Genomic DNA, 115,343 nt, shown 5'->3' on the forward strand with positions numbered 1-115,343 from the left:
ACTAAAGGGTTGAGCCATCCGCACCATTGCTTCATAAATGGAGGAATCTCCATGTGGATGGTACTTACCCATAACATCCCCAACGATACGAGCTGATTTTTTATGTGGTTTATCAGGTGTTACACCTAACTCATTCATCCCATATAAAATACGACGGTGAACTGGCTTTAACCCATCACGAACATCTGGCAACGCACGCGCTACAATAACGCTCATCGCATAATCAATGAAGGATTCTTTCATTTCACTGGTCAGATTGACGTCTTGAATGTTCTCTTTCATTTCTTCACTCATGAACTTTTCTCCTTCTTATGTTAAATATCTAGATTTTTTACGTAATGGGCATTCTCTTCAATAAATGCTCGGCGTGGTTCAACACGGTCTCCCATCAACATTTCAAAAATTTGATCGGCTTCGATCGCATCATCGACACTGACACGTGACATTAAACGTTTTTCAGGATCCATTGTTGTTTCCCATAATTGATGATCATCCATTTCCCCAAGACCTTTATAGCGCTGAACGCTTGGTTTCGGACTAGCTGGTAATGACGCTAGGACTTGCGCTAGTTCTTCCTCAGCATTTTTACCTGGTTGAACGTACGTAATATTTTTCCCTTGTTTGACCCCATATAAAGGTGGTTGAGCGATATATACGTAACCTGCCTCAACAACTGGGCGCATGAAACGATAAAACAACGTCAGCAACAGCGTACGAATATGTGCGCCATCGACATCGGCATCGGTCATGATCACTAGTTTGTGGTAACGAGCTTTAGCTACATCGAAATCAGCCCCGAATCCTGTGCCCATCGCTGTAAATAGTGAACGGATTTCTTCATTTGCCAAAATTTTGTCCATGCTGGCTTTTTCAACATTCAAAATTTTCCCACGAATCGGTAAAATCGCTTGGAATTCACGACTACGGCCTTGTTTTGCTGAACCGCCGGCTGAATCTCCTTCGACGATGAAGATTTCGCATTTTTCAGGATCTTTACTTGAACAATCGGCTAATTTACCAGGTAAATTACTGATTTCAAGTGCTCCTTTACGACGAGTCACTTCACGCGCTCTTTTAGCAGCCATACGGGCTTTTGAAGCAAGTAGGCCTTTTTCGACGATTTGTTTCCCTACAGTTGGGTTTTCCATCAAAAATTTATTGAAATACTCAGAGAATAGACGGTCTGTAACAGTCCGAACTTCTGAATTTCCTAATTTCGTTTTAGTTTGTCCTTCAAATTGTGGCTCTGGATGTTTGATAGAGATGACCGCAGTTAAGCCTTCACGAACATCTTCTCCTGTTAGGTTTTCGTCATTTTCTTTCATGATCTTTTGTTTACGGGCATAATCATTGATCACACGCGTTAATGACGTTTTAAAACCTGATTCATGGGTTCCGCCCTCATACGTATGAATATTATTGGCGAAACTTAATAGATTAGTGTGATAGCCATCTGTATATTGCATAGATACTTCCACAATGATCTCTTGTTGTTCCCCTTCAATAAAAATTGGTTCAGGGAATAACACATCCTTATTCGCATTCAAATGTTCAACGTAACTCTTGATCCCACCTTCGTAGTGATACTCTTTCAAGACAGGTTTTTCTTCACGTTTATCTTCAATAGAAATTTTTAACCCTTTATTCAAAAAAGCTAATTCTCTAACACGTGTTGCTAATTTATCAAAGTTAAATACAGTTGTTTCTGTAAAAATTTCTGGATCTGGAACAAAGTGAACAGCCGTTCCATGACGGTCAGTGTCACCAATCACTTTTAAATCATCTCTAACAGCGCCTTGGTGAAACTCTTGATAATAAATTTTGCCTTCTTTATAGACTTTTACATCCAATGTCGTTGATAAAGCATTAACAACAGAGGAACCTACCCCGTGAAGCCCGCCGGAAACTTTGTATCCGCCGCCGCCAAACTTTCCTCCGGCATGGAGAACGGTAAAGACTGTTTCTACTGCTGGACGTCCAGTTTTAGCTTGAATACCAACTGGGATTCCGCGTCCGTCATCAATAACAGTGATACTGTTATCTTCTTCAATAGTCACTTGAATCGTTGAAGCAAATCCTGCCAAAGCCTCATCGATCGAATTATCCACGATCTCCCAAACTAAGTGATGCAATCCTTCTGAACTTGTTGATCCTATGTACATACCAGGACGTTTACGAACTGCTTCAAGACCTTCTAATACCTGAATCTGACTGGCATCATATTCTTGTGCACGTTCTTTCATATTTTTTTCTTCTTCTGTCATATTATGCTTCCCTCTCTATTTCTCCCTGATGAACATAAAATATATCGGGTTCAACAGTTAATTTATTGTTTAAATGATCCAAACTTGTCGTTGTTAAAAAAGTCTGAACTTTTCCTTCAATCGTTTCTAACAAGTGCAATTGTCGTTCATTATCTAACTCACTCATGACATCATCCAATAACAACACAGGATATTCTCCTGTTTCTGAGTACATTAAATCTATTTCCGCAAGCTTTACACTGAGTGCCGTGGTTCTTTGTTGACCTTGTGAGCCATATGTTTGGACGTTTTGCCCGTTGACATTAAAAATCAAATCATCTCGATGAGGACCTAAAAAGGTATTTGCTTTGAACAACTCTCGTTTTCGGTTGTCAAGTAGGCTCTGCAGCAATTGCTTTTGGATCTCTTCTAGTGAAAAATGCTCTTTATCTAATGGGATACTTGAAAAATACTCGATCGCTAGTTCTTCTTTTTCATGGCTGATTTTCTTATGAAGTAAATTCGCCCAGTGCTCTAATTTTTTGATAAATTCTAGACGAGCAAATAAGACTTTACCGCCAAATTCTGCCAATTGTTCAGTCAAAATATCTAAATAGATATGATCGGACTGTTTTTTTTCAGCCAACTGTTTTAAATATTGATTGCGTTGTTTTAAAACAGATTGGTATTGAACCAAATCATACAAATAAATTGGATTGACTTGGCCTAATTCCATGTCGATAAATTTACGACGTAATTGCGGTGACCCTTTGACCAAAGATAGATCTTCTGGTGCAAATAATATGACGTTCAGCTGACCGATATATGAACTCAAACGCTTTTGTTCAATATGATTCACTTTTGTCTTACGGCCTTTATTAGAAATAATGATTTCAAGTGGTATCGTGCCTGTCTTCTTTTCGATGACACCACTAATTTTTGCCGAATCAGAATCCCAATGGACCAATTCTTTTTCATTGCTGGTTCTGTGACTGCGGGTCATCGCTAAAACATAAATACTTTCTAAAAGATTCGTCTTGCCTTGCGCGTTTTCTCCTAGAAAAATATTTAAAGTTTTAGGAAAATCTAAGGTCAGCCCATCATAATTACGATAATGCTGTACCTCGATTTCATTCAGTCTCATCGACTACCTCGCCTTTTTTGACCATAAAAAAAGTACCTTCTTCAGGTATCTCGAGCATCATACCAGCATATAATTTTCTGCCGCGGCGATTCTCTAATTCCCCATCTACGAAAACACTATTTTCAGCTAAATACCATTTGGCAGCACCGCCACTGCTGATAACGTCGACTTCTTTTAAGACTTGACCTAGTGTCATGTAATCAGTTTCTAAAACAATCGTCTTTTTCAAAATGCATCCCTCTTTTTTGTTTTCACTTTCACTCTAATATTATACTCTTTTTTACATCAAAAAACAAATTTATCCGTCTAATTTTCTTTCTAAGCAATTTTGAAGGCAATCGACAAAAAATATTCTAACGATTAAAAAAGGCTTAAAATGCATTTTAAGAAGAAATTTACAAGTTTTGCCTCTTGAAAATCTTTTCAGTATTTTTCATTTTACTGAACTGATAAATCGAAAGAGCTAAAAAAACTTCTTTTTTCTTTACACTAGTTGACTTATACAGTTTGACGATATAGTATAAAACTGTACAGTTAAACTGTATAAATTAACGATATAAGGTGTAGGATAAAATGAATATTAATAAGTTTTTACCTCTAACAGAAACAACTTTTTATATTATGATGTCGCTAATAGAGCCTTCTCACGGATACGCCATCATGCAAAAAGTAGAGGGCATCAGCAATGGTCGTGTACGTATTGCGGCCGGTACAATGTATGGCGCAACAGAAAATCTTTTAAAACAAAAGCTCATTTGTGAGGTTCCAGGAGAAGATAAACGTCGGCGTGTCTATCAATTAACAACGACTGGTAAAAACGTTTTAATGCTTGAAGTTGAACGATTAAAAGAATTAGTGACACTTGCTGATCATTTATTATAGGAGGGACATATGAAAAAAGTCAGGATGTTTGTTGATCTAAAAAAAGAAGAGCAGTATTTAAAAAAGATGGCCGAACAAGGTTGGGGCTTAGTCAAATATAGTTCATGGAATGTCTATACGTTTGAAAAAATAACGCCGAAAACATTAAATTACAGGATTGATTATCAGATATTCAAAAAGAAAGCTGATTATATTGCTTATCTGACTTTATTTGAAGATAGTGGTTGGCAGCATATCAGTGGGACAAAAAGTAGTGGATTTCAATTTTTTGCACCACTGAACAGTAAAAATCAAGATTTAGATATATTTTCAGATGCTTCTTCAAGCAATGAACGCTATAAGCGTTTATATGATCAAGCTATTATGTGGGCGGCATTAATGATTCTTTATTTCATGATCTTGCAACCTTCTTTTAAAAATATCTCTTCCTGGTACTTAACACCAAGTATTTGGGCATACACTGGTCCGCAGTTGTTTGGAATGATTATTATGCAAACCTTCTTTTTGATCATCCAGATAATGCCGATGATGTTTTTTATGTTTGTCGCTGTCTATTTTACAATTATGGGGATCAAAACAAAAAAACTTATCAAGAAGTATGAGACTGGATAAGTAATTCAGTTTTAGTCGCAGTACAATAAATACAAAAAAGAATGTGTGAAAAACCAATTCAGGTTTTTCATACATTCTTTTTTAACTACTCACTACTTCTTGATTTTTTAATTCGTACGAACTGGTGTAATCAACTGAATGAAGTCTAAATCCGTTTCTGTCGGTTCTAATGTAAATGGACGAATCGCAGAAATAAATTTAACTGTAATACTCATGTCCCCAAATGCTCGTAATGCATCTTTCATGTAATCCGGATTGAACGAAATTTCCAATGGATCGCCGGTTACTTTTTCATAATTTAGTGGTTCTTCCACTTTACCGATTTCTGGAGAGTTTCCATAAAGAACAACAGAATCAGAAGCAATTGCTAAACGAACGATATTATTGCGGCCTTCATGTGACAATAACGAAGCACGATCGATAGCCGATAATAATTCTGGTACATAAAAATCAATTTCAGTATTAAAGCTTGTTGGAATCAAACGATTCGTATCAGGATAATTTCCTTCTAACAAACGAGAATAGAAATACATATTTTGTGTTTTAAACAATACTTGGTTTTCCATAATGCTGATCTCGACCATTTCTTCTTCATTTGTAAATGAACGAGAAAGCTCAGTCAAACTTTTTCCTGGAATGACAATATTGAAATTTTCAGCAGCTTGTTCGATTGGAATGATTCGTTGGCTCAAACGATGTGAATCTGTCGCAACAGCCAATAATTTTTGATCTTCCAAAATAAAATGAACCCCAGTTAAAATAGGACGACTTTCATGAAGAGAAACAGCAAATCCTGTTTCATTGATAATTTTTGTCAATAGGTGAACTGGTAGCTGAATTTGATTCTTAGCATCAATAACGGGTAGGTGTGGATAATTATCTGCATCCAGTCCGTTGACCGTAAAGTCGGCTTTTCCTGAAGTGATCGCAACTTGATTATTTTCTAACACTTCTAATGTGAACATATCTTCTGGCAATTTACGAATGATTTCACCAAAGAAACGTGCTTGTAAAACAATACTACCCGTTGAATCAATGGTCATTTGAGCTTTTTCGTCTTCTTTACTTAAAAAACTTTCAATAGAAATATCCGCGTTACTACCTGTTAAAGATAAGCCTTCATCCGTTAAAACGATTTTTACACCTGTTAAAATTGGAATAGTCGTTTTGGAAGAAATAGCTCGTTGAACGGTTTGTAATTCTTGTAAAAATATATTTCTTTTCACAGTTAATTTCATAATAGTTGAACTCCTTTTTTAATTGATATTGAACGTAGAAATCTTGCTAAGATCGTTTTGTATTTATATATAAATAAATAATAAAAGTAGTAGGTCTTGTTAATTCTGTGGAAAAGTCAGGAAACGAAATAGCAGATAAGTTTTCCACCTGTGTATAACTTGTGGAAAACTTTTTACTTTTACGTTTTTTTATCCACAGGCTATGAATTAAGCAAGTTTTTGATTTCGCCAACTTCTTTTTGAATTGTTGGATCTTTTTCCATTAATTGTTGAATTTTTTCATGAGCATGGATGACTGTCGTGTGATCTTTTCCGCCGAATTCGGCACCGATTTTTGGTAGAGAATTTTCCGTCATCTCTCTAGAAAGATACATTGAAATTTGTCTAGGAACAACGATCGACTTCACACGTTTCTTGCCTTTTAGATCTTTTAATTGGATATGGTAATACTTTGCCACTTCTTCTTGGATTTGTAAAATCGACAGATGATTTTGACTGCCGACAGATTTTAAAGATTTCAACGCATCAGCTGCTAGACTAGTAGTAATATCTTCCCCATTGATAGTGGCAAATGCTTGAACTCTGACTAAGGCACCCTCTAATTCACGAATATTGGAATCAATTTGACCTGCGATGTAGCTGAGCGTGTCATCAGGAATTTCTAGCCGTTCTGCATCGGCTTTTTTTCGTAAAATAGCAATTCGCGTCTCTAAATCTGGTGGCGTAATATCGACAGAGAGACCCCAAGCAAAACGTGAAACCAAGCGCTCAGGTAGTTTTGGGATATCATTTGGCGGTCGATCACTTGTCAACACGATTTGTTTGTTTTCATTATACAAATCATTAAAGGTATGGAAAAATTCTTCTAATGTTGCTTCTTTCTCCGCCAAAAATTGAATATCATCAACTAAAAGTAAATCGACATTGCGGTATTCTTTTCTAAATTGTTCTGAATTTTTCGTTTGGATCGAATTAATGAATTCATTTGTAAATGTTTCACTGCTGACATATTTTACTTTTGCGTCGGGTCGGTTTTGTAGCATTTGATGGCCGATAGCATGCATCAAATGAGTTTTTCCTAGACCAACACCACCATAAAAGAAGAGTGGATTGTAAATTGAACCAGGATCTTCTGCTACAACTAAAGCTGCAGCATGAGCCATTTGGTTTCCTTTTCCGATAACGAATGTGTCAAAAGAATACTTTGGATTCAATAAAGCTTTTTTCCCATGCTCGGCAATTTTTTCCTGCGTCACAGGGGCTTTTTTTTCTTCTTGAACCGGCATCATCTCTTTCTCACCAGTTACAACAAAATGAGGCATCACTTCAGCACCTGTCAATTTAAAGCCAGTCTCGACAATTTTTGCGGCTAAATTCTTTTCCCAATAGTCTTTATGCACTGCGGATGGAACCTCTAACCATAGTTGGTTATTCTCCAACTTTAGCGGTTGCGTTGTTTTTATCCAAGCATCAAAACTTGGTGCAGACAAAACAGATTGGTAAGTATCTTCTAGATCGTTCCAGAAACTTTCCATATCGGGCATATGGTGACCTCCTTAATTTAAAAGCGGAACAAGCCATTTAGCTCTAATAGAAAAATAGAAGATTATGAATAAGATGCTTTTTATCTTATTCATAATTTTTCTTTTTTCCAAAGAGCTAGCTTGTACAGCTAGATAGAATAAAAGCGTAGTGGGCTTGTTTAGCCCAGAAAGCTAGATAATATACGGTAATAACGTTCTTCGTTTCACCTTGAACTTTGAACCACTAGCCTGTGCTTCAAAGTAGATGCATAGTGGACTCGTTCAGTTCTGCTAGGAAAATGATCGTTGTAGCAATTTTTGTCACAAATAGAGTATAACTTTTTCTATATAAAAACCTGAACAAATATAAATAGATAAGCAAATAGAATTTTAGCATTTTTTTAGAACTTTTTCCACAGGCAAATTGTGAATTGTGGAAAAAAGATGCACAGAGGGTTATAAACTTATCCACATACAAAGATAAAACAGTGGATTTCTTTTTGTTATTTTATTTATCCACAGGATCTTCTGTAAAACAAACGCTGATAATTATGGATTTTTAAGGAGTTATGCACAAGCTGAAAACAAAATGTGCATAACTTTTTAACATCCTGTTTTTTTGTGCAAAAGTGTGGAGAAAACTAAAAATTAAATGTGGCAACAGAAAAAGCTATCCACAGCTTATTCACGAATGTTTCTCTTTTGTGGATAACTTATTTACATAAGAAGAAAATTTATTCCAGAAAATTTATTGACAAATCGACCCAATACTAGTTATACTATCAAAGTATGTCTATGTATTGATGGATAGTTACAATTTCAGGAGGTGGAACAAGAGATGAAAAGAACGTATCAACCAAACAAACGCAAACGTCAAAAAGTTCACGGTTTCCGTAAACGCATGAGCACAAAAAATGGTCGCAACGTATTAGCGAGCAGACGTCGTAAAGGCAGAAAAGTTATTTCAGCATAATCTATGTTGACTTTAAATAACGAATCAAGTTTAAACTAAGAACCCTTTATTATCTTCACAATGTATGTGTGGAAATAATAAAGGGTTCTTTTGTTGTGAATCACCAAACGCTTAACAAAAAAATAGCAACAATGAAAGTCGCAATATATAAGAGACTAAAAAACGATCAGGTTATAAATTACGTCCATTGTATTTCAACCTCACCAATTTCTAAAAGCTAACTAACCTCCAAAAAATCTTTCAATCCTATAAAATAAAGTGAAAAAAAACTAAAAAAATGATAAGATATTAAATTAGAGTCATTATCACCAAAATCTCTGGAGATTTTCCATCAAATTTGGAAAAAAAGGGCTGAAATATGCTATTATTGTAGAGTGAGTAAAAAATGAAAGAAACAAAGGGATGCAGATGAAGAAATCCTATAGAGTAAAAAAAGAAAAAGAATTCCAAGCAGTGTTTCAGCATAAACAATCCTGTGCCAACCGAAGATTTGTTGTTTATGTACTTGAAAAACCAGAACAAAAACATTTCCGAGTCGGAATTTCTGTAGGGAAAAAAATTGGAAATGCGGTCGTTAGAAATGCTGTTAAGCGTAAAATCCGTACGTCGATCTACCAATTAAAAGAATCAATCGATCCAACTTGTGATTTTATTATCATCGCAAGACCTGGTGTCGACAAGTTGACATCAGAAGAAATTCACAGCAACCTGACGCATGTTTTAAAACTTGCAAAAATTTTGAAATAAGAGAGGAACAGTTTTGTGAAGAAGTATAAACGCCTATTATTGATGGCAGGTCTAGTAACACTTGTTTTTGTGTTGTCTGCCTGTGGAACAGCCCCGATTAACGAGAGCAGTACAGGAATTTGGGACCGCTATATTGTCTATTATTTCGCGGAAGCGATCAAATTCTTATCCATTTCAGCAAATACTGGTATTGGGATCATCCTATTTACTTTAGTGATTCGAATCATTTTATTACCTTTGATGCATTTTCAAACGAAAAGCATGCGTAAGACGCAAGAATTGCAACCTAAACTAAAAGCATTACAAAAACAATATTCATCAAAAGATCCAGAAACACAACGTTTGTTCCGTGAAGAACAACAAAAATTATATGCTGAAAATAATGTAAATCCGTATGCCGGATGTTTACCATTATTGATTCAAATGCCAATCATGATGGCACTATATCAGTCGATTTCCCGTGTACCAGAATTAAAACAGGGAAGCTTTATGTGGTTGAACTTAGGCAAACCCGATCCATATCTGATTTTACCGATTTTAGCGGCGATCTTTACATTTGCCAGCACTTATTTAACGAGTATGAGTCAAATAGAATCGAATGCGTCATTGAAAATCATGAACTTCGCAATGCCAGTTATGATCTTTGTAATGGGGATGAACTTAGCCAGCGGATTATCACTTTACTGGGTAGTCTCGAATGCTTTCCAAGTAGGGCAAACGCTCTTACTCAATAATCCATTTAAAATCCGCAGAGAGCGTGCAGAAGCAGAACAACAAGTGAAAGAACGCGAACGAGCATTAAAGAAAGCAATGAATCCTAAGAAAAAAAATAAGAAAAAATAAAAGGAGGTTTTCCAGATGCCGGTATATGAGGGAAACACAATTGAAGACGCAACAACTAAAGGCTTAGACGCACTGAATTTGTCAAAAGAAGAAGCGGAGATCAGCGTGATTACAGATGCTAAGAAAGGTTTCTTGGGTTTTGGTAAAAAACTTGCTCAAGTATCGATCGAACCTACTGTCAGTGAACAAATCACAGAAGCAGTTGCTGAGACAGTCGAAGAGATCATTGTGACAGATGAGGAAGTAAAAGTAGAAACAGCAGTTGAAGAACTGCTAGCTGCTAAAACGTCAGATTCTGATCCCTCTAAACCAAAAGTCTTGGAAAATCTAGAAGATGAAGAAACAATCGCTGAATTGGATACGTATTTAACAAGCATTTCAAAAGAATTGAATGCGCCAGCTTCAGTCCGATTAGAACGTAAAGATGGTTTGTTGGTTTTTCATTTAGATACGGACAAACAAGGCATTTTGATTGGGAAACACGGAAAAGTTTTAAATGCATTGCAATACTTAGCGCAAGTGTTCGTTCATCGAGTTGCACTGAACAAATTATCTGTTGTGGTAAATGTTGGTGATTATCGTGAAAAACGTCAAGCAATCTTGCAACGTTTAGCAGAAAGAACAGCAGAAAAAGTCAAACAAACTGGCCGACCTGTTTTTCTAGAACCAATGCCAGCATTTGAGCGAAAACAAATTCATTTTACCTTGAGTAAAGATGATCATATCAAAACGCATTCTGAAGGCGATGAACCTTATCGCTATTTGGTTGTTGAACCTGTGAAAAAGTACTAGCAGACAATAAAAGACCCTTTAAAAAGTAATTTTTTTAAAGGGTCTTTTATTGTTTAAATTGAACAATTACGTGAAAAAAATGCATTGACAAATACAGTTAAACAAAGTATATTTTAAACGAAATCATTCTTATCAACGTATAAAATACGATGATAAAGTAGTTGGAGCATTCGTGCTTCTTCCAGCCTGGTTCTTTTCGAATCAGGTTTTTTTATTCATTTAACCTATCGTTGTTTGAGTAAACTGGACCACGGTGCCATAAGCAAAGATTTCCACGACCCATTTCCCTTGATATTCCACATATTTCTCTTCAAAATGACAATTGATCACAGCATCTGCTTCATATTCAAATGCAATCAATTTAAGTTGACGGTAAACGCCGCTGAAAACATCATTTGGATTGATTTCTGGTGAAAATAAGTCTGTTTCAATTCGATCAGTCGCAAAAATAATATCCCGAACGATATATTTTTTATTCACATTTCCTGTAGACAATGTGATTCCGCTTAAACGATTTTCTAATTCTTGTTCGTTAAATTCAGCTTTTTTTGTTCGTCTCATTGTAGAAACCTCCTCGCCTTATTAAGTTTATTTTAAAGATAAACAAGAAGAAATGCAACGTTAAAGAACGTTTCCAGCAAATAAATAATGTTGCGAAAAAAAAGAAAATATGCTATTCTATGTCATGAAATTAATAGGAATTGATGCAGTGAAAGTGCTAGATCCAACCTGAAAAAACAGGGGTGGAGTGGGCGCTTTTTTTGTAGCCAAAAATAGATGTATACATAGGTTAAAAAATACAAGAGTGGTTTAACGTAGTCATTATTACGCGAAAAACGACTCAATCTATCAATGAAAGGAAGTCTGTCAAAAATGCAACAAATAACGTTAGAATTTGATACGATCGCGGCAATTTCAACGCCTCCTGGAGAGGGTGCAATCAGCATCGTCCGTTTAAGTGGGGATGAAGCAATCGCTATCGCAGATAAAGTATATCATTCTGGTAGTAAACAATTAATGGATGTTCCTACTCACACGATCCATTATGGACATATCCTTGATCCTAAAGATGATAGTTTACTAGATGAAGTGATGGTTTCCGTTATGCGGTCACCGAAAACATTTACCAGAGAAGATGTTGTTGAAATCAATTGTCACGGTGGAATCGTTGTTGTAAATCAGTTATTACAGCTGCTGTTAAGAGAAGGCGCACGTTTAGCTGAACCTGGAGAATTTACCAAGAGAGCCTTTTTAAATGGGCGCATGGACTTATCCCAAGCAGAAGCTGTGATGGATTTGATTCGAGCAAAAACGGATCGAGCAATGCATGTAGCGTTAGACCAACTTGATGGAAATCTCTCTTCACTGATTCGTTCATTAAGACAAGAAATTTTAGAAACGTTAGCTCAAGTTGAAGTTAATATCGATTATCCGGAATACGATGATGTCGAAGAATTAACGACGAGATTGTTACTTGAAAAAGCTGGATTTGTTAAAGCTCAGATCGAAAGCTTACTGACAACGGCAAAGCAAGGAAAAATTTTGCGAGAAGGCTTAAGTACAGCGATTATCGGGCGTCCAAATGTTGGAAAATCAAGTTTATTGAACCATTTACTACGTGAAGAAAAAGCGATTGTGACAGATATCGCAGGAACGACACGTGATGTGATTGAAGAATATGTCAATGTCCGAGGTGTACCACTAAAATTGATCGATACAGCTGGTATCAGAGAAACAGAAGATATCGTTGAACGTATTGGCGTTGAACGTAGCCGTAAAGCATTGGCTGAATCCGATTTGATTTTGCTAGTTCTAAATCAAAATGAGCCGCTAACAGAAGAAGACCGCCAATTATTAGTAGCGACAGACGGATTAAAACGTGTAATCCTACTGAATAAAATGGACTTGCCTTCTCAAATAGATCGGGAAGAATTAAAACAGCTAGTTAAAGAGGAAGAAATTTTACCAGTATCGGTCTTATCTAATACAGGAATGGAACAATTAGAATTAAAAATCGCAGACTTATTTTTCGGTGGACAAACAGGGGAAAAAGACGCGACATACGTATCTAATACCCGCCATATTGCTTTACTAGATCAATCTGCGATAGCGCTGGATGAAGTGATTCGAGGAATCGAAGCCGGTATGCCAGTCGATCTCGTTCAAATGGATATGACCCGTTGTTGGGACTTCTTAGGTGAAATCGTCGGGGACAGTGTCCAGGACGAACTGATCACCCAATTATTCAGCCAATTTTGTTTAGGAAAATAGAGAGGAAGAGTCGATGAATCAATTTAAAGCAGAATCATATGATGTAATCGTAGTTGGAGCAGGACATGCTGGTTCAGAAGCAGCCTTAGCGTCCGCTCGTATGGGCAGTAAAACACTGCTTTTGACAATTAATTTAGATATGGTCGCATTTATGCCATGTAATCCATCTGTCGGAGGTCCAGCCAAAGGAGTTGTGGTCCGAGAAATCGATGCATTAGGTGGAGAAATGGGTCATAATATAGACAAAACATACATCCAAATGCGGATGCTGAACACAGGAAAAGGGCCGGCCGTTCGCGCCTTGCGCGCCCAAGCGGACAAACACGCCTACGCTACGGAAATGAAACACACGATCGAACGCACGGATCATTTATCTTTACGTCAAGGGATCGTTGAACGTTTAATCGTTGAAGAAGGTATCTGCCGAGGAGTCGTGACAACAACGGGTGCGCAATACCAAAGTAAAGCCGTGATTATTACAGCTGGAACAGCACTTCGTGGTGAAATCATCATTGGCGAACTAAAATATTCTTCAGGACCTAATAATTCATTACCATCTATTGGTTTAGCGAATCATTTAAAAGAACTAGGACTTGAAATAGATCGCTTCAAAACAGGTACACCACCTCGCGTGAAATCTAGCACGATCGATTATTCTGTTACAGAGGAACAACCGGGTGACGAACAACCCAATCACTTTAGTTTCAGTACACCAGATGATGCGTATAATTTAGAACAACGTTCTTGCTGGCTGACCTATACGAATGAAGGAACCCATGAAATCATTCAAGACAATCTACATCGTGCACCGATGTTTACAGGAATCGTAGAAGGCGTTGGCGCTCGTTATTGCCCTTCCATCGAAGATAAAATTGTTCGATTCTCAGATAAACCTCGCCATCAATTATTTTTGGAGCCGGAAGGATTAAACACAGAAGAGGTTTACGTTCAAGGACTTTCGACGTCATTACCAGAAGATGTTCAAACGGATATCCTACATTCCATTGCTGGTTTGGAGAAAGCTGAGATGATGCGTACAGGTTATGCGATTGAGTATGATGTGGTCGTGCCACACCAATTGCGTCCAACATTAGAAACAAAAGTGATCGATGGCTTATTTACAGCCGGACAAACAAATGGTACTAGCGGCTATGAAGAAGCAGCAGGCCAAGGTCTGATCGCTGGAATCAATGCAGCATTAAAAGTTCAAGGAAAAGAGCCTTTTGTGATGAAACGCAGCGATGGTTATATCGGTGTTATGATCGATGACTTAGTCACTAAAGGTACGAATGAACCGTATCGTTTACTGACGTCAAGAGCGGAATACCGCTTGATTTTGCGTCATGATAATGCTGATTTACGTTTAACTGAACAAGGACATGAAATTGGATTAGTCAAAGAAGACCAATATAAGGCATATCTTGAAAAGAAAAAAGCAGTCGAAGCAGAAATTGCTCGTTTAAGTTCAGTTAGAGTCAAGCCTACAGCGGACGTACAAGCGTTTTTAGACGCGAAAGGATCTGTTCCATTGAAAGATGGCGTCTTAGCGAGTGACTTCTTAAAACGTCCAGAAATGACCTATCATGAAGTGACACAATTTATCCCCGCATCTGAGGTAGAATTAGACGATAAAGTCATCGAACAAGTGGAGATTCAAATCAAGTACGAAGGCTACATCAAAAAAGCGTTGGAAAAAGTTGATAAACTAAAACGAATGGAAGCTAAACGGATTCCAGAAAATATCGACTATGAAGCAATCAACGGTCTAGCAACAGAAGCAAAGCAAAAATTACAAAAAATTCAACCAGAAACGATTGCCCAAGCAAGCCGAATCAGTGGTGTTAATCCAGCAGATCTATCGATTTTGATGGTTTATATTGAACAAGGGAAGATAGCAAAAGTGAAGACAGAAAAGGCTTGATACTAAGCCTTTTTTTTCATGTGAAACATTTAGAACTCATTGAATGCTATATTGAATGCCATTTGTTTAAAAAGCCATATATTTTGAGAAATTAGCAACAGTCTCAGTTTGTTTAGTAGGTGTGACTTTAACATAAATATCAGTTGTTGTTTTTGTAGATTTATGACCTAAAATTTGTGCCACATCTTTTATACTTGCTCCACTCTCAAATAGTAAAGATGCATTTGTTTTTCTAAAATCATGTACTTTTATTATTTTCATATCTGGAAAGTGTTTCTGTACTTTTGCCATTACATGATTGGGGTAAGATTTTCCAAGATATTGTTTTTCTCTATAAAGTACCGATTGGCTAAAGACTACATTGTCTTCAAAATTATCATTTCTAATACCCAGAGAGAGTTTACGTTGGAGGATGTTGTTTTTCCATTCTTTTAGGATAGATGCTGTACGATCGTCTATTCTAATTGTTCGATTAGATGAATCAGTCTTTGTAGACTGCACAAGTAGTTTGCCGCTCTGTAACTCCACAAGCGTTTTATCAATAGAGATTACTTGATTTTTGAAATCAATGTCTTTCCATTGTAAAGCCATAGCTTCACCTTTTCTTAAGCCTAAGAATGCTAATACTCTAAAGAAAGTAAAAGCTCGTTTGTCTTCTAACCTTTCTAGGCAGTCAAAAAATTCTTTTAATTCGTCTTTTGTGTAAAAGCTCTCGGCTTCATCTTTGTGGATCTTCAATCTTGATTTAGGTGTAACAGTTCTTATCATAGGATTATCCTTAACAACACCAATAAGTATGCCATATTTGAATACCATGTTTACATAGGTTCGTAATTGCTTGTAAGTAGCAAGTTGCGAAGCCCATTTGTTTAATACTTTTTGGCAATATAATGGTTCAATAGAATTTATTGAAAGTTCACCAAATTTAGGAAGTATGTGTTTATCAAAATGTATTCTAATTCGTTGTTGGGTGGTAGCTTTAATGTCTAATGAATGTTGATGAAACCAAATTTCGTAAAGCTGCTTAAATGTTTTAATCTTAGTAGAAGAATCATTATACTTTTTTGTTTCAAATTCATTGAGAATCTTATTGAGAACTTTTTTAGCCTCTTTTTTCGTTTTGAAGTCTCTTCTAGTAGTCTTTACGGACTTTCTAGTCGTTGGATCAATACCTAAATATGCTTGAAACATCCAACGTACAGAGCCATCCTTTTTTTTATATTGTTTAATAGTTGCCATATCTCTGTATCCCTTCTCTTGTTTAGTTTGACGTAGATGGTAATGATTCACTAGAGAGAAAACTATAACTATAGTAACTATGTTTTAAACATTAATCAATCATTGTTATAGCTTCACATCTCTAAAACTACCTTGTTTATGAATTGTTTTTTTTATTCTATATTGTTAAGCATAAAACGTTCTAATTCTTTTTTCTGATAATAGACACTGCCATCTTCTATCGGTTTGCATCTTTTTAAACCGTGTTGTTCATACTTATGCAATGTATTGATACTTATTCCATCATAATAATTTTCGACATTTTTTTGTTTAATAAATTCTGGTAAATTATTAGCTTGCATTTCGGCTCTTCGTAGCATGTCCATATGCACTTGTTTAATGTAATTAAACAGTTTTTGTTCAAATTCTGAACTAAACATAATTTTGTTCCTCCTTTTGTATGTTATAGTAATAATTTTTTTAAATTTGTTCGAACCAAATTTGTAAAAATATGATAACATGGAGAAAACGGTTGCAATACAAAAAATCATAAAAGAAAACATTCTTTTTGCATTTAGGTAGTTTAAACCTTGTAACAAAGGTGTTTTAGCTTAAAAAAATTTTTTATTTTGACGGTATATGTTTGTGAAATGAATATTTATAAGTGATTTATACCGTTCATTTTGAGTGTTTTTGTTTTGTTGCCCAGATTTGTAATTAGAAGTTATATTTTATTTGTATATACTTTCCTTTCTGTTGTTATGAGATCAGATTAATCACATTGTCTACCGAGTTCTTAGTGGGAACCATTCTAAAACTATTAGAAATTGTTTACTGGTCTGTTCTCATTTTCAAAGTATTTTTCCAACACAGGCAACACTTCTTACCATGATTGCAGTTGTTCCCATACATCATAAAGCGCATAAATATCTTGGTGACTAATTTCTTTAATTGGTTGCTTATTTTCTATTTGAATTATTTTTTCACTCCTTCAATTTTTTGATACACGAAAAAACGGTATCAGTGGTTGTTTCCTCACTAATACCGTTTCAATAACTTTTACATTTTCTAGTTGAAATGATTGTACACTTAAGAAACGGTCAAAAAGACTAGAAAAGTTCTTTGAATTTTTGTACAATAAATACAGCTAGCTTTCTGTTAGCTATTGGCAACTTGATTAGTGAGCTTGGACTCACTATTCAAGGCTCTATTTTCTCGATTCCCGTCGAGTAGTAGAGTGCCTTTTTTATTTATTAATCCTTTAAATATGATTTAACTATATTTTTTGATGCTGGAATTAAATCATCTTCAATATCAACATGCTTACCATTAATACCAGTGTATAAGCATTCATCACAAAATTTAATAATTTGACTTGTTTTACTAGCTGTTATGGTTAAACGCAAGTTACTATCATGACAACTGGGGCATTCCTCATCTGTCATATATGCACTTAAATCCCAAATAAGCGAAGCAACTTGATTAGATAGTTCTTCTTCATTTAAACCTTTGTTAATTTGATTCATATAGAATGGTATTGCAATCTCAAAATTGTCATCCGAGTGTCCTAAAATTAAATTTTTTGAATCCAATTTTTTAATTGCATCTAAATATTCTAAAGAAGTATATTTTAAAAAGATTGAATCATATTTATTAACATAGCTTATCAATTCATCAAAAAAAGTATCTAGATTATTAATAGAAAAATTGTTATAAATTCTTAAAATTTCTTCTTCCATATATCCTCCTATGGTTTTGGTATAGGATAAGTTGTAATTATATTACCTGCTTTATCCGTTATAATTTTTATCCATGTAGTAGGTTCTCCACCTAAGCTAGGTTTAACTGTTCCAACATTTCTTCCTACATCTACTATCCTTTCAAATCCCCCAGACTCTATTTGTTTCACAGGTGTATTTATAACAGGTTTTGACTGTAGAATATTCTTCAAATCTGTTTCAGGAATAGTAAACTGTCCAGCATTTTTTGATGGGTTAAAATGCCTATCTCTAACATGTTTCATTCCAGCATTTTTTGATGGACTAAATCTCGTTGGATTTTCTGCTACATTAATTCTTGACTGAACAACTCCCACATTCGGTTTCGGAACATCAGACCCACTGGCTTTCTTATTAGTATTTCTAGGTTTAACATTTTGCGTTTTCCCTACATTAACTACGCCTTTGACCATCACACCGATCGTAATCATGCTATTCGCTAACAAGGAAGCTTTTCCAAGCATTTCCGCTTGAGTTAGTTTCTTCCCTGTCACACTATCAATCCCCGTAGCTAATTCTTTTATCAGGGTAGCATTTTGCTCATAGAATAATTCATCTACACCTTTTTGACGATCGCCTTGAATGAAACTTAAGCCGTATTTATCAATCATTCGACTAAGCCATTTATTGTAGGCTAAGGTTACATCAATATCTGCGGCTGTGGCGGACGTCTTTCCTTTTTTCACCCACATCCACATTTTACCATACCCTAAATCAATTAATCTGTATTCTCGATCACCTACATCTGGTTGTCTATCCTCATTGAAATCCTTTTCCTTCAGTTGATTAAACCAACTCTTATCTGTTCCTTTTGGCAGTTGATATGTCCCGTCACTATTAACAATCGTATTATTTAGTACCATGACACCCTGCATGGCAATCTTCATGTCATTCAAACTATTGCTAAAAAGACTACTCGTTTGTGAAGAAAACTGATGCAGTTTTTCTAACTTCTTTTGTAATTCTCGGATATCATCTTCAAACGTATTTGACATACGATTCAGATTGTTTTGAACATCTAACAAGGCATCCAGTACTTTCGCAACAGGATTATTTCGTGACAATGCTCTAGCAACAGCTGCAGAAGCATCAACAGACGCTTTCATTGCTTTTTTTGTGGCAACTTGTTGATTCTGTTTGTCTTCATCCAGCGTTCCTTCACTTGATATATTCTGATCAGCGTTCGTATATGTTTGTAGCTCTTGCTCAATACGATCCATCGCGGATGTTACTTTACTAATAGTCGGTAAAACTAAATCACTAAAGAGACCTTTTCCAGCGGTATAAGCAGCACCAGAAAGCGTTTTGCCATCTACTGCAGCAACCACTTTTTGACTGCCTGCTTTTAGTTGTTGAGAAGCCTCTTTCCCACTTTGGAGATTCTTTTTTAATGCACTGATTAATTGTGCTGAGTCTGAGCTAGAATAAATTAATCCCAAGGAATTTCACCTCTTTTTCTATAGAGCTCTTCGGTTTCATCATCGAGGACTTTTCTTTGTTTCGTATAACTCTCAGAGAGTTCTTCCACAGCTTCGCTTAATTGACGTTTAAACAAGTGCTCTTGTTCTTCGTTTTTTCTTTGTAATCGCAGGCTTTCTGGGTTTTCACGAAACTTTTCATCATTTAGCATGCTAAGTGTGCGATACCCTCTCTGTAAATCATCTTGTAACTGTTGCAAACTATCTTCTATTTTTCGTTGGTCATTTTTTAAGTCATCAACGCTGTTTTCCTTTTCGATGATTAAACGATTATATGTTGCTCGTTCTTGTTCATTCTTATCCATGGTACAACCCCTTAAAACTTGATCTTACTATCTTCAATTGCCATGATTTCAGCTATCTTTGGAAATTTTTGACTCTGCTCTTTCACACAATCAATTAACTGCGATAAATCAGATAGTAATTGATTTGTCACTTCAGTTCCTTTTTTTATACTACTGATATTGCTTTTGCCTAGAGAAACGTGAGTTCCTTTATTCACGGAGACAGCGTTAATTCCTGTGGTTGCTCTAGTAGCAGCTCCAACATTTGAAGCAATATTCAACATGCGTTCCCTCCTTAATTTTGAGCGTAGTTTAAATTAATATTACCATATAATCAAGATATCTGACATTCGTTGGAAAATTTTTTTATTTATTTCATTCATTTTTCTTAAGATAGTTGATAATTTTACTCTGTTTGTAGATTATATTAGAATTATCAGTTTAATTGTTTATACTACAGTTCTTTATTAATCTCCTAAACTCACATTTGCTTGTATTAAATAGCTTCTAAATTTATTTTGATTGCTTTATATTAATCAACGCATTAATTTGTTGTGCTACCAAAAATAAAACATCTAAAAGATATCATTTAATAGGATCATCCTTTAGGTGTTCTTTTACTCAGCCGATGATACATTGCTACAAGCACTCATCTTTTAACACTTTCAACTTTCTAATCAACCTCAGCAATTCTTTGTACTCTTTGGTATTTAGTTGTTTTTTTTTTGAAATTGTTTGCTTTGCTCTACGAGAGTCTGAAACTTATCTATCAGCTTCTGAATGTTTTGTAATTTTTCAATACTTCTATATAATGAAATAATATTAATCGACTATATTAAACAAGGCAAGATAGCGAAAGTTAATAAAGAAAAGGCTTGATATCACTATTCTATTGTGATCGCTAAACAAATAAAAAGTAACTGATTACACAAAATCGTAAAATTAAAAAGACATGTATTTAGCAAAGTTTTTTAGCAGTCTCATTTTGTTTAGCTTAAGTGACTTTAATATAGATACCTGTCCTAATCTTTGTGAAATCTTTTTAATACCAGCACCACTTTAAAAAAGTAAAAAAAATTCGTTTTATGAAAATCATGAGCATTGATTATTTTCATATCTGGAAAATGCTTTTTTACTTTTTTCATTATTTTTATTGGAGTTTTAAGGGCGCTTTATCAACTAATATTGGTGAAGAAAATTCAAAGAATTAAGTCGATTATTATGATTCCTAGAGGAAATTTTCTCTAGGTTTTTTTGTGTACTTGAAAAAAATTTGTGGGTGATAAACAGACCTTAGAGGCGATAGAAGAGGCAAAAATTTTAATTTACTATTATAAAGATAGATAAGAATGATTTTCCTATAGGGATATTAAAAGGATGATTATTTGTAAATAGTTATCAGGGAAGTTTAGCAAAATGCTTAATTTCTCTTTTTTTTAAACATAGATAAAATGATCTTAAAATAGAAAAAAAATTCCGAAAAAAGAAAAAACAGCCTGTTGTATTTGAGTGTTTTTGGATGGTAAAATATAAAAGACAAAAAGTTTTTTTAAATGTTCTATATGGAGTGAAGGAGTGATTACATGGCAATTAACAGTAATATAAGTGTTGCTGGATGTGTCTCGGCTTTGTTTAGGCAATCAGCTAGCGCATTAAATAGTATCAGTGCTTCGACAGTTTCTTCAAACACGAATGTATTAGGCAACGCAAAAGCAAAACAAGCAATGAATAAGTATGAACAAGGACTAAAGCTATTATCTTCTAGCGTCGTTTCTGCGGGGAATAACATTCATTCCGTTGCAAAAGAATTTGAAAAAGTCGATCAAAATATTGCTCAATTGACAAACCTGAATAATTTGGGAGGTTTTCGATGAATGAAATTGAATATGACCAAAAAAATTATCAGTATCGCATGCGTATCAAACAGTTACAAGAGGATCAGCTAGGTATTAAGAAAGAACAGCGCCAAATAGAAGAGCAACAAGAAGCCTTATTTTGCCTACAACAAAAAGAACAGAAAGCTTATGAGCTCGTTTTGAACAATTGGGAAGCAGAAGAACGAGCCTTTTACCAAGATCGTGGAGAGGAAAGTCTTCATTTGGCTAAAAAAGCGCAAAGAGAACTTGAGGAACAACAAGTTGAGCTACAAAAAGAATATCGAGCATTGTTAGATCAAGAAGAATCCGTAAACGCAGAACAAACTTCTTTTGTGAAGCAAAAGGAGGAGGAGCCAAATGGGACTTAATTTTATATCGGTGAAGTTCAAGCACAAGCGAATCAAACCGCTCGGATGAATAATCAAGCGAGCCAAGCAATCGCTTCACTGCAAACGAGTATCCAATCCTTTTTATAAGCGCCCTTATCCAGTAAAGCCTATGATTTATGGATAAAAAATCAGATCGAACTTTACGGCAGAGATACGGTTTTAGGTAAAGAAGAACCTGATTATTTGACGAAATTAACGATTGAATTACGAGATGGGAAAAATTATGATACAGGTAAACCATTAACTGATCTTGAAAAAGTACAACGTATGGCAACTGTCGCTAGTATGATTGCGGCGATGGGGATTGCGAGATATTATGCGAAGCATCCGTTGACTGTGGGACAGATTACGCCTAAAAGAACGCCTGCCACTGGGAGTAAGGATGGAAAAAACTTTACACTGGACAGAAATAAGAGTAAGGGCAACTGGAGCGTCAAGATTCCGAGTGGAAGTAATCTTAGAAATGTTATTAAAAATGGTGGGAAAATGCCAAATCATATAGTTATCCAAAAGGGAGGGTTATCTAAAGATGGGAAACCAAATTCTTCTGCAGATATTCTTAATCCTGATGGGAGTGTTAAACAACGAAGATATTATGATGAAAAAGGTAGAGCTACAGAAGATATAGATTACAATCATTCAGATGATGGAACTCATGAGTTTACACATAGACACAAATGGGATTGGTCAAATCCTGAAAAGCCAAAAAGATTAAAGTGAGGATGAATAACAAATGGAATGGAAAAATTTAGAAACTCAATCGGATATAGATGAATTAATGCAATCGCTAGATAATTTCCATGATAGTTGCATAAAGGATTTGAAATATACAAGTGGTACTTATGTAGATGAAGATTTCTCTATGATAATGAATACGAATCCCGTTGTAAATCTATTTATTCAAAGACAATCAGAATTTATGACAACGATTGAATTTTGTTTAGAGGGTGTTAGTCATTTTCATATAAATAATAGTTTAGATTCAACATTAGAAATATTCAAAGCTAGCTTCTTTGAAAAAGAGGAAAATTTCTATTGGTATAGTAGTGATGATATTGAGGATGAAACTGCTACAAGTTTTGTATGTAAAAAAATTAAATGGAGAGAGCTTTCATAAGACATGAGGGTAGAGAAACACTGTGACGTAGAAGATTCCATGATAAACGTAATAGTAGAGTTTATAGCGTTTTCATAGTTTAAAAAAGACTTGTTACATCAATGAAGATGTAGCGAGTTTTTTCATTTAAATAACTTCCTATTGAATTAATATATTTTTCTGCGAAGTTTAGCAAAATGCTTAATTTCTTTTTTTTTTGTTTTTAAACATAGATAAAATAATCTTAAAATAGAAAAAAAAATTCCAAAAAAGGGAAAAACAGCCTGTTGCAATGGTGTGTTTTTTAGTGGTTAAATATAATTAACAAAAAGTTTTTTTAAAATGAATAGATTATCAAATGAAATAAAGGAGTAACTGTATGGCAATTGATTATCTTCTTCCTCTCAAATAGTAGAGAAAGCTGTTAAAGGTCAGTTTGGAAAAAAAGTAACAGAAGTATTTGAAAAGCAACAACAAACTTTAGATAAAATCTAGAGGGAGTTGTTGCTTTTTTTAACAAAAAAAGACTTGCACATCCATTAAAGATGTAGCAAGTTTTCTAGTTGATGAGCTATTAAGGTGTCTCAAGCTCTTTTTTGACTACTTTTTTTTAAAAAATTGATCTGTTTGAAAATATATGAAAATCAAAATTCCGACTATATCGAACAAGAAAAGATGGCGAAAATTAACCTTAGAATACTTATGTATCAATATTTACACGCTCTTCAATATAAAAACAACATTTTTCAAACCCATAATTCATTAATAAAATGACAAGAATATAGTCACATTGGGGAGAATAATGACAGTAAAACAAAAGTCTCAAGCGATAAATTTACCGTAAGATGAATACAGGTAAAAAAACGGACGTTCTTATGAACAATTGAAATAGACACACTGGTCAAAATAAAACGAAAGGATAAAACAATGTATAAAATCAAAACAATTGAAGAATTTTGGGAAGCAATAGATGAAATAAGAATCAAAAAAGAACTTAATTGGGCAGACTTAGTGAATGAAAAAGATAAATTAGCTGCAAGTAAAAAGTGGAATCCTACACTGAATCATATCCTTAAAATACAAAAGAAATTGGATGTAGAGCTGATTAGTACTTTGTCTTATCAACTGTTTGAATCAGAGATAGAAATCACTAAAGACCCTGAGACATCCAAGAAAATGAAGCTTATCTACAAATGGATCCAATCAGATGATTGGATGGAGAATGAAGAGATAGTTCAAAAAGTTCAACAAATAGCTGGGACAATTATGTGAGATAAATAATCTAATTGTGCGTGGATGATCTAAAAATTGTTAGAAGTATCTTTATTCTTAAATTCTGGTACTTAATAGGAACATGGCTATAAATCAGGATACGTTTGTTTCATGTGAAACATTTAAAGATAGGTGTAGCGTTGCACGTTTGAAAGTGTATTGCTACATCTATTTTTTATGACGGAATAATTTTGGGAGACTTGTAACAGAAAATAAAAAGGAATCGGAGAAATATAAAGCGTAAGATTTAGTCATAGATCGTTTATCAAAAAAGATAATAAGGAGTGGAACAAAATGGAGAAAATTGAAAAAATGATTCAATGGATGTCAGATAGACAAGGAAAAATTACGTATTCTATGAATGCTCGCTTAGGCCCAAATAGTTATGATTGTTCTAGCGCCGTATACTTTGCTCTAATTAATGGAAATTTTTTGCCAGTTGGAACAATGGGGAATACAGATACGCTTTTTTCACACCTTGAAAAATCAGGATGGACTCAGATAAAAGCAGATGCAGCAGGTCATTATCCTGCAAAAAAAGGAGATATTTTTATTTGGGGAAATCGTGGATCTTCTGGTGGTGCAGCAGGCCACACTGGAATTTTTATCGATGATCAAGATACAATCATCCATTGTAATTATGGATATAATGGGATTACGAAAAACGATCATGATACAATTTGGGCAATAAATGGGTATCCATCCGTAACAATTTACCGCTATGGGAAAAATGAAAATGATCCGTTAAAACCACAACCAATTACCCCAAAACCGAAACCAGTGCCACAAAAGACACAATCTGAATTAATTCCGATGTCAGGTATTTTTTATCCAGATAGACAATTAGCAGTAAGTGGAGACACTGATCCAAATGATACAATCAGCCCAGCTCTTGACTACTATTTACCAAAAATGAGTATTCAGTATGATTACTACACACACAGTAATGGATATGTCTGGATCAGCTATAAAGATTACGGAGGAAATCGACGTTTTGTTGCTGTGGGACCGGATGATGGCCGTACAGATACAACTTGGGGCAAAGGATTTTTTAATTAACAGATCCAACATAAAATACGATAATAAATAAATGTAGAAATGAACTTTATTGAGAAGAACAAATGAATCGATTAATTCCGCTGAATATTATGAAAAACTAAAAGAAATTCAGATATTTACCAAACAATCGTAATAAATAAACCGAAATTTCAACACAAAAAAGTCATAAATTCAAGTTATTATATATTCATACCAAACAAACAACCCTAACAAAACACTTTTTCATTTTTTAACTCCTTTTCCCACTCTTCCCCAAAGAGTGGGTTCTTTGTTGTGAATCACTACGATTGGCTACGCCAGAGTAGATGATGAACAATACTTGGCGACCAGAGGGAGAGAAGTCTCCTTACTAGTGGATCACGCCACTTCGTTACGATCACATTAAAGCACTAAGAATGGAAGGATTACGACTGTTTTTTCCAGAGTAGATGATGAACAATACAAGGCGTGCAAAGGGAGAGAAGTTTCCTTACTAGTGGATCACGCCACTTCGTTACGATCGCATCAAAGCACTAAGAATGGAAGGATTACGACTGTTTTTTCCAGAGTAGATGATGAACAATATTTGGCGACCAGAGGGAGAGAAGTCTCTTTACTAGTGGATCACGCCACTTCGTAACGATTGCATTAAAGCACTAAGAATGGAAGGATTACGACTTGTTTTTCCAGAATAGATGATGAACAATACAAGGCGTGCAAAGGGAGAGAAGTCCCCTTACTAGTGAACCGCCAAAAGCTTACGTCTAAAAAATAGTAGAAATAAATAGTAACTAAAAAAAGGCCAAACGTACATCATCCTGAATTTGAATTACCAAATATCGTTTCGATATCACCACTTTCAAGGCATTTTAGGACTACGGAAACTAGGTCCTTTAAAATAAAAAAACCCAGAGAATCAATCCACTTCGCAATGGTTGATTGATTCTCTGGGCTTTTTGTCATTCTAAAGTATTGAGTAGAAAACTAGAACTTATTTACTATGCTTTCCTTTTTTTCTCTTCCAGAAAAGAAGAGATCCAGCTGCTCCTGCCATTAAGGTCCCCATTCCTTGGCCTGTTAGAGAAGTTTCTGTTCCTGTGTTAGGTAATTTTCTTCCAGAACGAGTATTCGGAAGTTTATTACTTGATGGGTCTATGACTGTATTTGTTTTAGTCCCTTCAGTCACAGGGAAAATTGTTTCTTTCTTTTTCTTAGGAGCTACTAGTGGGACAGAAGCTTCAGGTAGCTTATTTGCTACAGGTGCTATTGCTGCATTTGGTTCAATTGGTGCGATGATGTTGATCGGTTGTTCTACTGCTGGTGCTATAGGATCCACAGCTTCTGGTGCCGTGATTTCTGGAATAACGGGTATTTCGACTTTTGGCACGTTTTCTAACTCTTTTGGCCGTTCCAAAGGATCTACAGCTGTTACTTCTTCTAAATCATTTAATTCAACAGGAGCGTCAGGTTGAATGCTCCCCTCAGCTTCTTCTGTATTTGGCGTCACATCAGTCACGTCTTGTGAAGTACCCAATTCTACAACGGAATCTGTTGGTTTTGATAGAAACTCAGTTGTTAAAGCAGGTAGGTTGATACCTGTGATATCTAAAATTACTTTTGTTGAAGCTGTAGTAGGTGCTAAAGTTTTATTTGTTGGTTCTTCTACCGATTTAACTTCTTTAGGCACGCTAATCCCTATTGGTTCCACAGGTTTTATAGGCATATCAGGAACTATAGGAATATCTGGGGCAGTGAGTTCATAAATTTCTACTTTTTTTAATGTAGGTTTCTTTGCTTCAAAAACAATTGGTTCTGTAACTGGATTAATGATTTTTTGACCATTTATTATCCCAGTATATCCTTGAAAATTACCAAAATAGTAAGTGATCCATTCGTAAATTGAGACTCCATCATCTTCAGAAAAAGGCATATCTGCTAAGTTTTTTAAATTGAAATCAAGTGCTCCTTGGAAGCCACTAACAATTCCATTGGCTTGATTGATAATGGGATCAGTTCTGTTTGTTAAAGTAATATTATTATTAGTTGCTTCGTTAAATGCATCTATTTCTTTTTGGAATTTTTCTCTAGCAGAGGCCCATGTATTAGCCACATTATTCAAATAATCAGAATATAAGGAAGCTTTTTGAATAGCATCTTCTGTTTTTGATTTATAAGTGTTTATGAAGACTTCCCAATCAGCTGTAGTATTTAATGCATACAGATCTTCAACACTGTATCCTATAGGTAAAAAAGCATTAGCACTTTCTTTTTTATCTAAATTAATTTCCAGAGAATTTAGGATAGGTTGCCAAGTGTTGATATAATCATTATTTGGATCACCAATATTATTTGGGCTCCAACCTGCAGTATAGTCATTGAATGCAGTTTGAAAGTCATTATAGTCAATGTAGTATTTTTGATAAGCTTCCGCACTGGCGATATTGTCCTCTACAGTTTTTTCTGCAACTTGAAGATCAGCTAGCAATTGTGTATCAAAATCTATAGGACCATAAGCATTGACTGTATTACCGTTTGGTACAATAGAACTTTCATTGTAAATATCATTTTTTGCTTGATAGTCTTTAATAATTGGCCAGGATTCATCTAATGTTGTAGTTAGTGTGAGTTTAGCTTCATTATATTTAATTTGCCACGTAGCTAATTCAGCTGGAATGTTCTCAAGATTTTCCTGTGTAATTTCATTAGCTGGAAAATCAGCTAGAATTTGATTCATATTATCAACAGCAGCATTTATTACTCCTTCAGCAGTAACAGCTTTCTCATAAGCTAAAAGAGCATCTTTATAAGGTTTTGCAGCAGTGGTAAAACTTTCTGTCGCAAGGTCATACTGACTCTGTAGTTCATTAAAGAGTTCAAGTGCTGTATCATAGTCAGCTTTAAGTGTAGTAAGTTTGCCATTTGCTACTTTATAGGCAGTATTGGCTGCTTCCCACGCATCATTTGCTTTATTGTATGCTGTATCAATGTCAAGGTAGTTTTTATGAAGTTCTGTAAAAGAGTCGTTTAACTGTTCATACTCTGTTAAAACAGCTTGGTACTCCTCATCATGTGCTTTGTGCTCAACCTCAACTTCACCCAACGTGATTTTTGTAGCGTCATAAGTTTTCAGTGTTTCTTCATATTTCGTTTTAAGACCAACATAGTAAGCAGCTAAATCAGTATACTCTTTTTCGCGAAGTACAAAAGAATCTTTCGCTTTTTCGATAGCTTCTGCTGCACTTGTATAAGCTGTTTTGGCAGTTGTATATTCTATGCCCAAATCAGCATATTGTTTCTTTATCTCATTGTAATTTTCCATTGTTTCCGTATATTGTGTTTTTAAACCTGTGTATTGCTTTTGCGTAGTTGCTAATAACTTTTCTAAATGGGTGAAAGATGTTTCTGCTAGTAAAAGATCAGATTTTAACTGTGTTAATTCATTCTTTAGTGTTTGGTATTCAGGGAATAGTCGATCATATTCGTCGCGCGCTTGCTCATATTTTTGGGTAACGTCTTCATATGTTTTGTTTGCTTCAGTATATTTTTCTGTGGTTGCTTCAAAAACGTTTGAGCCCTCTGTAAACTTCGCTAATAGCGTATTATAGGACAAAGTCAGCTGATCAAATTGCGTTTTTATGTCGTCAGATTCTTTAAGTGCTGTTTTATAAGCTATTTCTGTTTCAGTGTAGACAGTCATTACGTGAGTATAGCTGGCACTAATTGTTTGATACTCTTTCTCTAATTGCTGATACTTATTTTTGGCTTGCTCATATTGTGTTACAAGAGAATCGTATTTCAGCTTGATTGCTTGATAAGATGTAGCAATTACTTGATACTCACTTGTTGCCTTTTCATATGCTTTGTTGACTTCTTCAAATTCAGCAGTTAATGAATCTACTTTTTCTTTCAGTTGCTGGTATTCTTTATTCACTTCATTGTAGCGATCATTATTTTCAGTATAGGCAGCCAAAGCAGTAGCGTATTCAACAGTACCTTCTTCATATTGCGTAAGAATTTTTTGTGCAGCTATACGTTTTTCATTGTAGGTATTCAAATCTGTTTCGTAAGCTGTAAGTCTAGTATCATATTCTAATTTTTGTTGGTCGTAAGTTTTCTTATCTATTTCATAGGTTTTTGTTTTTTGCTCAAAAGCAGTCTTTTCAGTTTCGTAGGTCGTGCGTTCGGTCTCATATTGACTGGCTGACTCTTTGAGTTGACTTGATAAGGTATCGTAGTTTATTTTTGCTTCTTCGTACGTTTGTTTAGTTGTTTGGTACTCGTCTTTGATTTTATTGTACTCAGTAAGTTTGTTTTCGTAGTCACTTATTGATTTTTTCAATGTTGATAGACGTTTTTCATACGTCGTTTTTTCAGTGAGATAGTTTTCTTTCTCTTCGTTATACTCAGTTAACAAAGAATTGTATTCCTTGAGTCCTTGATCATATTCTGTTTTGATTTCAGTGTAATCAGCTTTTGCTAGTTCTAGTTCTGACTTTAAGTTGTTGTATGATGTAGTCGCCAGATTGAATTTTTTTGCTTTTGAATCATACTCCGCTTTTTTAGTAGTATAAGTCTCAAGTAGGTCCTCGTAAGAAAGTTTTTGTGCGTTATAATCCTTCAATTGAGATGTATAATTATCGTTTGCTTTGTTATAGGCTGTTTGAACTGTTTTATAAGCTGTCGCGGCATCTTCATAGATCTTACGCTTATTTTCGTACGCAATACGCAAAGTTTCATATTCTTCTCTTTTTTTCTCTGCATCCTTATTTAATGTTTCATAGTCAGTTTGCGCATTTAAATACTTAGTTTGCATGTCAATAAATGTTGCTTCGGACTCTTCGTAAAGATGTTGCTCTGTTTCATAAGCTTCTTTGGCTGTATTGTACTCATCGATATGTGCTTCATAATCAGACTTGTTTTTTTCATATGTAGTCTTACTTGCCTCATAGCTCTTAGTGGCTTTTTGAAATGCTGCAAATTGTGTTTGGTAGGTTTCTTTTAATTCATCTAAAACTGTTTTGAGCTCCTCTGCCGTTTTATACGTTTTATCTGCTTCACTTTTCGATGTATTATAGTCGTTCAATGCAACAGTGTAGCTTTTTTCTGTTTTCTCGTATTCATTTTTTGCAGTTGTATATTCTTCTAATAAAGTCATGTAATCTTTTTCCAAGACTGTTTGAGCTGATTGGGATTGAGTGACTAGTCCGACTGTTGCAGCTAATCCTTGTACAGAAGTACCACCTGAGATGAAAAGTGTACTTGAATATAACAAAAATTTAAACGAACCTTTTCTCCATGAATCATTCATAAAAAAACACGTACCTTCCTTTTTTATCATACTGTTTATATAGTATATATATGAAATCTTTAAGTTTTTTATATATATATAAATGTAATTATACAATAGGTTTAAGTAATTTATTTATCATATTTTTTACTACAATTATAATTTTTTGATAAATAAGGATAAAATATACGCTGAATATAGGAATGATATTTTTCAAGAATAGGTAATTTCGCTCTTTTAAGAAAAAATAGTAAAGTATTTATAGTACGTTTTTCTACTAGGGTATAACGAAATTTATGTATTTTATAATTTAGTTATATCGATTTTGTGTTATAATTATATGGTATACAAACGTTGCAAATTACAATGTTCCGAAAAATTCAGATTTTCACCAAACAATCATACTAAATAAACCGAAATTTCAACACAAAAAAGTCATAAATTCGAGTTATTATATATTCATACCAAACAAACAACCCTAACAAAACACTTTTTCATTTTTTAACTCCTTTTCCCACTCTTCCCCAAAGAGTGGGTTCTTTGTTGTGAATCACTACGATTGGCTACGCCAGAGTAGATGATGAACAATACTTGGCGACCAGAGGGAGAGAAGTCTCCTTACTAGTGGATCACGCCACTTCGTTACGATCGCATTAAAGCACTAAGAATGGAAGGATTACGACTGGTTTTTCCAGAGTAGATGATGAACAATACAAGGCGTGCAAAGGGGGAGAAGTCCCCTTGCGAGAGAATCATGCTACTTTGTTACAATCAGATACTGACGATACAAGGCGTGCAAAGTGAGAGAAGTAACCCTTGTTCGTAAATCGATAGATGATAAAGATAAAAAATAATAGAAGTACATATCAACATAAAAAAATTGATGTTCATTTTTCGAAAGAACCTTTTATAAATTAGCAGTAGACTAAAGAGACAATATGAAGGGATGGATGATCAATGAACGAAACTAAAACAGCACAATTCAAAAAAGCACATAAAAAAGACAAACCACTCGTTTTACTAAATATTTGGGATATTACAAGTGCTCTTGAACTAAAAAAGAAAAAAATCTCGATGATTCCAACTGGTAGTTACGCAATGTCTGATCATTACGGTTATCAGGATGGTGAAAATATGCCTTTTGACGAACTATTAGGTTATATTGAACAGATGGATACAGTTGATAACTACGTCACGGTAGATATCGAATCAGGATATGCCAAGAATTTAATAAATCTGTCAGAGAATATTGAAGCACTTATAAATAGCGGGATTGTTGGGATCAATATTGAAGATAAAAGAGTAAATACAGAAATACTTTATTCCATAGAAGAGCAAAAAGAACGACTACTTTGTATCAAACAAACATGTAGTGCTATGAAAAAAGAGCTATTTATCAATGCTAGAACGGATATGTATTTTATCGGAGATATTGCTAAAAATAATCAAGATGAACAGCTCCTGAACCAAACAATCACACGAATCAACACCTATGAAAAAACAGGAATCGATGGTATTTTTATACCAGGATTAAAAAATAAAGAGCATATCAAGAGAATGACAGCCGAAATAACAGTCCCTCTAAACATCATGCTAGACATTAAAGAAGATTTAATTGCGGATTATCTAAATATAGGAATTTCAAGAATCAGCTTTGGTCCATCGATTTATATGCTTTATAATGAAACTGAAAAGAACGACTTGAATACATTTTATACCTCATTACTAGATGAGCTGATTCAGCGTGAGGAACAGGGTCAAATTGAACTGTTCAGAATAAAGTAGAAAGGGGAAGGCCTGATGATTGATGAAAAGGAAAAGAAGCAGTATTATCAAGCTTTATTGACAAAAGATTCAACCTATGACGGAATTTTCTTTGTTGGTATCAAGTCAACGGGTGTTTTTTGCCACGCAACATGTCCAGCAAGGAAACCTAAATACGAAAACTATACCTTTTATGAAACAGCAGAAGAAGCGCTCTTATCTGGTTACAGGCCATGCAAACGATGCAAGCCATTATCTTATCCGAGAGAAATACCGCCGTTGGTTCAACAAATGGTGGAATTAGTAGAAAAAAATCCAGAAAAGCGCTGGAAAGACCAAGATTTCGCAGAATTAGGCATTCACTCAATGACAGCCAGAAGGCAATTTAAAAAAGTCTATGGCATGACATTTGTTCAATATGCGCGTTCAAGAAGGATGGGTATGGCTTTAAAATCTATTAAGAATGGCGAAAAACGAATTGATACCCAGTTGGATGTGGGCTATGACTCTTCCAGTGGATTCTATGATGCTTTTTCAAAAATCATGGGGAGAAATCCAAAACAATCAAAAGAGATTAAAATAGTCTCTGCAGATTGGATCGATACGATACTTGGACCCATGATGAGTATTGCGGATGACGATTATCTATATTTACTAGAATTTGTTGATCGCCGTGGGTTGGAAAGAGAAATCGAGCGTCTGCGAAATCGAATGAATGTGTCGATTGTTCCAGGGAAGACTAAGATCAATGAGCAGATCAAAGAGGAATTAGCGTTGTATTTTGAGAAGAAGCTGGACAAATTTCAGACACCGTATCTATGCTTAGGTTCTGACTTTCAGAAAAATGTGTGGCAAGCGTTGACGGAAATCAAACGTGGTGAAACGTCTTCTTATAAAGAATTGGCAGCAGCGATTGGAAATCCCAACGGAATGCGAGCAGTTGGGAATGCCAATGGTGCGAATCAATTGGCGATCATTATCCCGTGTCACCGGGTGATCCAGACGGATGGCAGTATAGGTGGATATGGCGGCGGAGTTGAGCGCAAGAAGTGGCTGCTGAAACATGAACAGGAGTATGATTTGTGAGAAAAGAAAGCGGTAGCCACGTCTAAATTGTGGCTACCGCTTCTTATGATCATCTATTTACCAGCCGCCAGAAAAACCGCCTCCGCCTGATGAACCACCGCCACCGGAGCTACTCCCACCACCACTAGAAGATCCGCCAGAATCACTACTTCGGTAGCTTGACGTACTAAAATATTGTAGCGTTTGATAATTTGCTAAATTCATGCCGGGTATGGCACCAAGAAATAAACATTTATCAAGATCCGTGATCGCTTTTTGATAATAGTCAGATTCGATTTTTTTAAAATCCTTCTCACCTTTTTTAAAAGCTTTGGGCAATTCATTTTCAAAATTACCTGCTTCTGTTAAAAAATCTTCTTTACTGGTATCTTGGCCTTTTAACAGATGGTAGGAAACAAGTAAAACTAATAATTTTTCTTTTTGTTTTGTGTAAAATGATTTCGATACATGCTCTTTGACGTAAACTTGCACAATCTTTCTCGTTTCCATGAAAGCAACTCTGGCTTGAACGATTCTTTGTAAAATTTCTAAGTAGTCATTATCTGATTGCTTCAGTTGTAAGTGTAGTTGTTCTTTTGCGTGATTGATTTTCTGTGGGTCTGTGAGGAAATCGCCTAAATATTGGAAATACGCTTCATAGTAACGCTCGCTGATTTCTAAACACATGGTACAATACGTTAGCTTGTTGGCTGGGGTGAGATGATGCATACGATATTTACCAAGTTGTGTTGCATAATCGATGACCTCGCTTGTAAATAAAATTTTAGCTAAGTAGCGTTGTGACGCTTTATATTTATCAAAATTGGCTAGAATCAATACCCAAATAGGCACTTCTTTAATATAAAACATAATCGCTTTTTCTCTCACCGCTACTTTACCGAGCCAACGTACCTGTAATTCTTGGCTAGAATCAAATAGAGGCATCTTCAAAAGCCGTTTTTCTAAGAAACTCCTAAAGGAAAGGAAGCCGATAAACAGAGATACAGCAACAAGGAGCGAAAGGACAAAATGATCCATGATAAAAGCAAAAGCGCTCCCAATATAGTTCGAAATATTCTTTTTTGGTTCTACATAGTGGTATTGATCGTCATCATAAGAGTTATCTGCCTGTTTCAGATCTTGAACTTCATTTTTAGCTGCTTCGTAATTGCCATAACGTTCATTCACGATCGTTATAATATTGTGGCTGATGATAGTCAAGCCTTGATCATACTTTTCCTCACGAAACAATTGTTCCACGCTTGTAGGCACAATGTCACGCTTCATACTATCTGTGATCACGTCTTCTAAACCATACCCAACTTCTAAACGATATTTTCGGTCAGAGACTGCAATGACAAATAAAAAGCCATTATCCAAGACCTTATCGCCGATGCCTAATGTTTGAAAGGTTTCATCTGCGTAAGTTTCGAGCGTTTCGTTTTTAGGTAATTTCTTGATGGTTTTTAAAACAAATTGCGGGCTGCCAGGTAGTTGCTGGAAATCTAATTCGTTTGCTTGGATGATCATTTGTTTTGTTTCCTCACTTAATAGACCAGCTTGATCGTCGACGAAGAAACTTTCGGCTGAGCTGGTTTGTGGGGTGGAGAGAGTGAATAGGAAGAGGGTAGTGAGAAATAGGATTGTTTTAAAAAGGTTTGCTTTGGTAAAGTGTGTGATTTTTTTATGTGTGTGATTTGAGTTCATTTTGCTCCTTATGATCATTTATTTATCTTTTCTATTTTGTGATGCACATGTTCGAGCTCTATTAATATAGGATCGCTATAATTCCCTGTATCATCAACAAAATGTCTTGTTAAATCCATGATATTAACATTACTAATAATGTTTTCACCACCGTCGATTTGTTCTAAAATATGGTTTATGGAACGTTCAATTCTAGCTAAGCTATAGTTTGAATTGTCGTTTGTATGATTGATCTTAATTAATTCTAAAACTTGTTTACAATGATATTCAATATTTTTTAGATTACGAAATTTAATTTTATTACTTACCGTTGAGAACAATTCTTCACTTCCAATCTAATAAAGGGACTTCTAAGGACTGAGGATCTTCTTCTATAAAACCTAACCTGGTAACATATATCTGTTTATTTAAATCTCTCAATATTAAATAATTAATTATTCTATAAACTTCTAATTCTTGTTCGTTTGTCAATTGTATTTGTTGTATGGCCATTAAAACCCTTAAACGCGTTTCTTATGGCTTTAATTCATTTGAGAAAATGAAAATACGCATTTTTCTGATCAACGGCTTAATCGATATAACATAACAAAAAAATCAGAATAAAAGAGTGAATCCTCTGTTCTGATTTTCAATTGATCTAGCCTATCAGTCCTATTTGAAAAAGAGCCATTATAATTTCCTTGTTTTTAGAAATGCTGTATATGTTTTTTTTGTTTCATCTTTAAATGTCCTACTCATCGGTAAAGCAGTCGTTCTTTTTTGTCTCGCTTCATTTTCTAGATGTGTAACAAATACTTCATTTTTAATGATTTTAACAATATAATTTAAGTTCACCACATAACTTCCATGTATCCTAGTAAATATATTTGTATCTAACTTGTCTAGGATTTCAGTCATTGTCAAATATGTTTTGTAAATTTTTTCAGTTGTGTGGATATAGGCGATACGACCGCTTTTAGCGATATAAACGATTTCATTCATTGTTAGTACAATAAGCTTTCGATTAAAAGAAAACTCAAAGTAAGCATCAATGGTATTAAAATAATTTTTTGCTCGGTCCATTGTTTCTAGTAGACAGTCATCAGAAACTGGCTTCACTAAATAATCAAACGCGTGGACTTTGAATACATCAGGCATGCGTTGAATATCATTAGATAAAAAAATAATCAATGCATCTAAATCGAAACTGCGTATCTGTTGCGCTAATGCAATGCCATCTATTTCATTTAGCTCAATAGAAATGAAGTAGATGGTATAATTTTCATCAATTTTCTTGAGATGCCTAACTAACTTTTCCCCATTACTAAAAAAATCACATTCACATTCTTGAGAAGTATGTAGATGTATAATTTTTTCGATTTTTCCCATTTCTCTTTGGTTGTTATCACACAATGCAATCTTCAATGTCTCATCTCCCTTGAGTTTCAGATTCGAAATGTATGTTTATATAATATTTATAATTTTTTGCTTTCTTTTTTTATCAATTCTAATCATATCATATTTTTATTGTAGAAATTCTCAAAAATTTTACTGAAATCCGTTATTTTAGAAAATTTGCTATAAATGCTTATTTTAATGGAAGTAAGTAACGCTGGTTATACAATTTTTCGTCTATTTTTGTTACACTAGAGTAATAGACAGGAGGGGAAGCGATGAAAGAAAAGACTCAATACAATCAATACAACCAACCAATCGGCTATCCAGTAAACAATTGGGCTAAAAGAAATTATCCGAAAAAAATAATTCTAGAAGGTAGTTACTGTCGATTAGAAAAAATCGACCCATTTAAGCATTTAGATGACTTATATCATGTTTATGGACCAGAAAGTAATCCCCAAAATTGGACCTATTTACCAATGGCATCTTTTGAGAATAAAATAGAGTTTTCAGCGTATCTCACCTCAATTAGTCAGTCACAAGATCCTTTTCACTATGCAATTATTGATAAAATAAGTGATAAAGCGCTCGGAACAGTGGCTTTGATGCGAATCGATGCAGATCATGGAACAATTGAAGTTGGTTTTGTTATTTATTCTGATCAGTTGAAAAAGACGAGAATAGCCACAGAAGCACAATATCTTTTAGCTTGTTATGCGCTAGATGAATTAGGCTATCGACGCTATGAATGGAAGTGCGATGCGTTAAATGAACCTTCTAAACATGCAGCGTTGCGGTTAGGGTTTGTTTTTGAAGGAATTTTTCGTAATGCGACAGTTTATAAAGAACGTAATCGAGATACTGCTTGGTTTTCTATTATTGAAAGTGAATGGCCAAAAAGAAAGGCTCGGATGGCCTCTTGGTTATCTTTTTCCAATTTTAATGAACATGGTGAACAAAAAAGACGTCTGGATGAGTTTTAAGTATAAAAATAATTTATTTGAAGGGAATTCAATGAAATGAAAAAGCCAGAAGTTCAATTAACAAAAATTTCTAAGCCAGTGATTTTTACAAATGTGGCGCCAACTTTTTTAACTGATAAAACGATGGATGAGCGAAAGCAAAAAGTATTATATAATATGAAAGCAGAAGGGTTTGACGCTTTAGTAATCTATGCAGACAAAGAGCACGGAGGAAACTTTGAATATTTAACAGGGTTTATTCCACGGTTTGAAGAAGGATTGCTTGTATTAGAGGCTACAGGTGAATGTACACTGATCCTTGGAAATGAGAACCTGAAAATGGCGAAAGTTTCCCGAATCGACAATAAATTGATTCATTCTCCGCTGTTTTCTTTACCAAATCAACCGATGGATAATGAAGCAAGGCTTGAAGAGATATTTGAACATGTCGGTTTATCTAGTAAAAATAAGATCGGCGTTGTTGGCTGGAAAATGTTTACGACGACGGAATCAGATAATGATGCTTATTTTGATTTACCATATTTTATTATTCAAGCACTTTTAACAAGTAAAAACGAACAAGCAGTGCTTAAAAATGCAGCGCATCTATTTATTAGAGGTGATAAGGGTGCACGTACGACGAATAATGCGAATGAAATTGCGCACTATGAGTATGGCGCAAATCTGTCTTCCAGCTGTATGCTAAATGCGATGGATGCAGTTGAAATCGGTGTAACGGAAGCGAGCATAGGGAATGAACTGACTGGGGAAGGGCAAACCAATACCGTTGTAACGATTGCTGCAACAGGGCAACGTTTTGAATATGGGAATGTCTATCCAACACATAAGCAAGTAAAATTGGGAGATCCATTATCTTTAACGACTGCATTCAAAGGCGGTCTATCAAGTCGAACAGGATTTGTGGTAGAAAATCAGGCGCAGTTACCAGAGGCACAGCAGGATTACTTAGAGAGAGTTGCCAAGCCTTACTATCAAGCTGTTGCGACTTGGTTAGAGACGATAAAAATCGGAATGCCGGGCAAAGAGCTCTACCAAACGATTGAAACAGTTTTTCCTCAAGCGGAGTACCATTGGCATCTGAATCCAGGACATTTAGTATCAGATGAAGAATGGATGTCTTCACCAATATATGCTGACTCTGTGGAACGTTTGAAGAGCGGCATGATTTTACAAATTGATATTATTCCATCTGTGGCAGGGTACACAGGAGTAAGTGCGGAAGAATGTGTTGCCTTAGCAGATAAAAAATTACAACAACAAATCCAAGAAAATTATCCAGAGCTATGGCAACGTATCATGACAAGAAAAAATTACATTAAAGAAACACTGCAGATTGATCTAAGTGAAGATATTATTCCGATGTCTAACACGGTTGGGTATTTAAGACCATTTTATCTGGCAAAGGATCAAGCTTTTCGATGGGCTAAATAGTAAGAAGAAAGAAGGGTGTGAGACAAAAGGAACAGTCACTTTTGTTTCACACCTTAAATGCGAATAAATTGTGGAAACGAGGCTGGGACAGAGGCGTTTAACTCCAAGAAATAAGTTGCCTCTTCTCTTGCTATTACCCTAAAAATTCAGTGTTACACGTGAAACATTTGTTTTGTTTTCTGTAAAATAATTTTAGATTTCAATGTTTCGACATTCTATAGAGACATATCTTACAGCTTTTTCAAGAGCATTACTCATCCCATAAGTCATCTATAGCTACATGCATGAGATCCAAAAACTAATACTAGGAGGGAAATGATGGAACATGATATTAAATTGAACATTCACTATCTCTGCTATTTTAGTATTTGGTATTTTAGTTTTGAATAAAAGTTGTTCAACTAATTTTCTATCTATATACGTTATACGTCACCTTTTCAAAATTCTCTCAAATTTACGATATCATCGACTTTGAAATTCCTATCATTTCTCCTGATTTCAAAATTTTTCAAGCCTTGAATAACAGCTTTAAAATATTCTGGTGCAATCTTTAAATCGTGATCCGCTCTATTCTCTAAGCATGAAGTGCAAAGATTATCAGTAACCCAGTAGCAACAGCCTACACATGCATTATTCTATGCACAGCCACAACCATCACATGTTCTTGTATCTTCATCAAAAATGGATTCCATTATATTTATCTCTCCTTTATTTTGCTATATCAAAAACCGTCGTATATCGTAATGTTAATGATTCTTCTACTCTAAGTTTAATGTAAACACCTGAATAAGCTTATTTTTAATTCATCGATCTAATCATTTAAATAAGGCAGTTCTATTTTATTTACTTACTAGAAATTGTATTCGAGATAAATAAAATTATTTTTGTATAAATAAATAGTCCAACATCTTACCATCTTTATCGTTGTAAGCTAAAATCAACTATGTATTTCCAGAAGTAGCAGGTCTTATTACTGCAAAGACACCTGTAATACTTAGTAGTTGGCAAGTATTTACTTCTACAAAATTTTTGAAAGGTCTATTGCCAAAATAGTTAAATTCATCAATAAAAAATCTAAATCTTGCAAGTTTTTTAGATAAATTAGTAATGACTACATCTATGGTTTTAGGTCCCTTGTTATCACGAGTACCAGCTTATTGTGCGCCAATTGAACTTGTACATACTCAGATGCATTTACACTATTTAGACTAGAAAATGTAAAAATACCGATCTAATCCAACTACATTTAATAGGAGTTAAAATACGACTAAAACCATTGCAAGTTATACTGATTTACGTTAAAGTAAGAAAAGAGAATTGTGAAACATTTTCTGTTTCACGCAAGGAAGGAAACCTATGACACCAGAAGAATTTAAACATTTACTAAGTCAAAAAGAGATCCAGTTATCGAATAAACAAATGGAACAATTTGCACGTTATTTTGAATTACTTGTTGAGTGGAATGAAAAAATGAACTTAACTGCGATCACAGAAGAAACAGATGTGTATTTAAAACATTTCTACGATTCGATTTCGCTCGCATTTTTTGAAGATTTTTCAACAAATAAATCGATTTGTGATGTAGGAGCCGGTGCGGGATTTCCTAGTATTCCGTTAAAAATTGTTTTCCCTACACTACAAGTAACGATTGTTGATTCATTAAATAAACGAATCACATTTTTAACAGAGCTAGTCAACGAATTGGAGTTAGAAGATGTCTCTTTGTATCATGATCGAGCGGAAACGTTTGGGCAAAAAGAAGAATTTCGTGCAGCATTTGATTACGTAACAGCTCGTGCGGTAGCGCGTTTGAACGTTTTGAGTGAGTTATGCTTACCGTTAGTTAAGAAAGAAGGCTTTTTCTTAGCATTGAAAGCTGCTAAAAGTGAAGAAGAAATTATTGAAGCAAAGCCAGCAATTGCAACTTTAGGTGGTAAATTTCAAAAAGAAGTTTCATTTGAGTTGCCAATAACAGAGGACGAGCGACATATTGTAGTGATTCAAAAGAAAAAAGAAACACCAAAAAAATACCCAAGAAAACCAGGATTACCAAATAAACAACCAATCAAGTAAGATGGAGGGACACAAATGGCACGAATAATTTCTGTAGCAAATCAAAAAGGTGGTGTGGGTAAGACCACTACCACTGTGAATCTAGGTGCGTGTCTTGCCTATTATGGTAAGAAAGTATTACTGATCGATATTGATGCTCAAGGAAATGCAACTAGCGGTATCGGTGTCCGTAAGCCAGATGTTGCGACAGATGTTTATGACGTATTAGTAAATGAAGAGCCAATCAAAAATGTAATTCAGCAAACATCTAGAGAAAATTTAGATATTGTTCCAGCAACCATCCAGCTTGCCGGAGCCGAAATTGAATTAACATCAATGATGGCTAGGGAGTCTCGTTTAAAAGCAGCTATAGAAGAAATAAATGATATGTATGACTTTGTTCTAATCGATTGTCCGCCATCGTTAGGACACTTGACTATCAATGCTTTTACAGCAAGCGATTCGATTTTGATTCCTGTACAATGTGAATACTACGCACTAGAAGGATTAAGTCAGCTATTAAACACTATTCGTTTAGTTCAAAAGCATTTTAATCCTGAATTACGTATTGAAGGTGTATTACTGACTATGTATGATGCGCGAACTAATTTAGGTGCTGAGGTAGTGGAAGAAGTTCGTAAGTATTTTCGTGAAAAAGTATATGATACGATTATTCCTAGAAATGTTCGATTATCTGAAGCGCCAAGTCATGGTTTGTCAATTATTGATTATGATCCTCGTTCACGTGGTGCCGAAGTGTACCAAGCACTAGCAAAGGAAGTGTTGGATAATGAGTAAAGGAAAAGGTTTAGGTAGAGGTATTGATGCATTGTTTCAAGATTTTGCTAGTCTGGAAGATGTTGATGTTCAAAAGGAAGAAGTACTTGAAGTTCCATTAAATGAACTCCGTCCGAATCCTTATCAGCCAAGAAAAACATTTGATGAAGCATCCCTTCAGGAATTAGCAAACTCAATTCAGCAATCAGGTGTTTTTCAGCCAATCATTGTTAGAAAATCAGCTGTTAAAGGATACGAAATCATTGCCGGAGAAAGACGTTTTCGCGCATCAAAATTAGCAGATAAAGAAACAATTCCGGCAATTGTCCGTGAATTCGATGAAGAAGCAATGATGCAAGTCGCAGTGTTAGAAAACTTGCAGCGTGAAGACCTTAATCCGCTAGAAGAAGCAGAAGCGTATGATATGCTGATGAAAAACTTGAAGTTGACACAAGTAGAAGTCGCAGAGCGTTTAGGAAAAAGCCGTCCATACATTGCGAATTATTTACGTCTATTAACATTGCCGACACAAGTCAAAGAAATGGTTCAAGGCGAAATTTTATCAATGGGACAAGCAAGAACACTACTTGGGTTAAAAGACAAAGACGTGATTTTAACATTAGCAAAACGAGTAGTGAAAGAAAACTTAACAGTTCGTCAGCTAGAACAAATCGTCAATGATTTAAATGAGAATCAAGGCAAAAAAATGCCTAAAAAAGAAAAGAAGGATACAAAAGATAAACCTTACTACATTCGTGAGAGCGAAGATCGTTTAATGGATAAATTTGGTACAACTGTTGCGATTCAAGAAAAAGAAGGCAAAGGAAAAATTGAAATAGAGTATCTTTCACAGTCAGATTTGGCTAGAATTTTAGATATTTTAGAGATTCATTTTGATGAAGTTTGATTAATCAAATGAATAATTGAATAAAAAGCGTAATGTAAAACTAGACAGTAGTTTTACATTACGCTTTTTTGTATGTGGATTTTTAAATCTTGGCAATAAACACAATAACACTAAGAAAGCAATTACATCATCTATCTATTGTTTTCTATATAATTCTATATTTTTGACACCTATGTATTTATAAAAATCTTTATATGTAAAAATAACGTATTTTTTCTTGTTTTTATATAAAATAAGAAAAATCTATAATTGTTTAAATTAAACCTTAGGAATCTTGTTTATTCAGATACTCAAGTTAAGTAACCTATACTATGAGTATACAATAAAGAATTTAAGCATGTCAATGAGGAATGGAAAATAACAATACATTTAACTTATATAAATTACAACCTATACAGCATATAAGGGTATCAAATAACGAAAATACAGTGAAAATAGCTTTGCTATTATAAAAATTTAAAGTAGACTGTTCCTGTTTTTTTGCAGTTTATGCTAGATAGAAACGTACAATGAATTTACTTATTTTCTTAAGCCGTCAAATGAACCGTCAACTATAATAGTTAAAATCAGCTAGTTTTCTTTCGTATAGTTGAAAGAATAGTCTATATGAAATCGTTAATTTACTAATAATAGTTCGGAAAGATCATGATTTTCCGTATTTTTTCAAATTCATTAAAAAATGTGAACTCTCCTCAAGGATCTGAAAAAAAATAGTCAAGTGTCGTTGTAATATAAGTGATGCTGAATGAAAACAAATAGAACAGTTAATACCCTTTTTTTAAAGTTATAGATTTTTTTTGATTCGTTTATTTTTATAAAATTCATTATTTTTCAGTTATTTTTTAATAGGCCGTCGATTAACCGTCAACGATAAAGTAAAAATGTTTGTATACCAAACTTTGAAAAATCATTTTTCTTATTTTATATAAGAATAGGAAATTTCTATTTTTAATATGTACAGCTTTATGTAGTACAGCATTAAAAGTTCTGTATAACATTTATCTGTACAAGGAATTTTATCAAAAAATAAATGGTTGGAATTTACTATATATAAAAATTAAGAGGAGGATTTTCTTTATGAGGAAAAAAATTATTATATTGACCGATACACTAAGCGCTAATGGACTATTACAAAATAGTTTATTAAATATGGATTATGAAATAATGGTTTCAAAAGATATATTGACGCAACCAAAAGATAAAGAGTTTTATTTTTTGCAAAATTTTGATCTCATTATCTATCAACAGTCTATGTATAGCAGTTTAAAGGAGTCGTTTTTAGATAACTTAGCATTATTGAACAAACCAATTATTGTGTTGACGTTTGAATCGGAGCAGGGCAGCAAATCTAAGTATCTGAATAACGCTAATGTGAGTTTTGTACGCTATCCAATATCTGTTACGAATCTAGCCAGCAGATTGGCGACTATTTTTGAGGATGTTACCAACCGCTCTGGCAAAAATAATCAAGAAAGAGAAGTAAATTCTTCTATGAAGAATGAAGGAGCTTCTCGAAATACATCATCAACTTCAAATTTAGTCAAGGTAAAGAAACAGTATTCTTTCCAATTAAAGGACCGTACATTGATTATCGATAACTGGCTGATTCCATTGACTAAAAAAGAACATCAAGTACTAGAACATTTCATTGAATCTGATCAAAGAGTTTTTTCAAGTCAATCACTATGTGAAGCGATTTGGACAAATGCGAATCAAAAAAACAAACAAGCATTGTTGAGTAATTTGATTAATCGTATCAAGCAAAAAATAATGGAAAAAACATCGATTTTTGATCCATTTATTCTAAATAAAAAAGGGATAGGCTATTACTTGAACCAAGAATTTGTGTCACTAGACGAACAAAATGGCGAAAAGATTAAAGATCTACTGGTAGGTAGTGTCTAATTTAAACTGGATATGATAAGAAGGGAAGCGAAAAAGTTGGCAATATTCACTAAAAAAAGCAAAAAAAGCAATCATGATGGTGAGTACGAAGAATACTATGATGAATATGACGAGTACGATGAGTATGAAGAAGAACCCTATGAGCCACCTAAAAAAAGCCGTCCAGATACTTCAACGAAAAGAGAGCGTTTGGAAAATACTATGAGAAAACAAAAGAAAGAAACACAGCAAGAACAAGCAGCAGTAATTGCACATTTAAACAATGAAAATCAACAATTTCAAAAAGAGATGCAGCGTCAAAAAACAATGGCTGAGCGCTTGAAAGCAGAAGTTGGAAACAAACAGCAAGAAATCGATCAATTAACAATGCGTCTAACAAGCTCATCTAAGTCGAAAGACAGAATCCTTTCACTCGAAGGTCAAGTAAGTCAATTAGAAGAGTTGAGGGCCCAATTAGACGAACAACTGTTAGATGAACGCAATAGAAATGCAGAGACTGAAAAACAACTACGGCAACAAGATCAAATGAAAAATCAAATTGCAGAAGTTTTAATGGAAGCGAAAGAAAAAGCTCAGCAAATCATTGAACATGCAACTATTGAAGCTGATCGAACAGTAGATGCAGCTAGACATGAAACCCAAAAAGCAGTTTCAGAAGCTTCAATTGAGTTAAAAATGATCAATCAGGAAGCTGAAAATTATCATACACGGATTCTTCGTTTGCATAGTGAAACGAATGCGCTGATGGAAGATTTATTAAAAAAATCCAGCCGACTAGCTAACCAATCACTAAATTAAGGGAAGGGGACTAAGAAGTGGTTTATCAAAATATTATGGTTGACATCTACCAAGCCGCTTCTCCAGCAGTAGGTGAACGTCTTTTTGATGATGATATGTTGCGGGATATCTATTATATTTGCGAAGAGATTTTTCAAAAAAGGAATAAAAGAATTCCCTATCCTCAAAAAGAAGTGGAAGAATATTTTGAAGAATTTCATACCATAATTTCTTTTTTTAAACATGTAGAAATTACCTTGGATCTTGTAGATCTTGACTGGTCCGCTTTGCTAGATGAGCTGATTCATACATTTCCTCAAATTGCTTGGATTGGCGGATCTAAAGAAAAAGAGGACAATCGTGTCGTTTACTATATAGATTTTGTGCCTATTGCATATAGAGAGACTGGGTTTCCTTTCATAGTTAATTTATTAAAATCGTTAGATCAGCAGTTATTTTATGAGAATAACGATGTATTGGAATCATTTATTTGTGAGATTGAAAAGCTCGTAGCCAAGTTTATTAAACCTATTGAAGCGTCTGATTTTAGCTCTGAAGAAGAAGCCGAAATTGCAGTACCTAACGCAAATTACTTAATAAAAATAGAGGAAGCGGTCAGTAGAGAACGGTATGCAAAAGAAAGGATGCGACTGGCAAATAAGAAATTGGAAGTTGTAATTGATCAGATGGAGCGACAAAATCTAAGTAGAGCTATGAAAGAATTAAGTCAATCTAATAGCGATGAAAATGAAAATTGGGATCATATATTAAAAGTTGACTTGAGAGAATATTCTCAACTAATGCAAAAAGCTAAATTTTTAGAACAGTCTTGGATAATGAATAAAGAATTAATGACAAAATCAGAAAAGATGACGATTTCAGATAATCAATTGACCTACGAAAGAGAACAGGTAAGAAGCTTTAAGGATTCAGTTTCTACAAATGAAATTTACTTGATTTTAGACGAGTGTAAGTTAATTGAATCAAGAATAAAAATCAAGAAGAAATCTTGGTTTCGTCAACCTCATGTTCGAATCATGAAGATGGATTATGACAGCATATTGAATAAAGCGGCTTATTTTGATCTTATACAGGGAGAAAATTACTTACTTGAACAGGTTGTATTACATGAGGATTCAATTATTGAGGATTAAAATAGTCCTATTATTGGATTTCTATGAAGAATAATCTGTTTTTGTTTAAAGACGCAAAAAGGATTGGGAAGTCACTTTTCCAGTCCAGTACTACATAATGAATTCAACTATCTGCTCAGGGATAAATAAGACAAAAATCTCACTAATATAGCGAAATTATCAAATGTAGACATCAATAAATTAAAAAGAAGATCAATTAAAATAGTAGGTGAAAATAACCAGTAGTATCTATTATTTGAATTGATCTTCACAATGGTGATACTTTCTTATTCAAATTTATACATACGATTTTACTATTCCATGGAGCACTCTCCTGCTCATTTTAAGAAAATAAGAAAAGGAAAAAAAATTCTATAGAATCTAAACCACTATAAAAATAGAATTTTAGAAACATTTAAATCAGATTACAACTTCGGAAAAGAAGTGAGTCTTATATTAAAATGATTTTCACCGGTTAGGTAGTATATTTCTTATTTACCAAAAAAGAGATAAAACCAGTTGTTGCGGTTCTAAATATAAAATTGATTATCCGAAATTGATCAATCATCTTAAATCATGAAAATTGGCTATATAGTATAAAGATTTTAGGAGTTGTAGGATATGAGCGTAGCTGAACAAAATACCCAAAAACAAGGAAAAAAAATAATAAAAAAATATATTCTCCATCAAAAAGTTAATCCAAGACTTCTAGGAGTAGAACTTTTTAACAATCGCTTATTTACACCTCAGGAAGCCTATCTATCCTGTAAATTGATTTTCAAAAAAGATGTTCACTCATTGAGGGAACTCGAATTAGTTGCAGAAAAAATATATGAAATGTGGACTGAAGAAAATGATGGATTGCCTATTAAAAGAATCAACGTTTATATGTCAACGGCATATATCATATTAACATTTACCATCGGGTTTTACGAAGAAGTACAGATAAAACAGCTGTGGAGATTAAAAGAATGTGCCAAAGAATTCATTGAAACATATGATGATGTGATTAAGCGGGAAAAAGAAGCTGAACATAAGAAAAAAGCAGAAGAAATCCATGCTGTTTTAGAAAAGTTCGATCAGCTCGCTAAGAAGATGGATGGTCTAGAAAATCGTCTTATGAAGAATGAATCAATCGTTGTAGATTCTGGAGAATTGCTAAAAAATGAACTTATAAAGGTGAGTCAAACGATTAAAGAGCAAATGAATCAAACTGAAAATAACATAAAAGAGAGCCAAAACGATTCTGAGAACGAAGAACAAGCAATGAAAGTAGCAAAAACAAAACGAGAACGTAAATATAGTATGGATCGATCTAAACAATTTCCAGTCAATTTAAAAATAAAAACTTGGCGATCAGATCGATTGCAAAAAAAGATGGTCAAAGGAAAATCGGACCCGATTAAAGCAAAGACGTTGAAAGAACCAATATCTCAACTTGAAATGGACATTTTGATGTATTTTACCGAAAATAAACAATTGCCAAAAAAACGAATGATACAAAAAAAACAATTTTTAACTTTAAAAGCGAAAGTAGAATTTATCGATTATTTATGGATGTTATTGGAGTTGGAAGGCAATGATGAACTTATCATTGCCGATGAGCTAAGTTGCAGAGAGCTTATCAAAGAGTTAGGTCAGTTTATGAAACGTGTAGAAAAAGTTGCTGTAGGTCCAACAATTTTTAATTACTGGATATATTGCCCGCAAGAAATACTGGTAAAACTGGAAGGGTACATAGCATTAAAAGATTTTTTGAGCAGATCCTTAAAATTGAGCAACAATACTCTGATATAAGAAGAATGGATCACTGGTTATTTTGAAAAAAAGGGGTAGTGTACAAGAAACTAGAAAAGTTTCAGATGTATAAGACCTCTTTCTTTTATCTTTAATATTATATAAATAGTATTTGCATAACAAATATAACAGACAAATCACTTCCAAAAATTTTCTTTTTTAGGGAAAATTTTGAAACTAAGTAAAAAAGAATATACTGCATACTTAGTTAATAAAATTAAACGTATTGTAATATCTCGTTTGGGTTTGGTAGAGAGTAAATGGGAAAAATTAAATATACAAATTTTAAATAAGTGATTATATGTCTGAAAAAAACATAAAAAATATAGTGGTGGCTAATAATTTCATTTTCTTAGATTAAATTTCAGAAAGGATCTTAATTATGGCAAGAAGAGGAGAAAATATCTACAAAAGAAAGGATGGCCGTTGGGAAGGTCGATACATAAAAGGTAGACAACAAAATGGGAAAATTCATTATGGCTATATATATGGCTACAAGTACTCAGAGGTAAAGCACCAACTTATTTTGATGAAATATGAAAAACAGACAAGTATTAGTAAAAACTTGCTTCCCTATGAAGGGAAATTACTAGATTGGACAAATTATTGGTTAGCAACATTCGTTCGGCCGAAAGTAAAAAGTAGCACATATGCTAGCTATAAAAATAAAATGGATGTCCATGTATTATCAAGAATCGGTTCAATCAAATTACAAAAACTAAAACGATCAGACATTGAGTCTTTAATTAGAAAGATGGATCAGACACTGAAAGCAAGTTCAATCAGATCAATATTTTCAGTATTGAAAAATTGTTTACGCAAAGCTATATCCTTAAATTTGCTGGTAGAAAATCCATGTATGGGTTTGGAACTTCCAAAAACAAGAAGAAAAACAGTACAAGCTTTGTCTATTAAAGACCAAGACAAATTAGTTAAAGAAATCAATACAAATCAAAAATTTTTTTCTATTATGCTCGCTTTACAGACAGGACTACGAATTGGCGAGATTTGTGGGTTAAAATGGGAAGATATAGATTTCGAAAACAACACACTAGGTGTTAATAGAACAGTGCTGAGAATTCAGGCAGAAGATAATGCTGGACCAAAAACGGAGATCATAGAAGTCACGCCTAAAAGTGACAACGCACAACGAAAAATACCAATCAATAAGTCTTTAAAGAAAAACTTGTTGGAACTTCAAAAGGTGTCAATGAGCGACTACGTTATTTCGAACAAGCGTAAAGCACTAGAACCTCGCACGATTGCCTATCGTTTTCAAATTATTCGTAAAAAAATTGGATTAGAGAAATTTTCGTTCCATTCTTTAAGACACACTTTTGCTACGCGTTGCCTAGAAGCGGGTGGAAATATTGCAACAATAAGCTCGTTATTAGGACACTCTTCGACAAAAATGACATTAGATTGCTATACAAATTCATTTTTTTCTGAAGAACGTCAGCTTGTGGAAAAACTTAAGTTTATTTAGTCTAAAATCTAGAGGGTGAAACAAAACACTTTTCCCATTTTTTTCCCCCCTAGTTATTTAAAAAGAGTAACTAATTTAGTTAATAATAAGAATAAATGTCATATAATAACTGATCCAAATCGGAGATATCTTTTTTCTCATTATAATTGGTTAAAAAGAAAAAATATTTTCCTCTTTTTTTTAGGTAGGAACAATCTACAGTACTAATAACTAAATCATAAAATTGATTCGAAGATAGGGGCTCTGCTTGGGCAAAAGAAGTCAAGCCAATATAGTTGATCCATCGTTCTGTAAATTTTTTCTTGCAAAGTAAATCACCTTCAATAAATATTCCGACAGATAATTTTACTTTGACGCATTCTTCATAAAAACATAAGGCATGAGCGTATTTTGTAATAAGAACAGTATCATGGATATCATCTATGAAAAGTACTGGGTATTTTTCTTTTAAGCAATCAATAAATGAGAGAATCGTTTCAGAGTGTTTCTTTTTTTCTCGTTCTATATAATTTAGTTTCCAATAATAGTCAATATGTCCTTTAAATATAAAATGGCGATAGCTTATAGCATTTAAATAGTAACGAAGCATTTTATTTTGGGAAGGGTTTAAGCAAGTATTTGGGTAACAAGTTGTCATAAAATCAAAAAATTCTTTATTTAGAGTTTGTATGAAAAATCCACTGTATTTTTCAATTAAATCAAGTTCTTTTAAACAATGAGAATTAGCTGGAATGATTTCTTCTCCGAGCATGAAAAGAAGCAATAAGGTGGTTTCATCAGGAAGCATTTTAAAAGAATAATACACTAAGAATGACTCAAGTATAATAGTGATTTTTTTGAATAAGTGAGAATTTTTAAGTGCCATTACAAATCTTTTTTGACTCGGTATATCGGATTTGTTACTGAAAAAAGGTTCTTGGTCACTATAGTTGGTTATGTTTTTTTGTGCATTTCTTCTTTTTAATAGGCTTAAATAGATAATCAGTTTTTTTCGTGAAAAGGTAGATAATGGGCTACCTAAAACCTGTTGAATAGCATTGACCGTTTCGTAAATTCTAGGATCAATATTTGGGACTTTTAGTTGACGCTTAGGATCTGTGACATTGTAAAGAGAGACATAAAAGAAACGAATTTGTAGTTCGGAACCTAATAGAGAGCCATTTTGGATAGTTAAATCAAATTCTTTTAATAAAACGTTCAACTCGTTTATTTTTCTAAAATAGGTAGAATGACTGATTCCGATTTTTTCGGATAAACGAGTGATATCAATCGTCCCATAATGCAGTAATTCTTCTAAAATTATATATTTTGGTGCAAGAATGATCAATTCATTATATAAAGTATGAAGAGAATAGTCAGGTTTTGTCTGAAAGGTGATTGTTTGTTTATTTACTTCAATGGACAGGCAATCATTCGATTTTTGAGCGGAGGTCATTAATTCTTCGAGTAATTTTGATAAAAAATACTCGCCTATATTTAAATATTGCAAAAGCTCCTTTTTTGTTGTGGTACCGCCAACATTACTTAGATGAATCAATACGTTAATTTGATGACCTTCAAATTTTTCTAGTAAGTCAAATTTTATCATGGTAATACTCCTTTAGATATCGGGATAGAGAATAGTTTCTATTTGTGAAGTGAGCTGCTCAATATTATCCAATATAAATCCAACAAATACAACAGTATTTAAATCGCTTTATTTTACTTTTTTGAAAAATAACCACAGTACATATTTTGTGTTTCTATGTTAAATATAGATTTAAGGCAAATCAATAAAATAGCTTTGCTTGATTGCCTAAAAAATGGTATTGTATCTTTGTATGTTTATGTCTGATTTCATGAATATTGATGACTATTTTTAGAAGGGACATGTCTGTTATGTATGATCTTGGTGATATTATAGAAATGAAAAAGCCCCATGCTTGTCAGGCAAACCGTTGGGAAATTATCCGAATGGGCGCTGATATTAAAATAAAATGTACGAAATGCGGTCATATCGTTATGATGACACGCCGTGATTTTGAAAAAAAGATGAAGAAAATTTTGGAAAAAAAACTGATAAAGGATAGTGAATAATCAATGGCATTAACAGCTGGAATCGTAGGTTTGCCTAACGTAGGGAAATCTACTCTTTTTAACGCAATTACAAAAGCAGGAGCAGAAGCGGCAAATTATCCATTTGCAACTATTGATCCAAATGTGGGAATGGTTGAAGTACCAGATGAGCGCTTGCTACGTTTGACAGAGTTAGTGAAACCAAAAAAAACAGTACCAACAACTTTTGAGTTTACTGATATCGCCGGAATCGTTAAAGGTGCAAGTAAAGGGGAAGGTTTAGGAAATCAATTTTTAAGCCATATTCGTCAAGTAGATGCGATTTGTCACGTGGTACGTTGTTTTGATGACGATAATATCACCCATGTTGAAGGACGTGTAGATCCATTAGCAGATATTGATACAATCAATTTGGAATTAGTATTAGCTGATCTTGATTCTATTACAAAACGCTACACACGTGTAGCTAAGATAGCTAAAACAAAAGATAAAGATGCAGTAGCTGAGCTCGCTGTGTTGGACAAGCTTAAACCAGTTCTGGAAGAAGGACTTTCTGCTCGTACGATTGAATTTACGGAAGATGAGCAAAAAATCGTTAAAAGTTTATTCTTATTAACAGCAAAACCTATTTTATATGTGGCAAATGTGTCAGAAGATGAAGTAGCGGATTCAGATAATAATCCTTATGTTCAACAAGTTCGGACTTTTGCTGCAAATGAACAAGCTGAAGTAATCGTAGTTTGTGCGCGTGCCGAAGAAGAAATTGCAGAATTAGATGATGAGGATAAAGCAGATTTCTTAGAAGCGCTAGGTATCGAAGAATCTGGTTTAGATCAACTAATTCGTGCTGCCTATGATTTATTGGGATTGGCAACTTACTTTACGGCAGGCGAGCAAGAAGTACGTGCCTGGACTTTCCGTAAAGGAATCAAAGCACCTCAAGCAGCGGGAATCATCCATACGGACTTTGAGCGTGGATTTATTCGTGCAGAGACTGTTTCGTTTGATGACTTGAACACGTATGGGAATATGCAAGCAGCGAAAGAAGCAGGCAAAGTTCGTTTAGAAGGAAAAGAATATATTGTCCAAGATGGCGATGTTATGCTTTTCCGTTTCAATGTATAGGAAAAAAATTGCTAAAAACTGTTTTTCTCCCTAAAAAATGTGTTAGAATACTTTTTAGGTAAAGACTGTCCCGTTGGCTACGGGCGAGGAGGACGCAAAATAATGGAATCAGAAGCACTTCGAGACATTGTTTCAGAAAATCGTGAACTTGAACAACAATTGACAAAGAGAAACGAACAATATATTTTTGACTTAAAAAAATCATTAGTTGCTGCTAACCTTTCAGAAGAAGCGCAGACACTTGCTTTGCACGAAATTTTACCTCATTTAGTAGAAGGTCAAAAAAGTGGAAAAACAGCGCGTCAGCTTTTCGGAACAGTGGCTGAACGTACGGAGTCTATTTTAAATAAACCAGAAGAACTTCCAGAATCAACACCAGCTTTGATGTGGTTGGATAATACATTATTATTATTCGGTGTGATGACGATCATGTTTTCAGTTATGATGATGTGGTCTAAAGGAAAATCTCAGCCATTAGGTTTATTGACATTGGTTCTAGCATCAATGGCTGGAGGGTATGTATTTTATTTGATGTATAAATATGTATATCAATATGATCGTCCTGGCATGGATAAATCTAAACGCCCAGGTTGGTTTAAAACAGGACTTATCTTAGTTGGTGCGATGCTTTTATGGCTCGTCGTCTTTACAGGTTCTGCAATGCTACCAGTAGTTATTAATCCAGTATTAGATCCAGTGGTCGTCATCATTATTGGTGGGATTGCTTTGGGTACTCGTTACTTGTTAAAGAAAAAATACAATATGCGTAGTAGTTTGGCGCGTTAATAAATAAAAGTAAAAGAGTCTTAGACAAAACGCTCAGTCGTTTTGTTTAAGACTCTTTTTTTTTACGATAAATAAATAACTTACTAAGCAGCATAAAAATAAAAGGGTTCATGTTTGAAAGAAAAGCTTCAGCACGGTACCATAGAAACTAATAATGAAATTTGCAATTAATTTTCATATTAAAGAGGTGGAGCAATGAAAAAATGGATCAAACAATACAGTCAGTTACTTATATTGCTAAGTTTTTTTGTATTAAGCGTATTGTCTTTGTACATTGTATATATTAAAAACGGTCATATTATGATAGGTGATGATTACCATTTTCATCAAAATCGAATTGAAGGTTTGGCGGAGTCTTTAAGAAATGGCTTATTACTGCCGAAAGTCAGCTACTTTTTCATTGGAGGATATGGCTATGCATCAAGTTTATTTTATCCAGATTTTTATCTGTATTTGCCTGCAATTCTGCGTGTTTTTAATTTTTCGCTCGCGACTAGTTTTGTTATTTTTGCTATTGGAATAAACATCGTTACTTTTATTTTAACCTATGTATCTGGCAGATACATGGGATTAACGAAAATAAAAAGTTACTTATTTTCATTATTGTATACTTTGTCGATTTATCGATTACAAGACTTTTTTAATCGACAGGCTATTGGAGAGTTATTGGCAATGAGCTTTTTTCCATTAGTTTTGGCAAGTCTGTATCTATTGAAAAACGGTAAAGAGAATAAATGGCTATTGTTGACAGTGGCTATGACGGGAATTGGTTTAGCTCATTTCATTTCATTGGAAATCATCAGCATTTTTATAGGCATGTATATTCTTTTAAATTCGAAGAATTTTTTTAAGAAAGAGGTCATCGTTGCGCTATTGAAGGCCGCTGGAGTTACTGTTTTATTACTCGCCTTCTACTTAGTACCCGTTTTTGAACAGATGCACCATGTTACATTTCAAGTGACATCTAATCCGTTGACATCGATTTCAGATAGAAGCTATTCTTTGAGTGAACTAATCGCCAACAGTTTTAAAAATAGCGTATTTCACGCGTCCTCAGCGAATATAGGTGTCATTCTTTTATTTGGTTTGACCATCTACACAGTGATGATTTTTAAGCAAAATTCATCCAATCGCGAGTTGATCATCCTTGCGTTACTATTTATGTTTATGACGACGAATCTTTTCCCTTGGCAGCTTTTTGACAATACTCCGCTTAATACAATTCAGTTTCCTTGGCGCTTTTTATCGATCGTGACTTTATTGCTAGCGTTTCTTATTGCAAATGACAGTATAGGATTATTTAAAAAATTTCCAAGTAGTCAGATAATATTAGTTATGGTTATTTTAATTGGAGTTGGATTGTACGAAAAAGAAAGTATTGATACTGAAGGGAAACGTATCTTATCACGCAAGACATACGATCAAACAAATAGTTATTATATTGGAGCTGGACATGAATATTTACCCAAAGAAGTTGATTATGCCACTATTAAAAAGAATAAAGATCGAAAAGTCGTTTATGATGATTCTGAAATCGAAGTAGCCGATGTCAAAATGAATTTTGACTCAGTAGCATTTGACTATCGAACGAACGGTACGCAAAAAGCAACAGTTACGGTTCCGTTTATCTACTATTATGGCTATCAAGCTCAAATAGTAAATGATGGAAACAAAAAAACAATTCCAGTATCATTAAATAGACGAAACGGATTAGTCGATGTTCAGTTATCTAAAAAAGGAAGTATCTCTATCGTTTACCATACAACTTTGGCTCAAAAAATTTCGTTGGGTATCTCTGTGATTACTCTTTTCGTTTGTGTAATATGGAAAGTGACACCTAAGCTTTCAAGCAAGTTTAAATGAAAGAAATGCCTATGTTTTTAATTGTATTTTGATAATAAAAAAATGAGTAAACGCTCATGTTCGGAGGATTGAAAAGAAAATCTTGATAAACAGGAAAATGCGGTTGACTTACCTTTTATTATCTGTTATTTTCTTATATAAAATTAAATAGAGGAGTGGTCTGAAAAATGTCTAACTGGGAAACGAAATTCGCGAAAAAAGGTCTTACATTTGATGATGTTTTATTGATTCCAGCAGAAAGTCACGTGTTGCCCAACGAAGTGGATATGAGTATCCAACTAGCAAAAAATATTAAGTTGAATATTCCTCTAATCAGTGCAAGTATGGATACAGTAACGGATAGTAAAATGGCCATTTCAATGGCTCGTCAGGGTGGTTTAGGTGTTGTTCATAAAAATATGAGTATCGCGAAACAAGCAGATGAAGTTCGTAAAGTAAAACGTTCTGAAAGTGGTGTTATCATTGATCCATTTTTCTTAACGCCAACGAATTTAGTAGCAGATGCTGAAAATTTAATGAGTAAATACCGTATCAGCGGAGTACCGATCGTGGAAACGATGGATAACCGTAAATTAGTTGGGATCATTACGAACCGTGATATGCGTTTTGTAACAGATTACCAAATGAAAATCGACGAAGTGATGACAAAAGATAACTTAGTTACAGCTCCAGTTGGTACTTCTTTAAAAGATGCTGAAAAGATTTTACAGAAACATAAAATCGAAAAATTACCAATTGTTGATGAAAATAATCGTTTAAGTGGCTTGATTACGATCAAAGATATTGAAAAAGTAATCGAATTTCCCAATGCAGCGAAAGATGAGCATGGACGTTTGTTAGTTGCAGCAGCCGTTGGTGTCACAAGTGATACTTTTGAACGTGCGGAAGCTCTATTAGATGCAGGAGTAGATGCGATCATTATCGATACAGCTCATGGTCATAGTGCAGGTGTGATTCGTAAGATTAAAGAAATTCGTGATACATTTCCAGATGCGACATTGATTGCTGGAAATATCGCAACAGCTGAAGGGGCTAAAGCACTTTATGATGTAGGCGTAGATGTCGTTAAAGTTGGGATCGGACCTGGTTCTATTTGTACAACGCGTGTTGTTGCAGGTGTAGGTGTTCCTCAATTAACAGCTATCTATGATGCAGCTTCTGTTGCTCGTAAATATGGTAAGGCCATTATCGCTGATGGAGGGATCAAATATTCAGGCGATATCGTAAAAGCTTTGGCTGCCGGTGGACATGCAGTTATGTTAGGCAGTATGCTCGCAGGAACCGATGAATCACCAGGTGAATTTGAAATTTATCAAGGCCGACGTTTTAAAACATATCGTGGAATGGGTTCACTAGGTGCCATGGAAAAAGGTTCAAGTGATCGTTATTTCCAAGGCGGTGTCAATGAAGCCAATAAATTAGTTCCAGAAGGTATCGAGGGCCGTGTTGCTTATAAAGGGAGCGTCTCAGACATTGTTTTCCAATTGATTGGTGGCTTAAAATCAGGTATGGGCTATGTCGGTGCAGCGAACTTAAAACAATTACGTGATGAAGCACAGTTTATCCAAATGAGTGGTAATGGATTGAAAGAATCTCATCCGCATGATGTGCAAATTACGAAAGAAGCACCTAACTACTCTGTAGAACAATAAATCAAGATAAAAAAAATTCCGACGTCGCTTGTGACATCGGAATTTTTTATTTATTGAACAAGGCGTTCATCTTCAGAACCATAATACATATGAAGTGGTTTAGCTTTTTTTCCTAGTAATTCTGTAGACGGTAAAATTTCATACCCTTCTTCACGTAAGTGATCGATCACAGTTGCTACAGCATTAACAGTTTCGGGATGAATGTCATGCATCAAGACAATCGTGTCATTATAGGCGGTATCATCGATACGTTTAATGATGGATTGTGCATTATTACTTTGCCAATCTTGCGAATCGACAGACCACTGAATAATAGGTTTACCAATGATGGCTGCAACATCTTTATTTACAGCACCATAAGGCGGTCTAAAATCAGTTGGTAGCTTGCCAGTAGCATGATAGATTACCTTGTCTGTATTTTGAACTTCCTCTTTTACTCTTTGAGCATCGACGCTAGTTAATTGTGGGTGGGAATAAGAATGACTTGCAACTTCATGCCCGTCTTCTGCTACTTTTTTTACAAGTGATTCATATTTTACAACATTTTGACCTAGCATAAAGAATGTTGCTTTGACTCCTTTTTCTTTTAGAATATCTAGAAGTCGTGGAGTGGTTTCAGGATTAGGTCCATCATCAAACGTTAGTGAAATGTATTTCTTTTTTGGATCTAGAGGTTTGGGTAATGCATCTTTGATCGACGTTGGATCTACAAATTCTGGATTTACGTAACCAGCAATTTCTTTATAAGGCAACGTGATTTCTGTTTTACCAGTTGGATTTTCTGGTAGGTCTAAGCTGATTTTGTCGGAATAATAGGTAAAAGCAGTACCGTCTAACGAAATATTAGGCATGTTGAGAACACCATCGATAATGGCATTACCATCAGGACTTTCAGAAAGTAATTTTTGCTGAATGACTTGCTGAACTGCTAAAATATTGGATTCATTCATGAAAATATCTAGCAAATTTAGTGGTTGTTTTGTTTTTTGATTGACGCAAGCTGTATATTTACCCGTTTCAGTTTTCTCAGACCAATCTGCTTTTTCTTGATTCCAAGTGTAAGCCTCAACAACAGGTTGGTAGCTGACCACTTGTTCAGTGATTTTTTTTAGTTTCACATAACCGACGAGTTTGACTGCTGTCTCTTTTTGGTTGCTCTTTTGAGCAGTTTCCATCAAAGTAGTTAATTCGGTTTTGATTGCTGGTAGTTGAGGAATAGAGTTAGTTGCGGCTGGCTCATAAAAAAGTGTTTGAACATTGCCAGCTTTTTTTTCTTGCTCTATTGTCTTAAAACTATCTTGATTTTTAGATTTCCGAATTTTTTCTAGCAACGAGGCTTCTTTTTGTTCAAATTGTTGCTTATCTTCACGTGTGCTGGCATCTTCAGGTTTACGCTGTATAGCATAGGCAGCATAAATGCCTCCGCAGATCAAAATAAATGAAAGCATACAAACGGACACAAAAGCCATTTTTTTTGAAAAACTGTGTTTATTCCGTTTGCGTCGGCTGTTTCGAGTTCTTCTTGGGTAATTATCTCTGTCCATAACGTTTGATCCCTCTAATTTTATAAAATTTGATTGTTTACAGTAATTAACTGTATCATGCTTGTTTTGGACTTTCAACAGCAAGAGAATTAAATTAGATATTTTATTTATTTATTTAATTATTTTCAAATTACCCATATAAGGAACTAAAACTTCTGGAATCGTTACGGTTCCATCTTCATTTTGATAATTTTCTAATATGGCAGCGACAGTCCTTCCCACAGCTAGACCTGATCCATTTAATGTGTGCGCATATTGCACTTTATCATTCTCATCACGATAGCGGATCATCGCACGACGAGCTTGAAAATCTTCACAGTTTGAACAAGAGCTGATTTCGCGATAGGCATTTTGGGCTGGAATCCAGACTTCTAAGTCATATGTTTTCGCAGCTGAGAAGCCCATATCGCCTGTAGCTAGTGACATGACACGATAAGGAAGGTTCAATTTTTGTAAAATATCTTCTGCATTTGCCGTCATTTTTTCTAATTCCTCATAAGAATGTTCTGCATCACTGAATTTCACCATTTCTACTTTATTAAATTGATGTAGACGAATCAAGCCGCGTGTATCACGACCTGCACTTCCAGCTTCAGAACGAAAAGATGGACTCAGTGCGGTAAAATAGATAGGTAAATCTTTGCCATCTAAAATTTCGTTATTATAATAGTTTGTCAAAGGAACCTCTGCAGTTGGGATCAAGGTCATATCTGTTCCTTCTAACTGAAAAACGTCTTCTTTGAATTTAGGAAATTGACCAGTACCGAACATAGAATTACTGTTTACGATATAAGGTGTCATCATTTCAGTGTATCCATGGTCATAAACGTGCATATCCAGCATAAAATTGTATAATGCTCGTTCTAGTCTAGCACCTAATCCTTTATAGTAGACAAAACGACTTCCTGAAACTTTTGCTCCACGTTCGAAATCAAGAATATCTAGTTTTTCAGCTACGTCCCAATGTGGCTTTGGTTCAAAAGCAAAATTTTTAGGCTCGCTCCAACGACGTACTTCAACATTATCGTCTTCATCTTTCCCCACAGGTACTGAATGATGAGGGAGGTTTGGTAAAGTTGTAGAAATTTCATGTAGTTTGACATCGATCTCTTCGATTTCAGTGTCCATTGCTTTAATATTACCGCCAACTTCTTTCATTTCAGCAATTTTAGCTGTAGCATCCTCCTTATTTCGTTTTAACTGGGCAATTTCTGCTGAAACATCATTTCTGTATTTTTTCAGTTCTTCTGATTTTACTAATAAATTCCGACGACTTTCATCTAAGCGTAAGAATTCTACTAATATTTCTTCTTTTACACCACGGGTTTTCAATTTTGCTTTTACATCATCAAAATTTTGACGAATCATTTTTACATCTAACATAAATACTCCTCCTTAAATTTAAAAGCATAATGGACTTGCTCGCTTTTTTCCGATGGCCTTCAATTCGTGAAGCTTTAGCTCTTAGGAATGGAAGAGATCGGTTCAGAGCTCAACATTAGTCCATGTTGCTAGATAATAGTGTAGAAAAATAAAAAGCCACTCCATCCCTAGAAAAAAATTCTTGGGACGAAATGACTTGAATTTCGCGGTACCACCCAAGTTCAGCTATAACGCTGCCCTTGTAATGCAGATAACGGCTGCAGCCGGTTTGACTTATTTCATCAAACGCATGTAATAGAGACGGACTTCTTCATAGCAGAATATTTGCTCTCACCACCGCAAACTCTCTTTGATTCAACACTATAAATACTTTTTCTCTTTGCTTGTCATTAGGATACAAAACTTTCGTTTGGATGTCAACCTTAGTAAATCAATTTCTCTTTAAAGGCAAATGAATAATGAAAGACGTCCAGTGATTATCAGAAGTTGCATAGATATACCCGCCATGCAAGGCTACAATGCTTTGTGCAATTGCCAAACCAAGGCCTGTTCCACCTGTTTCTTGGGAACGTGATTCCTCCACACGATAAAACCGATCGAATAATTGATCTAACGATTTCTTAGGAATTGGCGGACCATCATTTCTAACAGCAATGACAGCTTCAGTCCCAACTTTCTCTACATCAATGACGATATTTTTACCGCCTTTACCATATTTCAGTGCATTTGATAATAGATTATTGAAGACACGAACCAACTTCTCAGTATCTCCATCCATTTTAATTGATGAAGGTGTCGCATTGACGTGAATCGTCATATTGTTTTTATCTGCTTCCAACTCAAAATCAGCAGCCAATTGTTCAATCAATTGCGCCATGTCGAAACTGATCGTATTTATAGGAACTGACGGCTGGCGGACTTTAGTGTACTCAAAAAGGTCGTCTACGAGTAGCTTCATTTGTTTGGCTTTTACATAAGCAGTATGCGTGTATTTTAGTAAATCTTCTTCATTATGGAATTGTCGATCTTCAATCAAGCCTAAGTATCCTATAATAGAAGTCAAAGGAGTTCTAATATCATGGCTGACATTTGTAATCAATTCATCCTTTGATTTTTCTATTTTACGTTCGTCTTCGATGGCAGCTACAGTACTATCAACTAATCCGTTGATACTAGTGACGACTTTTGCCAAATCACCGCTCAATTCGAAAGGAATACGGTGATCGTAATTACCATCAGCGATATAATGAAGCTCACTGATGATATGCCGTAATTGCATTTGTCGATAACGACGAATCAAACGCCAGTATAAGACAGCAACATCCACTATAAAAAATATTGGGATAACAAATTTACTTAAACTCCAAAATAAATCTGTATTTAACTCTTGAGCAAAAGCACCCTTAGTTGCCCAGATAATTCCCTTTAAGGTTTCGCTGGCACTTAGAATAACTGTAATTGAGACATTTAATAGAAGTAACAGGATAATCGTGACAATTCCTTCAGCAAGTAATTCGCTAATTTCCTTTGATGTTAGAGTGATTCGTTTCTTCTTTTCAATTTTCTTTTGTCTAACGAGCATCGATCTTATATCCAACTCCCCAAACTGTTTGAATGACTTTTTCTCCACCAGTTGCTTCTTCTATCTTATCTCTCAAGTGACTGACATGAACCATGACTGTTTTTGCAGAAACAATACTTTCTTGTTGCCATACACGCTCAAAAATCTCATCGGCACTAAAAACACGGTTAGGATGACTAGCTAATAGATACAAAATGCCGAATTCTAAGGCGGTCAATTGAATTTCCTTCCCATCAACTGTCTTCACTTCATGTGAATCCTTATTGATGATCAGTGAGCCAATTTCAAGTACATCTGGTTCGTCTGCTTTAAGCTGCATTTGGCTGCGTCTCAAAATGGACTTAACACGAGCCATGATTTCTAATGGATTGAAGGGTTTAGTCACATAATCATCTGCGCCAGCAACAAGTCCTTTGATCTTATCCATATCAGTTGTTTTAGCAGTTAGCATAATAATTGGAATTTGAGATTCCTTTCTTAACTCTTTCACTACTTGCATACCATCCATGATTGGCATCATGATATCCAAAATAAGCAAATCAATATCTGATATTGTCCGGATCTTCGACAAAGCCTCTTTTCCGTCATAAGCTTTCACCACTTCATAGCCTTCATTGTGAATATAAATACTCAGTAGTTCCACGATCTCTTTATCATCATCAGCAACTAAAATTTTCATATCATTCTTTTCCTCCATATATATAGTAGAATTCTTCTTCTACATTCTAACAAAAAAAATGAGAAATTGACAAAAACAAAGAGAAATTACGGGAAATTTAGAATATGTTACTAAAAATTAAAAAATAAGTCTAAAATTACTTTTTTCTCTGTTAAAAACGAACAATAAAGAACAAAAGTAATAAAATAATCGGCAAAGAAAAAAACTTTAAAAAAAGTGCAATTTTTAGTTGACCTAAGCCCAGAAACTTGGTATATTATATCTTGTCGCAAGGCACTGATGTAACACGCTGAACGATATGGATAAGATAACAGTCCAAGTTTGAAATAAACTTTGGAAATCAGTAAAATAGTTGTTGACAAACAATGACTAGCCTGATAAACTAGTGAAGTTGCCTCAAGAATTACTGGCAATTGAAACGAACATGAAATAACAAATCAAGTTCGAAAGAAGCTTGAAAAATCAGGAAGAAAGTTGTTGACAAATAACAAACGACCTGATAAACTAATGAAGTTGTCGCGAAACATTCGATAACATCAAGCAGAGAAAAACTTTGAAACTTTTTAAAAAAAGTGTTGACATCGAATCGAAGATTTGATATGATATAAAAGTTGCTGCGAGGTAACACAGTAGACCTTTGAAAACTGAACAAAGTAAGACGAACCAAATGTGTAGGTTGTTTTTACAACGGTAAAAACAAACAACAATTTTTAACAAAGCGAAGCAATATGCTAGCAACCAAATGAGCTTAACAATCTTCGGATTGTGTTCAACTTTTATTATGAGAGTTTGATCCTGGCTCAGGACGAACGCTGGCGGCGTGCCTAATACATGCAAGTCGAACGCTTCTTTTCTACCGAGTGCTTGCACTCAGTTGAAAAGAAGAGTGGCGGACGGGTGAGTAACACGTGGGTAACCTACCCATCAGAGGGGGATAACACTTGGAAACAGGTGCTAATACCGCATAATAGTCGACACCGCATGGTGCTGACTTGAAAGACGCTTTCGGGTGTCACTGATGGATGGACCCGCGGTGCATTAGCTAGTTGGTGAGGTAACGGCTCACCAAGGCCATGATGCATAGCCGACCTGAGAGGGTGATCGGCCACACTGGGACTGAGACACGGCCCAGACTCCTACGGGAGGCAGCAGTAGGGAATCTTCGGCAATGGACGAAAGTCTGACCGAGCAACGCCGCGTGAGTGAAGAAGGTTTTCGGATCGTAAAACTCTGTTGTTAGAGAAGAACAAGTAGGAGAGTAACTGCTCTTACCTTGACGGTATCTAACCAGAAAGCCACGGCTAACTACGTGCCAGCAGCCGCGGTAATACGTAGGTGGCAAGCGTTGTCCGGATTTATTGGGCGTAAAGCGAGCGCAGGCGGTTTCTTAAGTCTGATGTGAAAGCCCCCGGCTCAACCGGGGAGGGTCATTGGAAACTGGGAGACTTGAGTGCAGAAGAGGAGAGTGGAATTCCATGTGTAGCGGTGAAATGCGTAGATATATGGAGGAACACCAGTGGCGAAGGCGACTCTCTGGTCTGTAACTGACGCTGAGGCTCGAAAGCGTGGGGAGCAAACAGGATTAGATACCCTGGTAGTCCACGCCGTAAACGATGAGTGCTAAGTGTTGGAGGGTTTCCGCCCTTCAGTGCTGCAGCTAACGCATTAAGCACTCCGCCTGGGGAGTACGACCGCAAGGTTGAAACTCAAAGGAATTGACGGGGGCCCGCACAAGCGGTGGAGCATGTGGTTTAATTCGAAGCAACGCGAAGAACCTTACCAGGTCTTGACATCCTTTGACCACTCTAGAGATAGAGCTTTCCCTTCGGGGACAAAGTGACAGGTGGTGCATGGTTGTCGTCAGCTCGTGTCGTGAGATGTTGGGTTAAGTCCCGCAACGAGCGCAACCCTTATTGTTAGTTGCCATCATTCAGTTGGGCACTCTAGCGAGACTGCCGGTGACAAACCGGAGGAAGGTGGGGATGACGTCAAATCATCATGCCCCTTATGACCTGGGCTACACACGTGCTACAATGGGAAGTACAACGAGTCGCTAGGCCGCGAGGTCATGCAAATCTCTTAAAGCTTCTCTCAGTTCGGATTGTAGGCTGCAACTCGCCTACATGAAGCCGGAATCGCTAGTAATCGCGGATCAGCACGCCGCGGTGAATACGTTCCCGGGCCTTGTACACACCGCCCGTCACACCACGAAAGTTTGTAACACCCGAAGTCGGTGAGGTAACCCTTGTGGAGCCAGCCGCCTAAGGTGGGATAGATGATTGGGGTGAAGTCGTAACAAGGTAGCCGTATCGGAAGGTGCGGCTGGATCACCTCCTTTCTAAGGAATATTACGGAAACTTACACATTCGTCGACACTTTGTTCAGTTTTGAGAGGTTTACTCTTATATAAAGAAGTTAATCATTGGATTTTCTTTCTTTTTATATGATTCTCTCAAACGAATTGTTCATTGAAAACTGGATATTGAAGTATAAAAGTAATCAAAACAAACCGAGAACACCGCGTTGAATGAGTTTTTTAATTAAAATAGTTCGAAGCTTATTTTATTGGTCACGCCTCTATCGCTAGAGAAACGAACCAAACAAAACCGATCGTAAGATCGTAAGGTTAAGTGAATAAGGGCGCACGGTGGATGCCTTGGCATTAGGAGCCGATGAAGGACGGGACTAACACCGATATGCTTTGGGGAGCTGTAAGTGAGCTATGATCCAGAGATTTCCGAATGGGGAAACCCAGCATCTTTTATAGGATGTTACTATTCAGTGAATACATAGCTGGATAGAGGTAGACGCAGAGAACTGAAACATCTAAGTACCTGCAGGAAGAGAAAGAAAATTCGATTCCCTGAGTAGCGGCGAGCGAAACGGGAAAAGCCCAAACCAACAAGCTTGCTTGTTGGGGTTGTAGGACTCCGATGTGGTAGTCTGTCAAGATAGTCGAAGAACTTGGAAAGGTTCGCCAAAGTGGGTAATAGCCCCGTAGACGAAATGTTGGCAACACCTAGGAGGATCCTGAGTACGGCGGAACACGAGAAATTCCGTCGGAATCCGCGGGGACCATCCCGCAAGGCTAAATACTCCCTAATGACCGATAGTGAACCAGTACCGTGAGGGAAAGGTGAAAAGCACCCCGGAAGGGGAGTGAAATAGATCCTGAAACCGTGTGCCTACAACAAGTCAAAGCCCGTTAATGGGTGATGGCGTGCCTTTTGTAGAATGAACCGGCGAGTTACGATTGCATGCGAGGTTAAGGTGAAGAGCCGGAGCCGCAGCGAAAGCGAGTCTGAATAGGGCGAATGAGTATGTAGTCGTAGACCCGAAACCATGTGATCTACCCATGGCCAGGTTGAAGGTGTGGTAAAACGCACTGGAGGACCGAACCCACGTACGTTGAAAAGTGCGGGGATGAGCTGTGGGTAGCGGAGAAATTCCAAACGAACTTGGAGATAGCTGGTTCTCTCCGAAATAGCTTTAGGGCTAGCGTCGAAGTTAAGAATGATGGAGGTAGAGCACTGTTTGGACTAGGGGCCCATCTCGGGTTACCGAATTCAGATAAACTCCGAATGCCATTCATTCATATTCGGCAGTCAGACTGCGAGTGATAAGATCCGTAGTCGAAAGGGAAACAGCCCAGACCACCAGCTAAGGTCCCAAAATATATGTTAAGTGGAAAAGGATGTGGGGTTGCACAGACAACTAGGATGTTGGCTCAGAAGCAGCCACCATTTAAAGAGTGCGTAATAGCTCACTAGTCGAGTGACCCTGCGCCGAAAATGTACCGGGGCTAAACATATTACCGAAGCTGTGGATCACACCTCTGGTGTGATGGTAGGAGAGCGTTCTAAGGGCGTTGAAGGTCGATCGTGAGGACGGCTGGAGCGCTTAGAAGTGAGAATGCCGGTATGAGTAGCGAAAGACGGGTGAGAATCCCGTCCACCGTATGACTAAGGTTTCCTGGGGAAGGCTCGTCCGCCCAGGGTTAGTCGGGACCTAAGCCGAGGCCGATAGGCGTAGGCGATGGACAACAGGTTGATATTCCTGTACCAGTTGTTTTTGTTTGAGCAATGGAGGGACGCAGGAGGCTAAGGAATGCATGCGACTGGAAGTGCATGTCCAAGCAGTAAGTCTTGAGTAGAGTCAAATGCTTTACTCTGTACGGACAAGCTGTGATGGGGAGGGAAATAATAGTACCGAAGTTCCTGATGTCACACTGTCAAGAAAAGCTTCTAGTGAGAAAACAACTGCCCGTACCGTAAACCGACACAGGTAGTCGAGGAGAGTATCCTAAGGTGAGCGAGCGAACTCTCGTTAAGGAACTCGGCAAAATGACCCCGTAACTTCGGGAGAAGGGGTGCTGACTTCGGTCAGCCGCAGTGAATAGGCCCAAGCGACTGTTTATCAAAAACACAGGTCTCTGCAAAATCGAAAGATGAAGTATAGGGGCTGACGCCTGCCCGGTGCTGGAAGGTTAAGAGGATGGGTTAGCTTCGGCGAAGCTCAGAATTGAAGCCCCAGTAAACGGCGGCCGTAACTATAACGGTCCTAAGGTAGCGAAATTCCTTGTCGGGTAAGTTCCGACCCGCACGAAAGGCGTAACGATTTGGGCACTGTCTCAACGAGAGACTCGGTGAAATTTTAGTACCTGTGAAGATGCAGGTTACCCGCGACAGGACGGAAAGACCCCATGGAGCTTTACTGTAGCTTGATATTGAGTGTTTGTACCACATGTACAGGATAGGTAGGAGCCGATGAATCCGGAACGCTAGTTTCGGTGGAGGCGCTGGTGGGATACTACCCTTGTGTTATGAACCCTCTAACCCGCACCACTTATCGTGGTGGGAGACAGTGTCAGGTGGGCAGTTTGACTGGGGCGGTCGCCTCCTAAAGAGTAACGGAGGCGCCCAAAGGTTCCCTCAGAATGGTTGGAAATCATTCGCAGAGTGTAAAGGCAGAAGGGAGCTTGACTGCGAGACTTACAAGTCGAGCAGGGACGAAAGTCGGGCTTAGTGATCCGGTGGTTCCGCATGGAAGGGCCATCGCTCAACGGATAAAAGCTACCCTGGGGATAACAGGCTTATCTCCCCCAAGAGTCCACATCGACGGGGAGGTTTGGCACCTCGATGTCGGCTCGTCGCATCCTGGGGCTGTAGTCGGTCCCAAGGGTTGGGCTGTTCGCCCATTAAAGCGGCACGCGAGCTGGGTTCAGAACGTCGTGAGACAGTTCGGTCCCTATCCGTCGCGGGCGTTGGAAATTTGAGAGGAGCTGTCCTTAGTACGAGAGGACCGGGATGGACTTACCGCTGGTGTACCAGTTGTTCTGCCAAGGGCATTGCTGGGTAGCTATGTAGGGAAGGGATAAACGCTGAAAGCATCTAAGTGTGAAGCCCACCTCAAGATGAGATTTCCCATTTCTTTAAGAAAGTAAGACCCCTGAGAGATGATCAGGTAGATAGGTTGGAAGTGGAAGTGCAGTGATGTACGGAGCGGACCAATACTAATCGGTCGAGGACTTAACCAAAGAAACGAAATAAAAAAGTATATCGGACTGTTTGATTACAACTTCAATCCAGTTTTGAGTGAATAATCACTCAATTGAATAGCAACAACACCCAGTGTGGTGGCGATAGCGAGAAGGATACACCTGTTCCCATGCCGAACACAGAAGTTAAGCTTCTTAGCGCCGATTGTAGTGAAGGGTTTCCCTTTGTGAGAGTAGGACGTCGCCACGCTAAAGTGTTGTCTTGGAGGTTTAGCTCAGCTGGGAGAGCACCTGCCTTACAAGCAGGGGGTCGGCGGTTCGATCCCGTCAACCTCCATTTTTTGAGCCGTTAGCTCAGTTGGTAGAGCATCTGACTTTTAATCAGAGGGTCGCAGGTTCGAGCCCTGCACGGCTCATAGGAATATTTTGCGGGTGTGGCGGAATTGGCAGACGCACTAGATTTAGGATCTAGCGCCTTACGGCGTGGGGGTTCAAGTCCCTTCACCCGCATTTTTAGTCTCGTTTTATAACTAGGCGAACATCACGCCGGCTTAGCTCAGTTGGTAGAGCATCTGATTTGTAATCAGAGGGTCGAGGGTTCAAATCCTTTAGCCGGCATCCAGACTGCGGAAATAGCTCAGTGGTAGAGCACCACCTTGCCAAGGTGGGGGTCGCGGGTTCGAACCCCGTTTTCCGCTTAGCTTGTTCTTTCGCCGGGGTGGCGGAACTGGCAGACGCACAGGACTTAAAATCCTGCGGTGAGTGATCACCGTACCGGTTCGATTCCGGTCCTCGGCATTAGAAATGTAGCACCCATAGCTCAACTGGATAGAGTGCTTGACTACGAATCAAGAGGTTAGGGGTTCGACTCCCTTTGGGTGCATAGTTAAAGTATTTGACTGCGGATTAAAAGGTTCAGAGAATTTAGGTCCTTTTGAACGTTTAGTCTTTTTTTATTATTATAGCTACGGGAAGTAGCTCAGCTTGGTAGAGCACTTGGTTTGGGACCAAGGGGTCGCAGGTTCGAATCCTGTCTTCCCGATTATTTTAATTTCGTATGAACACCACTCATTCTTTTGAGTGGTGTTTTGTTGTTTTATAATATTTTAAAGAATTGATTGAAAAGAACTTAGCGGATAAAATAGAAAAAATTGATTTTTGAGGTTATCAATGGAATAGCTTTACGATAATCATTGTATCTCTGGGAAAGTTCTAGAAAAGTATGGGGTTGGGACAGAAGCGTTTAACTTACTTCCTAGCCTTATACTTTAAATTTACTAAAAGCTGTAAATAATCTTTTCTTATCAAATTAGGCATTCTCCTTTATTAAACACTTAAAATTATGTATAATTAAGGTCAGTATTAGTCAAGGGAAAAGGATGAGTGTGATGAGTAATCAAAATACTTCGGATTTAATAGAAGCATATTTAAAAAAGATTCTTGAAGAAAGCAGTAAAATTGAGATTCGTAGAGCTGAAATGGCTCACTTATTCAATTGTGTTCCCTCCCAGATTAATTATGTTATCAACACGCGTTTTACAATTCAACGAGGATATTCTGTGGAAAGTAAACGTGGCGGTGGTGGTTACATTAGGATTGCTAAAGTCCAAATTTCTGATAGTGACCAATTATTAAAGCAAATGGCTCAATTTACGGGTAGTGAACTTTCAGAAAAAGATGCGTTGATTTTCGTACAAAAGTTGTATGAAGAAGAAGTTATAACTAAAAGAGAAGGAAATCTGATACTGTCTGTTCTTGGTAAACAGGTTTTAGGTAAAACAGGATCAAATGAAGATTATTTACGTGCTCAATTGATGCATTCATTTTTAGAACGTTTGAGTTACGAGGAGGAATGATAGTATGGATGAATTATTTACTGAAAGTGCCAAGGCAGTATTAGCTATTGCACAAGAAGAAGCAAAATATTTTAGGCATCAATCTGTTGGCTCAGAACATTTATTGTTAGCATTAGTCTTAGAGCCAAATGGAATTGCCGGGAAGTCATTGCGTCAATTAAACGCAGATAAGAATGATATTCGTGAAGAAATAGAACACCTAACTGGCTACGGAACTGTTAAGGGATACCCCAAAGGTGCATATTTGCCTTATTCTCCTCGTGCAAAACAAATTTTTGCTTATGCAGGTGATGAAGCCAAGCGTTTAGGAGCACCAAATATCGGAACAGAACATATTCTACTAGGATTGTTAAGAGATGAAGATATATTAGCTTCACGTATTTTATTAAATTTAGGTTTAAGCTTGTCTAAAATGCGTCAGTTAGTGATGAAAAAAATAGGCATTACTGATCCACAAATGAGTGGTAATGTGGGGCGTCGTCGGAATAATCAAGCCCAAAAAGCAGCGCCTAAAGGAACACCAACATTGGATTCATTAGCGCGTGATTTGACGAAGTTGGCACGTGAAAACAATCTAGATCCTGTAGTTGGACGTTCGCAAGAAGTTAGACGATTGATTCAAATTTTAAGTCGTCGTACTAAGAATAATCCTGTTTTAGTTGGTGAACCTGGGGTCGGTAAGACTGCAATCGCTGAAGGATTGGCGCAAAAAATAGTGAACGGTGAAGTTCCTGAAGATATGCTGGAAAAACGCTTGATGATGTTAGATATGGGTGCTTTAGTTGCGGGGACCAAGTATCGCGGTGAATTTGAAGATCGACTAAAAAAAGTCATCGATGAAATTTATCAAGATGGCGAAGTTATTTTGTTTATCGATGAATTGCATACTTTAATTGGTGCAGGTGGTGCTGAAGGTGCGATCGACGCATCAAATATTTTAAAACCAGCACTTGCAAGAGGAGAATTGCAAACGATCGGTGCAACAACATTGGATGAATACCAAAAATATATCGAAAAAGATTCAGCATTGGAACGTCGTTTTGCTCGTGTACAAGTTGATGAGCCAACTCCTGAAGAAGCAGAAGAAATTTTAAAAGGGCTGCGTTCACGTTATGAAGAGCATCATGGTGTAGAAATTACGGATGATGCATTACATGCAGCTGTTCAATTATCTGTACGTTACATCAATTCTCGTCAGCTGCCAGATAAAGCAATTGATCTGATGGATGAGTCTTCAGCTAAAGTTCGTCTAGATTTAGCGGATGAACCTTCTGAAATCAATAATTTGCGTATAGAAATCGCTCGTTTAGTTCAAGAAAAAGAAGAAGCGATTCAATCACAGTCTTTTGAAAGTGCAGCAAGACTACGTCAAAAAGAAAAGAAATTGGCGCGTAAATTAGAAAATATTCTACTGCTGGAAGAAAAAGAAGCTTCTGGTTATGCGAATCGTGTAACTGAAGAAGACGTTGCAAATGTTGTGTCACAATGGACAGGTGTACCGCTACAGCAATTAGAGAAAAAGGAAAGTGAACGTTTGCTTGAATTAGAAAGTATTCTACATCATCGAGTAGTTGGTCAAGATGAAGCCGTTCAAGCTGTGTCGCGTGCCATTCGCAGAGCGCGCAGTGGGTTGAAAGATCCTGATAGACCAATTGGTTCATTTATGTTCTTAGGCCCTACGGGAGTAGGTAAAACTGAGCTTGCAAAAGCTTTAGCTGAGACAATGTTCGGTAGTGAAGATTCCCTTGTTCGAGTGGATATGTCTGAATTCATGGAAAAATATAGCACGAGTCGCTTAATTGGTTCTCCTCCAGGGTATGTTGGATATGAAGAAGGCGGTCAATTAACTGAAAAGATTCGTCAAAAACCTTATTCTGTCATTTTATTGGATGAAGTAGAAAAAGCCCATCCAGATGTATTCAATATTCTATTACAAGTACTGGATGATGGTCATTTAACTGATTCTAAAGGCCGCAAAGTTGATTTCAGAAATACAATTTTAATCATGACGTCAAATATTGGTGCAACTGCGATTCGTGAAGAAAAAAATGTTGGTTTTAATGTAAAAGACCTGACAAAAGACTATGATGCGATGCAAAAACGGATCATGGAAGAATTGAAAAAAGCCTTCCGTCCAGAATTCTTGAACCGAGTGGATGAAACAGTTGTCTTCCGTTCATTGGACCAAGAAGAAATCCATGAAATCGTGAAAATCATGAGTAAATCGATCATTAAGCGTTTGAAAGAGCAAGACGTTAATGTGAAGATCACCGCAGCTGCTATTGAAGTGATTGGAAAAGTTGGCTTTGATCCAGAATATGGTGCAAGGCCGATCCGTAGAGCATTACAAAAAGAGGTAGAAGATCGTTTAAGTGAAGCATTACTGTCGGGTCAAATCCATCTTGGAGATAAAGTAACCATTGGTGCAAGTAAAGGTAAAATAACGTTGAATGTTAAATCACCTAAACCTGAACAAGTATTACAAACAATTTAATGACTAAATGTTCATTCGCTGTGCAAAACGAATCTGTTTTGCACAGTTTTTTTCTTTAATGAAAGTAAATGAACGGTATTTATTTTGTGAAAAATAAGCGTTAAAATATAGAGAGGTTATTGGAAAGATTGTGAACTTGTGCTACTATGAAACAGTTGTTAGAAAGCTGTAGGAAATAAAAAATATTGTTTTAAATTTAGTTTTTTAAGGACTGAACGAGCTCATACAGCTTTAAAACTATCTAGCTTTATTGGCTAGTCCTAGTAACAAATAGGGAATAGCTTACGCAGTTTTTAGGGGAGGATACAAAATGATTGAACTTATTGCAACTGCTGAGTCGATTGAACAGGCAGAGGCGCTGTTATCAGTAGGAGTAGATACGCTATACATTGGAGAAGAAATGTTCGGATTGCGCTTACCGACGTCATTTTCTCGTGAAGAACAGCAGATCGTTACTAAAAAAGCACACGATTTCGGTAAAAAAGTGACTGTTGCGTTAAATGGGATCATGCATCCAGAAAAAATGAAGAAGGTTCCAGAATATTTAGCATTTTTGCAAGAAATCAAGGTAGACCAAGTAACAGTCGGTGATCCTGGAATTGTCTTTGTAATGCAGCGTGACAAAATCGATATCCCATATATATACGATGGTGAGACCTTAGTTACCAGCTCTCGTCAAATAAACTTTTGGGCAAAACGCGGAGCAATCGGTGCAGTATTGGCACGTGAAGTACCTTTTGAAGAGATGAAAGCGATGAATGAAAACTTGATGGTTCCTGCGGAAGTTCTTGTGTATGGTGCCACATGTATCCATCAATCTAAACGTCCATTGCTGCAAAATTATTACAATTTCACTAAAAATGCTGAATCAGCAGGCAAAGAACGTGGTTTGTTTATATCGGAACCTAAAAAAGAAGAAACACATTATTCAATTTATGAAGATAGCCATGGCACACACATTTTTGCGGACAATGATGTAAATTTAATTGGTGAACTTGACAAGCTTCATGAACATAATTACACAAAGTGGAAACTTGATGGAATCTACGCACCAGGAGAATCTTTCGTGGAAATTGCTACGTTATTTGTCGAGGCAAAAGAAAAAATTGAAGCAGGTCTTTGGTCGGAGGAACAAGCACAGAAAGCAATTGAGAAAATAGAAGAACTTCATCCAGAAAACCGTGGCTTAGATATCGGATTCTTTGATTTAGATCCAGACGAGATAAAATAAGGAGAAAAAATACATGACAAACGAACGAACATTGAAGCGTCCTGAGGTCTTAGCACCAGCAGGGACGCTAGAAAAACTAAAAACAGCGATTCACTACGGAGCGGATGCAGTATACATTGGCGGAAACGCTTATGGTTTACGCAGCCGTGCAGGTAATTTCACAAAGGAAGATATGATCGAAGGCGTAGCTTTTGCTAATGAACACGGTGCAAAAGTTTATGTGGCGGCAAATATGGTCACGCATGAAGGGAATCAAGAAGGAGCAGGGGACTTTTTTAGAGAAATACGAGATGTTGGTATTTCTGCAGTAATCGTGTCTGATCCAGCTTTGATTGAAATTTGCGCAGCGGAAGCACCAGGATTACCGATTCATTTGTCAACGCAAGCATCAGCTACGAATTATGAAACATTAGAATTCTGGAAAAATGAGGGGCTAGAACGTGTTGTGTTAGCACGCGAAGTATCGATGGATGAAGTGGCAGAAATCCGAAAAAATACAGATGTAGAGATTGAAGCATTTATCCACGGAGCAATGTGTATTTCTTATTCGGGTAGATGTACGCTGTCTAACCATATGTCGATGCGGGATGCAAATCGTGGCGGATGTTCTCAATCTTGTCGCTGGAAATATGAACTTTATGATATGCCCTTTGGTGGTGAACGGACAAATTTGACTAATAAAGGTGAAGTCGAAGAAGAATTTTCAATGAGTGCTGTTGACATGGCGATGATCCAACACATTCCTGAACTGATTCAAAACGGTGTCGATAGTTTTAAAATCGAAGGACGGATGAAATCAATTCACTACGTTTCAACTGTGGCGAATGTATATAAAAAAGCTGTCGATACGTATATGGAAGATCCTGAAAATTATGAATGCCAACAAGAATGGATCGATGAACTTTGGAAAGTGGCGCAAAGAGAGCTTTCAACCGGATTTTATTATCATGTACCGACAGATGAAGAACAATTATTCGGCGAACGCCGCAAGATTCCTCAATATAAATTTATTGGAGAAGTCATGGCATATGATCCCGAAACAAAAGTTGCGACGATTCGTCAGAGAAATCATTTCAGTGTAGGCGATGAAATCGAATTTTACGGTCCTGGGTTCAATCACTTCCATCAAACAGTAGAAGTTATGTATAATGAAGAAGATGAGTCAATCGATCGTGCACCGAATCCAATGATGATTTTAACGATGCCGGTTGTACAGCCAGTTGCAGTTGGTGATATGATTCGTAAGAAAAAATAAATAATAGGATTGAGGGATCGGCTATAACAGCCTATCCCTTTCATTGCAGAAAGGAAAAGTGGATAATGTCAAAGCAATATGATTATATCGTGATTGGTGGCGGCAGTGGTGGAATTGGTTCTGCTAATCGTGCAGGGATGCATGGTGCTAAGGTTTTGTTAATCGAAGCTGGAGATATTGGCGGAACATGTGTCAATGTTGGCTGTGTACCAAAAAAAGTGATGTGGCAAGCAAGTTCAATGATGGAAATGATGAGGCGAGATACACAAGGATATGGATTTGACGTAGATGTAAAAGAATTCAGCTTTAAAAAACTCGTTCAAAATCGTGAAGCCTATATTGATAATTTGCATACAGCTTATCATCGTGGATTAGATAGTAACAAGGTAGAAGTTTTATCTGAATATGCAACATTTATTGATGATCATACAATCGAAGCAGGTGGTGAAACTTATACAGCACCTCATATTTTGATTGCTACTGGTGGGCGTCCTAAAAAATTGGGGATTCCAGGTGAAGAGTATGCGATAGATTCTAATGGCTTTTTTGCTTTAGAGGAGCTACCAAAACGAGTAGTGTTTGTTGGTGCTGGTTACATAGCAGCTGAACTTGCTGGAACGATCCACGGATTAGGTGCTGAAACGCATTGGGCATTTAGAAAAGAGCGTCCGTTAAGAGAATTTGATGAAATGCTTTCTGAAAAAGTAGTAGAGCATTATATGGAGGACGGTATGCATATTTACCCTCATTCAACTCCGCATTCAATTGAAAAGTTTGACTCTGGGGAATTGATGATCACTTTTGAGAACGGCACTAAAATTACGGCGGACAGTATTGTTTTCGGAACTGGACGTCAACCAAATACGGATCGTTTAGGACTAGAAAATACACAGGTTGAGTTGACAGATAAAGGCTATGTAAAAGTGGATAAATTCCAAAAGACAACACAGTCTGGTATATATGCTGTTGGCGATGTGATTGGTAAAATCGATTTGACTCCTGTTGCTATTGCAGCTGGAAGAAGGTTATCTGAACGACTATTCAATGGTAAGGAAAATGAGTACTTGGATTATGAAACAATTCCTACCGTAGTCTTTACGCATCCTCCTGTTGCTACAGTTGGTTTAACCGAAAAACAAGCAAAAGAAAAGTATGGTGATGAAAATATCAAGATTTATCAATCAACTTTCACTCCAATGTATTTTGCATTAGGCGAATATCGCCAAAAATGTGATATGAAGTTAGTTTGTGTTGGTGAAGAGGAAAAAATCGTTGGATTGCACGGAATAGGTCTAGGCGTAGATGAAATGCTGCAAGGATTTGCAGTTGCGATTAAAATGGGCGCTACGAAAAAAGATTTTGATAATACGGTTGCGATTCACCCGACAGGTTCGGAAGAATTTGTGACGATGAGGTAAAAAAATGGGATGAGAAGAAACTGATTTTTAGTTTCTCTCATCCTTTAAATCTCGATAATTCAGTGCGATTTATTTATACAGATTAATTATATTAGGAGTAATGTTTCGGTATGAACTTTATACATAGCTATGTTAAAAAAATAGTTAAAAAAACTATTTTCCTTAGTACAGCACTGGTATTTTTAATGGCAGTCAGTTTAGTTGTTATATCTGCTGTTAATGGGTTAAAAATACCTCATGCTAAAAAAGAAGATATCTTACTATTTCTTATTTTTATTTTTTCAATGCCAGCTATAATTTTGGGAGTAGCAATAGGATTACCACTTTTAAAAACATATTATCAAATCAATAAGTATCTTGGTGAGAGTTCAAAGGAAGAACAGGAAGAATTGCACGGATTACTGAAAAGAGAATGCTCAGAAAAAGAGGCCAGGTGGCATTTTCAAGCGCGTTATAGTGAGCAATTTATGGTTTTTTTACCAGATGTTGTTATAAAAAAGGATGAATTATCATCCTGCAAGCGGTTAGGCACAAAGAGGTATTGGAAAGGTGGGACGTATTATCAGGTAAAAGTTATTTTCAAGAGCGGTAAAAAGAAAGTAATTGATTATTCTACGTTATCTAGTGTAGATACTACGATCAGATGGTGGAAACAAAAATAGGTCAGGCCGATAAATAATTATGGCCTAACCTATTTTTAACTTGTTCGTGCAAGAATTGCTTGTGTGATTGCTAAAAGTTCATTTTTAGCATCATTAGATGTTTCGGGTAACTTGTTGATACCCTTTAATGCTTTTTGAGTATATTTTTCCGCAAGTTTTTGTGCTTTAGCAACACCGTCAAATGAATGGACGAGTTCATAGATTTTATTTGTTTCAGTCTCAGTCAATGCTTCTCTTTTTTCTAGATAAGGAAGTAAGGTTTCACGTCCTTCTTCTAGAGCGTATAATAATGGCAATGAATAAATTCCTTGGCGGACATCTTCAAGTACAGGTTTCCCAATTTGTTCAGGACTTTGTGTATAATCTAAAACATCATCGATGATTTGAAAAGCAAGGCCGATGTTTTCCCCAATTTTTCCACAATTTTTAGCAAAGCGTTCAGAAGTTCCACTTTCATAAGCGCCGACAAAGCAACTTAGTGAAAAAAGCTCAGCTGTTTTACCAGAGATATTTTCAAGATATTGATCGATTGTCGTATTAAGATTATAACGGTTGTCCATCTGCCCTAACTCACCGCTCAATATTTTTTCCATACTTCTAGAATTTAATTGAATACTTTTTAAAGAAGATGAATAGTCAGCTAGTAGTTTGAAACAGCTGACAAATAAATAATCACCAGCATAAACGGCGGTACTATTACCGAACTGAGAACGAATCGTAGGCAAGCTGCGTCTAATATCTGCATCATCTACGATATCATCATGTATCAAGGTTGCAGTATGCAGTAATTCAATAGCTGCAGCTAAAGCAACAGCTTTTTTAGTGTCTCTTTTTTCACCGAATTGTGAAAATAACAGTTGGTAGGCTGGTCTCAATAATTTACCGCCAGAATGGATCATTGACAGGACTGCGTTTTCGACTTCTTTATTTTTTAAAGTAACACTATTTTCCATCAGCTTTAATGTACTATTTAAATCTTTTGCTAGTTCAGGATATTTTTTCCACATTGGATGAATGTTCATAAAATGACTCCTTTGATTATACTCGATCAGACGATACTATTACTGGAAATATTGACTCCATTTATGTTTAGTTGTTGATTCATAATTTAACTGAAATTGTCGTAAAGTTTGAACGTGACGTAGCAAGTAGTTTGCTGCAATCCCTATTGCGATACCGGATAATAGACCGATAAATGAAAGAAAAGGTAGGTAAAGCATCGGAGCCCACGATTGAGCGAAGAAACAAGTAGTCAATAACTGTCCAACATTGTGTAAAAATCCGCCAGCTGCACTGATGCCGATAATGCTGACACGCTTTGGTCCTAACTGCATAATGATGAGCATACCAAGATAACTAAGTAAAGCACCGCTAGCACTGTAAAAGAAGGTAGAAATCGTTCCACCGAGTAAGGTCGTTAAAATCAAACGCATGCACACTAAAAAGAAGCTATCTCTTTTTCGCATTGTAAAAATGGCAATGATCGTAATCAAGTTAGCCAGTCCTAATTTGGCACCTGGAGCGAAAGCAAAAGGATAAGGAATCATATTTTCAATCAAACCAATGATCACACCTTGGGCAACTAACATTGAAATGTAGATGTTTTTTTGTAATTTACTCATAATATATTGGCAATGTTTAGTAAATCAAACTGCCATCCTCACTCCCGTCAGCAGCTTCAACTGTGATGAATAAATTATGTGGTAAACAAGCAATTGGTGTTTCTCCTGCTTTAGATATCCATCCTCGTTGTACGCAAATTTGATCTCCGCAGTTTGTTTCAACCATACGGATTTTGTCTCCGCTGACTTCAATTAAGTTATAATCACCATCAGCCGCTTCATATTTATATGTATAAGTTGGGCCATCTTCTTTTAAATCAAAGACTTTGATGACTTCACCATTTACTTTTAATACTGCTTGCTTCACAGCATCGTCTTGCGCCGTGTTTTGTATGCCAAAAACAACAAGGGGCAAGAAAGAACTGATGGTTAAAAGCAAAATAATAGCAATATCCCATGGGCGTATGTAACTTTTTTGAATAAATTCTTTAAAATCCAACTCTTTCCTCTCCTTTGTAGTTTTTAGTTAAATATAGTCTATCATAATGAGAAAAGAAAGTTCTAGGAGTAAACCTAGAACTCTCTTAGATCTTTCTATAAAGTTACTTATTTACTGCCGTATCTAGATTTGGGTGTTCCATACCACCATTTACCTAACGTACGTTGTACCCAAGGGATAACCCAGCGGTCTAAACCAAGTGAACGACCAGAACCGTTCATCAAAGCAAACGCTACGAAGATAAACCAAATATTTACCCAGTAGAACATACCTGAAAGACAGAAAGCAATTGTTAAACCAATTGTTGCAGCACTACTCAACCAAGTGAATAATCCAGCAATCAATGCTAACGCAATCAAGATTTCAACAATGGTCATGAATTTTTGCATGAATAAAGCAACTTCTTGATTTGGCATCATGAATTTCATTACACTTTCAAACCATTTAGGCATATGTTCAAAAACTTGCATTGGCTCTTCACCATAGGCATAGCTTAAACCAAATGTAGCTTTAGCTGTTTCTGTTGTAGCTTCTCCTGCCGCAGAAGCGCCTGTAGTAACTTGTTCTTGCAGCCAAGGGAACGGGAAGGCAACTTTATCAGTAAACCATGAACCTTCACCAAACCAAGTGCTTGGTTTTAAGTAATCGCCAGTTCCGACAATTTTTTTCATTGATTCGACTAGCCAAACCATACCGTAGAATACACGTAGAGGAACGCTCCATAGAACATTACCGTAACGAGAAGAATGTCCACGTGTTACATTGCGGTCGTCTTTAATATGGAAAAACTCGTGCATGATATATTGGAACATATAATAACCAGAACGGATATCAAAGAAATATTTCAAATTCACGATATGCTTCATAATGATAGCTAAGAAACCACTAAGGTGAATTTTATCAAATAAGTTTGCCACACCCCATTTAGAGCCGACAGAAACCATGAATCCTTGATAATTCCCTTTAAACTTGTGTTTTTCACTACCTTTGATGTCAGCCACGATATTAGCAGCGGCTGTGTGACCTGTTTGTTCAGCTGCTTGAACGATTTGCGGCGTTGGTGTTTCAGGAAATTCTTCGTAATAAACCAAGTCACCAACAATATAAATATTTTTGTCTTCATATCCTTTAGCTTGCATAAATTCATTTGCAATTAGACGATTACCACGAGCTGATTCCAAACCGAAGTCAGCAGCATCAGAAGTAGCTTTAACACCAGCAGTCCAAATTAATGTATGTGTTGGAACTGTAGAACCATCTTTTAGTTTGATGTGATCTGCAGCTACTTCAACGATTGGCGCATTCAGCAATAATTTAACATTTTTCTTCTCTAAATAACGTTCAGCTTTGGCTGCATCATTACGAGAAAGCATGTTTAAGATTGTCGGCATTGCTTCAACGACCATCAATGTAAATTCATTAGGATCAAGTTTGAAGTCTTTAGCAAGACGATCTTTCCAGTCGATTAGTTCACCGATCATTTCGATACCAGTAAATCCTGAACCGCAGACAACAAATGTCAGCATTGCTTTGCGAACTTCTGGATCTGGTTCGATAGCTGCTTTTTCAACTGTTTCCAAGATATGTTCACGAATTTTCAGAGAGTTTTCAAAAGACCATAAAGTAAATCCGTGCTCTTTAACTCCAGGAGTACCAAAATCATTTGGTTCGCCGCCCATACCGATGATCAATTGGTCAAATTCATAAGAACCTAACATTGTTTGAACAACTTTTTTGTCTTTGTCGATACCAGTTACAGTATCTGTTACAAGAGTGACATTCTTTTTACGTGAAAATAAACGTTGCAAGTCATATTGGATCGCAGAAGGTTCAACGCGTCCTCCAGCTACCTCGTGCAACTCAGTCATCATGGTGTGGTAAGAATGACGATCAATTAAAGTAATCTCAACGTCAGAATCTTTTTTCAATTTTTTGGCTAAAAATTTAGTAGCTGAAACTCCAGCATAACCAGCTCCCACAACGACAATTTTTTGCTTTGTCATTGATAATCCGCTCCTTAAAAAATAAAATAAAAATTGATAATAATTACACAATCGTATCTATTATATAGCGATATTCAGGTTTTGTCTAATAACATTTCTTAAATATAGGAAATAAATTTTTTTTATTAAAAAAACGTGAAAAACGGGTAAATTTTTCTTTTTTATTGCAACTTTAATTGACATAATTTTAATTTTCTATAGAATGTATATTGTATCACAAACTTAATTTGTTGAATACATAAGAAAAGGAAAAGGTGACTAACATGAAAATGAACAAAATTGTAAAGGGCTTCACAGCTATTGCACTGACATCTCTTTTATTAGCAGCATGTGGATCAGATGACAAGAAAGACACAGCAAAATCTTCTGACTCAAATACTGCAACATCAAAAACAGCTGAATCTTCTACAGTAGCAGAAAAAGAAGCTGGTGGTGATTTACAAGACGGCACTTATAAATTAGAAGAAAAGAACGAATCTAACGGTTACCGCGCAACATTTGAAATGACTGTTAAAGATGGTAAAATCACTGAATCTAAATACGATAATATCAATGCTGATGGAAAATCAAAAGCAGATGACAAAGAATATGAAGAAAAAATGAAAGACAAATCTGGCGTAGGGCCAGCTGAATATATCAAAGAATTAAACGAATCTTTTGTTGCGGCACAAAGCGCTGATGGCGTAGAAGTAGTAACAGGTGCGACTCACTCAAGTGAATCATTCCAAAACTATGCACAACAATTGATCCAAGCTGCTCAAGCGGGAGACACAAAAACAATCGAAATCGATAATGGTGCTGACCTTAAAGACGGTACGTATTCATTGAAAGAAAAAAATAATTCAAATGGCTACCACACAGAATTTTCAATTGTTGTTAAAGACGGTAAAGTAACTGAATCTAAATTTGACAGCGTCAATGATGAAGGTAAATCTAAAAAAGACGATGCTGATTATAACAAAAACATGAAAGAAAAATCAGGTACAGATCCTAAAACATACATTCCTGAACTAAATGATGAACTTGTTAAAGCGATGAATGAAGAAGATGGCTCTCCTGCAAATGTAGAAGTAGTAACAGGTGCAACTCATAGCTCACACTCATTTGTAATCTATGCAGAACAATTAGTTAATGCTGCTCAAAAAGGCGATACTAAAGAAATCGTTATAGATAATATCGTAATGAAAAAATAATTTTTCATAGGATAAATTGAAAGATAATTATGTGCAGAATTCAGATATTTGTCTGAGTTCTGCTTTTTGCTGTCCAACACTGTGACGGAATTTACCAGAGTGGATGTTGGCAACCCAAGGGAGAGAAATAACCTTACTAGTGAATGGTCAAGAATCAAAGCCAGTTCATAAACAGATGATCATCGATATAAGGTGACTTGCAGAGGATCTTGCTTTATTATCTTGATGTATACAAGTAGAAGATTTCTCAAGTGGATAGCGCGTCAATTTATTAAATAACATCAAAAACAAATAGAAAATCCTTCCCATTCACGTAAAAAAGCGCTACTATATATAAGATAATTTTTCTATTCAGAAAGAGGGATATGATGAAAAACAAAAAATCACGAATTATTTTAATAGCAGTTCTATTTTTAGTCATTTTAACAGGGTGCAATACGAAAACTGAGAAATCAAAAATCAATAAAGAACCGTATTCAGACCAGCAGTCATTGCTAGGAACATATGTACAAGTAAAAATCTATGACAATGGCAAAGAAGATGTGTTAGAAAAAGCTTTTGATCGAGTAAAAGAGTTAGGAGATAAGATCACTGTAAATGAAAAAGGCTCAGAAATAGATGAAATCAATGAACAAGCTGGAATCAAGCCAGTCAAAGTATCTGATGATATTTATCCATTAATAAAACGGGCATACGAATACAGCGAAGATTCTTCTGGTGGCTTTGATATGGCGATTGGACCAATCACACAGCTATGGCATATTGGTTTTGACGATGCGCGCAAACCATCACAGGAGGAGATCGATCAAGCCTTAAAATTAGTTGATTATCACAAAGTAAAATTAAATGATGAAGATAAAACAGTCTATCTTGAAGAAAAGGGCATGGAACTTGATTTAGGTGCGATTGCCAAAGGATATATAACGGATGAAGTCGTGAAAGTATTAAAAGACAATGGTGTAACGACCGCAATCGTGGATCTCGGTGGAAATGTTTATGTTCTTGGACATAGCCCTCGTGGTAAGGATATGGATTGGAACGTCGGCATTCAAGATCCTAATAAAGCACGTAATACTGTGGTCGGAACTGTTCAAGAAAGTAACAAGACTTTAGTAACTTCGGGCATATATGAGCGCTTTTTAGAAGTTGACGGTGAAAATTATCATCACTTATTTGATCCTAAAACGGGTTATCCTTTTGATAATGACATTGCAGGTGTGACAGTCATCACAAATGAATCAGTTGATGGAGATGGACTATCTACAGCGGTATTTTCTATGGGTGTAAAAAAAGGGTTAGAGTATGCTGAAGGATTAAAAGATGTCGATGTGATTTTTATTACAAAAGAAGATAAAGTATTTGTAAGTAAAGACATTGAGAAAGATTTTGAGTTAGGAAAAGATTCAGGTTATACAATGGGTGATCGTAAAGATCTGAAATAAGGAGAAGGACTATGTCGTTGAAAGTATTTTTGCAAGTTGTGGAAATCCAGACAAAGTTAGCAAGTCTATTTCCCTTTGCAGTTGGGGTATTATTTTCTGTTGCTTATTTTAATCAATTTCAACTAGGATATACAATTTTGTTTTTTGTTGGAATGGTTGTTTTTGATATGGCGACGACAGCGATCAATAATTATATGGATTTTAAGAAGGCGAAATCTGAAGTGTACAAATATGAAGAGAATATTATTGGCAGTTCAGGGATCGCTCCTGCTCTTGTTAGAAATATGATTTTTGGAATGATTGCTTTTTCAGCACTGATTGGACTCATATTAACAGTTAAAACAGGTTGGCTATTTTTAGTGATGGGCGGTGTGTGCTGTTTTATTGGCATATTTTACACATTTGGGCCAATTCCACTTTCCCGAATGCCTTTAGGGGAAGTATTTAGTGGTTTTACCATGGGGCTCGGGATTTTCGCGATGACGATTTACTTGAACGTCCAAGTAAGCCGCCCGTTTTATTTACAACTTGATTGGAGTAGCGGAACATTTGCTTTGACAGGAAGTTTGTGGGCGGTATTCGCAATCCTTTTGGCATCTTTACCGATGGTGTTTACGATTGCGAATATCATGTTAGCAAATAATTTAAGAGATTTAGACACTGATATTGAGAATCATCGGTATACATTGGTCTATTATATTGGGCGAAGTCAAGGTGTGATTTTATTCCAATTGTTGATGTTCGCGTGTTATTTGGTTGTTTTGGTTGGATTACTATTTGGTGTTTATCGCTGGCCGATTTTGACTGTATTCTTCTCATTCCCAATTGTTTGGAAAAATCTCCAGTTGTTTAAAAAAGAGTTGCCGCATCCTAAAAGTTTTGGTTATTCGATCAAAAATTTGATGGCATTTAATGGGAGCTATTTGTTAGGCTTGTTACTAACGATCGTATTAGAAAAAATATAAATAAAAAAGAAGAAAGCCGTATGAACCAAAACGACGTTGCTTTCTTCTTTTTTTGTACTATTCATTATTGTCTGCAATGGTAATACGACGTAAAAGTAGTGTAAAAAGGTTAAGTAGTCGTATTTATTCTATTTAAACTGATTTCTCCAGATGAAAGAACTTTTTCTGTTTGATCGTTTAGCGTGACAACAAGTTCACCATGATCGGTGATTGACGTGGCCATTCCTTCATAATCTATCCCTGCCTGTGTAAAAGAAACTGTTTTGCCAAGCACAAAGGATTTTTGACGATATTCTTCTAAAAAAGCTTGTTTAGGAAGTTGGTGCAGTATATTATAAAATTGATTCCAAATGGCTCCAATCAATTCGTTGCGTGTAATTGTAGGGTCTTTATCTGGGAATAAAGAGGATGCTTTTTTTCTTAGTTCTTCTGGGAATTCGTCTTGTTTTACAGAAAAATTGATTCCCATGCCAATAATGACAGTTGAAATTTGCCCAGATTCAACATCGCTCATTGCTTCTGATAAAATACCGCAAACTTTCTTTCCGTTGATATAAATATCGTTGACCCATTTGATTTCGGTTTGTATTTTAGAGAAATTATCCATTGCGCGTGCAATCGCTACAGCCGTTATTACGGTATATTGTGCCATTTCTTCAAAGTTTTGATTGGGTCTTAACAATAGGCTCATATAGATACCGCTACCAGCTTTTGAGAAGAAAGGACGTCCAAATCGTCCTTTTGGTGCTTCTTGGATATCTGCTACGATCAGTGTATTATCTGGTTCTCCATTCATTGCTGCTAGTTTAGCGTCTTTCATCGTAGATTCTGAAGAATTTAGAACTGTGATCGAAAGAGTTGGTGTTTTGGAATCAAGAGCCAAACGAATTCCTTCAGCAGATAAAATATCAGAGTTGTCATAACAATACCCTTTGTTTCGGCTACTTGAAATATGGTGTCCTTCTTTTCTCAATTCATTGATTGCTTTCCAAATCGCCGTTCGAGATAAAGAAAGCTGTTGTGCCATTTCTTCACCTGAAATATATGTTAGTTTTTTTTTCATTAACAAGGTCAATACCTGACTTTTCGTAGACATAGACTTCTCTCCTTTATGGTAGTTTCATTGTATCTGATGGGAAGAAGCTGGGTCAACCATAATAAGACTGAAAGAGGAGTAAAAAATCCTTCTTAGGATGTATGATTTCTCTTTAAAGACTTGCTATACTTAAGAAGTAGAAATAAAGAACAAAGCGTTATGTTCAAGAAATAAAGAAATTTATAGAGATGGAGGGTTCTGTTACAAAGTTGTAAATAAGAAAAGTCTACGCTTCTTAACAGGCTATTTTAAACCGCTATTCCCATTAATTGTTTGAGTTCATCGCATACTGAAAAGTCGAAGAGATTTCTTCGATTTTTTTGTATAAGGCATGGACTGTTTCTATCCCTTTAATTGTATCTGATGAGGTCCTTATGGACCGGTAGAATTTGTGTCTTTTCTTAATAGGTCGATGGTCCTGTTCAATGATAATATTCATGTATTTACTGGTTCGATGAGTAAGTAGAAGTGGAATTACCTTCTAATTTGAACTGTTTAAACGCGCAAGAGAGCGATGGTGCCTTATCCGTGACAAGATCCCTGGTTTCACCAAATTGTTTAACTAGCCGTTTGAAAAAAGCGTAAGCTGCTTGACTGTCGCGTTTCTTACGTAACCTAATGTCTAGTGTCAACCCAGAAGAATCAATTGCGCGATATAAATAATGCCATTTCCCCTTTACTTTAATGTAGGTTTCATCCATTCGCCAAGAATCGCTTGCCGTGCGATTTCGTTTTCCCAAAGGTAGTAAGCAATTTGACTATATTCTTGAACCCATCGGTAGACAGTTGTATGGCAGACGCCAATTCTACGTTCAGGAAGGATTTCTGAAACATCACGAGAACTTAAGTTATACTGTAGATAGTAGCCTACGGCTACCATGATAATGTCTTGTTTGAATTGTTTGCCTTTAAAATGGGCCATGATTGTTCCCATTAGATTCCGTTTCTTTCCATTTTACATTATATGACCCCTTTAGAAAAACTTTGCAACAGAACCGTTTTATTTCATAACTATCTATTTATAGATGATCGCGTTAGCTAAAAGAATTACTATTAAATTCAATGGTATTAACTGAGTTGCGGACAGAAACTAAGGATTGTTCCAATTTTTTACCAATTTTCCCTTTAATCATTTGTTTTCCTTTTATCGCAACAACTTTTTTACTTGCATTTTGTGCATCTGAATTAAGATTTTTTTTAGTTTTTTAGCTTCAGGTTTGTATTCGTTTCAGACGGTTTTACATTCTTGTATTAACGCTAATTTTTGTACTCTCCTTTTCTCTTGTTTTTTGTAGTAATCGAGCTCTATCTTCAACAAAGTAACATTCGTAGTTTTGTGTGTTAAGCTTTGTTTATCACTAGGTTTCTGAGCTTCTCTATTGTTTTTCCTAGAGGAACAAATCCAACTGGATCAAGTTCATGCCTATAATCCCTAATCTTATTATTGTAGTATCCTTGATCTACTGAATCTCGATATTTTTTAGGTAGAATACGATAACTACGAGCGGCAGAAAAAGTTGTTGCATTTTTATTATTCATAACGCCCATAAATTGAGCTAATGCACCACCTAAACTGTGACCAGTAAAACTATAATCAGCAGTTTTTCTATTCTTGACTACTTTATTTACCCATTTTTCATATTCAATAAATTGATGATTATCACTGGCAGAACCTTTACTCCAGCCAGATAATGAATGAGAAAGGATAGGATTTTTAATAGTATTCGCTGCATTGTCTGCAATAAATCTTATGTATTGTGTTTTGGAAGAATTCTCTTTTATTTTATCTACTGACAGGTTTGTTCCTAGTTGATTAAAATTTGTCGTCCAATCCTTTAGTTCAGAAGAGCCACGAGAAACAAAGATAATATTATCAGGCTCTCCACCTTTTTGAATTTTGTCATAATCAGCTTGATTGACCACTGCAACTGCTTGTAGTCCTGATTCTTTATCAATAGAATTAATTACAACAAACTTTCCATCTACAGTTCTAATAACACTGCCTACTTTTAAAAGTCTATCTTCGTAACTATCGAAAGATAACTTTGAAAAAGTTTCATCTTTAATTTTATTAGACATCGAGCCCTCCGTGTATTATCATTTAGTAATTAATAACTATACTATCACAAGAGGTGTGTTATGATAAGAAAAAAATATATATGGTTAAGTATTTTAATGATGATGATTGTACTATTGTTTGGAGGGTGTAAAAGTATGGAAAAAAGCGAAATGGATTATTACATGAAAGAACAGAAGCCAAGAATTGAAAAATTTTTAAAATATCACTATAATAACATCGATTCTGTAACTTTAACAGGTACTCAAAAGAACCCTATGGGCGGTTTTTTTATACAGGGATATATTAACGGAGATGAAAATCTATCAATATCTGTTCAAGGAGAAGTTGGAACAAATATTGAATATGTTGATGGGCTCAATATTGACTTTGATAAAAAAAATAATAAATCAAACAACAATAAATCAGTTTCTGAAATAGAAGCAGAGGAAAAAACAACAATGTCTTCTTCCGCTAGAATGAGCTTATGGAAAGAAAAATATGGATCAAAAACAACTTTATTTTAAAAGAGAACGGAGGTAGATAAAGAGGAGTCGACGATCAAGCCAACTCCTCTTTATCCTCATCCTGAGAAACATCAATTGCTATTTTCTGCACGTAAGAACGTTTCTTTGATTTTTAACATGTCACTCACAGCGTTTGATGAAATGTGTTTTGCTTCCCACTGCTCTTTTGACACAATCCACACCTCTTTATTTAATTTAGCGGTGGGGTCATTCGATAGTCTCTATCGGTTTGGACGTGGCAGGATCACACACTTCATACGTCAGTTCAAAATAAGACGATTCTGCTCGTGTAACGAGCCAATCTGTTGCCCAAATTTCCGCTAATTCATTTGTAAAGGCTTGTTGCTGACTAATGACTTGCTGATCGACAACACTCAATTCATTTTTTTAGTTTGAAGAACTTGATCCATTTCTTTAATGGATTTTTGGTTGTCTTTATATTCTTCAACGATCAATTGTTTCTGCTCACTGCCTTTGATCCCGCGCTCAATCTCATGTCCTCGTTCCTGAAGATAGTGGGGCAATTCGTAAAAAATTGGATTCCATTTCTACATTTGTAGAAACTCCAATCCAAATTTTTTTACGCCGATTCCTAGTCAAAAAAGGGTGAAGCGAAAAAATGTCTCCCCCCTTTCTCGAGTAATACAAATAGCCTATTTTCTTTTGGATCTAAAAACGTTAAACTATATAAGACAACATGTTAGTAAATATAAGGAGGATCTTATGGGAATTAAAAGTAATGTATCTGTCGCTGGGAATGTCTCCGCTTCTTTTAGCAAGTCTGCGACGGCTTTAAACACTATTAATGCTTCTACGAGTGTCGCTTCTCGTACAAATGTGACAGGCAATGCCTCTGCTAAGCAATCAACTATTGCATATGGAACCACATTGAAAAGTCTCTCTTCTAGCATTGTTTCGGCTGGAGATAAGATTCATTCTGTCGCGAAAGACTTTGCGCAAATTGACCAAAAAGGAGCACAAGACTTTCAAAAAAGTCTTTCCCCTATGAGTAAGTGGGGACTTTAATGGACGTGACAAGTAAAACGCAATTAGAAGCGATTCAACAAGAACAATCTGTATTGAAACAAGAGATAAAAATGCTCCAACAACAACAAGAAGCGTTTTTTCAACTTCAAAAACAAGAAGATCGACTGTATACAGAATTGATTGATACAAGTGCACCAGAGGAACGCATTTTCTTTCGCAATAAAGGCGAAGATAACCGCTACTTAGCGAAAAAAGCACAGAATCAGTTACGCGAACTAGAAAAGCAATTAGAGCAACGAAAAAAAGAATTAACTACACAAGAACTTGAAGCAGAGCGAATGTATCGAGAAGCACAACGAATAGAAGAGGAGGAGTGAGGCGTGGGGTTACAATTTTATGTCGGTGAAATCCAGGCACAGATAAATGAAGCCGATCGAATGAACAACGAAGCAAAGCAAGCTATATCAACTTTACAAAGCAGTATTTCGCAATTTTTATCAGCACCTCTTTCAGGAAAAGCTTATGATTCAGCCAAACGCTATTTTAGCGTTGTTTACACACCGTTGTGTCGTTCGGCTACCATGACAGGCGAAGCCTTAGTTCAAGCGCATAGAAAGCTTTTAAGTGACTATCAAGGGTCTGTTAGTAGCATTGATACCGTTGAAGACCAAATCAATCAACAAATTAATCAACTAGAAGCGTTAAAGCGAGCGATTGAAGCTCAAATGCAGACGGCGAAAACGATGCGACCTGATTTAGAACGACGCTATATGAATGCGTGTGATAGTATAGCTAAGAAGCGAGAAAAACTACAGAAGTTTCATGACTATAATTCTCGGTCAGCTAGTATCTTTTCAGAATTTGATGCGTCTCAACGAGAATTTGCTCGAGGGGTCGCACAAGTTCAAAATTCTAAGGCGTGGAACTCATCAAGTGGAACATTTGATTTAGGTCGACTAGATATGTCTTGGGCTGTTTCGATTAATGAGCGTTGGGAGCAACGGGAAAAAAGAAACGAACAAATGAGAAAGGTAATGGTTAAAAATGCACTAGGGAAATTAGAAGGATATACCATTATTCGCACAGAATTAGGTGAATGGTATCTAATGAAAAACGGGAAATATATCATGGCAGATAAACATCCAGACTTGTATGCGGAGCTAGAAAAATGCAAAAACTATTTAACAAAAGATCAATATAGTGATGAAAAATTAAAAATAAATCGAGACGAAATTACATTTGTTCCTGGTCTTGGTGGTGCAGGATTACTAGGGAGAGGCGCAGATATTCTTAGAAAAGGAACGAGTATCATTAAAATTGGGGAAAATATTGTTGATGCGATTAATAATGCGCCTACACTGAATGCTTCAAATGAGACAGCAGAGTTAGACAAAGCAAGGGAAAAAGGAGAACCAGCTAAAAATCACAAAGTAATTCCGGCTGACGAATCTAAAAATTTAAAACGTGATGGTGAACCTAATTCCTCTGAAGACTTATTGAATCCAGATGGTTCGGTGAAACAACGAAGATACTATGGTCCAGATGGTCGTGCATTAGAAGATATAGATTTTAATCATCCAGATGATGGGACACATGAATTTCCACATAGACATAAATGGGATTGGGACAAAAAAGTACCTAGACAAAAAGGAGAATGGTAATTATGCATAGTGTACATGATTATGAAATAACAGAATATAGTATGAATTTTAGAACGAAGAAATTGACAATTGAGGCAACTTTGGATGATAATTCCAAAAAAATAATATTCACAGATGTTTTAGCCTACGAGTTTTCTGATGAAATACCGTATAGCACAATTTTAGATATAGACAAAATCGATATTCAAAATTTTTTCAAAAACAATAAAGAATTATTAGAATCTAAGAAAAATAGTGGTTGGCCAGTTATATATCAAACAATGGAAGAATTGGAACAAAAAATTCAAAAAGAGGAAGTAAATTATTATATATTATTCTCTTCGTATGGTATGACAGGTTGGATATTAGCTCAAGATATAACAGTTAAAAACAATTAAATTTGTTATTCAACAAGATGGTTCACATAATCTCGATTAACCCAAGTAGCCCGCTTATCAACCGATAAGCGGGCTCTCTTTGTGAATTTCAATTGGTCTACCTAACAACACCCCGCCAATACTCTTTTTTCATCCTCAAAAGATTGTGAAATGTGAGTGTAGAAGACAGAGAGAGTTGTTATATTATTAACCACTCACTAAGATAAAAGTTGTAATTAAAGTAACAACAGCTATTGAAGAACAAATCATGTTTACTCCTCCTTTTAAATTGATGATTATTCTTTACATACTTATTATGATACAATTCAAGTAAAAAAGGAATGGTTTTATTTGAATATACAAGAAACTTTATTGTACATACGAAAAAAAAAGGATCTACCTCAACGAAAATTATTAAAATATGTTGATTCTTCTGTGTATTCAAAAATTGAATCAGGAAGAAAAAATTTAACCTTTTCTGAACTAATTGAAATTTTGACTAATCTATCAATTCCTTTAGATGAATTTTCTAAATATTTTGATAATAATTCGATCGGAAAAACAATGAGAGCATTACTAGAAGACTACAAGATAACTCCAAATGATCTAGTGATCAAAGAACAAATTATTACCTATTTTAATCAATTATATTTTTCGCGAAATATGTTATTAGAGGAATTATCCGATTATATCGTTATTAAAACTTTATTTTCCAATCAATGGAAAGAAATTCCGCACGTATCTGCTAAAGAATTAGCAGAAATTTTTATTCTTTTAAAAGAAAAAAAATACTACTTTCATTATGATTATGCGATTCTTTCTAACACGATTTATTTATTTAATGATGATCAAATAGAAATTCTACTGACAAAAACGTTCCCGGTGAAAGATATGAAGTATCGAAATGCAGCAACAAAAGAATTTATTACAAACTTAATTTGTAACTTGATCACTACATTTATCAGAAAACAGGAGTATGAAAAATGTCATGATTATATAGAGTTAGCAAAAAAAGAACGTAATAATTATGACTTACCATTTAAGATTATGCTGACTTTTTTAGAAAATATGATAGCATATGTTCAGAGAAGAGATTCAAAATCTAAAGAAGAATTAGAAGGCGCAATTAACTTTTTAAATTCAGTTGAAGAGCATGAACTGGCAAATGCTTTGCAGTCAGAGCTAGAAAATGTCCTTGCCACGAATAAAGAACCGACTATTATTTTAAGGAATCATTTTAACAAACAGTATTAAAGAATTGCTAATTTGGCAAATTATACTTGTTTTTTATGTACAAAGGGTCGCACTATTTATATTATGAATACATGTATAAATAAAAATCCCTTAGCTTTTAGTATAGACTTTGGAAAGTTTGCTAAGAGATTTCTATAAGGGATTTGCGCGCCTTTTTGTAGTGTATCACTACATGTATCAGCATATCATAATTTGTTCTATTTATTTAACTTAAATGAATGCAAAAAATTAGATTTTCAAGAACAATGGTTTTGTTATTAGTGATTCAGTCGATAAAACCTTCGAAAAAACCACTTCAACGAGTGGTTTTTTTATTTTTTCAGAGAATGCCACCATTTTTTATCCTGAATTGAATCAGGATCCGTTTGTTCTTCTTCAGCTGAAGCCTTTTTCTCTTCAGACGTTTCAGATCCAATTTGTAATTGAGCTTCTAGCTGTTCAATTCGTTTATTGGTTCTGTTGCAAAGTTGTAAATAAGAAAAGTCCACGCTTCTTAACGGGCTATTTTAAACTGCTATTCCCATTAATTGTTTGAGTTCATCGCATACTGAAAAGTCGAAGAGATTTCTTCGATTTTTTTGTATAAGGCATGGACTGTTTCTATCCCTTTAATTGTAGCTGATGAGGTCCTTATGGACCGGTATAATTTGTGTCTTTTCTTGATAGGTCGATGGTCCTGTTCAATGATAATATTCATGTATTTACTGGTTCGATGAGTAAGTAGAAGTGGAATTACCTTCTGATTTGAGCTGTTTAAACGCGCAAGAGAGCGAGGGTGCCTTATCCGTGACAAGAGCCCTGGTTTCACCAAATTGTTTAACTAGCCGTTTGAAAAAAGCGTAAGCTGCTTGACTGTCGCGTTTCTTACGTAACCTAATATCTAGTGTCAACCCAGAAGAATCAATTGCGCGATATAAATAATGCCATTTCCCCTTTACTTTAATGTAGGTTTCATCCATTCGCCAAGAATCGCTTGCCGTGCGATTTCGTTTTCCCAAAGGTAGTAAGCAATTTGACTATATTCTTGAACCCATCGGTAGACAGTTGTATGGCAGACGCCAATTCTACGTTCAGGAAGGATTTCTGAAACATCAATTGCTATTTTCTGCACGTAAGAACATTTCTTTGATTTTTAACATGTCACTCACAGCGTTTGCTGAAATGTGTTTTGCTTCCCACTGCTCTTTTGACACAATCCACACCTCTTTATTTAATTTAGCGGTCGAATATAGTCTGGGGTCATTCGATAATCTCTATCGGTTCGGCCGTGGCAGGATCACACACTCCATACGTCAGTTCAAAATAAGACGATTCTGCTCGTGTAACGAGCCAATCTGTTGCCCAAATTTCCGCTAATTCGTTTGTAAAGGCTTGTTGCTGACTAATGACTTGCTGATCGGCAACACTCAATTCATTTTTTTAGATTGAAGAACTTGATCCATTTCTTTAATGGCTTTTTGGTTGTCTTTATATTCTTCAACGGTCAAGTGTTTCTGCTCACTATTAAGAATATGAGGTAAAGTTTATGAATATAAATATTTTAACAATTTCAGAATGGAAAAAAATTATAAGTAAAAAAAAGAATTTGAGGACTTAGATAGCTCATTGGAATATAAAAAAAATTACAATCCGTACAAAATTTTATCTAACGAGAAAATTTGTACGGATTAACTTCAATCTAATCAAATTTTCATATTGACTTAATATTTATTATTTGCTATATTTTGATTACAGTATAATCATATTTAATACTGAATGAAAAAAAGGAGTTTATAATTATGAGAAAAAAAGTACTTATTGGTTTAATGGCGTTAGGATTAGTATTTGGGTTAGGTTTGAGCATATTTGGTAATTTGTCGGGTGATAATATTGCTCATGCAGCAACAGACAACAGGACTCGTCGAGTTGAAATTGGTTATGACATAAAATCTGTTTACACAGAAAATGGAAAAAAACTTAATCCACCTAGACATACGAAATACAATGTTAAATATGCAAATGTGAGTATCCATGCACGTTATCAAAAAACTACTTCAAAAGTAATCAGTAATTTTCCTTTAGTTAGTCGTTATACAGTTATTTATAAATAACTATTATTTAAAATTTTATAAAGAGCTTAGGACTTATGTCCCAAGCTCCTTTTTTGTTTAAACCAATAACAATTGATCATCTTTTAATTCAGTGCCACTATTTTTTTGGAACATGTCCATCAATTCATTAACAGTTAAATCTTTTTTCTGTTCGGCAGGCACATCTACCACGACGTTTCCCTGGTGAAGCATAATCAGGCGATTACCGTAGCGGATTGCATCTTCCATGTCATGTGTCACCATAAAGGCAGTTAGATTTTGCTCTTGAATCAATTTTTCAGTTAAGGCCATAACGGTGATTGACGTTTTAGGATCAAGCGCTGCGGTGTGTTCATCTAACAAAATCAATTCCGGACGAATTAAGGTAGCCATAAGTAAGGTAATCGCTTGACGCTGTCCACCAGATAACAAGCCAATTTCAGCTCCTAGACGATTTTCTAAGCCTAAATTCAAGCTAGCTAGTTGTTCTTTGAAGAAATGGCGGTCATTTTTACGAACACCATTTCCCAAGCCACGTTTTTTTCCACGTTTCATAGCAAGTGCCATATTTTCTTCTACAGTTAAACGAACAGCGGTCCCCATTTTAGGATCTTGGAAAACACGACTGATTTGTTTTGAACGAGCCACTACACGTTGTTTTGTGATGTCTTTGCCATTCAAAGCTACCTGACCTTCTTCAATTGGTAATGTTCCAGCGATACTGTTTAGTAAAGTAGATTTACCAGCACCGTTTCCGCCGATGATCGTAATAAATTCGCCTTTATTGATAGTTAAATCGATTCCTTTTAGGACATGGTTTTCATTGACTGTTCCGCGTTCAAAATATTGATGTAAGTTTTTTATTGTTAATACTGGCTGCATCAATTTGTGCCTCCTTTACGTTTTCCTAGTTTAGAAAAACCTAATTTTTTTTGAATCAGTGGTGAAGATAAACAGATAACTAGAATGATTGCTGAGAATAATTTCAAATCTGCTGGATCAACACGAAGTTCTAAAACGCAAGCCAGGATGAAACGATACAAAATAGCACCGATTACAATCGTGATCAAACGCAAACCCAAGGATTTATTTTTAAAGAGAACTTCAGCAATAATGATTGAAGCAAGCCCGATAACGATTGTTCCAATACCAGAATTTAAATCAGCAAAGTTATTATTTTGAACGAGTAAAGCACCTGCTAATGCGATACATCCGTTAGAAAGCATATAGCCGATGATTTTCATATTGTCTGTTTTAATTCCATTCGCTTCACTCATGTCGATGTTGTCACCAGTCGCTCTAGTTGCTAAGCCAATTTCTGTTTTAAAAAATAAAACAAGTAAAACGATGACTAAAAGTACGATGAGCGAACCAACAAAGATCGTACTGTTGACTTTAGTGAAACCTAACGACTGCGCATGAGAGAAAATAGAATCGGTCCCAATCAAAGAAATATTTGGAGCGCCCATGATTCGTGAATTGATACTGTAAAGTCCGGTCATTGTGATAATTCCTGCTAATAATGCGGGAATTTTTAATTTTGTGTGCAATAGTCCAGAAACAAGACCAGCTAACATACCAGCAATAAAAGCAAAAAGTAATGCGACAATCGGCGCTATCATAGAATGAATATCAAATAAAGACTGGATCGGCGCAGGCCAAGTAGCGGGATCTTTTGTTAAAATAACTGCGGCTACAGCACCACCTAAAGGGAAACTTCCTTCTGTAGTCAAATCAGCAATGTCTAAAATACGGTAAGTCAGAAATACTCCAATGGCAAGTAAGGACCAAAGCAGTCCTTGGGATGTTGACGAAAGTAATATGTCTATCAATAAAATCAGCTTCTTTCAATAAAATTTATGTAGAGCATGAGAAAAAAGCGTTTAGCTTAGAAAAGTCAATTGCTTTTTTCTCACTGTTTATTCAGGTATTAAGGTGCTTTAATGGTATCTGGATCGATATCTAAAGCTTTTGCCATATCTTTATTTACGAAAAGCTTTAAGTCTTTTGCTTTTTCAACAGGCATGTCAGCAGGTTTTGCTTCACCCTTTAGAATTTTCGCTGCCATAACACCTGTTTGCTTGCCTAGTGATTTATAATCGATTCCCACAGTTGCCAATCCGCCTTCTTCTACTTGTTCTATCGAACCTGCAATGACTGGAATTTTGTGTTCTTTGGCTACTTCACCGATGACAGCTGCTGCTGAAGCGAAAGTATTGTCTGTTGGAATATAAATTGCATCAACATCTTTTGCTAAGCTTGTCGTTACTTGTTGTACGTCATTTGTTGAATTAGCTGTTAAAATTTTCGCTTTGATGCCAGCGTCTTTCAAGGCCTTTTCAGCCATATCAGCTTGAATTTTAGAATTTGCTTCACCAGCATTGTACATAATACCTACTGTTTTGGCATCAGGTACGATACTTAATAACAAAGCTATTTGTTTGTCGATTGGGACGATATCTGTGGTTCCAGTCACGTTTCCCCCAGGTTTCTCATCTGATTTGACTAATTTTGCACTAACTAAGTCAGTAACTGCTGTGACTAAAATCGGGATATCTGTTGTTTCGTTCAATAATGATTGGGCGGCAGGCGTTGCGATTCCTAGTAGTAAGTCTGGTTTTCCTTTGACTAATTTTTCACTCATACTTTTTAACTGTGCTTGATCATTCTGGGCATTGCTGTATTCAATGGTTAAGTCTTCGCCTTCTTTAAAACCATTTTCAGCTAGACCTTCTTTGAATCCTTCGAAAGCAGCATCAAGTGAGCCGTGCTCAACGGGTTGCAAAACGCCCACTTTTTTAGTATCACTATTTGTTCCGCTGTCTGTTTTTTTGCCATCTCCACATGCTCCGAGAGCCAATAATGCTACTGCTGATACGATACTTAGTCCGACTAATTTCTTTTTCATCCTGATTCCTCCAATTGTAGTTGATAAAACAAAAAATCCATTCAGACAATATGCCTAAATGGATTGATAAAAGTCGTAGGTAAACACTTCTTCTTTCGCCACTTAGGATTGTCTACGTGGCTGCTTGTTCAGTACAAAGCGCTCTAGCCATCATAGATACAAAAACAGGTTTTTGCTGTTTGTACCCACGATTTCATGAATACAAAACTATCTAAAGTAGCTAAAGTAAGCTATATTCAGTTGTGCGTTGATAGAGTGTGTCATAAAAAGTCCCCCCGCAAATTGAACTGTGTTTAGTATAAAGGAAAAGTAAGTCTGCTGTCAACTGATTATTTGAAATTTTCTGAACATTCGTATAATAGACTAGAAAAAGACGATATAAATGGTAAAAGTTTGTGAATAGCTTAGATTAATAGGAAGAAGTCACACGAAAGTGGATATCTTTGTGAATTTTTACGTGTTCATGCTAAAATTTAGTTGTGTAAATAAATAGTAAATAATTAGGAGGAGTTATATGATTTCAAAAAAATTGATTGCATTCGGAACATTAGCAGCAACAGTATTAGTTTTAGGGGCATGTAGTAGTGATAATAAAGATTCTAAAGATAGTTCATCTGACAGCAAAATGGAAGAAACATCAATGAGTTCAAGTGTAGATACTGTAAGTGGTGCTTCGATCAGTGACAAACCAGAAGTAATTGAAAAAGCGTTAGGCAAAGATGGAAATTGGATCGTTGCTGCAACAGCAGATATTACTTTTGATAAAGATGTGACTGTTTCTGGAGAATTTCATGATAAAGGCGAAACATCAGGCGATATTTATAGAAAACTAGCATTATACGCACAAGACTCAGATCATAAAGTGACGGATGAATATACACTGACTGTACCTAAAATGACTGTTGAAACAGAAAACTTCAATATCGTGAATGGAACAGTTAAAGGAGATATCTTAGTTAAGGCAAATGGTTTTGTTTTAAATGGAACAAAAGTAGATGGTAAAGTGACATTTGAAAAAGAAGAGTACAAAACTTCTGCTACTTTAGATAAAGAAGGCGCTGAAGTAACTGGCGATGTAACAGTTCAGTAAGTAAGATTAGTTGAATAATCAAAAATGAGGCACTCGATTTTTATTGAGTGTCTTTTTTTTAGGAGATTTAACTGTTTAAAACTTCCGAAAATCCTTGACTTTTACTATAGAAAGAAGTACAATTTATAGATGCAAAAACTATCTGAAAAATGACAAAGCAGGAGCGAAATATTGTCCGTTCCGGTTTTTAATAGGGAAACAAAAATAGAAACGCACGAGAAATTTTCAAGAGCACATTCTATTTTTGGTTTTTTTTTGCCTAAAAACTGCAAAAAATGCTCAATATTACGAATATTTAATATTTGTAATATTTATGAAATATTTCGGTTAGTGTTTTGATAGACTTTTAATTAGAGGAGTGAAGAGCTTGGCTGGACACGTAGTAAAATACGGAAAACACCGCGAACGTAGAAGTTTCGCCCGGATCAGTGAAGTGTTGGAATTACCCAACTTGATCGAAATTCAAACAGACTCTTATCAATGGTTTTTAGATGAAGGGTTAAGAGAAATGTTTGAGGACATTTTACCGATCGATGATTTCCAAGGTAATTTATCTTTGGAATTTGTGGATTATGAATTAAAAGAACCTAAGTATACGGTTGAAGAAGCGCGCGCACATGATGCAAACTATTCTGCACCGTTACATGTCACTCTACGATTGACCAACCGTGAATCTGGAGAAATCAAATCACAAGAAGTGTTCTTCGGTGATTTTCCTCTAATGACTGAAATGGGAACATTCATCATCAATGGAGCAGAACGTGTTATTGTTTCTCAGTTAGTTCGTTCACCAGGTGTTTATTTCCATGGAAAAGTAGATAAAAATGGTAAAGAAGGCTTTGGTTCAACAGTGATCCCTAACCGTGGTGCATGGTTAGAAATGGAAACAGATGCCAAAGACATCTCTTACGTACGTATCGACCGTACTCGTAAAATTCCTTTAACTGTTTTAGTTCGTGCCTTAGGTTTTGGCTCTGATGATACAATTTTTGAGATTTTCGGTGAAACATTAAGCTTACGTAATACGATCGAAAAAGATTTACACAAAAATGCGAGTGATTCTCGTACTGAAGAAGGCTTGAAAGATATTTATGAGCGTCTTCGACCTGGTGAGCCCAAGACAGCAGACAGTTCTCGTAACTTGTTAAATGCTCGTTTCTTCGATCCAAAACGCTACGACTTAGCAAACGTTGGTCGTTATAAAGTCAACAAAAAATTAGATTTAAAAACTCGTCTATTGAACCTAACTTTAGGAGAAACATTGATCGATGCTGAAACTGGTGAGATCATTGTCGAAAAAGGAACGGTATTGACGCACCAAGTAATGGAAACATTAGGTGAACATATTGATAACGGCCTAAACAGTGTAACCTATTACCCAAGTGAAGACGGTGTGGTTACTGAGCCGATGACGGTTCAAGTAATCAAAGTTCTTTCTCCAAAAGATCCAGAACGCATTGTTAATGTAATCGGTAATGGTTATCCTGATACAAGTGTGAAGACTGTTCGTCCAGCAGATATCGTGGCTTCAATGAGTTATTTCTTTAACTTGCAAGAAGATATCGGTAATGTAGATGATATCGATCACTTAGGGAACCGTCGTATTCGTTCAGTTGGTGAATTACTGCAAAATCAATTCCGTATCGGTTTAGCTCGTATGGAACGTGTCGTTCGTGAAAGAATGTCGATTCAAGACACTGAAACACTAACACCACAACAATTGATCAATATTCGTCCAGTCGTGGCAAGTATCAAAGAATTCTTTGGTTCTTCTCAGCTATCACAATTCATGGATCAAACAAATCCTCTTGGTGAGTTGACACACAAACGTCGTCTATCTGCCTTAGGACCTGGTGGTTTGACTCGTGACCGTGCCGGCTATGAAGTTCGAGACGTTCACTATTCCCATTATGGCCGTATGTGTCCGATCGAAACGCCTGAGGGACCAAATATCGGGCTGATCAACAGCTTGTCAAGCTATGCCAAAGTCAATAAATTTGGTTTTATCGAAACACCTTATCGTCGTGTTGATCGTGCAACAGGAAAAGTAACTGATAAAGTAGATTACTTAACTGCTGACACGGAAGATCACTATATTGTAGCGCAAGCAAACTCACGTTTAAATGAAGATGGGACATTTGCTGAAGAATTAGTAATGGCTCGTTTGCAAAGTGAAAACCTTGAAGTAACGATTGATAGAGTCGATTACATGGACGTTTCACCTAAACAAGTAGTTGCTGTTGCGACAGCATGTATTCCTTTCTTGGAAAACGATGACTCCAACCGTGCTTTGATGGGTGCCAACATGCAACGTCAAGCAGTACCGTTGATCCAACCTCGTTCACCGCTTGTGGGAACTGGTATGGAATACAAATCAGCACATGACTCGGGTGCCGCTTTACTATGTAAACATGATGGGGTCGTTGAATATGTGGACGCATCAGAAGTACGCGTTCGCCGTGATAATGGCGCATTAGATAAATATATGGTAACAAAATTCCGTCGTTCAAATTCAGGAACAAGTTACAATCAACGTCCAATCGTTCTTTTAGGCGAAAAAGTTGAAAAAGGCGATACATTAGCTGATGGACCTTCTATGGAAGAAGGCGAAATGGCTTTAGGACAAAACGTCCTTGTCGGATTTATGACTTGGGAAGGGTACAACTACGAGGATGCGATCATCATGAGCCGTCGTTTGGTGAAAGATGATGTCTATACTTCTATCCATATTGAAGAATATGAATCAGAAGCTCGTGATACAAAGTTAGGACCTGAAGAAATCACGCGTGAAATTCCAAACGTCGGGGAAGATGCATTAAAAGATCTTGACGAAATGGGAATTATCCGGATCGGTGCTGAAGTTAAAGATGGTGACCTATTAGTAGGGAAAGTAACGCCTAAAGGGGTAACTGAGTTATCTGCTGAAGAACGTTTACTACATGCAATCTTTGGTGAAAAAGCACGTGAAGTTCGTGATACATCTCTACGTGTGCCTCACGGTGGCGGCGGGATCGTTCATGATGTGAAGATCTTTACCCGTGAAGCCGGAGACGAATTATCTCCAGGGGTAAACATGTTAGTTCGTGTCTATATCGTTCAAAAACGTAAAATCAACGAAGGCGATAAAATGGCTGGACGTCATGGTAATAAAGGGGTCGTATCCCGTATTATGCCAGAAGAAGATATGCCTTTCTTACCGGATGGCACACCAATCGATATCATGCTGAATCCACTAGGGGTACCATCACGTATGAACATCGGACAAGTATTAGAATTGCACTTGGGTATGGCTGCTCGTCAGTTAGGTATTCACATTGCAACACCAGTATTTGATGGTGCCAACGATGAGGATGTATGGGAAACAGTTCGTGAAGCGGGTATGGCTCGTGATGCGAAAACAGTTCTTTATGACGGACGTACTGGTGAACCATTTGATAACCGTATCTCTGTTGGTGTGATGTACATGATCAAATTGGCCCACATGGTCGATGATAAATTACATGCCCGCTCTATTGGACCATATTCACTTGTTACCCAACAACCACTTGGAGGTAAAGCTCAATTTGGTGGACAACGTTTTGGGGAAATGGAAGTATGGGCACTGGAAGCATATGGTGCAGCTTACACATTACAAGAAATCTTAACGTACAAATCTGATGACGTAGTGGGTCGTGTGAAGACATACGAAGCAATCGTCAAGGGTGAACCAATTCCAAAACCAGGCGTGCCAGAATCATTCCGCGTATTGGTAAAAGAATTACAATCACTTGGATTAGATATGCGTGTATTGGACATTGAAGAACAAGAAATCGAATTACGTGATATGGATGACGATGATGATGACTTGATCACAGTTGATGCCCTAACAAAATTTGCCGAACAACAATCAGCGAAACAATTAGAAAAAGAAGCAGCTGAAGCGAAAGAAGCTGCAGATGCAGTTCTTGAACAAGAAATCGAAACGGCTGAAGATACAAAAGACTAATTGTTTAGAGTCTTATTAAAATTGTCAAGTTAGTTTTGTTTCATACTCACTTTGTAGAAAGAGAGTTGAGACAGTTGGTGGAAGAAAATGAGTATTAAAAAATACTGTATTTTTCTTTTCACCCTAACTTTTCCTATCAAGAAATGGAGGGAATCCCTTTTGATCGATGTAAATAAATTCGAAAGTATGCAAATAGGTTTAGCTTCTCCAGAAAAGATCAGAAGCTGGTCTTACGGCGAAGTAAAGAAACCTGAAACGATTAACTACCGTACGTTAAAACCTGAACGCGAAGGGTTGTTCTGTGAACGCATTTTCGGCCCAACTAAAGACTGGGAATGTGCCTGTGGAAAATATAAACGTATTCGTTATAAAGGTATCGTTTGTGACCGTTGTGGTGTAGAAGTAACTCGTTCTAAAGTTCGTCGTGAACGCATGGGACACATCGAGTTAGCAGCACCTGTTTCACATATCTGGTATTTCAAAGGTATTCCATCTCGTATGGGTCTTGTATTAGACATGAGTCCTCGTGCCTTAGAAGAAATCATTTACTTTGCCTCTTATGTGGTAATTGATGCTGGAGATACATCTTTAGAGAAAAAGCAATTATTAACAGAGCGCGAATATCGCGATAAACGTGATCAATATGGTCAAGGTTTTTCTGCTGCAATGGGTGCAGAAGCTGTTAAACAATTATTGGATAACGTTGATTTAGATGGCGAAGTTGCTGGTTTGAAAGAAGATTTAAAATCAGCGCAAGGTCAAAAAAGAACACGTGCGATTCGTCGTTTGGATATTTTAGAAGCATTCCGTGCTTCTGGAAACTTACCAAGCTGGATGGTTATGGATGTTATACCTGTAATCCCGCCAGATTTACGCCCAATGGTTCAACTAGAAGGCGGACGTTTTGCGACAAGTGATTTGAATGACTTATATCGTCGTGTAATCAACCGTAACAATCGTTTGAAACGTTTATTAGATTTAAACGCACCAAACATCATTGTTCAAAATGAAAAACGTATGCTGCAAGAAGCGGTGGATGCGTTGATCGATAATGGTCGTCGTGGCCGTCCTGTTACAGGACCAGGTAACCGCCCATTAAAATCTTTATCTCATATGTTGAAAGGGAAACAAGGTCGTTTCCGTCAAAACTTACTGGGTAAACGTGTCGATTACTCTGGTCGTTCAGTTATCGTCGTAGGACCTAACTTGAAAATGTTTCAATGTGGTTTGCCAAAAGAAATGGCAATTGAATTATTCAAACCATTTGTAATGCGTGAGTTAGTTCAACGCGAAATTGCAACAAACATCAAAAACGCAAAACGTAAAATCGAACGCGGAGAAGATGAAGTTTGGGATATCTTAGAAGAAGTTATTCAAGAGCATCCAGTATTGCTTAACCGAGCACCTACACTGCATAGACTTGGTATCCAAGCCTTTGAACCAGTATTAGTTGAAGGTCGTGCAATTCGTCTTCACCCATTAGTCTGTGAAGCCTATAATGCCGATTTCGATGGTGACCAAATGGCCGTTCACGTTCCGTTAAATGAAGAAGCGCAAGCAGAAGCACGTATGCTGATGTTGGCTGCTCAAAACATTTTGAATCCAAAAGATGGTAAACCAGTTGTAACACCTTCTCAAGATATGGTCTTGGGTAACTACTACCTAACAATGGAAGAAGAAGGACGTGAAGGGGAAGGTATGATCTTCCGCGACATGAATGAAGCTGTTTTAGCATGGCGTAATGGATATGTGCATTTACACTCACGTATCGGAGTTCAAACAACATTACTTGGTGACAAACCGTTTACGGATTGGCAAAAAGAACGTATTTTAATTACAACGGTAGGTAAGATCATCTTTAACGAAATCATGCCTATAGAATTCCCTTACTTGAATGAACCAACGGATTACAACTTAACGGTGCAAACGCCAGATAATTACTTTGTAGAAGCGGGTACAGACATTCCTACTCACATTAAAGAACAAGAACTAGTCTTACCATTCAAGAAGAAAAACTTAGGAAATATCATTGCTGAAGTCTTCAAGAGATTCCATATCACTGAAACTTCTAAGATGCTTGATAGAATGAAAGACTTAGGGTACAAACATTCTACTCATGCTGGTATGACTGTTGGTATCGCGGATATCATGGTATTGCATGAGAAACAAGAAATCATTGATGATGCGCATAAACAAGTAGAAAATATTACGAAACAATTCCGTCGTGGTCTGATCACAGATGACGAACGTTATGAACGTGTTATTGCTGTTTGGAACAAAGCCAAAGATGAGATCCAACAAAAACTGATTGAAAGTATGGATGCTAAAAATCCAATCTTCATGATGTCGGATTCTGGGGCCCGTGGTAACATCTCCAACTTTACTCAGCTTGCTGGTATGCGTGGTTTGATGGCCGCACCTAATGGCCGTATCATGGAACTACCGATCATCTCTAACTTCCGTGAAGGACTTTCTGTCTTAGAAATGTTTATCTCTACCCATGGAGCCCGTAAAGGGATGACCGATACCGCCTTGAAGACAGCCGATTCAGGTTACTTGACTCGTCGTTTAGTTGACGTTGCACAAGATGTTATCATTCGTGAAGACGATTGTGGAACTGACCGTGGTCTAGTGATTCAATCTATTCGTGAAGGAAATGAAATCATCGAGCCTTTAGAAGAACGTCTACTTGGACGTTACACTCGTAAAGCCGTTATGCATCCTGAAACAGGCAAAATGATTATCGGTGAAGATCAATTGATTTCAGAAGATCTTGCAAGAGAAATCATTGATGCTGGTGTTGAAACTGTAACGATCCGTTCCGTATTTACATGTAATACCAAACATGGTGTATGTAAACACTGTTACGGCCGTAACTTAGCAACGGGTTCTGGTGTTGAAGTTGGTGAGGCAGTTGGTACAATTGCCGCTCAATCAATCGGAGAGCCTGGTACTCAATTAACAATGCGTACGTTCCATACAGGTGGGGTTGCCGGAGATGATATTACGCAAGGTCTACCTCGTGTCCAAGAAATTTTTGAAGCACGTAATCCTAAAGGGCAAGCAGTCATCACAGAAGTAACCGGTGAAGTGATCGATATTTCTGAAGATCCTGCAACACGTCAAAAAGAAGTAACGATCAAAGGGAAAACTGATACACGTACGTATACAGTTCCTTATACAGCTCGTATGAAAGTTGCGGAAGGCGATACGATCCGTCGTGGTGAACCATTGACAGAAGGTTCGATCGATCCTAAGCAACTATTACAAGTTCGCGATGTTTTATCAGTTGAAAACTACCTGTTACGTGAAGTACAACGCGTTTACCGTATGCAAGGGGTAGAAATCGGCGATAAACATATCGAGGTAATGGTGCGTCAAATGCTTCGTAAAGTTCGTGTCATGGATCCAGGTGACACCGAAATCTTACCAGGTACATTACTAGATATCGCTGAATTTAAAGATCGTAACTATGACACATTAGTAGCCGGCGGCGTTCCTGCAACAAGCCGTCCAGTCTTACTAGGAATTACAAAAGCATCATTAGAAACAAACAGTTTCTTGTCTGCTGCGTCATTCCAAGAAACGACTCGTGTGTTAACAGATGCTGCGATTCGTGGCAAAAAAGACCCATTACTTGGTTTGAAAGAAAATGTTATCATCGGTAAGATCATCCCAGCTGGTACTGGTATGGCTCGTTACCGTAACATGGAACCAAAAGAAGTTGGCGTAGCGAGCGAAAATGTCTACAGTATCTCCGATATTGAAGCACAAATGGCTGCTGAAGATGCTTTGAATGAGTTGAATAAATAGTTAAATAGAAAAAGGCTTGAAATCAATTGATTTCAAGCCTTTTTTACTTAGTTTAGCTCTGAAGCAGCTTCTTGATCTAAAACAAGTGTTAAGTTCGGATGTGTTTGTAATAAAGAAGCTGGAACTTCGTTTGTAATTGGACCAAAGAAAGCACGTTTGATGATATTCGCTTTTTTCTTTCCGGTAGCAAATAGCACAATTTCTTTGGCTTGCATCACGCTTTTTGGACCCATGGTTACGTAAAATTCTGGACGTTCATTTTCATCTCCGCCTACTTCGTTTAGTAGGATATCTTTCATGTTCTCAGTAGCATCTTCTCCAACATAAGAAGTTAAGTCTTCAAACTTGGTTGTTCCTGGTAGATTTCCACAGTAATGGCCATCTGCTCCGATACCTAACAGAATCAAGTCTAATCCACCGTCTTGTTCAATTCTTTTGTCCTGTGATTGGTAGTTCGTTTCATCTAATGGATGAATCTGACTTTCAGGAATTTTTGCTGGTTTAAAGAAGAGGTTATTGAGATTTGTCATTGTCACACCCCATCCTTTTTTCTTTTTGAATGGGATTTCATCGAAGTTATAATAATGAACATTATCAAAATAGGCCTTATTTTTTGTGTCAGTAACCAAATATTCATACATTTTGACGGGTGTTGAGCCAGCTGTAATTGCCAGATTAACTCGTTTATGTTGATACATTTTTCCTAGTAGAATATTAGCAGCGACACGGCTCATTTTTTCGTAGTTTTCTTCAATGATGATTTTCATAGTATTGACATCTCCTTCTTTTTATTCAATTTATCATGTGGGAACCATCCCATGTCAATGAAATTTTTTTACAAGCAAATCTATATCATTATTTTTTTATTCGGCTTATGATAAAGAAAAAAAGAGGTGACGTAATAATGGAACATAATTATGAGAAAGCAATTTTTGCCGGAGGCTGTTTCTGGTGCATGATAAAACCTTTTGATACGCAACCGGGTATTATATCAGTTGTCGCTGGCTATACAGGAGGACACGTTGAAAATCCAACTTATGAACAAGTCACGACTGGTTTGACGGGTCATACAGAGGCTGTTGAAATAACATATGATCCCACGATGATCCCATATGAAAAACTGGTGGAAACCTATTGGCAGCAAACAGACCCAACAGATGCTTTAGGACAATTTGCTGATCGGGGCGATTCCTATCGCCCAGTCATTTTTTATGCAAATGAGACTCAAAAAGAAATCGCAGAAAAATCGAAAGCTGCATTACAAGCAAGTGACCGTTTTACACAACCAATCGTGACCAAAATCGAGCCAGCCCAAACTTTTTATCCAGCAGAAGACTATCATCAAGACTATTATAAGAAACATAGCATACATTATAACCTATATAAAGAAGGCTCTGGACGTGCTGGATTTATTCGGAAAAATTGGAAAGATAAATAACTTATAAATCGAGACAGAAGCAGATTATACTTTTGTCTCGTTACTTATTTACATAAAAACACAAAAAATAATCCGATGCTCAAAAATGGTACAAAGGGAAGTTGCCGTACTTCTTTCTTTAAAATATATCGGGCAACTAAAAGAAAAAGCAACCCACTACTGCTGGCAATGAATAATAAAAGGATAAGAGATTCAGTGCCTAAGAGCGCTCCCCATAAAGTTAGTAGGAGAATATCTCCGCCTCCCACGGAATCAGATAAGATATAGTTTAAGGCATGTAGGCTAAAGAAAATAATAGTACTTGTGAAAAGATAAATTGGCAAAGCTAAATAAATATGCCCGAAACATAATAAAATAGAGAATGGAAAAAAAATTTTAGGCTCAACGATTAAATAGAATATGTCTGTTAAAGATAAGGTAACTGCTGTAAATAAAAAGCAAAGAGAATACAACGGATAAACAGACTTAAAAGCAACAAAAAAACAAAGCAACCCACAAATCATCTCACTGTGAAAATAAACGGATGATAATTTATACCCACAATAACGACAACGAAAGCGTAGAAAAATTATAGAAATAATCGGAATCATTTCAAAAACGGTCAACTTAGTCTGGCAATAAAAACAATGAGAAGCGGGATATAAGATAGATTTACCTATAGGAATTCGCTCAGCTGCCAAACAAAGAAACGAACCAATCACACAACCAAAGATAAAATAAATAATCGACATAAAAATCTCCTTTCATAATAATAAATACGCATTTAAATGCTTTTTTAACTAGACAAATATTTTTTTATTAGGAATAATGAAAGTGAGAAATGAGGCGAGAAAATGGAAAAAATAGCAATTGGTGTGGATATTGGTACAACGCAGACAAAAGCGGTCGCTTTCAGAGCAAATGGAACAGTTCAGGCATCTGCCTACGTTCGTTATCCACTTATTCAGGAAACAGAAGGCATGGCAGAACAAGATGTGGAGCAAATTTTTCAAGCAGTGATCATGTGTATCCAGCAGGTGGTCAGTGATGTACAGCCTCTTGAAATTTCACTTATCTCTTTTTCTACAGCGATGCACGGGTTGATTGTTATGGACAAAAATAATCAACCGCTGACTCGAGTCATCACTTGGGCAGATAACCGTGCAGAGAAATATGCAGAAGAACTAAAGGATACATCTTTAGGAAAAATGATGTATCAAAATACAGGATTGCCGATGCATCCAATGACTCCATTTCACAAAATTCGTTGGTTAAAACAAGAATTTCCAGAAATATATGAGCAAGCAGAGAAATTTATTGGTATGAAAGAGTACGTTTTTTATCGATTATTTGATCAATATATCACGGATATCAGTACAGCTTCTGGGACTGGATTTTTAAATATTCATGATCTCATTTGGGATCAACAAGCTTTAGCCGAGATGGGAATCACAAAAGAACAGTTGCCATTGTTGGTTACACCGACTCACCAATTAATAGGTTTAGGTGCGCAATGGTTAGAGCAATTGGGAATAACCGCAAAAACAGTTTTTGTATTGGGAGGGGCAGATGGTCCGTTATCTAATTTAGGATTGGGTGCTATAGAAAAAGGTACGGCTACGTTGACGGTTGGAACAAGTGGAGCTGTGCGCTATATTGTTGAACAACCTTGTACGCATCCACAAGCGGAGACTTTTTGCTGTGTTCTAGATGAAAACTATTGGGTGATCGGAGGAGCTACCAGTAATGGTGCTGGGATTTTTGATTGGGCATGTGAAACATTATTAAAAGAGGCCCAGACGGAAGCTCGTGAAGCTAGAAAAAATCCTTATGATGCAGTAATGAATCGTGTAATGGAAACCTCGGCAGGTGCCAAGGGATTGATGTTTCATCCTTATTTACTTGGAGAACGTGCCCCGCTATGGGATGCGGAAGCTGCTGGTGGTTTTATTGGATTGAAGCGAAATCATGATGACAAACTCATGATGCGTGCAGTGATTGAAGGGATCTGTTTGAATTTAAAGCGAATTTTAACAGAATTAGAAGAGCTAGGCGGATCAGTAAGAGAAATACGAGCGACAGGTGGTTTTGCTGATTCAAAAGGATTTAAGCAAGTGATGGCAGATGTCTTTGGGTATACACTTTCATTAACTGAAAGTGTTGAAGCGTCGGCTTTGGGTGCGGTTATGTTAGGCTGGCAAAGTTTAGGCATAATTTCTGATTTAAAGACTGCTTGTGAGAAAGTTGAAATTTATGAAGTAGTAGAGCCTGATAAAGAAAACTATGAAATTTATCAACAGATTTACCCACTATTTATCACAACACAGCAGCAATTATCTGCTAGTTATCATCAATTAGCGAAATTGAGAGCAGATTTAGAATAAAATTATTTTGACAAATAGCGCTGAACTTGTTTTACTAGTAGTAAGAGAACGGAGGAAAGGACATGAAAAAGTTATGGATTATCTCTTTGGTTTTAGCTGGGATTTTTCTGACAAGTTGTGGATCTAAAGGGATCTCAGCAGAAGATGCGGGTGCGTTGTTTGTTGATCGTATGATTTATCAAAAAGAAGAAAGTAATTTTACCAAAGAATTTCGCGACGGTGAACAAGTTGGTAAAGAACTAGATGACAATAGTAAAACATTTGAAGAAAATTTTGCTAAAGGTTTATCTTCGACAGGAGCAAAAGTTCCAGAAAAACAGGCAGATCAATTAACAAATGAACTTTTGAAGCAAACAAGAGAAAAAGCAACTTATAAGATCGTTCAAATAGATGAAACGAAAACAGGAGCCACAATCACTTATTATGTGACTGGATTAGACTTAGTGAGTGCGATGCAAGAGATGACGAGACAACTAGTAAAAGATACATTGGCAGATCCTGAAATAGTTAAGGATGAACAAAAAACATTGGAAGCAACTTTTTCTATCTTGGAAGAACGGATCAAATCAATAAAAATCAAAACAGATCCAGTTGAAGTGAAATTACGTTTAGAGAAAGAAAAAGGCAAATGGTTTGTACCAAATAATCAAAAAACGGCAGTATCTAATTTATTTATGGCATTTGTTTCTGGTTCAAAAGATATAGATACGATGAATAAGGAATTACAAGAAGCGTTGAATGACGTTGCGAAAGAGATCATTGATTCAATGGATATGATACCGATACCTAGTAATGATTAGTATTTTAGTTTATAATGATTATTAAATGAGAAAAGTTTTAAATATGAAGATATTAGTTTACTTTTTTGTTGTTTCGTACTACAATTGTAGTAGATATAAATTTAGGAGGATGATGTATAATGAAATTTGAACAAACTAAAGAAGTATTGAATCAACTAGTTGCAGACTTAAGCCAGTTTTCAGTAGTGATCCATCAAACACACTGGTATATGCGTGGTCCAGAATTCTTGACATTGCACCCTAAAATGGATGAATACATGGATCAAATCAATGATCAATTAGACGTTATCTCTGAACGCTTGATTACATTAGATGGGGCTCCTTACTCAACATTACAAGAATTTGCTGACCATACTGGTATTGCAGATGAAATTGGCACATATGAACGTACGATTCCTGAACGTATGGAAAAATTAGTAGAAGGCTATCATTATTTAGCGGACTTATATCAAAAAGGTATTGAAGTTTCTGGTGAAGAGGGCGATGATTCTACACAAGATATCTTTATTGCAAACAAAACAGACCTAGAGAAAAACATCTGGATGTTACAAGCAAAATTAGGGAAAGCACCTGGTATTGATGCAGATTCACGTGCTAAAACTCGTTAATCTAAATAATATAAGAGCATATGGAAGATAGTTGGTTATCTTCCATATGCTTTTTTAGCGTTCTTCACTTTCTAGTTTTAACTTGCTACGTTTGATTGCTGCATTTACCTGGTCAAAGCCAGTTCCGCCATATGAATGACGACGTTCGATGGCGGTCTTTGATGCTAGGGTTTGGTAGATATCTGATTCAATCAACGATGTAATTGCTTGATAGTTTTCCAATGGGACGTCTTGCAAATAAATTCCTTTTTTTGTACAGTCCAAAACTAATTTCCCAACGACTTCATGTGCTTGTCTGAAAGGCATTCCTTTGTTTGCAAGATAGTCTGCCAACTCTGTTGCATTTGAAAAATCTTTTTCAGTTGATTTTTCCATTATTTCTTTATTTAGTTTCATTGTTTCGACCATACCTGCCATGATCTCTAAACTAGTTAAAACTGTGTGAGACGTATCAAACATGCCTTCTTTGTCTTCCTGCAAGTCTTTGTTATAAGCTAACGGTAAACCTTTTAAAACCGTTAAAAGACTGAATAAATTGCCATATACGCGGCCTGACTTTCCACGAATCAATTCTGCCATATCTGGATTCTTTTTTTGGGGCATGATCGAACTACCCGTTGAGAACGTATCCGTCAATTCAATAAATTGAAACTCATGGCTGCACCATAAGATTATTTCCTCGCAAAAACGTGAAAGATGCATCATCAAAATAGAACTGTTACTAAGGAACTCTAAGATGAAATCCCGATCGCTCACGCCATCTAGGCTGTTTTCATAAATAGAAGAAAAACCCAACAACTCAGCTGAATAGGATCGATCTATCGGAAAAGTTGTTCCGGCAAGAGCTGCAGAGCCTAATGGCGAAATATCGATTCGTTTTAAGCTTTCCGAAAAACGTTCTTGATCTCGTGTCAACATGCCGTAATAAGCCATCATATGATGAGCAAATGAAATAGGCTGCGCGTGTTGTAAATGAGTGTAGCCAGGCATAATAGTCTCAATATTTTCTTCAGCTTTTTGGACTAAAACTTTACGAAATAAATGGATTTTTTCAATGACTTCTTGAACGATTTCCTTTAAGTAAAGATGCATGTCTGTAGCGACTTGATCGTTTCTACTTCGACCTGTATGCAATTTACCAGCGACAGGACCGATTTCATCATGTAGATGTTTCTCAATATTTAAATGGATATCTTCGTTTTCTATACTAAATTCAAGGATTCCGGTGACTAATTTTTTTTGAATAGTAGTAAGTCCAAGTGTAATCTGTTCAGCCTCTTCTTCGGTTAAAATACCTGTCTTTGCAAGCATTTTTACATGTGCTAAACTTCCAGTGATATCTTGTTGGGCTAATTTTTGATCAAATGCAATAGAAGCCCCAAATGCATCTATCCAGGCTTCATTTTTTCCTTCAAAACGTCCACCCCATAATTTTGCCATCATAAACACCTCATTAATTATTCATTGGAATAAGTAAGTGATCACCTATTTTTCAAAGCAGATGATCTGTTTACTTATGAATTATCTATTAGAAATAGTATTAGCGGACAAGAATCAATTTTTAAGCGGAAATTCTTGTTCTTCGTTGCAACGAGCTTAATTATCGGATGAAGACTTATTGATTTCCTTATTTCGATCCACAAATCGAAAAGAAACGCTCCTAGGATAAGTCGATTGAAATAGGCAAATAAAATCAGTATTCCTTATTTTTGTTTAATGCCGCTTGAACTTCTGCGTTGACTTTAGTTGGTAATCCCCAAAGTTTGATAAAACCAACGGCCGCATCTTGATCGAACGTATCGGCAGATGTGTAAGTTGCTAAGTTTTCGTTATATAGACTGTTCGGTGATTTACGACCTTCAACAATGGCATGTCCTTTGAATAATTTTACTCGAACGATACCATTGACATATTTTTGTGTAGATTTTAAGAAAGCAATCAAAGCATCAGTTAGTGGGTTGAACCATAATCCATCATAAATAATTTGAGATAATTGATTTTCAATAATTGGCTTGAAGTGTGCTACTTCGCGCACGAACGTTAAATCTTCTAGTTCTTTATGGGCGGTCATCAGCGTAATCGCTGCTGGACATTCATAAACTTCGCGTGATTTGATACCGACTAAGCGATTTTCTACATGATCAATTCGACCAATACCATGTTTACCAGCTAAATCATTCAAATCCAAAATTAAATCAGATAGCAACATTTCTTGTCCGTTGATAGCAGTAGGGACACCTTCGACAAAAGTTAGCTCGATAATATCTGCTTTATCTGGAGTATTTTCTAAACTAGCCGTTAATTCATAAGCGCCTTCTGGCGGAGTTGCCCATGGATCCTCTAAAATACCACATTCATTTGCACGTCCCCAAAGGTTTTGATCAACGGAATAAGGATTATCTAAATCGGCAGGAACTGGCACGCCTTTTTCTTTTGCATAATTGATTTCTTCTTCACGAGACCATTTCCATTCACGTACTGGAGCAATAACGTTGAGCTCAGGTGCAAGGGCATTGATCGCTACTTCAAAACGTACTTGATCATTCCCTTTTCCTGTACAGCCATGAGCAATCGTTGTAGCTCCTGTCTCGTGTGCTAATTCTACTAATTTTTTAGCGATAAGTGGGCGGGATAACGCGGATACTAATGGATACGATTGCTCATAGAATGTATGCCCTTGTAAAGCAATTAAAGCGAATTCTTGTGCAAATTCTTCTTTGGCATCAATAGTATAAGAAGCAGAAGCGCCAACTTCCAATGCTTTATTTTTGATGAAATCTAAATCTTTTTTTTCACCAACATCTAAGCAGCAAGCAATCACATCATATCCTTCGTCAACTAACCATTTAACGGCAACAGAGGTATCTAATCCCCCGGAATAAGCTAAAACAACTTTTTGTTTCATCATGTAACACTCCTTATTTTCTAATTTTCTTTTTTGATTGTTCTCATCATATCACTTGAAAATGCAAAAATCAACACTTTTTATAAATAAATATACATAAAAATGGATTAAAAAGTAAAAATATGCAATTTTTATTTGTGAGATTACATAATATACATTACGTATTTTTTTGCAATTTTCACTTTTTAAATAGACACTATTTTTGAATCAGAAAAATTAGCAAGAAAAAATAGTGGAAAACGTCAGAAATTCATTGACTTTACTAGTGATAGAAGGTATCATGTTAAATGGTATTGTTTGCCCCACAATGAGCCCCGGAAACTCAAGTGAATGTCAAACATCGAATAGAAAATTGGAGGAAAGAATCGTGCGTACAACATATATGGCCAAATCTGGCGAAGTAGAACGTAAATGGTATGTAGTAGATGCAACAGATATCCCAATGGGACGTCTATCAACTGTAGTTGCTTCTATCTTACGTGGAAAAAATAAACCAACATTCACACCACATGTGGATACTGGAGATTTCGTAATTGTAATTAATGCTGACAAAATCAAATTAACTGGTAACAAAGCAAGTGATAAAATTTACTACCGTCACAGCCAATACCCAG

General features: G+C 36.2%; 94 protein-coding genes, 8 tRNA genes, 3 rRNA genes, 2 pseudogenes and 1 other annotated feature (2 of these 108 cut by a window edge). Of the genes and pseudogenes, 66 read left to right on the top strand and 41 right to left on the bottom strand.

What is annotated here, in order from left to right; translation table 11 throughout:
* The 4 genes in view from gyrA to yaaA are tightly spaced (at most 20 nt apart) and all read right to left on the bottom strand, a layout consistent with a single transcriptional unit that may run on beyond the window.
* Positions 1-294, bottom strand: partial view of a DNA gyrase subunit A gene (gene gyrA / locus IGI43_RS10645; protein WP_438757776.1) — the start only. 2,226 nt of this gene lie to the left of the window's left edge; 294 of the gene's 2,520 nt are visible here — the first part of the coding sequence; the start codon lies at positions 292-294; its stop codon lies off the left edge, out of view.
* A gap of 20 nt (positions 295-314) precedes the next feature.
* Complete coding sequence (gene gyrB / locus IGI43_RS10650) at positions 315-2,264, bottom strand: DNA topoisomerase (ATP-hydrolyzing) subunit B (protein ID WP_438757777.1); 1,950 nt, start codon at positions 2,262-2,264, stop codon at positions 315-317.
* A gap of 1 nt (position 2,265) precedes the next feature.
* The gene (recF, locus tag IGI43_RS10655) at positions 2,266-3,387 is read right to left on the bottom strand and encodes a DNA replication/repair protein RecF (RefSeq protein WP_438757778.1); all 1,122 of its coding nucleotides are present in this window, start codon (positions 3,385-3,387) and stop codon (positions 2,266-2,268) included.
* Positions 3,374-3,616, bottom strand: coding sequence for a S4 domain-containing protein YaaA (yaaA, locus tag IGI43_RS10660; protein WP_010766628.1), 243 nt, complete (start codon positions 3,614-3,616; stop codon positions 3,374-3,376). The genes recF and yaaA overlap by 14 nt, the downstream gene beginning before the upstream one ends.
* Before the next feature lie 344 nt (positions 3,617-3,960).
* On the opposite strand from yaaA, the gene IGI43_RS10665 reads away from it, so the two are divergent.
* Entirely contained in the window at positions 3,961-4,269 is a 309-nt protein-coding gene (locus IGI43_RS10665; RefSeq protein ID WP_438757779.1) for a PadR family transcriptional regulator, read from the top strand.
* A 9-nt stretch (positions 4,270-4,278) separates the two neighbouring features.
* Positions 4,279-4,881 carry a DUF2812 domain-containing protein gene (locus IGI43_RS10670; RefSeq protein ID WP_438757780.1) on the top strand — a complete coding sequence of 201 codons (603 nt, stop codon included), beginning with the start codon at positions 4,279-4,281 and terminating at the stop codon, positions 4,879-4,881.
* Positions 4,882-4,988: 107 nt separating this feature from the next.
* On the opposite strand, the gene dnaN is transcribed toward IGI43_RS10670, so the two are convergent.
* A complete protein-coding gene (gene dnaN / locus IGI43_RS10675) occupies positions 4,989-6,119 on the bottom strand; it encodes a DNA polymerase III subunit beta (RefSeq protein ID WP_438757781.1) in 1,131 nt (376 codons plus the stop codon).
* A gap of 200 nt (positions 6,120-6,319) precedes the next feature.
* Positions 6,320-7,663: a chromosomal replication initiator protein DnaA gene (gene dnaA / locus IGI43_RS10680; protein ID WP_438757782.1), complete on the bottom strand. Its 1,344-nt coding sequence runs from the start codon at positions 7,661-7,663 to the stop codon at positions 6,320-6,322.
* A gap of 817 nt (positions 7,664-8,480) precedes the next feature.
* Between dnaA and rpmH the strand changes: the two genes are divergently transcribed.
* The 4 genes from rpmH (at position 8,481) to jag (ending at position 10,997) form a co-directional block, all read left to right on the top strand.
* A complete protein-coding gene (rpmH, locus tag IGI43_RS10685) occupies positions 8,481-8,615 on the top strand; it encodes a 50S ribosomal protein L34 (protein ID WP_010762140.1) in 135 nt (44 codons plus the stop codon).
* Between the two features lie 408 nt (positions 8,616-9,023).
* Positions 9,024-9,362, top strand: coding sequence for a ribonuclease P protein component (gene rnpA / locus IGI43_RS10690; protein WP_438757783.1), 339 nt, complete (start codon positions 9,024-9,026; stop codon positions 9,360-9,362).
* A 15-nt stretch (positions 9,363-9,377) separates the two neighbouring features.
* On the top strand, positions 9,378-10,205 hold the full coding sequence (locus IGI43_RS10695) for a YidC/Oxa1 family membrane protein insertase (protein WP_438757784.1): 828 nt from the start codon (positions 9,378-9,380) through the stop codon (positions 10,203-10,205).
* Positions 10,206-10,220: 15 nt separating this feature from the next.
* Positions 10,221-10,997, top strand: a complete 777-nt coding sequence (gene jag, locus IGI43_RS10700) for an RNA-binding cell elongation regulator Jag/EloR (RefSeq protein ID WP_438757785.1) — start codon at positions 10,221-10,223, stop codon at positions 10,995-10,997.
* 219 nt (positions 10,998-11,216) lie between these two features.
* Here the strand turns inward: jag and IGI43_RS10705 are convergent, their stop codons facing one another.
* Positions 11,217-11,558, bottom strand: a complete 342-nt coding sequence (locus IGI43_RS10705; protein WP_438757786.1) for a hypothetical protein — start codon at positions 11,556-11,558, stop codon at positions 11,217-11,219.
* A gap of 312 nt (positions 11,559-11,870) precedes the next feature.
* On the opposite strand from IGI43_RS10705, the gene mnmE reads away from it, so the two are divergent.
* Positions 11,871-13,268, top strand: a complete 1,398-nt coding sequence (mnmE, locus tag IGI43_RS10710; protein ID WP_438757787.1) for a tRNA uridine-5-carboxymethylaminomethyl(34) synthesis GTPase MnmE — start codon at positions 11,871-11,873, stop codon at positions 13,266-13,268.
* A gap of 13 nt (positions 13,269-13,281) precedes the next feature.
* Complete coding sequence (gene mnmG / locus IGI43_RS10715; protein ID WP_438757788.1) at positions 13,282-15,189, top strand: tRNA uridine-5-carboxymethylaminomethyl(34) synthesis enzyme MnmG; 1,908 nt, start codon at positions 13,282-13,284, stop codon at positions 15,187-15,189.
* A 66-nt stretch (positions 15,190-15,255) separates the two neighbouring features.
* Here mnmG and IGI43_RS10720 read toward each other — a convergent pair whose 3' ends face one another.
* The 6 genes from IGI43_RS10720 to IGI43_RS10745 all read right to left on the bottom strand — a co-directional run bounded on the left by IGI43_RS10720 (position 15,256) and on the right by IGI43_RS10745 (position 20,231).
* Positions 15,256-16,428: a site-specific integrase gene (locus IGI43_RS10720; RefSeq protein ID WP_438757789.1), complete on the bottom strand. Its 1,173-nt coding sequence runs from the start codon at positions 16,426-16,428 to the stop codon at positions 15,256-15,258.
* 152 nt (positions 16,429-16,580) lie between these two features.
* Positions 16,581-16,847 (bottom strand): hypothetical protein, encoded by a 267-nt coding sequence (locus IGI43_RS10725; RefSeq protein WP_438757791.1) that lies wholly within the window; start codon positions 16,845-16,847, stop codon positions 16,581-16,583.
* 813 nt (positions 16,848-17,660) lie between these two features.
* Positions 17,661-18,146, bottom strand: a complete 486-nt coding sequence (locus IGI43_RS10730) for a hypothetical protein (protein ID WP_438757792.1) — start codon at positions 18,144-18,146, stop codon at positions 17,661-17,663.
* 8 nt (positions 18,147-18,154) lie between these two features.
* The gene (locus IGI43_RS10735; protein WP_438757794.1) at positions 18,155-19,624 is read right to left on the bottom strand and encodes a T7SS effector LXG polymorphic toxin; all 1,470 of its coding nucleotides are present in this window, start codon (positions 19,622-19,624) and stop codon (positions 18,155-18,157) included.
* Positions 19,615-19,968 carry a hypothetical protein gene (locus IGI43_RS10740; protein WP_438757795.1) on the bottom strand — a complete coding sequence of 118 codons (354 nt, stop codon included), beginning with the start codon at positions 19,966-19,968 and terminating at the stop codon, positions 19,615-19,617. The genes IGI43_RS10735 and IGI43_RS10740 overlap by 10 nt, the downstream gene beginning before the upstream one ends.
* 11 nt (positions 19,969-19,979) lie before the next feature.
* Positions 19,980-20,231, bottom strand: a complete 252-nt coding sequence (locus tag IGI43_RS10745) for a hypothetical protein (protein WP_438757796.1) — start codon at positions 20,229-20,231, stop codon at positions 19,980-19,982.
* Positions 20,232-21,530: 1,299 nt separating this feature from the next.
* Between IGI43_RS10745 and IGI43_RS10750 the strand changes: the two genes are divergently transcribed.
* The 6 genes from IGI43_RS10750 (at position 21,531) to IGI43_RS10775 (ending at position 25,640) form a co-directional block, all read left to right on the top strand.
* Positions 21,531-21,821: a TIGR04197 family type VII secretion effector gene (locus tag IGI43_RS10750; RefSeq protein WP_438757797.1), complete on the top strand. Its 291-nt coding sequence runs from the start codon at positions 21,531-21,533 to the stop codon at positions 21,819-21,821.
* Positions 21,818-22,192 (top strand): hypothetical protein, encoded by a 375-nt coding sequence (locus tag IGI43_RS10755; protein WP_438757798.1) that lies wholly within the window; start codon positions 21,818-21,820, stop codon positions 22,190-22,192. The genes IGI43_RS10750 and IGI43_RS10755 overlap by 4 nt, the downstream gene beginning before the upstream one ends.
* A 204-nt stretch (positions 22,193-22,396) precedes the next feature.
* On the top strand, positions 22,397-22,933 hold the full coding sequence (locus tag IGI43_RS10760) for a hypothetical protein (protein WP_438757799.1): 537 nt from the start codon (positions 22,397-22,399) through the stop codon (positions 22,931-22,933).
* Between the two features lie 13 nt (positions 22,934-22,946).
* On the top strand, positions 22,947-23,330 hold the full coding sequence (locus IGI43_RS10765) for a hypothetical protein (protein WP_438757800.1): 384 nt from the start codon (positions 22,947-22,949) through the stop codon (positions 23,328-23,330).
* A 906-nt stretch (positions 23,331-24,236) separates the two neighbouring features.
* Positions 24,237-24,581 carry a hypothetical protein gene (locus IGI43_RS10770; protein ID WP_438757802.1) on the top strand — a complete coding sequence of 115 codons (345 nt, stop codon included), beginning with the start codon at positions 24,237-24,239 and terminating at the stop codon, positions 24,579-24,581.
* A gap of 294 nt (positions 24,582-24,875) precedes the next feature.
* Positions 24,876-25,640, top strand: a complete 765-nt coding sequence (locus IGI43_RS10775; RefSeq protein ID WP_438757803.1) for a peptidoglycan amidohydrolase family protein — start codon at positions 24,876-24,878, stop codon at positions 25,638-25,640.
* Between the two features lie 970 nt (positions 25,641-26,610).
* On the opposite strand, the gene IGI43_RS10780 is transcribed toward IGI43_RS10775, so the two are convergent.
* Positions 26,611-30,927, bottom strand: a complete 4,317-nt coding sequence (locus IGI43_RS10780; RefSeq protein WP_438757804.1) for an LPXTG cell wall anchor domain-containing protein — start codon at positions 30,925-30,927, stop codon at positions 26,611-26,613.
* 936 nt (positions 30,928-31,863) lie between these two features.
* Between IGI43_RS10780 and IGI43_RS10785 the strand changes: the two genes are divergently transcribed.
* Both IGI43_RS10785 and IGI43_RS10790 read left to right on the top strand, forming a co-directional pair.
* Positions 31,864-32,691 (top strand): isocitrate lyase/PEP mutase family protein, encoded by an 828-nt coding sequence (locus IGI43_RS10785; protein WP_438757805.1) that lies wholly within the window; start codon positions 31,864-31,866, stop codon positions 32,689-32,691.
* A 15-nt stretch (positions 32,692-32,706) separates the two neighbouring features.
* Positions 32,707-33,756 (top strand): bifunctional transcriptional activator/DNA repair enzyme AdaA, encoded by a 1,050-nt coding sequence (locus IGI43_RS10790; RefSeq protein ID WP_438757806.1) that lies wholly within the window; start codon positions 32,707-32,709, stop codon positions 33,754-33,756.
* Positions 33,757-33,813: 57 nt separating this feature from the next.
* On the opposite strand, the gene IGI43_RS10795 is transcribed toward IGI43_RS10790, so the two are convergent.
* The 3 genes from IGI43_RS10795 to IGI43_RS10805 form a co-directional block, all read right to left on the bottom strand.
* On the bottom strand, positions 33,814-35,442 hold the full coding sequence (locus IGI43_RS10795) for a TPM domain-containing protein (RefSeq protein ID WP_438757807.1): 1,629 nt from the start codon (positions 35,440-35,442) through the stop codon (positions 33,814-33,816).
* A gap of 14 nt (positions 35,443-35,456) precedes the next feature.
* Positions 35,457-35,762 (bottom strand): hypothetical protein, encoded by a 306-nt coding sequence (locus IGI43_RS10800; protein WP_438757808.1) that lies wholly within the window; start codon positions 35,760-35,762, stop codon positions 35,457-35,459.
* A 349-nt stretch (positions 35,763-36,111) separates the two neighbouring features.
* Positions 36,112-36,846: a LytR/AlgR family response regulator transcription factor gene (locus tag IGI43_RS10805; protein WP_438757809.1), complete on the bottom strand. Its 735-nt coding sequence runs from the start codon at positions 36,844-36,846 to the stop codon at positions 36,112-36,114.
* 248 nt (positions 36,847-37,094) lie between these two features.
* Between IGI43_RS10805 and IGI43_RS10810 the strand changes: the two genes are divergently transcribed.
* Together IGI43_RS10810 and IGI43_RS10815 are read left to right on the top strand one after the other, a co-directional pair.
* Positions 37,095-37,802: a GNAT family N-acetyltransferase gene (locus tag IGI43_RS10810; protein WP_438757810.1), complete on the top strand. Its 708-nt coding sequence runs from the start codon at positions 37,095-37,097 to the stop codon at positions 37,800-37,802.
* A gap of 36 nt (positions 37,803-37,838) precedes the next feature.
* On the top strand, positions 37,839-39,233 hold the full coding sequence (locus tag IGI43_RS10815; protein WP_438757811.1) for a M24 family metallopeptidase: 1,395 nt from the start codon (positions 37,839-37,841) through the stop codon (positions 39,231-39,233).
* A gap of 437 nt (positions 39,234-39,670) precedes the next feature.
* Here the strand turns inward: IGI43_RS10815 and IGI43_RS10820 are convergent, their stop codons facing one another.
* Positions 39,671-39,781 (bottom strand): DUF3850 domain-containing protein, encoded by a 111-nt coding sequence (locus IGI43_RS10820; protein ID WP_438758849.1) that lies wholly within the window; start codon positions 39,779-39,781, stop codon positions 39,671-39,673.
* A gap of 808 nt (positions 39,782-40,589) precedes the next feature.
* On the opposite strand from IGI43_RS10820, the gene rsmG reads away from it, so the two are divergent.
* The 8 genes from rsmG (at position 40,590) to IGI43_RS10860 (ending at position 50,067) form a co-directional block, all read left to right on the top strand.
* On the top strand, positions 40,590-41,306 hold the full coding sequence (gene rsmG / locus IGI43_RS10825) for a 16S rRNA (guanine(527)-N(7))-methyltransferase RsmG (protein ID WP_438757812.1): 717 nt from the start codon (positions 40,590-40,592) through the stop codon (positions 41,304-41,306).
* A 15-nt stretch (positions 41,307-41,321) separates the two neighbouring features.
* Positions 41,322-42,083 (top strand): ParA family protein, encoded by a 762-nt coding sequence (locus IGI43_RS10830; protein ID WP_438757814.1) that lies wholly within the window; start codon positions 41,322-41,324, stop codon positions 42,081-42,083.
* Positions 42,076-42,969, top strand: coding sequence for a ParB/RepB/Spo0J family partition protein (locus IGI43_RS10835; RefSeq protein ID WP_438757815.1), 894 nt, complete (start codon positions 42,076-42,078; stop codon positions 42,967-42,969). Before IGI43_RS10830 ends, IGI43_RS10835 begins: the two co-directional genes overlap by 8 nt.
* Before the next feature lie 1,077 nt (positions 42,970-44,046).
* Positions 44,047-44,874, top strand: coding sequence for a helix-turn-helix domain-containing protein (locus tag IGI43_RS10840; protein ID WP_438757816.1), 828 nt, complete (start codon positions 44,047-44,049; stop codon positions 44,872-44,874).
* A gap of 36 nt (positions 44,875-44,910) precedes the next feature.
* The gene (locus tag IGI43_RS10845; protein WP_438757817.1) at positions 44,911-45,672 is read left to right on the top strand and encodes a hypothetical protein; all 762 of its coding nucleotides are present in this window, start codon (positions 44,911-44,913) and stop codon (positions 45,670-45,672) included.
* 17 nt (positions 45,673-45,689) lie between these two features.
* Positions 45,690-46,805: a hypothetical protein gene (locus IGI43_RS10850; protein ID WP_438757818.1), complete on the top strand. Its 1,116-nt coding sequence runs from the start codon at positions 45,690-45,692 to the stop codon at positions 46,803-46,805.
* A gap of 600 nt (positions 46,806-47,405) precedes the next feature.
* Positions 47,406-48,581, top strand: a complete 1,176-nt coding sequence (locus IGI43_RS10855) for a hypothetical protein (RefSeq protein WP_438757819.1) — start codon at positions 47,406-47,408, stop codon at positions 48,579-48,581.
* A gap of 382 nt (positions 48,582-48,963) precedes the next feature.
* Positions 48,964-50,067, top strand: a complete 1,104-nt coding sequence (locus IGI43_RS10860) for a tyrosine-type recombinase/integrase (RefSeq protein ID WP_438757820.1) — start codon at positions 48,964-48,966, stop codon at positions 50,065-50,067.
* A gap of 79 nt (positions 50,068-50,146) precedes the next feature.
* Here the strand turns inward: IGI43_RS10860 and IGI43_RS10865 are convergent, their stop codons facing one another.
* Positions 50,147-51,655 carry a helix-turn-helix domain-containing protein gene (locus tag IGI43_RS10865; protein WP_438757821.1) on the bottom strand — a complete coding sequence of 503 codons (1,509 nt, stop codon included), beginning with the start codon at positions 51,653-51,655 and terminating at the stop codon, positions 50,147-50,149.
* 290 nt (positions 51,656-51,945) lie between these two features.
* Between IGI43_RS10865 and IGI43_RS10870 the strand changes: the two genes are divergently transcribed.
* The 5 genes from IGI43_RS10870 to guaB all read left to right on the top strand — a co-directional run bounded on the left by IGI43_RS10870 (position 51,946) and on the right by guaB (position 57,548).
* Positions 51,946-52,143 carry a DUF951 domain-containing protein gene (locus IGI43_RS10870; protein ID WP_438757822.1) on the top strand — a complete coding sequence of 66 codons (198 nt, stop codon included), beginning with the start codon at positions 51,946-51,948 and terminating at the stop codon, positions 52,141-52,143.
* Positions 52,144-52,146: 3 nt separating this feature from the next.
* The gene (ychF, locus tag IGI43_RS10875; protein WP_069640167.1) at positions 52,147-53,247 is read left to right on the top strand and encodes a redox-regulated ATPase YchF; all 1,101 of its coding nucleotides are present in this window, start codon (positions 52,147-52,149) and stop codon (positions 53,245-53,247) included.
* 102 nt (positions 53,248-53,349) lie between these two features.
* Positions 53,350-54,033: a DUF1129 domain-containing protein gene (locus IGI43_RS10880; protein WP_438757823.1), complete on the top strand. Its 684-nt coding sequence runs from the start codon at positions 53,350-53,352 to the stop codon at positions 54,031-54,033.
* 195 nt (positions 54,034-54,228) lie between these two features.
* The gene (locus IGI43_RS10885) at positions 54,229-55,896 is read left to right on the top strand and encodes a 6-pyruvoyl-tetrahydropterin synthase-related protein (RefSeq protein ID WP_438757825.1); all 1,668 of its coding nucleotides are present in this window, start codon (positions 54,229-54,231) and stop codon (positions 55,894-55,896) included.
* 167 nt (positions 55,897-56,063) lie between these two features.
* Complete coding sequence (gene guaB / locus IGI43_RS10890; RefSeq protein ID WP_438757826.1) at positions 56,064-57,548, top strand: IMP dehydrogenase; 1,485 nt, start codon at positions 56,064-56,066, stop codon at positions 57,546-57,548.
* 50 nt (positions 57,549-57,598) lie between these two features.
* Here guaB and IGI43_RS10895 read toward each other — a convergent pair whose 3' ends face one another.
* The 4 genes from IGI43_RS10895 to IGI43_RS10910 form a co-directional block, all read right to left on the bottom strand.
* Positions 57,599-59,092, bottom strand: coding sequence for a polysaccharide deacetylase family protein (locus IGI43_RS10895; RefSeq protein WP_438757827.1), 1,494 nt, complete (start codon positions 59,090-59,092; stop codon positions 57,599-57,601).
* A gap of 111 nt (positions 59,093-59,203) precedes the next feature.
* Positions 59,204-60,475: a serine--tRNA ligase gene (gene serS, locus IGI43_RS10900; RefSeq protein WP_438757828.1), complete on the bottom strand. Its 1,272-nt coding sequence runs from the start codon at positions 60,473-60,475 to the stop codon at positions 59,204-59,206.
* Between the two features lie 179 nt (positions 60,476-60,654).
* Positions 60,655-60,867: a binding site (T-box leader), on the bottom strand.
* Positions 60,868-60,905: 38 nt separating this feature from the next.
* Positions 60,906-62,057, bottom strand: coding sequence for a sensor histidine kinase (locus tag IGI43_RS10905; RefSeq protein WP_438757829.1), 1,152 nt, complete (start codon positions 62,055-62,057; stop codon positions 60,906-60,908).
* Positions 62,047-62,736 (bottom strand): response regulator, encoded by a 690-nt coding sequence (locus IGI43_RS10910; protein WP_438757830.1) that lies wholly within the window; start codon positions 62,734-62,736, stop codon positions 62,047-62,049. Before IGI43_RS10910 ends, IGI43_RS10905 begins: the two co-directional genes overlap by 11 nt.
* Before the next feature lie 777 nt (positions 62,737-63,513).
* On the opposite strand from IGI43_RS10910, the gene IGI43_RS10915 reads away from it, so the two are divergent.
* The 17 genes from IGI43_RS10915 to IGI43_RS10995 all read left to right on the top strand — a co-directional run bounded on the left by IGI43_RS10915 (position 63,514) and on the right by IGI43_RS10995 (position 77,149).
* Positions 63,514-65,074 (top strand): 16S ribosomal RNA (locus IGI43_RS10915).
* Between the two features lie 286 nt (positions 65,075-65,360).
* Positions 65,361-68,272 (top strand): 23S ribosomal RNA (locus IGI43_RS10920).
* Positions 68,273-68,367: 95 nt separating this feature from the next.
* A 5S ribosomal RNA gene (gene rrf / locus IGI43_RS10925) occupies positions 68,368-68,483 on the top strand.
* The 16S, 23S and 5S rRNA genes sit together here with 8 tRNA genes alongside, the layout of an rRNA operon.
* Before the next feature lie 14 nt (positions 68,484-68,497).
* Positions 68,498-68,570 (top strand) — tRNA-Val (locus IGI43_RS10930).
* 6 nt (positions 68,571-68,576) lie between these two features.
* Positions 68,577-68,649 (top strand) — tRNA-Lys (locus tag IGI43_RS10935).
* Between the two features lie 12 nt (positions 68,650-68,661).
* Positions 68,662-68,743 (top strand) — tRNA-Leu (locus IGI43_RS10940).
* A gap of 35 nt (positions 68,744-68,778) precedes the next feature.
* A tRNA-Thr gene (locus IGI43_RS10945) sits at positions 68,779-68,851 on the top strand.
* Positions 68,852-68,859: 8 nt separating this feature from the next.
* Positions 68,860-68,931 (top strand) — tRNA-Gly (locus IGI43_RS10950).
* A 14-nt stretch (positions 68,932-68,945) separates the two neighbouring features.
* Positions 68,946-69,031: transfer RNA gene (locus IGI43_RS10955), tRNA-Leu, on the top strand.
* 11 nt (positions 69,032-69,042) lie between these two features.
* Positions 69,043-69,116, top strand: a tRNA-Arg gene (locus IGI43_RS10960).
* Positions 69,117-69,201: 85 nt separating this feature from the next.
* Positions 69,202-69,275 (top strand) — tRNA-Pro (locus IGI43_RS10965).
* Between the two features lie 346 nt (positions 69,276-69,621).
* Positions 69,622-70,089: a CtsR family transcriptional regulator gene (locus IGI43_RS10970; protein WP_438757831.1), complete on the top strand. Its 468-nt coding sequence runs from the start codon at positions 69,622-69,624 to the stop codon at positions 70,087-70,089.
* Between the two features lie 4 nt (positions 70,090-70,093).
* On the top strand, positions 70,094-72,583 hold the full coding sequence (locus tag IGI43_RS10975) for an ATP-dependent Clp protease ATP-binding subunit (RefSeq protein WP_438757832.1): 2,490 nt from the start codon (positions 70,094-70,096) through the stop codon (positions 72,581-72,583).
* Positions 72,584-72,893: 310 nt separating this feature from the next.
* Positions 72,894-73,814, top strand: coding sequence for a peptidase U32 family protein (locus IGI43_RS10980; RefSeq protein WP_438757833.1), 921 nt, complete (start codon positions 72,894-72,896; stop codon positions 73,812-73,814).
* 13 nt (positions 73,815-73,827) lie between these two features.
* Complete coding sequence (locus IGI43_RS10985) at positions 73,828-75,069, top strand: peptidase U32 family protein (protein ID WP_438757834.1); 1,242 nt, start codon at positions 73,828-73,830, stop codon at positions 75,067-75,069.
* Between the two features lie 65 nt (positions 75,070-75,134).
* Positions 75,135-76,487 (top strand): glutathione-disulfide reductase, encoded by a 1,353-nt coding sequence (gor, locus tag IGI43_RS10990; RefSeq protein ID WP_438757835.1) that lies wholly within the window; start codon positions 75,135-75,137, stop codon positions 76,485-76,487.
* A 110-nt stretch (positions 76,488-76,597) separates the two neighbouring features.
* Positions 76,598-77,149, top strand: a complete 552-nt coding sequence (locus IGI43_RS10995; protein WP_438757836.1) for a hypothetical protein — start codon at positions 76,598-76,600, stop codon at positions 77,147-77,149.
* 35 nt (positions 77,150-77,184) lie between these two features.
* Here the strand turns inward: IGI43_RS10995 and IGI43_RS11000 are convergent, their stop codons facing one another.
* The 4 genes from IGI43_RS11000 to IGI43_RS11015 all read right to left on the bottom strand — a co-directional run bounded on the left by IGI43_RS11000 (position 77,185) and on the right by IGI43_RS11015 (position 81,213).
* Entirely contained in the window at positions 77,185-78,171 is a 987-nt protein-coding gene (locus IGI43_RS11000) for a polyprenyl synthetase family protein (RefSeq protein ID WP_438757837.1), read from the bottom strand.
* 39 nt (positions 78,172-78,210) lie between these two features.
* Positions 78,211-78,771 carry a Gx transporter family protein gene (locus IGI43_RS11005; protein ID WP_034683622.1) on the bottom strand — a complete coding sequence of 187 codons (561 nt, stop codon included), beginning with the start codon at positions 78,769-78,771 and terminating at the stop codon, positions 78,211-78,213.
* Between the two features lie 16 nt (positions 78,772-78,787).
* Positions 78,788-79,210 (bottom strand): NusG domain II-containing protein, encoded by a 423-nt coding sequence (locus IGI43_RS11010; protein WP_438757838.1) that lies wholly within the window; start codon positions 79,208-79,210, stop codon positions 78,788-78,790.
* 107 nt (positions 79,211-79,317) lie between these two features.
* Positions 79,318-81,213: an FAD-dependent oxidoreductase gene (locus IGI43_RS11015; protein ID WP_438757839.1), complete on the bottom strand. Its 1,896-nt coding sequence runs from the start codon at positions 81,211-81,213 to the stop codon at positions 79,318-79,320.
* A gap of 263 nt (positions 81,214-81,476) precedes the next feature.
* On the opposite strand from IGI43_RS11015, the gene pplA reads away from it, so the two are divergent.
* The 3 genes from pplA (at position 81,477) to menA (ending at position 84,813) form a co-directional block, all read left to right on the top strand.
* Positions 81,477-82,406, top strand: coding sequence for an extracellular electron transfer flavoprotein PplA (gene pplA / locus IGI43_RS11020; RefSeq protein WP_438757840.1), 930 nt, complete (start codon positions 81,477-81,479; stop codon positions 82,404-82,406).
* Between the two features lie 365 nt (positions 82,407-82,771).
* The gene (locus IGI43_RS11025; protein WP_438757841.1) at positions 82,772-83,848 is read left to right on the top strand and encodes an FAD:protein FMN transferase; all 1,077 of its coding nucleotides are present in this window, start codon (positions 82,772-82,774) and stop codon (positions 83,846-83,848) included.
* A gap of 11 nt (positions 83,849-83,859) precedes the next feature.
* Complete coding sequence (menA, locus tag IGI43_RS11030; protein ID WP_438757842.1) at positions 83,860-84,813, top strand: 1,4-dihydroxy-2-naphthoate polyprenyltransferase; 954 nt, start codon at positions 83,860-83,862, stop codon at positions 84,811-84,813.
* Positions 84,814-84,922: 109 nt separating this feature from the next.
* Here menA and IGI43_RS11035 read toward each other — a convergent pair whose 3' ends face one another.
* The 3 genes and pseudogenes from IGI43_RS11035 to IGI43_RS11045 all read right to left on the bottom strand — a co-directional run bounded on the left by IGI43_RS11035 (position 84,923) and on the right by IGI43_RS11045 (position 87,988).
* Positions 84,923-85,909: a biotin--[acetyl-CoA-carboxylase] ligase gene (locus IGI43_RS11035; protein WP_438757843.1), complete on the bottom strand. Its 987-nt coding sequence runs from the start codon at positions 85,907-85,909 to the stop codon at positions 84,923-84,925.
* Between the two features lie 248 nt (positions 85,910-86,157).
* Positions 86,158-86,831: pseudogene (locus IGI43_RS11040) on the bottom strand (IS6 family transposase).
* Positions 86,832-87,250: 419 nt separating this feature from the next.
* Positions 87,251-87,988: a lipase family protein gene (locus tag IGI43_RS11045; protein ID WP_438757844.1), complete on the bottom strand. Its 738-nt coding sequence runs from the start codon at positions 87,986-87,988 to the stop codon at positions 87,251-87,253.
* A 135-nt stretch (positions 87,989-88,123) separates the two neighbouring features.
* Here IGI43_RS11045 and IGI43_RS11050 point away from each other — a divergent pair, with 135 nt between their 5' ends.
* Positions 88,124-88,492: a DUF1433 domain-containing protein gene (locus IGI43_RS11050; RefSeq protein WP_438757845.1), complete on the top strand. Its 369-nt coding sequence runs from the start codon at positions 88,124-88,126 to the stop codon at positions 88,490-88,492.
* A gap of 207 nt (positions 88,493-88,699) precedes the next feature.
* Here IGI43_RS11050 and IGI43_RS11055 read toward each other — a convergent pair whose 3' ends face one another.
* Both IGI43_RS11055 and IGI43_RS11060 read right to left on the bottom strand, forming a co-directional pair.
* Positions 88,700-88,870, bottom strand: a complete 171-nt coding sequence (locus IGI43_RS11055; protein WP_438757846.1) for a hypothetical protein — start codon at positions 88,868-88,870, stop codon at positions 88,700-88,702.
* On the bottom strand, positions 88,867-89,016 hold the full coding sequence (locus IGI43_RS11060) for a hypothetical protein (protein ID WP_438757847.1): 150 nt from the start codon (positions 89,014-89,016) through the stop codon (positions 88,867-88,869). Before IGI43_RS11060 ends, IGI43_RS11055 begins: the two co-directional genes overlap by 4 nt.
* 199 nt (positions 89,017-89,215) lie before the next feature.
* On the opposite strand from IGI43_RS11060, the gene IGI43_RS11065 reads away from it, so the two are divergent.
* The 5 genes from IGI43_RS11065 (at position 89,216) to IGI43_RS11085 (ending at position 92,750) form a co-directional block, all read left to right on the top strand.
* Positions 89,216-89,518 carry a TIGR04197 family type VII secretion effector gene (locus IGI43_RS11065; RefSeq protein WP_438757848.1) on the top strand — a complete coding sequence of 101 codons (303 nt, stop codon included), beginning with the start codon at positions 89,216-89,218 and terminating at the stop codon, positions 89,516-89,518.
* Positions 89,518-89,856, top strand: a complete 339-nt coding sequence (locus IGI43_RS11070) for a hypothetical protein (protein WP_438757849.1) — start codon at positions 89,518-89,520, stop codon at positions 89,854-89,856. Before IGI43_RS11065 ends, IGI43_RS11070 begins: the two co-directional genes overlap by 1 nt.
* A gap of 3 nt (positions 89,857-89,859) precedes the next feature.
* Positions 89,860-91,140, top strand: a complete 1,281-nt coding sequence (locus tag IGI43_RS11075; RefSeq protein ID WP_438757850.1) for a T7SS effector LXG polymorphic toxin — start codon at positions 89,860-89,862, stop codon at positions 91,138-91,140.
* A 2-nt stretch (positions 91,141-91,142) separates the two neighbouring features.
* On the top strand, positions 91,143-91,517 hold the full coding sequence (locus IGI43_RS11080) for a hypothetical protein (protein ID WP_438757851.1): 375 nt from the start codon (positions 91,143-91,145) through the stop codon (positions 91,515-91,517).
* 330 nt (positions 91,518-91,847) lie between these two features.
* Positions 91,848-92,750 (top strand): helix-turn-helix domain-containing protein, encoded by a 903-nt coding sequence (locus IGI43_RS11085; protein WP_438757852.1) that lies wholly within the window; start codon positions 91,848-91,850, stop codon positions 92,748-92,750.
* A 506-nt stretch (positions 92,751-93,256) separates the two neighbouring features.
* Here the strand turns inward: IGI43_RS11085 and IGI43_RS11090 are convergent.
* Both IGI43_RS11090 and IGI43_RS11095 read right to left on the bottom strand, forming a co-directional pair.
* Positions 93,257-93,843, bottom strand: a pseudogene (locus IGI43_RS11090) (IS6 family transposase); the annotation flags it as partial.
* Between the two features lie 146 nt (positions 93,844-93,989).
* Positions 93,990-94,160, bottom strand: coding sequence for a hypothetical protein (locus IGI43_RS11095; RefSeq protein WP_438757853.1), 171 nt, complete (start codon positions 94,158-94,160; stop codon positions 93,990-93,992).
* A gap of 368 nt (positions 94,161-94,528) precedes the next feature.
* Between IGI43_RS11095 and IGI43_RS11100 the strand changes: the two genes are divergently transcribed.
* Entirely contained in the window at positions 94,529-94,840 is a 312-nt protein-coding gene (locus tag IGI43_RS11100; protein WP_438757854.1) for a hypothetical protein, read from the top strand.
* Between the two features lie 57 nt (positions 94,841-94,897).
* Here the strand turns inward: IGI43_RS11100 and IGI43_RS11105 are convergent, their stop codons facing one another.
* The 3 genes from IGI43_RS11105 to IGI43_RS11115 form a co-directional block, all read right to left on the bottom strand.
* Positions 94,898-95,701 carry an ABC transporter ATP-binding protein gene (locus tag IGI43_RS11105; protein ID WP_438757855.1) on the bottom strand — a complete coding sequence of 268 codons (804 nt, stop codon included), beginning with the start codon at positions 95,699-95,701 and terminating at the stop codon, positions 94,898-94,900.
* A complete protein-coding gene (locus IGI43_RS11110; protein ID WP_438757856.1) occupies positions 95,701-96,651 on the bottom strand; it encodes an ABC transporter permease in 951 nt (316 codons plus the stop codon). The genes IGI43_RS11105 and IGI43_RS11110 overlap by 1 nt, the downstream gene beginning before the upstream one ends.
* Positions 96,652-96,749: 98 nt before the next feature.
* Complete coding sequence (locus IGI43_RS11115) at positions 96,750-97,727, bottom strand: ABC transporter substrate-binding protein (RefSeq protein WP_438757857.1); 978 nt, start codon at positions 97,725-97,727, stop codon at positions 96,750-96,752.
* A 514-nt stretch (positions 97,728-98,241) separates the two neighbouring features.
* Between IGI43_RS11115 and IGI43_RS11120 the strand changes: the two genes are divergently transcribed.
* The 3 genes from IGI43_RS11120 to rpoC all read left to right on the top strand — a co-directional run bounded on the left by IGI43_RS11120 (position 98,242) and on the right by rpoC (position 106,615).
* The gene (locus IGI43_RS11120) at positions 98,242-98,817 is read left to right on the top strand and encodes a polymer-forming cytoskeletal protein (RefSeq protein ID WP_438757858.1); all 576 of its coding nucleotides are present in this window, start codon (positions 98,242-98,244) and stop codon (positions 98,815-98,817) included.
* A 367-nt stretch (positions 98,818-99,184) separates the two neighbouring features.
* On the top strand, positions 99,185-102,802 hold the full coding sequence (gene rpoB, locus IGI43_RS11125) for a DNA-directed RNA polymerase subunit beta (protein ID WP_438757859.1): 3,618 nt from the start codon (positions 99,185-99,187) through the stop codon (positions 102,800-102,802).
* 159 nt (positions 102,803-102,961) lie between these two features.
* The gene (gene rpoC / locus IGI43_RS11130; RefSeq protein WP_438757860.1) at positions 102,962-106,615 is read left to right on the top strand and encodes a DNA-directed RNA polymerase subunit beta'; all 3,654 of its coding nucleotides are present in this window, start codon (positions 102,962-102,964) and stop codon (positions 106,613-106,615) included.
* A gap of 47 nt (positions 106,616-106,662) precedes the next feature.
* On the opposite strand, the gene IGI43_RS11135 is transcribed toward rpoC, so the two are convergent.
* On the bottom strand, positions 106,663-107,382 hold the full coding sequence (locus IGI43_RS11135; protein WP_438757861.1) for a glucosamine-6-phosphate deaminase: 720 nt from the start codon (positions 107,380-107,382) through the stop codon (positions 106,663-106,665).
* 137 nt (positions 107,383-107,519) lie between these two features.
* Here IGI43_RS11135 and msrA point away from each other — a divergent pair, with 137 nt between their 5' ends.
* Positions 107,520-108,053: a peptide-methionine (S)-S-oxide reductase MsrA gene (msrA, locus tag IGI43_RS11140; protein ID WP_438757862.1), complete on the top strand. Its 534-nt coding sequence runs from the start codon at positions 107,520-107,522 to the stop codon at positions 108,051-108,053.
* Positions 108,054-108,097: 44 nt separating this feature from the next.
* Here the strand turns inward: msrA and IGI43_RS11145 are convergent, their stop codons facing one another.
* Positions 108,098-108,784, bottom strand: coding sequence for a prepilin peptidase (locus IGI43_RS11145; RefSeq protein WP_438757864.1), 687 nt, complete (start codon positions 108,782-108,784; stop codon positions 108,098-108,100).
* Positions 108,785-108,886: 102 nt separating this feature from the next.
* On the opposite strand from IGI43_RS11145, the gene IGI43_RS11150 reads away from it, so the two are divergent.
* The 3 genes from IGI43_RS11150 to IGI43_RS11160 all read left to right on the top strand — a co-directional run bounded on the left by IGI43_RS11150 (position 108,887) and on the right by IGI43_RS11160 (position 111,824).
* Positions 108,887-110,416 (top strand): gluconokinase, encoded by a 1,530-nt coding sequence (locus IGI43_RS11150; RefSeq protein ID WP_438757865.1) that lies wholly within the window; start codon positions 108,887-108,889, stop codon positions 110,414-110,416.
* A 62-nt stretch (positions 110,417-110,478) separates the two neighbouring features.
* Positions 110,479-111,216 (top strand): DUF5105 domain-containing protein, encoded by a 738-nt coding sequence (locus IGI43_RS11155; protein ID WP_438757866.1) that lies wholly within the window; start codon positions 110,479-110,481, stop codon positions 111,214-111,216.
* 119 nt (positions 111,217-111,335) lie between these two features.
* Positions 111,336-111,824: a Dps family protein gene (locus IGI43_RS11160; RefSeq protein ID WP_438757867.1), complete on the top strand. Its 489-nt coding sequence runs from the start codon at positions 111,336-111,338 to the stop codon at positions 111,822-111,824.
* A 54-nt stretch (positions 111,825-111,878) separates the two neighbouring features.
* Here the strand turns inward: IGI43_RS11160 and argH are convergent, their stop codons facing one another.
* On the bottom strand, positions 111,879-113,264 hold the full coding sequence (gene argH, locus IGI43_RS11165) for an argininosuccinate lyase (RefSeq protein WP_438757868.1): 1,386 nt from the start codon (positions 113,262-113,264) through the stop codon (positions 111,879-111,881).
* A 253-nt stretch (positions 113,265-113,517) separates the two neighbouring features.
* Positions 113,518-114,729, bottom strand: a complete 1,212-nt coding sequence (locus IGI43_RS11170) for an argininosuccinate synthase (protein WP_438757869.1) — start codon at positions 114,727-114,729, stop codon at positions 113,518-113,520.
* A 364-nt stretch (positions 114,730-115,093) separates the two neighbouring features.
* On the opposite strand from IGI43_RS11170, the gene rplM reads away from it, so the two are divergent.
* Positions 115,094-115,343, top strand: partial view of a 50S ribosomal protein L13 gene (gene rplM / locus IGI43_RS11175; RefSeq protein ID WP_303393681.1) — the 5' portion only. Its footprint extends 197 nt past the window's final position; only the first 250 of its 447 coding nucleotides appear in the window; it begins with the start codon at positions 115,094-115,096; its stop codon lies beyond the right edge, outside the window.

The organism is Enterococcus sp. AZ126 (genome assembly GCF_051714545.1).
Lineage (GTDB): Bacteria > Bacillota > Bacilli > Lactobacillales > Enterococcaceae > Enterococcus_L.

Excerpts from the sequence above, each read along its gene's own strand:
- gyrB (WP_438757777.1), bottom strand. The coding sequence starts at position 2,264 with ATGACAGAAGAAGAAAAAAATATGAAAGAACGTGCACAAGAATATGAT.
- recF (WP_438757778.1), bottom strand. The coding sequence starts at position 3,387 with ATGAGACTGAATGAAATCGAGGTACAGCATTATCGTAATTATGATGGG.
- IGI43_RS10665 (WP_438757779.1), top strand. The coding sequence starts at position 3,961 with ATGAATATTAATAAGTTTTTACCTCTAACAGAAACAACTTTTTATATT.
- IGI43_RS10670 (WP_438757780.1), top strand. The coding sequence starts at position 4,279 with ATGAAAAAAGTCAGGATGTTTGTTGATCTAAAAAAAGAAGAGCAGTAT.
- dnaN (WP_438757781.1), bottom strand. The coding sequence starts at position 6,119 with ATGAAATTAACTGTGAAAAGAAATATATTTTTACAAGAATTACAAACC.
- dnaA (WP_438757782.1), bottom strand. The coding sequence starts at position 7,663 with ATGCCCGATATGGAAAGTTTCTGGAACGATCTAGAAGATACTTACCAA.
- rpmH (WP_010762140.1), top strand. The coding sequence starts at position 8,481 with ATGAAAAGAACGTATCAACCAAACAAACGCAAACGTCAAAAAGTTCAC.
- rnpA (WP_438757783.1), top strand. The coding sequence starts at position 9,024 with ATGAAGAAATCCTATAGAGTAAAAAAAGAAAAAGAATTCCAAGCAGTG.
- jag (WP_438757785.1), top strand. The coding sequence starts at position 10,221 with ATGCCGGTATATGAGGGAAACACAATTGAAGACGCAACAACTAAAGGC.
- IGI43_RS10705 (WP_438757786.1), bottom strand. The coding sequence starts at position 11,558 with ATGAGACGAACAAAAAAAGCTGAATTTAACGAACAAGAATTAGAAAAT.
- mnmE (WP_438757787.1), top strand. The coding sequence starts at position 11,871 with ATGCAACAAATAACGTTAGAATTTGATACGATCGCGGCAATTTCAACG.
- mnmG (WP_438757788.1), top strand. The coding sequence starts at position 13,282 with ATGAATCAATTTAAAGCAGAATCATATGATGTAATCGTAGTTGGAGCA.
- IGI43_RS10720 (WP_438757789.1), bottom strand. The coding sequence starts at position 16,428 with ATGGCAACTATTAAACAATATAAAAAAAAGGATGGCTCTGTACGTTGG.
- IGI43_RS10725 (WP_438757791.1), bottom strand. The coding sequence starts at position 16,847 with ATGTTTAGTTCAGAATTTGAACAAAAACTGTTTAATTACATTAAACAA.
- IGI43_RS10730 (WP_438757792.1), bottom strand. The coding sequence starts at position 18,146 with ATGGAAGAAGAAATTTTAAGAATTTATAACAATTTTTCTATTAATAAT.
- IGI43_RS10740 (WP_438757795.1), bottom strand. The coding sequence starts at position 19,968 with ATGGATAAGAATGAACAAGAACGAGCAACATATAATCGTTTAATCATC.
- IGI43_RS10745 (WP_438757796.1), bottom strand. The coding sequence starts at position 20,231 with ATGTTGAATATTGCTTCAAATGTTGGAGCTGCTACTAGAGCAACCACA.
- IGI43_RS10750 (WP_438757797.1), top strand. The coding sequence starts at position 21,531 with ATGGCAATTAACAGTAATATAAGTGTTGCTGGATGTGTCTCGGCTTTG.
- IGI43_RS10755 (WP_438757798.1), top strand. The coding sequence starts at position 21,818 with ATGAATGAAATTGAATATGACCAAAAAAATTATCAGTATCGCATGCGT.
- IGI43_RS10765 (WP_438757800.1), top strand. The coding sequence starts at position 22,947 with ATGGAATGGAAAAATTTAGAAACTCAATCGGATATAGATGAATTAATG.
- IGI43_RS10770 (WP_438757802.1), top strand. The coding sequence starts at position 24,237 with ATGTATAAAATCAAAACAATTGAAGAATTTTGGGAAGCAATAGATGAA.
- IGI43_RS10775 (WP_438757803.1), top strand. The coding sequence starts at position 24,876 with ATGGAGAAAATTGAAAAAATGATTCAATGGATGTCAGATAGACAAGGA.
- IGI43_RS10780 (WP_438757804.1), bottom strand. The coding sequence starts at position 30,927 with ATGAATGATTCATGGAGAAAAGGTTCGTTTAAATTTTTGTTATATTCA.
- IGI43_RS10785 (WP_438757805.1), top strand. The coding sequence starts at position 31,864 with ATGAACGAAACTAAAACAGCACAATTCAAAAAAGCACATAAAAAAGAC.
- IGI43_RS10790 (WP_438757806.1), top strand. The coding sequence starts at position 32,707 with ATGATTGATGAAAAGGAAAAGAAGCAGTATTATCAAGCTTTATTGACA.
- IGI43_RS10795 (WP_438757807.1), bottom strand. The coding sequence starts at position 35,442 with ATGAACTCAAATCACACACATAAAAAAATCACACACTTTACCAAAGCA.
- IGI43_RS10810 (WP_438757810.1), top strand. The coding sequence starts at position 37,095 with ATGAAAGAAAAGACTCAATACAATCAATACAACCAACCAATCGGCTAT.
- IGI43_RS10815 (WP_438757811.1), top strand. The coding sequence starts at position 37,839 with ATGAAAAAGCCAGAAGTTCAATTAACAAAAATTTCTAAGCCAGTGATT.
- rsmG (WP_438757812.1), top strand. The coding sequence starts at position 40,590 with ATGACACCAGAAGAATTTAAACATTTACTAAGTCAAAAAGAGATCCAG.
- IGI43_RS10830 (WP_438757814.1), top strand. The coding sequence starts at position 41,322 with ATGGCACGAATAATTTCTGTAGCAAATCAAAAAGGTGGTGTGGGTAAG.
- IGI43_RS10835 (WP_438757815.1), top strand. The coding sequence starts at position 42,076 with ATGAGTAAAGGAAAAGGTTTAGGTAGAGGTATTGATGCATTGTTTCAA.
- IGI43_RS10840 (WP_438757816.1), top strand. The coding sequence starts at position 44,047 with ATGAGGAAAAAAATTATTATATTGACCGATACACTAAGCGCTAATGGA.
- IGI43_RS10855 (WP_438757819.1), top strand. The coding sequence starts at position 47,406 with ATGAGCGTAGCTGAACAAAATACCCAAAAACAAGGAAAAAAAATAATA.
- IGI43_RS10860 (WP_438757820.1), top strand. The coding sequence starts at position 48,964 with ATGGCAAGAAGAGGAGAAAATATCTACAAAAGAAAGGATGGCCGTTGG.
- IGI43_RS10865 (WP_438757821.1), bottom strand. The coding sequence starts at position 51,655 with ATGATAAAATTTGACTTACTAGAAAAATTTGAAGGTCATCAAATTAAC.
- IGI43_RS10870 (WP_438757822.1), top strand. The coding sequence starts at position 51,946 with ATGTATGATCTTGGTGATATTATAGAAATGAAAAAGCCCCATGCTTGT.
- ychF (WP_069640167.1), top strand. The coding sequence starts at position 52,147 with ATGGCATTAACAGCTGGAATCGTAGGTTTGCCTAACGTAGGGAAATCT.
- IGI43_RS10880 (WP_438757823.1), top strand. The coding sequence starts at position 53,350 with ATGGAATCAGAAGCACTTCGAGACATTGTTTCAGAAAATCGTGAACTT.
- IGI43_RS10885 (WP_438757825.1), top strand. The coding sequence starts at position 54,229 with ATGAAAAAATGGATCAAACAATACAGTCAGTTACTTATATTGCTAAGT.
- guaB (WP_438757826.1), top strand. The coding sequence starts at position 56,064 with ATGTCTAACTGGGAAACGAAATTCGCGAAAAAAGGTCTTACATTTGAT.
- IGI43_RS10895 (WP_438757827.1), bottom strand. The coding sequence starts at position 59,092 with ATGGACAGAGATAATTACCCAAGAAGAACTCGAAACAGCCGACGCAAA.
- serS (WP_438757828.1), bottom strand. The coding sequence starts at position 60,475 with ATGTTAGATGTAAAAATGATTCGTCAAAATTTTGATGATGTAAAAGCA.
- IGI43_RS10905 (WP_438757829.1), bottom strand. The coding sequence starts at position 62,057 with ATGCTCGTTAGACAAAAGAAAATTGAAAAGAAGAAACGAATCACTCTA.
- IGI43_RS10910 (WP_438757830.1), bottom strand. The coding sequence starts at position 62,736 with ATGAAAATTTTAGTTGCTGATGATGATAAAGAGATCGTGGAACTACTG.
- IGI43_RS10970 (WP_438757831.1), top strand. The coding sequence starts at position 69,622 with ATGAGTAATCAAAATACTTCGGATTTAATAGAAGCATATTTAAAAAAG.
- IGI43_RS10975 (WP_438757832.1), top strand. The coding sequence starts at position 70,094 with ATGGATGAATTATTTACTGAAAGTGCCAAGGCAGTATTAGCTATTGCA.
- IGI43_RS10980 (WP_438757833.1), top strand. The coding sequence starts at position 72,894 with ATGATTGAACTTATTGCAACTGCTGAGTCGATTGAACAGGCAGAGGCG.
- IGI43_RS10985 (WP_438757834.1), top strand. The coding sequence starts at position 73,828 with ATGACAAACGAACGAACATTGAAGCGTCCTGAGGTCTTAGCACCAGCA.
- gor (WP_438757835.1), top strand. The coding sequence starts at position 75,135 with ATGTCAAAGCAATATGATTATATCGTGATTGGTGGCGGCAGTGGTGGA.
- IGI43_RS10995 (WP_438757836.1), top strand. The coding sequence starts at position 76,598 with ATGAACTTTATACATAGCTATGTTAAAAAAATAGTTAAAAAAACTATT.
- IGI43_RS11000 (WP_438757837.1), bottom strand. The coding sequence starts at position 78,171 with ATGAACATTCATCCAATGTGGAAAAAATATCCTGAACTAGCAAAAGAT.
- IGI43_RS11005 (WP_034683622.1), bottom strand. The coding sequence starts at position 78,771 with ATGAGTAAATTACAAAAAAACATCTACATTTCAATGTTAGTTGCCCAA.
- IGI43_RS11015 (WP_438757839.1), bottom strand. The coding sequence starts at position 81,213 with ATGACAAAGCAAAAAATTGTCGTTGTGGGAGCTGGTTATGCTGGAGTT.
- pplA (WP_438757840.1), top strand. The coding sequence starts at position 81,477 with ATGAAAATGAACAAAATTGTAAAGGGCTTCACAGCTATTGCACTGACA.
- IGI43_RS11025 (WP_438757841.1), top strand. The coding sequence starts at position 82,772 with ATGATGAAAAACAAAAAATCACGAATTATTTTAATAGCAGTTCTATTT.
- menA (WP_438757842.1), top strand. The coding sequence starts at position 83,860 with ATGTCGTTGAAAGTATTTTTGCAAGTTGTGGAAATCCAGACAAAGTTA.
- IGI43_RS11035 (WP_438757843.1), bottom strand. The coding sequence starts at position 85,909 with ATGTCTACGAAAAGTCAGGTATTGACCTTGTTAATGAAAAAAAAACTA.
- IGI43_RS11045 (WP_438757844.1), bottom strand. The coding sequence starts at position 87,988 with ATGTCTAATAAAATTAAAGATGAAACTTTTTCAAAGTTATCTTTCGAT.
- IGI43_RS11050 (WP_438757845.1), top strand. The coding sequence starts at position 88,124 with ATGGAAAAAAGCGAAATGGATTATTACATGAAAGAACAGAAGCCAAGA.
- IGI43_RS11065 (WP_438757848.1), top strand. The coding sequence starts at position 89,216 with ATGGGAATTAAAAGTAATGTATCTGTCGCTGGGAATGTCTCCGCTTCT.
- IGI43_RS11070 (WP_438757849.1), top strand. The coding sequence starts at position 89,518 with ATGGACGTGACAAGTAAAACGCAATTAGAAGCGATTCAACAAGAACAA.
- IGI43_RS11080 (WP_438757851.1), top strand. The coding sequence starts at position 91,143 with ATGCATAGTGTACATGATTATGAAATAACAGAATATAGTATGAATTTT.
- IGI43_RS11100 (WP_438757854.1), top strand. The coding sequence starts at position 94,529 with ATGAGAAAAAAAGTACTTATTGGTTTAATGGCGTTAGGATTAGTATTT.
- IGI43_RS11105 (WP_438757855.1), bottom strand. The coding sequence starts at position 95,701 with ATGCAGCCAGTATTAACAATAAAAAACTTACATCAATATTTTGAACGC.
- IGI43_RS11115 (WP_438757857.1), bottom strand. The coding sequence starts at position 97,727 with ATGAAAAAGAAATTAGTCGGACTAAGTATCGTATCAGCAGTAGCATTA.
- IGI43_RS11120 (WP_438757858.1), top strand. The coding sequence starts at position 98,242 with ATGATTTCAAAAAAATTGATTGCATTCGGAACATTAGCAGCAACAGTA.
- IGI43_RS11135 (WP_438757861.1), bottom strand. The coding sequence starts at position 107,382 with ATGAAAATCATCATTGAAGAAAACTACGAAAAAATGAGCCGTGTCGCT.
- msrA (WP_438757862.1), top strand. The coding sequence starts at position 107,520 with ATGGAACATAATTATGAGAAAGCAATTTTTGCCGGAGGCTGTTTCTGG.
- IGI43_RS11145 (WP_438757864.1), bottom strand. The coding sequence starts at position 108,784 with ATGTCGATTATTTATTTTATCTTTGGTTGTGTGATTGGTTCGTTTCTT.
- IGI43_RS11150 (WP_438757865.1), top strand. The coding sequence starts at position 108,887 with ATGGAAAAAATAGCAATTGGTGTGGATATTGGTACAACGCAGACAAAA.
- IGI43_RS11155 (WP_438757866.1), top strand. The coding sequence starts at position 110,479 with ATGAAAAAGTTATGGATTATCTCTTTGGTTTTAGCTGGGATTTTTCTG.
- IGI43_RS11160 (WP_438757867.1), top strand. The coding sequence starts at position 111,336 with ATGAAATTTGAACAAACTAAAGAAGTATTGAATCAACTAGTTGCAGAC.
- argH (WP_438757868.1), bottom strand. The coding sequence starts at position 113,264 with ATGGCAAAATTATGGGGTGGACGTTTTGAAGGAAAAAATGAAGCCTGG.
- IGI43_RS11170 (WP_438757869.1), bottom strand. The coding sequence starts at position 114,729 with ATGAAACAAAAAGTTGTTTTAGCTTATTCCGGGGGATTAGATACCTCT.